Origin of the sequence: Streptoalloteichus hindustanus, assembly GCF_900129375.1 — a bacterium.
GTDB classification, from domain to species: domain Bacteria; phylum Actinomycetota; class Actinomycetes; order Mycobacteriales; family Pseudonocardiaceae; genus Streptoalloteichus; species Streptoalloteichus hindustanus.
Genome location: NZ_FQVN01000018.1, coordinates 1 through 94,252, shown reverse-complemented (window position 1 = coordinate 94,252; position 94,252 = coordinate 1). Strand labels below are relative to the sequence as shown.

Sequence of the window (94,252 nt, the reverse complement as noted above, 5' to 3'; positions counted from 1 at the left end):
CCGTCCCCGTCCCCGTCCCCGTCCCCGTCCCCGTCCCCGTCCCCGACCACCGCCCCGACCCGGGCATCACTTGTCCGGGCTCTCAGTCCCCCTCGGCGAACGACGAGCGCTGCCGGGGGAGCCGGTCCGGCAGGACCGTGGGCCGCGCGCCGTGCTCGGTGAGCCAGCGCCGCAGGGCGTCGCCGTGCAGGTCGTGGTCGCCGACGTGGGTCGGGCCGGAGAGGGTGCCGGTCAGGCCGCGCACCACGGTGTTGTCGTCGATCCAGACGTCGAAGGTCACGTCGTCGACGTGCGCGTTGGTCAGGTCGGCGCCCCGGAGGTCGACGCGTTCGAGCCGGCAGTGGTCGAGGGTGGCCGAGCGCAGGCTCACGTCCCTGGCGGCCGCGCCCCAGCACGACGCGTCGTGCAGGTCGGCGTGGTCCAGGCTCGCGCCGGTGAGGTCGGCGCTGTCCAGCTCGGCCTCGACCAGCGTGGTGTCGCGGAGGTCGGCGACGGCGAGCCGGGCGCCGTTGAGGTGGGCTCCGGTGAGGTCGGCCCCGGTGAGGACGACCCCGCGCAGGTCGCTGTCGTTGAGCCAGGCGCCGGCCAGGTCCGCGCCGGACAGGTCGGCGCCCCGGAAGTCCAGGTCGTCGGCGAACAGGGCGCCCCTCGGCTCGGCCAGCCACGCCTGGAGGGCCCGGGTCGCGTCCGGGTCCTCCGGCCAGCTCCGCACCTGTCTGGCGCCCATCGCAGCACCGCCCATCGCCGACGCCACGAGTACACACCGGCTCGGGGGAGCGCGCTCGCCGTCGTCCGGTCGCGAACCGGAGCGGTCAGAGGCCCTGCTGCGCGCCCCGGGAGCCGCGCCGGGCGGCGGAGCGCTGCCAGCGGATCACCAGCAGACCCACGCCGCCGAGCAGCCAACCGGTCAGCGCGGTCCAGAACCACACTCCCGGACCGTCACCCAGCGCCACCTGGGTGATGAGCAGGACGCAGAAAGTCACGAACCACGCGGCGCTGCCGACGAACACCAGCGGATCGGGGTTCACCAGGGAGCGGGGCAGCGGGGGCAACGCCCGGAGCTCGGCCGATCCCGAGGGGCCGTCCGCCGCCCGATCGGGGGCGGCGCCGCCCGGCTCCGTGGGCCTCGCGCCCGGGTCGCGTTCGCTCGCCTCCACCACGTCAGGCAGGCTACCTGCCGCAACGATTACCACTAACGGGGGAGAGGATGGCGAGCACATCCACGGCGCGCTCAGCGCCCTCCAGGCTGGACCGCTTCTTCCGGGTCTCCGAACGCGGCTCCACCATCGGCCGCGAGGTCCGCGGCGGAGTGGTCACGTTCGTGACCATGGCCTACATCATCGTCCTGAACCCACTGATCCTGGGCAGCTTCTCGGCCGACGACCCGGCGGCCAAGCGGGACGTGCTGGGCCACATCCTCCCCGTGCCCCAGGTCGCCGCGGTCACCGCGCTGGTGGCCGGGGTGATGACCATCCTGTTCGGACTGGTCGCGAACTACCCGTTCGCCATCGCCACCGGCCTGGGCATCAACACGCTGCTGGCGGTGACGATCGCGCCGCAGATGACCTGGCCCGAGGCGATGGGCCTGGTCGTCGTGGACGGCCTGATCATCCTGCTGCTGGTGGCCACCGGCTTCCGCACGGCGGTGTTCAACGCGGTGCCGGCCGAGCTGAAGGCGGCCATCTCGGTCGGCATCGGGCTGTTCATCTGCCTCATCGGCCTGGTGGACGCCGGCTTCGTCCGCCGGTTGCCGGACGCCGCGCACACCACCGTGCCGGTCGGACTGGGCATCAACGGCTCGATCGCGTCCTGGCCCACCGCGGTGTTCGTGTTCGGACTGCTGCTGACCGGCGTGCTCGTCGCGCGGCGGGTGCGCGGCGGGCTGCTGATCGGCGTGCTCGGCACGACGGTCGTGGCGATCGCGTTGGAGGCGGTGGTCAAGGTGGGGCCGTCGGGGGCCGGCAACGCCAAGGGCTGGAACCTCGGCTACCCGGCGCTGCCGGAGAAGGTCGTCGACCTGCCGGACCTGGCGCTGTTCGGCGACGTCTCGTTCGGCGCGTGGACCCGGCTGCCCTCGATCACCGTGGCGCTGCTGGTGTTCACCCTGGTGCTGGCCAACTTCTTCGACGCCATGGGCACCATGACCGGCCTGGGCAAGGAGGCCGGCCTGGTGGACCGGGACAACCAGCTGCCCGGCGTCGGCAAGGCGCTGTTCGTCGAGGGTGTCGGCGCGGTGGCCGGCGGCGCGGGTTCGGCGTCGTCCAACACGGTGTTCGTGGAGTCGGCGGCCGGCATCGCGGAGGGCGCGCGGACCGGCCTGGCCAACGTGGTGACCGGCGTGCTGCTGCTCGCCGCGATGTTCCTCACGCCGCTCTACCAGGTGATCCCGCTGGAGGCCGCCGCTCCCGCGCTGGTCGTGGTGGGCGCGTTGATGATCGGCCAGATCCGCGAGGTCGACTTCTCGGAGTTCTCGGTCGGGTTGCCGGCGTTCCTCACCATCGTGGTGATGCCGTTCACCTACTCGATCGCCAACGGCATCGGGGCCGGGTTCATCAGCTACGTCGTGCTGCGCTCGGCCACCGGGAAGGCGCGTTCCATTCACCCGCTCATGTGGGTGGTGGCGGTGGCCTTCGCGGCCTACTTCGCCATCGGTCCGATCCGCGCCGCGTTCGGCGCCTGAGCTCACCGCGAGCGGGCCACCTCCCGGCGCCACCGGTCGGGGAGGTGGCCCGCTCGTCCAAGATCCGCACGAAGGGGAGATCGTGAGGTACGCTAAGGATGTGTCGGACGTCGAGGAGCCCGAGCCGTCGCTGGCCAGCCGGTTGCGACTGGCCGTGGTGCGCCTCAACCGACGCCTCCGGGCGCAGCGCGTCGACTCGTCGGTGACGCTGACCCAGATCTCGGCGCTGTCCTGTCTGTACAACTGGGGTCCGCTGACCCCGGGCGAGCTGGCGGCCAAGGAAGGCGTGCAGCCCCCGTCGATGACCCGCGTGATCGCGGCGCTGGAGGAGCACGGCTTCGCCACCCGCCGCCCGCACCCGACGGACGGGCGACAGGCGATCGTCGAGGTGACCGACGAGGGGCGCCGGTTCATCCGGGCCGAGGTCTGCGCGCGGGAGCGCTGGCTGGACCAGCGGCTGGCGGCGCTCGACACCGAGGAACGGGCGGTGCTGACGCGCGCCGCCGAGATCATCGACAGGATGGCGGGGCAGTAACGAGTGGCTTACACGGGTGGTCAGGGAATCCATCGGCCGGATGACACCCACCCACCCGACGCCAGCTCCCCCCAGCGCCCCGGCGGCAGCACCGCCCCGCCGTCGGCCACCACCACGCCCACCAGCCCCGCCGCCGGCTCCGTCCCCGGCGCCCACCCGGCCCGCCGCCGGGACGCGGCCCCGGAGCGGCCCGCCCGCGGCGGCATGTTCGCCTCCCTGCGGGTGCGCAACTACCGGCTCTTCGCCTCCGGCCAGGTCGTCTCGCTGGTCGGCACCTGGATGCAACGGGTCGCCCAGGACTGGCTGGTGCTCCAGCTCTCCGGCGGCAACGCGCTCGCCCTCGGCGTCGCCGCCGCGTTGCAGTTCGCGCCGACCCTGCTGCTCTCCCTCTGGGCCGGTGTGCTCGCCGACCGCTACGACAAGCGCCGGCTGCTGATCGTCATCCAGGCCGGCATGGGGCTGTGCGGGCTGGCGCTCGGCCTGCTCGACGTCGCCGGCGTCGCCCAGCTCTGGCACGTCTACGCGCTGTGCGTCGCGCTCGGCGTCTTCAGCGCGCTCGACACCCCGGTGCGCCAGGCGTTCGCGCAGGAGATGGTCGGCCCTGACCAGCTCACCAACGCGGTCGCGCTCAACGCCATGACGTTCAACGTCGCGCGGATCGCCGGCCCCGCGGTGGCCGGCGTGGCGATCACCCTGGTCGGCACCGGCTGGGTGTTCCTGATCAACGCGGCGACGTTCGTCGGCGTCCTCACCGGGCTGTTCCGGATGGACCCCGCGCGGCTGTTCCGCGGCCAGCCCGCGCCCAGGCGCCGCGGCCAGATCCGGGAGGCGCTGCGCTACGTGCGCGGCCGCCCCGACCTGGTCGTCGTGATGACCCTGGTCGGCCTGGTCAGCACGTTCGGGCTCAACTTCCAGACCACGCTGGCCTACGTCGCCAGCCACGTCTTCCACCGCGACGCGGACGGCTACGGACTGCTGTCCACGATGCTCGCCGTCGGCACCCTGACCGGCGCGACGCTCGCCGCGCGCCGCAGCACGCGGGGTCGGCCCCGGATGCGGCTGCTCATCGGCGGCGCGCTCGCGTTCGGCCTGCTGGAGGCGTTGGCCGGGATCATGCCGAGCTACCTCGCGTTCGCGGCCCTGCTCGTGCCGGCCGGCGCGGCCACGCTGACCTTCACCACCACGGCGAACGCCACGGTCCAGCTCTCCACCGACGCGGTGATGCGCGGCCGCGTGATGGGCCTCTACCTGCTGATCTTCATCGGCTGCACGCCGGTGGGCGGCCCGCTGATGGGCTGGGTGGCCGACCACTACGGCGGTCGCGCGCCGCTGGTGCTGGGCGGGCTGCTGTCCGCCCTGTCCGCGCTGGCGTGCGGGTTCGTCCTGGCCCGTAGGGGCGGTTTCCGGCTCCGGCTGCGGCGGTGGTCGCACACGCGGGTGGTGCGCCGACCCGGCTCGCCGAACCGGACACCCCGGTCCTGACGCCGACCGCTTCCCCCCACCTCAGGACAGCCCCCACCCGTCCCGGGGGGCGAGCCCCGCTCCAGCGTAACGAACATCACCACGCCGGCCCAAGCGCGATCGGCCCGCCTGTGGACAACCGGCCGGAGAACGGCCCGAAGTCACTCCACCATCGGGTCCTCTGTGGACAAACCGCGGCGCCTGTGGACAGCGGGTTGCGGGCAGGGGGTATTCATGCTCACCACGCAGGACTGACACCGGCCGACCGGAACCGGTGACAGCGCGCGGCGCTCCTGGAGGTGTCCGTGATCTCGGTGGACCACGGCTGGGTCCCGTTCGTCCTCGTCTGTGTGGTGTTCGTGGCCGCGACCGCGCTCGTGGGGCGCGCGGCCGGGCTCTTCGCCGCCCGGCCCGTGCTGTGGGCCGCCGTGCGGGCCGTCGTCCAGCTCGCGGTCGTCTCCACCGTGGTGGCCGGCGTGCTCGCGTCGCTCCCGCTCTCGGCGTCCTTCGTCCTGCTCATGTCCGTGGTCGCCACGATCACGGCCGCCCGGCGGGCGAAGGCGACGCGCGTCCTGCCCGTCGGCCTCGCGGTGCTCGGGGGAGCGCTGCCCGCGCTGGGCGTCCTGGTGGCGAGCGGGCTCGTGCCGCCGCACGGCGCCGCGGTGCTGCCGATGGGCGGCATCCTCATCGGCGGCGCGATGACCGCCACCACGTTGTCGGCGCGGCGCGCCCTCGACGTGCTCGACCAGCGGCACGGGGTGCGGTGCGGAGGCTTCCCAAAGCAATCAAGTTAGGCTAACCTAACTCTCGTCCGCTTCGTGGTGGGAGCGGCAGTCAGTTCGGGAACGCACGAGGCCCCGCCCTCCGACCGGAGGGCGGGGCCTCGTGTTGTCCGCCGTCAGACCGAGCGCGCTACCCCGGAAACACGTCGAGGCCCTCCCAGGGGAGGGCCTCGACGCGGTGGCCGTCGGAGCTTGTCGGAGCATCCACGGCCAGCTCAGGGGGACCGGCTCAGACGGTCTCCGGCACCCACAGCCCGTTGTCGCCGCCGCGGGCCTTCTCGAAGCGGCGCTGGACGTCGGCCCAGTCCACCAGGCTCCACAGGTTCTCGACGTAGTCCGGGCGCACGTTCTTGTACTGCAGGTAGTACGCGTGCTCCCAGCAGTCGAAGACGAGCAGCGGGGTAGCGCTGATCGACAGGTTCGAGTGGTGGTCGTAGAGCTGGTGCACCACCAGGCGCCGGCCGATCGGCTCCCACGCGAGCACACCCCAGCCGGAGCCCTGCACCGTGGTGGACACGGCGGTCATCTGGGCGCGCATCTTGTCGTACGAGCCGAAGAACTCGTCGATGGCCGCGGCCAGCTCGCCGGTCGGCTTGTCGCCGCCCTCGGGGCTGAGGTTGTTCCACCACACCACGTGCATGGCGTGGCCGGCGAGGTTGAACGCCAGGGTCTTCTCCAGGCCCACGATGGAGCCGTAGTCACCCTTGTCGCGCGCTTCCTCGATCTTGTCCAGGGTGTCGTTGACGCCCTTGACGTAGGCGGCGTGGTGCTTGCTGTGGTGCAGCTCGTTGATCTCGCCCGCGATCGCCGGCTGGAGTGCGCCGTAGTCGTAGGGCAGGTCCGGCAGGACGTACCGACCCAATTCCGCCTCCTTGGTCAGGGTTCCCGCTCCTGTTGCAAGCCTTCCTCAGTTGCAACCTAGTGGCAACTGATCTCGGCTGTGACGCGGGCCCCTCGCCGTGACGGCACACGCCGCGGGGCCCGACCCCGCCGCGCCAGCGAGGTCGGGCCCGCGTGAGGGGGCTCCTGGGGGACAGCCCCCTCGGTCAGGCGAAGTCGTGCTCGCGCGTGGAGGCCGTCGTCGCGGGGTGGGTTTCCGCGCGACTCGGCCGCGTGCCGTCGCCACGCTCCCGGCGCTCGTGCTCCGCCCAGTTCCCGGGGATCGGCGTTCCGGTGGCGCGATGGGTCATGGACCGAAAGATCCCCGTCCTACCTGTCACCTTCTGTCAGGTATTCCGGGACACTGGGGTGACATGAGGGCGAGCCGCTTGCTGTCGATCCTGTTGCTCCTGCAGACCCGGGGGCGGATGACCGCGCAGGAGTTGGCCGACGAACTCGAGATCTCGGTGCGCACCGTGTACCGCGACATGGACTCCCTGAGCGCCGCCGGCGTCCCGGTCTACGCCGACCGCGGCCGCACCGGGGGCTACCAGGTCCTCCAGGGGTACCGCACCCGATTAACCGGGTTGAACACCGACGAGGCCGAGTCGCTGTTCCTGGCCGGGGCCCCGGGGCCGGCCTCGGAACTGGGGCTGGGCAGCGTGCTGGCGGCCGCGCAGCTCAAACTGCTCGCGGCGCTCCCGCCGGAGCTGCGCTCCCGCGCGGGACGCATCCGCGAGCGCTTCCACCTGGACGCGCCGCGCTGGTTCAACGACGAGACCCCGGCGCGCCTGGCCGAGGTGGCGGAGGCGTTGTGGAACCAGCGCCCCCTGCAGGTGCGCTACCGGTTGTGGGACGGCGAGAACGAGGTGACCCGGCGCGTCGAGCCGCTGGGCATCGTGCTCAAGGCGGGCACGTGGTACCTGGTGGCGCGCTCGGGGGAGAACCTCCGCACCTACCGCGTCTCCCGCCTGCTGGAGATGTCCGTGCTGGAGGGGCACTTCGAGCGGCCGGAGGACTTCGACCTCGTCGCCTACTGGCGGTCGTGGACCGAGCGCTTCGAGACCGGCATGTACCGCGACCAGGCGGTGGTCCGGCTCTCCCCCCGCGGGATGCAGATGCTGTTCCTGCTGGGGTCCGTGGTGAGCAAGCTCGCCAAGGAGAGCGCCGGGCCGCCGGAGCCCGACGGGTGGGTCGAGGTGAAGCTGCCCATCGAGTCGGTCCAGCACGCCGAGGTGGACCTGCTGCGGCTCGGCGCGGAGGTGGAGGTGTTGGCCCCCCAGGAGTTGCGGGAGCGGATCACCGACACCGCGCGGGCCATGACGCGGCTCTACGCGAGCTGACCCGCTGGCGGTCGGCGCGGGGTCAGGCGACCGGCCAGTTGTGCACCGGCTCTCCGGCGTGCATGAGCTCCACGTAGCGCTGCAGCATCCCGGCCAGCGCGGCGTCGCGGTCCATGCCCCGGGATTCCAGCAGGGACACGGTTTCCCGCTGCCACACCGAGCCGGTGCGCCGGGCGACGCAGCGCTGCTCGATCAGGCCGAGGTACCGCTCCCGCGCGGCGTCGGACACGCCGCACGCGCGCAGTCCCTCGTGCGCCATCGGCAGCAGCCGGCGCAGGACCAGCTCGTCGGGCGGGACCCAGCCGATGCCCGGCCAGTAGAGCTGGGCGTCCAGGCCGTGCTTGGCGCCGGCGTAGAAGTTCTCCTCGGCCGCCTGGAACGACATCTGTGTCCACAGTGGACGCTGCTGGTCGCACAGCGCCCGCTGCGCGCCGTAGAAGAAGGCGGCGTTGGCGATGGTGTCCACCACCGTCGGCCCCGCCGGCAGCACCCGGTTCTCCACGCGCAGGTGCGGAACCCCGTCGACCAGGTCGTAGACCGGTCGGTTCCACCGCCACACGGTGCCGTTGTGCAGCCGGAGCTCGGAGAGCTGCGGGGCGCGGCCGTCCTCCAGCGCCTCCAACGGGTCCTCCGTCTCGGACTCCGGCAGCAGCGCGGGGAAGTACCGCACGTTCTCCTCGAACAGGTCGAAGATCGACGTGATCCACCGCTCCCCGAACCACACCCTGGGCCGCACGCCCTGGTTCTTCAGCTCCTGCGGGCGGGTGTCGGTGGCCTGCTCGAAGATCGGGATGCGGGTCTCGTGCCACAGCGCCCTGCCGAGCAGGAACGGGGAGTTGCCCGCCAGCGCCACCTGCACGCCGGCCAGGCACTGGGCCGCGTTCCAGTGCGCGGCGAAGTCCCTGGGCGCCACCTGGAGATGGCACTGCACCGACGTGCAGGACGACTCGGGCAGGATCGACTCCGAGAAGCACCGGAGCTTCTCCCGGTGCCGTCCCGGCATCGGCACGCCCTCCACGTCGAGCACGATCTCCTCGCCGCGGGCCGCGAAGATCTGCCGGTTCAGCAACGAGTACCGCGGGTTCACCGAAAGCCAGTGCGGGTCGAAGTGCTCGGGCCGCAGCGTCGGCAGCATGCCGATCATCACCAGCCCCGCGCCCGCGTCGCCGGCCTTGGTGTCGGCCGAGTTGAGCGCGTCGCGCAGGTCGCGTTCCAGCTCCAGCGCCTCGTCCCCGGCCAACGGTCGCGGCGGAACGTTGACCTCGATGTTGTGCTGGCCGAGTTCGGTCTGGAAGCACGGGTCGGAGATCTTCTCCAGCACGACGGTGTTGGCCATCGCCGGGCGCAACGCGTCGTCCACCAGGTTGAGCTCGATCTCCAACCCCATCTGTCGCCGCGGGAAGTGGAACGCGTCGGTCGCGAGCATCCGGGCCAACGCGTCCAGGCAGCGCTGCACCTTCTCCCGGTAGCGCTGTCGGTCCTCCCGCGAGAACTTCCGTTCGCTGACGTCCCTACCCATGCCGTTTCCCCTCCGGTCGGCCTGGTTCGGAAGCGGTTCCGGGGATGGCCCACCGTGACACAGGGTCGACAGGTCCGCTAGCGGCCAAACCGGTGCAGTGAGTGACCCGTTTTTCACGCTGTGCAAGGGAATGCTGGTCAGCGGCTCGGCCGCTCCGGTTTCGCGCGGCCCCCGGCCGGGGCGGTGCGAGACTGGTCACCGTGGCACGTCTGATCGAGATCACCGACCCGGCCGACGAGCGGCTGGCCGACTTCCGCGACCTGTCGCGCGCGGACCGACGCCCGGACCGTCCCGGCGGGCGCGGTCTGGTGATCGCGGAGGGCGTCGTGGTGGTGCGGCGGCTGGTCGCCTCGCCGTACCCGGTGCGGGCGCTGCTCGGCGTGCGCCGCCGCGTGGAGGAGCTCGCCGAGGACCTCGTCGGGCTGGACGTGCCGGCCTACGTCGCCTCCGCCGAGGTCATGGCCGAGGTCGTCGGGTTCCACCTGAACCGGGGCGTGCTCGCCGCCGCCGACCGGGCGGCCCAGCCGACCGCGGCGGAACTGGCCGATCCCGGCCGGGGCCGGCGCTGCCTGGCGGTGTTGGAGGGCGTCGGCGACCACGAGAACCTGGGGGCGATGTTCCGCAACGCCGCGGCCCTCGGCGTCGACGGCGTGCTGCTCGGGGCCGGCTGCGCCGACCCGCTGTACCGGCGCAGCGTGCGGGTCTCGATGGGGCACGTCCTGCGGGTGCCGTTCGCCGTGCTCGAACCCTGGCCGCAGGGGCTGGACATGTTGCGGGACAACGGTTTCCGGGTTGTCGCGCTGACGCCGAGGGCGGACTCGGTCCCGTTGCGGGACGCCGGGCTGGACCGGGGCCGGGTCGCGTTGCTGTTGGGGTCCGAGGGGCCGGGGCTCACCGAGGAGGCCATCGCGGCGGCCGACTCGGCGGTGCGGATCCCGATGGCCTCCGGTGTGGACTCGCTGAACGTGGCCACGGCCGCGGCGATCGCCTTCCACGCCGCCGCCCGCCCCTGACCGCTCCGCGACGATCTTCATCGGCGGTCGGCACGCCCTAGGCTGCACCCGTGGAACTGCACGCCCGGGCCGGACGCGCCGTGGTGGTCGGCGAGCGGGACGGGGTCGAGCACGAGGTCGACCCGGACTCGTTGGCGCTGCCGCACGGACTGGCCACCGCCCTGCACGAGTGGGCGCAGGTGGTGGCGGCCGTGAGCGGGCCCGACGGTCCGCCCGGCGACACCACCGCCGAGCTGGTGTCGCGGCGCGGCAGACAGCTCGCCGGCCGGCTCGCCGCGGCGATGGGTGTCCCGGTCGACTACGCCGACCCCGTCCGCGGCGGGCTGGAGCGCGTGGACCTCCCGCCACCGCCGGCGCGCCGGGAACCCGCGCCTGCGCCCGCGCCCGCGCCCGCGCTCGTGCCCGAGCCGGCCTCCGGTGAGCCCACGCCCTGGGCGACGGGGCTGACGGTGAGCGCGGTCACGGCTGCGGTGGTCGCGGTCGCGGTGGTCGGGCTGACGCTGACCCTGGCCGGGACGAGCTGGTTGCTGGGCCTGGTCGGGAACCTCGTCGTGGTTGGGGGTCTGGCGCCGTCGGTGTGGTTGACCAGGGAGCTCCCGGTCTGGCGGTGGGTGGCGTACGGCGTGACGGTGGGCCTGGGCACCGCATGGGCGCTGTTGCTGCTCTCCCTGCTGGGCTGAACCCGCCGGTCCAGTCCTGGTGAACTGGGCGCGCTGAGCCGGTGCCGCCTACGGGATCACGAGGTCGTCGGCGCGAGCGAGTCCAGCCACGCGCGGTGCAGGCGGGCGAACCGGCCCCGGCCGGCGACCAGGTCCGCCGGCGGGCCGTCCTCCACGATCCGGCCGTCCGCCATCACCAGGACGCGGTCGGCGACGAGCACGGTGGACAGCCGGTGCGCGATGATCAACGCGGTGCGGTCGGCCAGCACCCGCTCCATCGCGGCCTGCACGGCCCGCTCGCTCGGCAGGTCCAGACTGGACGTCGCCTCGTCCAGAACCAGCACCCGGGGGCCGGCCAGGAACGCGCGGGCGAAGGCCACGAGCTGGCGTTGCCCGGCCGAGAGCCGGCCGCCGCGCTTGCGGACGTCGGTGTCGTACCCGTCCGGCAGCGCGCTGACGAACTCGTGCGCGCCGACGGCGGTCGCGGCCTCCTCGATCTCGGCGCGGGAGGCGTCCGGCCGGCCCAGCGCGATGTTGTCCGCGACCGTCCCCTCGAAGAGGAAGGACTCCTGCGTCACCATCACGACCGCGCGCCGCAGGTCCGCGTCGCTGACGCTGCGCAGGTCGACGCCGTCCAGGGTGACCGCGCCGGCGATCGGGTCGTAGAACCGGGCGACCAGCTTGGCCAGGGTGGACTTCCCGGCGCCGGTGGCGCCGACCAGGGCCACGGTCTGCCCGGCGGGGACGTGCAGGTCGAGTGGTGGGAGCACGAGCGGGCCCTGTTCGCCGTACCGGAACTCCACGCCGGAGAACCGGAGCTCACCTCTGGGATCGGGCAGCGGGACCGGGTGGGCGGGCTCGGGCACCGAGGGCGTCTCCTCCAGCACCCCGGAGATCTTCTCCAGCGCCGCCACGGCCGCCGAGTAGGCGTTGGCGACCATCGCCAGCTCGTCCAGCGGGTCGTAGAGCTTGCGCAGGTAGAGCAGGAAGGCGGCGAGCAGACCGAGTTCCAGCTGGCCGTGCGCCACCCGCCAGGCGCCGACGGCCAGCACGACGACCATCGTCAGGTTGCCGACGAGCCGGACCGACGCCGTGAACCGGGCGACCAGCAGCAGCGAGTTCTGTTGCGCGGCGCGGTAATCCGCGCTCAGATCGTCCATAATGGACTCGTTTCGGCGCTCCCTGCGGAACGCCTGCACCGCGCGGACTCCGTTCATCGTCTCGGTGAACTGGACGATCACCCGCGCAACCGTGGTCCGCGTGCGCCGGTAGGTCGACCGCGACCGGCGGCGGAACCACCGCGCCAGCAACAACAACGGCACGAACGTCGCGAGCACGGCCAGGCCCAGCGGCGGGTCCAGCCACACCAGCAGCACGGCCACGCCGGCCACGGTCAGCGCCGAGGACAGCAACCCGTCCAGGCCCATCTCCAGCAGGTCGTCGAGCGCGCTGAGGTCGCTGGTCAGCCGGGAGATCATCCGGCCGGACGTGTAGGACTCGTGGAACGACAGCGACAGCCGCTGGGCGTGGGCGAAGACCCGTCTCCGCAGTTCCAGCAGCACGTCCTGGCCGATCCGCCCGGAGAGCCGGAGGAACGCGAAGCGCAGGGCCGCGCCGGCGAGGCCGCAGCCCACGTAGCCGCCGACGTGCCAGGTCAGCGGCGCGGGTCGGCCGGCCAGCGCGGCGGGCACGCCGACGTCGATCGCCGCCGCGATCAGCAGCGGCCCGGTGAGCTGGGCGACGTTCTCCGCCACTACCAGGAGGAGCGCGAGCAGGGCGCCACCGGTGTGCGGCCGCAGCAGCGACCGGAGCAGGCGGCGGGACCGGGCCTGGAGCCGGGCGCCGACCTGGTGGTCGACCTCGTCCTGGTCCTCGGCGGCGACCCCGCGCCACGACTCGTCGGGCTCCGGCGGCCCGGCCGGGCGGTCCGACCGCTCGCCCGGGGGCCGGGGCTGGGGCGCCTCGCGGGTTGTTCCCCGGCTCACCGCGTCGTCACCTCCCCGGCGTCGTTCCCGGTGGAGTCGGGCCGCTGGCCGGCCGTCCTCCCGTCCGCCTTCCCGTCAACGTGTCCGTCCACTCGTCCGTCTACAGTGGACATCAGTGCCCGGTACTCCCGGCAGGTCCCCGACAGCTCCTCGTGCGTGCCGACCGCGACGACCCGGCCGCCGGACAGCAGGGCGACCCGGTCCGCGAGCCGCACGGTGCTCGGCCGGTGGGCCACCACGAGCGCGGTCGCGTCGCGCAGCACCTGGCGCAGGGCCGCCTCCACCTCGGCCTCGGTGTGCACGTCCAACGCCGACAACGGGTCGTCGAGCACGAGCACCGCCGGCCGGCCGAGCACCGCCCGCGCCAACGCCAGGCGCTGGCGCTGCCCGCCGGACAGGGACAGCCCCTGCTCGCCGATCCGGGTCGACAGCCCCCACGGCAGCGCGGCCACGAACTCCGCCGCGTGCGCCACCCGCAACGCGGCCCACACCTGCTCGTCGGTGGCCTCCGGCACGCCCAGCTTCACGTTCTCCCGCACGCTCGCGGAGAACAGCACCGGGTCCTCGAACGCCGTGCCCACGACGCGGCGCAGCTCGGCCACGGGCAGCTCGCGCACGTCGACCCCGTCGACGAGCACCCGGCCGCCGGTGACGTCGTGCAGCCGGGGGACCAGCGCGGTGAGCGCGGTCTTGCCGCAGCCGGTCGCGCCGACCAGCGCGACGGTCTCCCCGGGCCGGACCTCCAGGTCCACGCCGCGCAGCAGGTCGCCGTCCGCGCCGGGGTGCGCGAACCGGACCCCTTCGAACCGCAGGTGGCCCCGCGTCGGCGGGGCCAGCGCGCGCGGCCGCTCCGGGTCGGCGATCGACAGCGGGGCGTCGAACACCTCCCAGATCCGCTCGCACGCCGCCGCGGCGTTGTTCGCCTCGGCGAGCATCCAGCCGAGCGACTGGATCGGCCACTCCAGGTAGCTGGTGGCGGTGATCGCCGCGACGAGCGTGCCGACGGTCATCGCGCCCTGGGCGACCGCGTACCCGCCGAGGGCGAGCTGCCCGGCGATCACCAGCTCGGGGAGCACGACGCAGATGGTCCACAGCACCGCCAGCAGCCGGACGCGCCGGAGCTCCCGCCACCGCAGCTCCCTGGCCTGCCCGACGAACCGGCGGGTCAGGTGCGGGCCCCGACCGAAGGCCCTGAGCACCCGGACGCCGAGCACCGACTCCTCGACCGTGGTGGCCAGGTCCCCCTCCTGGTCCTGGCACTGCCTGGCCACCACGCGGTACCGGTTCTCGTACACCGAGACCAGCGCGACCAGCGGCAGCACGGCGACGGCCTGCACGGCGGCCAGCGCCGGTGACAGCCACAGCAGCAACAGCAGGCCCGCCACCAGCACGAACGTGTTGGCCAGCAGGAACACCACGGAGAAGTTCATGAACCGGCGGACGGTGGCCAGGTCGCCGGTGGCGCGGGAGAGCAACTGGCCGGACTGCCACCGGTCGTGGAAGGCCACCGGCAGACCCTGGAGGTGGCGGTAGAGGTCGGCCCGCATCCGCTGCTCCAGCCCGGTGATCGGCCGGCTCAGGACGCGGCGGCGCAGCCAGAACAGGCCGGCCTCCGCCACGCCGAGCGCCAGGATCGCGAGCAGCAGCGGCGGCAGCGCGCCGAGGTCGCGCTGGGCCACCGGGCCGTCGAGCACGCGTTGGAGCACCAGCGGGATGGACAGCCCGGCGAGGTTCGCCGCCAGCGCGGCGACGATCGCCAGGGCGAGCGCGCCGCGGATCGGCCGCAGGTAGGGGCCGAGCCGGCGCAGCACCGCGAGGGTGGAGCGCTGGGCGCGCCGGGCGCCTCGGTCGGGTCGCGTCGCCATCACCGTCCCCCCTCACCAGAGCGTGCGCGACGCTACGGACCGGGTTCCGGTGTGGCATCCCGTTTTTGTCCGGGCGCAGGCCGCTGACCTGGGTCTTGACGATGTCGGCAGCGCCTTCCGGGCGACGCGAAACCACCCGTTCGGGGGTCCCGAGGACTCGGCCTGGGCGGCCGGGCAGGGCATGATCGGACGGGTGACGCGACCCGAGACCGTGCGGTACTACCGAACCCCGCGCACGATGGCCTACCCGCACGGCCGCCTGCTCGCCACCCGCGAGGGGCGGTTGCTCGTGCTCGCCGCCGACGGGTGGGTCACCCTCGGCCGGCACCTCCCCAGCGGCGTGGAGCCGCTGGACAGGGAGCAGGCCGAGCGGTGGTGCCGGACCGAGGACGTGGACCTCGCCTGGCTCGACGCCGTGCCCCACCCGACCCGCTAGCGCGGCCCCGGCACGGCGTCAGCGGTCGGGAACGGCCTGGTTGGTGACGGGGTTGTGCCAGAGCGGCGCGTGTCGGTGATGTCCGGCAGACCGGGGCGACCGGCGAACAGGCGGGGCTCGTGCCGAAACTCGGTGATCCGCGGCTCGGCACGAGTCGACGCCTGGCGCGGGCGCGAGGACCGGTCAGCCCCGCTGGCCCGCTGGTGCCCCGGTAACGCCGTCAGCTCAGCGGTCGAGAACGGGCTGGTCGGCGGCGGGGGCGAGCGCGTGGGCCAGGGAGCGCGCGGGGCCGTCCGGCAGGTCCTTGCGCCATGCCACGCTGACGCGCAGGCGGAGCGGCGTCCCGCGCAGCGGGCGCCAGGCCAGCTCCGGCTCGTGCCGCGCCACGTGCTCCGGGAGCAACGCGACCACGTCGTCGTTCGTGGTCAGCTGCACCACGAAGGAGGTGTGGCGCCGGCTCTCGCAGGCCCAGGTGTGGGGGTCCCAGCCGTGCGCGCGGCAGGTCGCCAGCACCTCGTCGTGGTAGCCGGGGGCGGTCTCCCGGGGGAACCACGCCAGCCGTTGCCCCGCGAGGTCGGCCAGGGTCAGCTCGTCGCGCTCCGCCAGCGGATGGGCGACGTCCAGCACCACCCCGAGCGGCTCGGTGACCACCGGGAGCCGGCGCAGGTCGTCCGCGTCCACCGGCTCGCGCAGCAGCCCGAGGTCCAGCTCGCCCCTGCGGAGGAGGTCCGGCTGGGCGGCGGTCGTGGTGTCCCGGAAGACCGCGACGGCCCGGACGCCGAGCGCCGCGGTGGCCTCCTTGATCCGGCGGAGCAGGGCGGCGTCCACGCCGGCGGGCAGGCCCACCCGGATCTCCGGGCGCGCCGCCCCGGCCGCCGCCCGCACGGCCGCCAGGCTGTGGTCGGCCTGGCTGAGCAACATCCTGGCCTCGTCGAGCAGGACCTCGCCGGCCGGGGTCAGCGACACCCCGCGCGGGGAGCGCTCCAGCAGCGGCGCGCCGACGGCGCGCTCCAGCGCCTTGATCTGCTGGCTCAGCGAGGGCTGCGTGATGCGCAGGCGCTCGGCCGCCCGACCGAAGTGCCGTTCCTCGGCCACCGCCCGGAAGTACGACAGCCGACGCAGGTCCCAGCTCATGCGGCCACGATAGGCGCGGCCTATCGGGCCAGTGGGAACCGGACTTGGACGGGGTGCGGGACGCGGTCGTCTACTGGGTGCCGAAGGCGCCGCACCGGCGGCGCCGGGGGAGGACCGACACCGTGTTCCTGATCCTGTTGGACTACGTGGCGCCGTTGGCGGAGATCGACCGCCTGCTGCCCGAGCACCGCGCCTACCTGGAGCGGAACTACGACGCCGGGCGGTTCCTGATGTCCGGGCCCCGGGAGCCGCGCACCGGCGGGGTCATCCTGGCGACGGCGAACGACCGGGCCGAGCTCGTCGCCGTGGTGGAGACCGACCCGTTCGTGACGTCCCAGGCCGCCACCTACGAGATCGTCGAGTTCACCCCGACCCGGAGCGAGGTCTCCCGTGTCTGAGCGGGTCGCCGTTCTCGGCAGCGGTCGGATGGGCGACGCCCTCGTCGCCGAGCTCGCCCCGCACCACACGGTGCTGTGGGGCAGCCGCGACCCGGAGCGGATCGCCGCCCGCGCCGCGGAACTAGGCGCGACCCCGGTCGACCACGAGGCCGCGCTCGCCGCCGACATCGTCTTCCTCGCGCTGTGGCACCGGGACGAGGTGCCGTTCGTGTCCCGGCACCGCGCGGCCCTGGCCGGGAAGATCGTGGTCAGCATGGCCAACCCGTACAACGCGGACTACACCGGCTTCACGACGTCGCCGGACACCTCGGCGGCCGAGGTGCTGGCCGCCGCCGTGCCGGAGGCCACCGTGGTGGGCGCGTTCAAGAACACCTTCTGGGGCGTGTTCGAGCGCCCCGAGTTCCCGGAGGGGCTCAGCGACGTGCTGGTCACCGGCGACGACCAGGACGCCAAGGACCGGGTGATGGCGGCGCTCGCGCCGATGCCGTTCCGGTTCCTCGACGCGGGTCCGCTGGACCGGAACCGCACCGTCGAGCGAATGACCCTGCTCGCCCGCGAGCTGTCGACCCGCTACGGGCACCACCCCCACGTGAGCTGGCGGCTGCTCGGCCAGGCCACCCCGGAGCCGACTGTGGCTTCCTGAGCGGACCCCGGGTTCCGGTGAAACACGACGAGCGGGGAGGCGTCCGGTGACGCCTCCCCGCTCGTCGTTCTGCTCTTCCGGAGCGGGTGCTCAGCCGCGCTGGGTGCGGACGCCGAGCAGGACGTCCTCCCACGAGGGAACGATCGGGTGGTTCTTCCGCCCGCGCCGGGCCTGCTTGCCGTCGCCCTCCGGCTCGCCCTTGCCGGCGGCCGCCGGCGGCTGCTCCGGCCGGTCGGCGGGGAGCTCCGGCTCCCGCGCGGCGCGGTCCGGGGCGGCCGGGCGCTGCGCCTCGGGCTCCGGCGCCTGCGGCGGCGCCGCTGTGGGCGCGTCCTCGGCGGCCGGCCCGTCGGCCGCGTCCTCCTCGACCCGCAACGCCTGCCTGGCCAGCGGGGTCACCGGCCGCACCGTCCGGAGCGGACGGGACGGGGACGGGTCGATCAGGTCGGCGGCGTGCTCGTCCAACGCGGTCACCGTGCCGCCGTGCGCGCCGGGGTGGTACACCCAGTGCGCGCTGTTGTCGGACCGGCCGGCCGTCCAGCGGAGCTGGACGACCCACTTGCCGTCCTCGCCCCGCCAGGAGTCCCAGTTCACCTGGGAGTAGTCCTGGCCGCGCAGCCCGAAGGAGTGCGCGACGACCTCGCCGAGGGTCTGCACGTCCGGGCCGTCCGCGCGGACCGGGTGCGCCCGCTGCGCCAGCTCGGCGGTGCGCGACCGCTCCAGGAGCACGGGGTAGGCGAACCGCTCGACGCGGTGCGACGGCATGCCGGCCACCTCGGCGACCTGGACCACGGACTCACCGGCGCGGATGCGGGCCTGGATCTCACGGGGGCGCATGGGGCTCTCCGTCCCGGTCTGGCTCTGGTCGGTCCGGGCGAGGCCGCCGCGGACCGCGCCCAGCAGCCGGTCGTCCGCGGGCAGCGTGAACCGTTCGCCACGCGCCGGGTCCTCGAGGATGACGTTCCTGCCGTCCTCGTCGAGCCCGACCACGCGCAGCGCTCGCATCACGGCCTCCCCACTGACTCCACCTCGCCGGTCCGACGGTAGGCCGGCGCGCCCCCTTGACGGGGAAGGCGCGCCGCACCGCTCCGCGATCCGATCGCGATCCGGGCGTGATCTTGCCCGGCCACGACCGGTGTTGCCAACGTGAGAACTACTCAAACCAGGGGAGTACCGCCAGTCGGGGCGCGCCTAACCCAGGTGCTCGACCACCCAGTCGACGGACGCGGTCAGCGCGGTCACGTCGTCCGGCTCGATCGCCGGGAACATGCCGACGCGGAGCTGGTTGCGGCCCAGCTTGCGGTACGGCTCGACGTCGACGATCCCGTTGGCGCGCAACACCTTCGCCACGGTCGCGGCGTCCACCGTGTCGTCGAAGTCGATGGTGCCCACGACCTGCGACCGCTTGGCCGGGTCCGTCACGAACGGGGTGGCGAACCCGCTGCCCTCGGCCCACCGGTACAGCCGCGCCGAGGACTCCGCCGTCCGCCCGACGCACCAGTCCAGGCCGCCGTTGCCGAGCATCCACTCGATCTGGTCGGCCAGCAGGAACAGGGTGGCCACGGCCGGCGTGTTGTAGGTCTGGTCCTTGACCGAGTTGTCCAGCGCCGTGGGCAGCGACAGGAACTCCGGCGCCCAGCGGTCCGAGCGGCCGATCTCGGCCACCCGCTCCAGCGCGGCCGGGCTCATCAGGGCGATCCACAGGCCGCCGTCGGCCGCGAAGCACTTCTGCGGCGCGAAGTAGTAGACGTCGAAGTCCTCGGCCCGCACCGGGAGGCCGCCGGCGCCCGAGGTCGCGTCGACGGCGACCAGCGCGTCGCCCGCGCCCTCCGGCCGCCGCACCGGCACCATCACGCCGGTGGAGGTCTCGTTGTGCGCCCACGCCAGCAGGTCGCAGCCCTCGCCGGCCACCGGCTCCGGCGCGTCGCCCGGCTCCGCCTTCACCACGACGGGGTCGGCGAGGAACGGGGCCCCGGCGGTGACCTTGGCGAACTTCGCCGAGAACTCGCCGTAGGCCAGGTGCAGCGACCGCTCGCGGACCAGGCCGAACGCGGCGGCGTCCCAGAAGGCGGTGGTGCCGCCGTTGCCGAGCACCACCTCGTACCCCTCGGGCAGCGAGAACAGCTCGCGCAGGCCGGCGCGCACCCGGCCGACCAGCGACTTCACCGGCTTCTGCCGGTGCGAGGTGCCCATCAGCGCGGCGCCCTCGCCGGCGAGTCGGGCCAGCTGGTCGGGCCGCACCTTGGACGGCCCGCAGCCGAAGCGGCCGTCGGCGGGGCGGAACTCGGCGGGAATCCGCAACGTGGTCGGATCGGCCGTCTGCGTCATGCGGCGCCTCCGGGGCGAGGTCGTGCGCGGGTCCTGGCCGGCGCCGTTGCCGGGCCGACAGTGTCGCAGCCGGGTGTCCGCCAGGTGTCGCCCGGGTGGCCGACGGGCGACCAGTCGGGCCCGGTCGCCGTGGCGGGGCCGGCCGACCGGTCGTCGGGCCGGCTGGTCAGGCGCCGAAGGTCATGGCGCCGCAACACTTCTTGTACTTCCGCTCGGAACCGCACCAGCACGTCCCGTTGCGGCCGGGCGGCCACTCGGTCGTCCTGCCGCGCCGCGCGAGGTCGGCCGCGTACCAGGCGCGGCTGCGGGGAGCGGTCGGGTCCAGGTCGTTGTCGACGACGAAGTCGGCGTAGTCGTCAACCGCTCCGACCGCGAGGAGCAACGTCGAGCGCGGCGCGTCCGAGACGTGCGCCGCGGGCGCCGAGTCGGCCACCGCGCGCCGCAGGGTCGCCTCCACCTCGCGTCGGTGCGCGTCGTGCGGGTCCCCGGTCGAGGTGTGGCCGGGGTAGCTGCCCGGCCACCGCCGGAGCAGCTCGGCGAACTCCTCCGGCGGCCAGTAGACGACCGCGACCTGCTCCACCGACCGCCGCTCGGACGCCTCCCGCGTCAGCTCCGCCCACCGCTCGCCCAGCGCCTCCCTGGCGAGCACCGCGACGCCGTCCCAGTCGTCGGGCGGCTGGTCGAGCGCGGCCCTGACCTGCGAGCGCACCGTCAGCAGGTCCAGCAACGCCAGGTCGCCGAGCACCTCCTCGGAGTCCACCTCCCGCAGCGGGCCGTAGCAGCGGGCGATCCCGGCGTTGGCCCAGCGCAGGGCGGCCGCCAGGTCGCCGACCTCCTCCAGCACCTCGGCGGCGCACTCGTAGGCGTCCGGGTCCCCTGGCCGGGCCGCCCACAGCTCGGCGAGCCGCGCCCTGGCCTGCTCGGCCCGGCCCAGGTCGAACAGGAACCCGGCGTACAGGGCCCGGCCGACGGCGGACTCGGGACCGCCGTCGGCGACCACCCGCCGGTACAGCTCCTCGGCCCGGTCCACCTCGCCGGCCAGGTGCCACTCGCCGGCCGCCTCCAGCAGCAGCGTCGCGCGGTCCGCGCCCCGCCGTCCGGCCTCCCGCTCGAACCGCCGGGCCTGGGCGACGTGGTGGGTGACGTCGCGCACCGTCATGGGTTCCACGCTAACCCCGCGTCACGGCCGCTTCCAGGCGGAGGCCGTGGCGCGGGGAGCCACCTTCGCTGGTCAGGCGGTGTGCGTGATGGTGTCCCAGCCCTCGACGTCCTCGGGCCGGCGCGGGCCGGGGCCGACGTAGTGCGCGGACGGGCGCACGAGCCGCCCGGTGCGCTTCTGCTCCAGGATGTGCGCGCACCAGCCCGCGGTCCTGGCGCAGGTGAACATCGCCGGCATCATGTGCGGCGGCACCTCGGCGAAGTCGAGGATGACCGCGGCCCAGAACTCGACGTTCGTCTCGATGGCGCGGTCCGGCCGGCGCTCCCGCAGCTCGGCCAGCGCCGCCTGCTCCAGCGCCGCCGCGACCTCGTACCGCCCGGCGCCCAGCTCCTGACAGGTCCGGCGGAGCACCCTGGCCCTGGGGTCCTCGGCGCGGTACACGCGGTGCCCGAAGCCCATGAGCCGGCGCCCGCCGTCGAGGATGTCGCGGACGACCTTGCGCGCGTCGCCGACCCGCTCCACCTCCTCGATCATCGGCAGGACGCGGGCCGGCGCCCCGCCGTGCAGCGGGCCGGACATCGCGCCGATGGCGCCGGACAGGCTGGCCGCGACGTCGGCGCCGGTGGAGGCGATCACCCTGGCGGTGAACGTGGAGGCGTTCATGCCGTGCTCGGCGGCGGACACCCAGTAGGCGTCGATCGCCCGCACGTGCCGGGGGTCGGGCTCGCCGCGCCAGCGGGTCATGAACCGCTCGGTGATGGTGCGGCACTCGTCGATCCGCTGCTGCGGGACGGCGGCGCGGCCGATGCCGCGCGCCGACTGGGCGACGTAGGACAACGCCATCACGGCGGCGCGCGCGAGCTGCTCGCGCGCCTCGTCGTCGCTGATGTCGAGCAGCGGCTGGTAGCCCCAGATCGGGGCGAGCATGGCCAACGCGGCCTGCACGTCGACCCGGACGTCCCCGGTGTGCACCGGGATCGGGAACGGCTCGGCGGGCGGCAGGCCCGGGCCGAACCGGCCGTCGACGAGCAGGGCCCACACGTTGCCGAAGGTGACCTTGCCGGCCAGGTCCTCGATGTCGACGCCCCGGTAGCGCAGGGCGCCACCGTCGCGGTCCGGTTCGGCGATCTCGGTCCGGAAGGCGACGACGCCCTCCAACCCCGGTCGGAAGCTCTGCTCGTCCTGTTGGACGGTGTCATACGCCACCTGGTCTCCCCGCATCCCCGACTCGATCGACGACTGGGTGCTCGTCGATGTTGGTTCCCGGTGTCGGAAAGACCTTGCACCCGTTCGGCGGTTGGCGGCAATCGTCCAGCGGGGACATTTCGCCCCTCCGGCCACGTGGTACACGTCACGTGGCCGCGATACGGGTGAAATTTGTCGAACGGGGGAGGATCTAACACGAACGGTACAAAGCTGGTCTCGCCGGGTAACTGGTTGCGACGCCAAGCGGTGATCATGCGCCTGAGGTCGCACGAGCGGGACAAGTCCTCTTCCCCGTGGCGGCAAACCTCGCGAGGTACGGCCCGCGCGCGGTCGCGACAGAGGCGCGTCTTGCGGGACCCCGGACCCGCGGAGGCCGCCAGTTGGGAGTGGCGGCCGCTCGTCCCGCGGGCGCGGGACGCTCGCGGGGCGATGGCCGTGGTGCCCGTGCCAGGTCCGCCTACGCCGTCCCGGGCCATTCCATCGGGTGATCTGTCTCGCTTCCGATGTTCCTTCTGAACCGATTGCTGAACCGATACGGCACCTCGAATTCCGTGTGACGCTTGAGCCATCACCACTCGGGCGGTTCCGGCGGGCCGGTTCCACCCCGTACGGTCCGTCGACACGGTGTGTGGTCGACCGATCCCGCGCCGGATCGGGCCGCGAGGTGTCGGGGAGGGAGTTCCAATGCCGGAAGGGAACATCGCGTTGCCGGCGATGCGGGTGTCCTACGAGGCGGGCTCGCTCGACGAGTCCTCGCTCGCGTCGACCTGGCACGAGCAGCTCCAGCGCTGGCTGGACGAGGCCGTCGGGGCCGGGCTGGCCGAGCCGAACGCGATGGTGCTGGCCACCGCCGACCCGCAGGGCCGGCCGTCGTCGCGGACCGTGCTCTGCAAGGGCCTCGACGAGCGCGGCGTCGTGTTCTTCACCAACTACACCTCGCAGAAGAGCCACGACCTGCGGGCCACCCGCTACGCCTCGGCCACCTTCCCGTGGTTCGGGATGCAGCGGCAGGTGAGTGTGCGGGGGCCGGTGGAGAAGGTCGACCCGGCCGAGACGACCGCCTACTGGGAGGGCCGCCCGCGCGGCTCGCAGATCGGGGCGTGGGCCTCGCCGCAGTCGCGGGTCGTCGCCGACCGGCACGCCCTGGAGGCCGCGCTGTCCGCGGTCGAGCGCCGGTTCGCCGACGCGGAGAAGGTGCCGGTGCCCCCGCACTGGGGCGGCTGGCGCATCCGGCCCGAGGTGGTCGAGTTCTGGCAGGGCCGGCGGGACCGGATGCACGACCGGCTGCGGTTCCGGGCCGTCGCCGACGGATGGCGGGTCGAGCGCCTGGCTCCGTGAGCCATTCCGAACACGATTTCTGATCTCGTTTTGTCGACATGACGTCCGAAATAGGGCGTCATGTCGACAAAGATCCGCATGGGCGTTTGTCGTGTGTGAGTCCTGTCAAATGCGGTGACCAGCGGCGGTGACGCTCCTTAGGCTGTTCTGGTGACTGGGCGGGGCGTCGACGAGCAGGTGGATTCCGAATCAGCCGAGACGCCCCGGCGGCGTCGCGGTCTGGCCTCCCGGGTCGTGATCGACACCCGCCCGCTCCGGTACGCGGCGTTCCGCCGGCTGTGGCTGTCCGGCATCGTCACCATCCTGGGCAGCCAGCTCACCACCGTCGCGGTGCCCAAGCAGATCTACGACCTCACCGGCTCCTCCGGGTACGTCGGCCTGGCCAGCCTGTTCGGGCTCGTGCCGCTGGTCGTGTTCGGCCTGTGGGGCGGGGCCGTCGCCGACGCGGTCGACCGCCGCAAGCTCATGCTCGTCACCAGCGTCGGCATCGCGCTGACCTCGGTGCTGCTGTGGGCCCAGGCCGCGGTGGGCAACAGCTCGGTGTGGGTGATCTTCGGGTTGCTGGCCCTGCAACAGGCGTTCGCCGCGGTGAACATGCCCGCCCGCAGCGCCTCGGTGCCCCGGCTCGTGCCCGCCGAGATGCTGCCGGCGGCGAACGCCCTGAGCTCCACGGTCATGCAGCTCGGCGCGGTGGTCGGCCCGCTGCTGGCCGGCGTGCTGATCCCGGTGCTCGGGCTCCCGGTGCTCTACCTGCTCGACGCGGTGGCGCTGAGCGCGGTGCTGTGGGCCGTGCTGCGGATGCCGCCGCTCCCGCCGCTCGGCGAGACGCCGAGCCGGGCCGGGCTGCGCGACGTGCTCGCCGGCTTCCGGTACCTCGCCACGCAGGGCGTGCTGCTGGCCTCGTTCCTCGCCGACATCATCGCGATGGTGTTCGGCAGCCCCCGGGCGCTGTTCCCGGAGATGGCGCAGAGCCTCTTCGGCGACCCGCCGGGCGGTGGCAGCGCCCTGGGCTGGCTGTACGGCGCGATCCCGCTGGGCGCGCTCGCGTTCGGCCTGGTCTCCGGCTGGGTGTCGCGCATCAGCCGGCACGGCGTCGGCCTGACCGCCGCCGTCTGCGCCTGGGGCCTGGCCATGGTCGGCTTCGGCCTCGCGCCGACGCTGCCGCTCGCCGTGCTCTGCCTCGCGATCGCCGGAGCCGCCGACTTCGTGAGCATGGTCTTCCGCGGCTCGATGCTCCAGGAGGCGGCGACCGACGAGATGCGCGGCCGCATGCAGGGCGTGTTCATCGTCGTCGTGGCCGGCGGCCCCCGCCTCGCGGACGTCCTGCACGGCGCGGCCGGCGCGGCCGTCGGCCCCTCCGTGGCGTCGGCCGGCGGCGGCGTGCTGGTCATCGTCTTCATGCTGCTCTCCGCAGCCTGCCTCCCCGCCTTCGTCCGCTACCGCGCCGCCACGGCCGACTGACCACCCCCGCACCGACCCGGGTCTGCCGGGGCCGAGGTTCGGAACCCCGAGCGCGTGCGCACACCCCGGGAGGTTCCGAACCTCCACCCCGCGGTGTCGGCCCCGCCTCCGGCTCCGACCCATCGATCTTGTCGCCCCTGTCGCGGATCCTCCCTGCTCGTGCAGGGCAGCGCTGGGCCTTCAAGCCCAGCGAGGATCGCAACCCCTGCGCAGCCCGCTCATAAACGATTTTCAGGCAGCAGCTCTGATGCTTCAGGGAGCGGGAAGCGCGGCTGGATGGTGGAGGGGTGCTGGGTCGGTTGGGTGTTGACCGGGGCCGGCGGAGTGGTGAGGGGGTAGTGGGCCGAGTGGGTGAAGGAGGTCGCGGGGAGGTCTTCGGGTGCTGTACGTGCGGTAACGACTGGTGACCTTGGGTAGGGGTGGGCTGTTGCCCGGGTTGTGTGACCGGGCACACTCCTCTGCCATGGCGAGCGAGACGACGGCGTCGGGGGCGACGCCGGGTCCGGCCGCGCAGCCCGAGCTGAAGCGCGCGATCGGACCCAAGCTGCTGCTGTTCTTCGTGATCGGCGACATCCTCGGCACCGGGATCTACGCCCTCACCGGGACGGTGGCCGGCAAGGTGGGCGGCGCCCTGTGGGTGCCGTTCCTGCTGGCCTTCGTGGTGGCGTTCCTGACCGCCTTCAGTTATCTGGAGCTGGTCGGCAAGTACCCGAGAGCGGCTGGCGCGGCGCTGTACACGAACCGGGCGTTCGGCATCCCGTTCCTGACGTTCATGGTCGCGTTCGCGGTGATGAGCTCGGGCCTGACCTCCGCGTCCTCGGCGGCGCAGGCGTTCAGCGGCACCTACCTGCAGCAGTTCGTCTCGGTGCCGGCCTGGGTGATCGCGATCGGGTTCATCGTGCTGCTCGCGCTGGTGAACTACCGGGGCGTCGGCGAGTCGGTGAAGGCCAACGTGGTGCTCACCTGCGTGGAGCTGACCGGCCTGCTGATCGTGATCGCGGTTGGCTTCCTGGCGCTGACGCAGGGCAAGGGCGATCCCGGCCGGCTGGTCGAGTTCAACACGCAGGGCCAGACGACGCTGTTCGCGATCACCTCGGCCACCTCGCTGGCGTTCTTCGCGATGGTCGGGTTCGAGGACTCGGTGAACATGGCCGAGGAGTGCCAGGACCCGGTGCGGATCTTCCCCCGTTCGATGCTCGTCGGCATGGGCGTCGCGGGGTTGATCTACCTGTTGGTGGCGTTGACGTCCTCGCTGTTGGTGCCGGTGGACGAGCTCAAGGGCGCGGGCGGCGGGGCGTTGCTCAAGGTCGTGCAGACCGGGGCGGAGCACTTCCCGCTCAAGCTCTTCGCGTTCATCGGCCTGTTCGCGGTCAGCAACTCCGCGCTGATCAACATGCTGATGGCCAGCCGGCTGGTCTACGGCATGGCCAACGAGCGGATCATCCCGAGGCAGTTCGGCCGGGTGCACCCGTTGCGGCGCACGCCGTGGGTGTCGATCCTGTTCACCAGCGCGATCGCCGTCGTTCTGGTGTCCACTGTGGACCTGGCGCTGCTCGGCGGCACCACGTCGTTGCTGCTGCTGGCCGTCTTCACCATCGTCAACATCGCGGTGCTCGTGCTGCGCAGGGAGAAGGTGGAGCACCGGCACTTCCGGACGCCGACGGCGGTGCCGATCCTCGGCGCGGTCACCTGCGCCTACCTGGCCAGCCCGCTGTCGGGCCGGCCGGGGAAGGAGTACCTGATCGCCGGGGTGCTGTTGTTGGTCGGCCTCGCGTTGTGGGGTGTGAACCACCTGTTCCTCCGCCGCGGCCGCACCAGGGCCGGGGCCCTGGCGGAGTGACCTGACCAGGTGGGTGGCGCCCCGGTCGTCCCGAGCGCCACCCACCGAGGCGATCTACGCTCGGGCACGTGCTCGTCAGCGGGGAGCAGTTCGAGATCCGACGCGGCAACGCCCGCGCCGTCGTCACCGAGGTCGGTGCGACGCTGCGGGTGTTCGAGGTGGGCGGAACGCCGTACCTGGAGACGTTCGACGCCGACGGGCCGCCGCCCAGCGGGGCGGGCGCGGTGCTGATGCCCTGGCCCAACCGGGTCGCCGACGGCCGCTGGACCTTCGACGGCGAGCCCCAGCAGCTCGCGCTCAGCGAACCCGCGCGGCACAACGCCATCCACGGGCTGACGCGCCACGCCTCGTGGCTGCTCGCCGACCGCGCCGAGGACGCCGTGCACCTGACCACCCGGGTCAACGTGCAGCCGGGCTGGCCGGTCCCGCTGCGGGTCTCGGTCCGCTACGCCCTCACCGACCAGGGGCTGGAGGTCACGCACTCGGTGACCAACCTCGGGCGGCGCGCGGTGCCGTTCGGGATCGGCGCGCACCCCTACCCTCGCGCTGGCCACGCGGAGACCGACGACTGCGTGCTGGTGCTTTCCGCCGACACCGTGCTGCCGGTCGATGTGCGCCTGCTGCCCAGCGGCCCCGCCCGGCCCGTGGGCGGCACCGAGCAGGACTTCCGCGCTCCGGGGCAGCCCCTTCGACGGCTGAGGCTGGACACGGCGTTCGGGGGCTGCGCCCCGGAGCCCGACGATCCCGAGCAGCTCGTGCGGCACGCGTTGCACGTGCCCGACGGCACGGGGGTGGAGCTGTGGGCCGAGCCGGTCTTCCGCTGGGTGCAGGTCTACGTCGCCAACCACTTCCCCGGCCGGGGGCGGGCCATCGCGATCGAGCCGATGACCTGCCCGCCGGACGCGTTGAACTCCGGGGTGGACCTGCTGCGGGTCGAGCCCGACGAGACGGTGGCCGCGCGCTGGGGCCTGCGTCCGCTGCCCTGACCCCGCCTCACAGCAGGGAGATCAGGAGGGGCAGCGCGTTGGTCGCGCCGTGGACGGTGAGGAGCGGCCACATCTCGCGGTACCTGCTCCACAGGTAACCGAGGAACAGGCCCTGGACGCCCTGGTTGACCACGACCGACGCGAGGTCGACGCCCAGAGGGCCGGTGCCCTGGATGCCGATGTGCCAGACCGCCCAGAACAGCGACGCCAGGACGATGGCCGGCCAGCGGCCGAGCAGGAACTCCCACCGGGTCTGGAGCCACCGCCGGTAGAAGACCTCCTCCAGGAGGGCGTTGAGGGCGAACCCCAGCACGAGGACGGCGACCAGCACGGCCGGGCCGAGCGCGGCGGCGTCGGCGCTCACCGGCACGGCCAGCGGGGTCGCGTAGCTGATGAGCAACCAGGCGAGAACGGGGATGGCCGGCGCGAAGCGCTGCCAGGACTGGGGTTTGGGGAAGTCGGGCTTCCAGGCACGTCGACGGCGTGACACCCAGAACAACACGGCGGGAACGCCGAGCAGAAGCAGCAGCTTCAGCGCCGTGTGCGCGGGTTCACCGCCGCCCAGCAGCCGCAGGCCCACGGCGAAGAGCGCGGCCGCTGCCAGGAGGACCACTGCCTGGACGCGGAGCCCGCGTCCAGGTGCCTTCTCGGGGGAGGGTCGCTCGTGGAGAGGCACGAGCCGGACCAGCGCGATGCCGACGAGTGCGGGCACCCACCGGAACCACATGGGGATGGTGCCCTGGTGATCAGCCGTGTAGCGGACTCCGGTGCCGCCGGTGAGGAGCAGTGCCAGGGCCGAGCCGGCGTACACCGCCAGCCCCACGCCGAGGACGACGCGCCCTGGCCACCGCCGTCGGGGAACCGTCGAAGTCTTTGACCGCACGTTTGTACGGTAACCGAGACCGAACAAGCGTGCTACAACTGGGGGCATGCCGAAGCTCGTCGACCACGACCAGCGGCGCGCGGAACTCGCCCGCGTGGTGTGGGAGGTCATCGGCAGGGACGGGATCGAGGCGGCCACCGTGCGGCGGATCGCCGAGGAGGCCGGTCTCTCGATCGGTGGTCTGCGGCACTACTTCGACAGTCAGCGCGGTCTGCTCCGCTTCGCGGCGGAGGCGGTGGGGCGCAGTGTCGGCGCCCGCGTCACGGAGCTCCTCCGGGCGGACCTCTCCGGCGTGGACCGGGCGCGGGCGCTCCTCGCGGAGATGCTGCCGCTGGACGCGGACCGGCGCGTCGAGGCCGACGTGTGGTTGGCCTGCCTGGTCCGCGCCCGCACCGACGCGTCGATGGGCGACCTGCGAGGCATCGCCTGGGCCGGCGAGCGCCACATCTGCCGGCTCGCGGTCGCGTTCCGCTGCGACGCCCGCCCGCCGGAGGTCGTCGGCGACGAGCTCCAGGACCCGTCGCTGGAGCGGCAGGCCCGCCGGCTCCACGTGTTCCTCGACGGGCTGACCCTGCAGGCGGCCACCTACCCGGGCGAGCTGTCGACGGGGGAGGCGCTCGACCTGCTCGGCGCGGAGCTGGACCTCATCGCCGAGCTCGTGGCTGCTCCAGCCGACTGAAGCCACCGAGGGCGACGGAGAAGTATCGCCAGAACCGTTGTCCATCCCCCATCCGGTCATTAGCGTTGCTAACCATGCGACTTGCGATCACTGGTGGTTACGTCGTCCCGGTCGACGGGGAGCCGATCGAGGGCGGCACGGTGCTGGTCGAGGACGGGCGGATCGCCGCCGTCGGGCCGGCCGACGAGGTGGCGGTCCCGGCCGACGCCGAGGTGGTGGACGCCGCCGGGCAGTGGGTGCTGCCCGGGTTCGTGGAGGCCCACGGCCACGTCGGCGTCTGCGAGGAGGGCGAGGGCTGGGCCGGCGAGGACACCAACGAGATGACTGACCCGGTCGGCGCCCGGCTGCGGGCGCTCGACGGCATCAACCCGGCCGACGTCGGCTTCGTCGACGCGCTGGCCGGCGGCGTCACGACCGTGGTGGTCAAGCCCGGCTCGGGCAACCCCATCGGCGGTCGCACCGTCGCCGTGAAGTGCTGGGGCCGCACGGTCGACGACATGCTGATCCGCGAGACCAGCGTGAAGAGCGCCCTCGGCGAGAACCCGAAGCGCGTCTACGGCAACAAGGACAAGACGCCCTCCACCCGGCTCGGCGTGGCCGCGATCATCCGCGACGCGCTGACCAAGGCCGAGGACTACCGGGCCAGGCGCGACCACGCCCGCGCCGAGAACAAGCCGTTCGACCGCGACACCACGATGGAGACGCTGACCAGCGTGCTCGACGGCGAGTTGCCGTGGTGCCAGCACTCGCACCGCGCCGACGACATCGCCACCGCGATCCGGCTCTCCGAGGAGTTCGGCTACCGGCTGATCCTCAACCACGGCACCGAGGCCCACCTGCTGGCCGACCTCATCGCCGAGAAGCGCATCCCGGTCATCACCGGGCCGCTGATCGTCGGCCGGTCCAAGGTCGAGGTCCGGCAGCGCACCTTCCGCAACCCGGGCATCCTCGACCGGGCCGGCGTGAAGATGGCGCTGACCACCGACCACCCGGTGGTGCCGATCAACTTCCTGGTGCACCAGGCGACCTTCGCCGTGAAGGACGGCCTGGACCGCACCTCGGCGCTGCGGGCCATCACCCGGAACCCGGCCGAGATCATGGGCCTCGACGACCGGGTGGGCGCCCTGCGCCCGGGCCTGGACGCCGACGTCGTGCTGTGGTCCGGCGACCCGCTCGACGTGATGAGCCGCGCGATGCGCGTCTTCGTCTCCGGCCGCGAGGTGTACCACTTCGACACCGAGCGCGGCGAGGGCGTGGTGGTCAACCCCTTCTACCGCGAGGGCTGACCACCGCGGGCTGGCCTTGTGCGTGGCGCGACGCACAAGGCCAGCCGTTCGCTATCCGCCGATGACGGGCGGGGGGACCTTGCGGCCGTCGCCCCAGTGCTCGTCCGTCGGCTGGACGTACTTGTTCTCGTGCTCCGCGTCCTCGCCGCCCTGACCCGAGCGTCCGCCGGCCATCCCCGGCGCTCCGGCCGTTCCGGGCGCCCCGGGGCGACCCGGCGCGCTCGCGCCCTGCGGACCGAAACCCGCCGGGCCCTGCCCCGGCATCCCCGCGCCGGCGAAGCCGCCCCGACCCAGGGGGCCGCCGCCCTGCCCTGGTCCACCAGGACCGCCGCCCACTCCACCGGGACGGCCACCCGCGAAACCACCGCTCGCCGACCCGCCGCCCGGGAACCCACCGCGCGGGCCGAACCCGCCGGGGCCGGGACGAGGACCGGGGAACGGACCTGGGCCGAAGCCGGGAGGCGGACCGCCCACGGGCGCGGGCCCACCCGGAGGAAACACGGGCGGAGGCGGCGGGGGAGTCGGACCAGGCGCCGGGATGATCGACTGCTTGTTGACCAGAGCGGGATCGTCTCCCGGCAGGGGCCGGGCGCGCGGCGGGTCGACGTTCGTGTTCCCACCACCGGGCGGGCGAGAATTGTCCTGGAAATGGTTCTGCTCGAAGGGCCTGGGCTCGACGGGCCTTTCGGAGCCGAAAGGACGCGCGTCGACCGGCCGATAGGCGTTGTCGTCGCCGGTCCGCCCCCGGTGGTCGCTCGTCTGCGGATAGTCGATCCGGTTGTTGTGCGACGACGTCGTCTGGTCGCCAGCCTCAACCGTCACCTTCGGCGCGGCCGGGTACGACGCGAGATTCGTCGTCGTGCTCTCGGTGCTGTCCGTGTACCGCGTGTACAGGGCGCGGGCGGCGTCAGAGCTCTGCTGCGCCGCCTCCTCCTGCTTCTCCGCGTCGGTCTTGTCGCCCCACAGGTGATTCCAGCCGCGAGAGAAAACGTTGTCGGTGGCCGTGACCTTCACCGGAGCCGGCATGCTGTCCCGCACTGCCGTGAAGTGGTTGGTCTGGTCGGACACCACCTGCGCCATCGACTCCGACACGCTCTTGGCGTCGCGCACGAACTGCGCCATGGGCGACAGGCCGCTCGTGAACGCCTCCGCCGCCTGCCCCTGCCAGATCGGGCTGACCTTCTTCATCGTCTCGGTGATGAGCTGGTCAACCTCGTTGAACCTGGCACCCACCCGCTCGCGCCACGCGGCGGCGGCGTTGGACATCCCCCCGGTACCCGCCCCGCCGTGCAGTTCGTCGTAGATCCTCTGATGGTCGAAGGCCGCGCGGGGAGTTCCCGGCACCTTCCTGTCGAACGGCCACATGGGCCCACCCCCTCGGTCGTGCTCGAATCAGCTTGCTGCCGGCAGGTTGGACAACACCATCCCGGCGACCTTCTCGGCGAAAGCACACCGGTCCTTGTACTCCGGCTTCACGTCCCGAAGCACGGTCAAGCTGATGGAAAGAGCCTGCGTGTCCGAAGCGCCGATCCAAAGACCGCAGGACATGCTTTCTTTCCCGGACCGCAGTCCGGGATGGCCATTAACTGTGGTGGCTTCGGAGTTGTTACGCCGGTTGGCGTAGGCGATGGCTAGCCCCTTGCCCTGTGTGGTGTCCGGCGCAAGGTGGACATTGAGGTTGTCGTTGCGCCAAGTGCAGGTACCCTCCCCCCAGGGGGATTTATCGGGCCGAGGTTGACTGGCGCCGAGTTCCTGGAGTTGTTGAGGGCTAAGGAGCTGGCATGCGTCGGCGATGGCCTTGAGGTTCTTCGGCTTGGTGACCTTGGGTACGACGTCGACGGCTGCCGTCGTGCTGGCCGCCACGCTGCTTTGGGGAGGCGAAGACGTGGGGGCTTGTCCCGAGGTGGTGCTGGTGCAGCCCACCACTCCTTGGGCGATCAGTGCCGTGGAGATGATCAATAGTCCGCGCATTTGACGCCTCACCCTGGTCAGCTTCCCGGGGGGAGGTTGGTCAGGACCATGCCGGCGATCTTCTCGGCGAATGCGCACCGGTCCTTGTACTCGGGCTTGACATCCCGGAGGATCGTGACTGCGGTCAAGAATGCCTGAGTATCAGAGACGCCGACATAAACACCGCAGCTCATGCCGTCCTTGTCGGCTTGCAGGCCAGGGTGCCCACTGACAGTAGTTTCTGTGGAGCCTGGCTTGCGATTGGAATAAGCGGCGCTCAGCCCGCGTCCTTGGGAAGTGTCCGGCGACAGTCGCAAATAGAGGTTGTCGTTGCGCCAAGCGCAGTTGGCCTCTCCCCAAAGGGATTTGTCGGGTCGCGGCCCGCTGGCTCCGAGTTCTTGCAGTTGTTGAGGTGTGAGGAGTTGGCAGGCGTCGCTGATGGCCTTGAGGTTCTTCGGACTGGTTACCTTCGGCGCGCTGCTGTTGGTTGACGTGGGTGCAGCGCCAGTTTGATTTGGAGAGGCTGGGGCAGTGGAGGCTTGCCCTGGCATGCTGCTGGTGCAGCCGGCCAAAGCCAGTAGGGCCGTGCAGGCGGCGGCTGTGGCGAGTCGTCGTGCGTGGATCACATGTCACATCCGGGAGTCGTCGTCGGCCTGCTGGTAGGTCTTGGTGAGGGCATCGATCTGGTCGATGATGTCCTGAAGTCGCCGCGTTCCGTCGTCGACGGCCTTGAGAAGAGTGCCGTCAGGACCGTCGACTTGGCGGGCGAAACGTTCGACCGCCCGCCTGCTGACCTCATCGTTTCCCGGTGCCGGAATGCCCAGAAGCTCAAACGCATCCGATCGGAGGGCGATGAGCTTGTCCTGGGCCTGTTGGAGGCCCTGGCGGAGGACTGGGAGTTGGTCGGGGTCGACGGAGAACGAGGCTTGGTGGACGCCGCCGGCGCCGTCGTTCACCCAGGTGTGGATCGTGGACAGCGGGTTCAGCAGGCGTGACAGGTCGCCGGAGCCCGGGTCGTTGGCGGGCATGTGTGTTCGCTCCTCCCCTGGCGAGCACTGTGTGACGTCGCGTGTTTCCTCATCGTGACACGCGATCATTCGCTCTCAGACCAAGAACGAGAGAGGACGATCTCGCACTACGTCATTCGGGCGGTCTCGTCCAGCAACTCCCGGACCACCCTGACGAGCAGCGCGTGATCGGCCGGAGCGATCACCAGGTAACCGCCCCGGCGGTACAGGGCGCTCCGGCCCTCGGCGGAGTCGATGACCCGGGTGGACTGAGTGCTCCGGTGGCGTCGGCCGAGGTGATCACGCGCTGCGGCACCGAACTTCCCGTAGAGCCGGCGCTCCCCGCCCAGGAGCCGAACCGCGGTGCGTGCGTCGTCGGAGGAGATGCCCCTGGACCGCAGGCCGGCGAGGACCGCGCTGTCGGAGGCGTTCTCGCCGGCCTCGGCCACGGCGGCGTCGAAGTCGGCCTCGGGGAGGCTGATCACCGGTCCGGAAGCGCGGGGAACGGCTGGCAACACGCCGATCAGGGCGTCGATCGCCGAGTACGCGGGGATGCTCTCCACCCGGACGTAGTCGTTCTGAAGGATGGCGCGGGCGGCGAAGTCCCCACGCGCGGCGACACAGGCGCGGACCTCGGTCCCGGGCGCCGGCGCGAACCGGAGATCCACCTCGGTCGATCCGGCGGTGAAGACCTCCAGGATGGCGCGCAGTTCCTCGTCGAGGACGCTGCCGGTGCGGATGAGGCCCCGCGCCCGCAGGCGGTCCTCGGCCTCGTCCAGCGCGCGCTCCGGGTCAGCGGGCGTCGAGCCGTGGTTTCGCCAGGTGAACAAAGTCGGTAGCTCCGGCAGGTTCGACACCTGCCACGCCACGCCCAGCTCCACGTAATCCATCTCCAGAACGGCCACGAACGAGCGCTCCCCTCTCTGTGGACTTTTGCTGACGTGCGTTTGCCGGGTTCTCAGTCGTTCCTGACTCGCTTGACGAAGGCCGCCCACGCCTTCCGCTCGAAGCTCAACGCCGGGCCACTCCGGTCTTTCGAGTCACGTACCCCGACGGCCTCGTCAGTGATCCGTACCTCGACACAGTTGTTGCTCGCTGCGGCGCTGTGGCTGCTCTTGTACCAGCCTTTGTTGCGCACGATCATTTCTCCTTGAAGCGCTGGAGGAAAGACGACCAAGCGTGATGGCTGAAGTTCAGGGTGGCTCCGCTGCGGTTCTTGGAGTCACGGACTGCGACCGTGTTGTCCGTGATGCGGACTTCCACGCAAGAGTTGTTCGCGGCAGTGCTGCGGCTGCTCTTGTACCAGCCGGTATCACGCTGCATGTTCAGCTCTCCTTTGTTGCCTTGAGCAGGAGGGACTTGGTCTCGGCTGGACTGAGCGCCAGGGATTGAACTCTCTCGAGTAGGCGGCGCATCGGCTCGATATCGTCGGGTTGATCGAAGTACGTGCCCGGCCCGTACAAGGTAGGCAGATGGCAGATTGAAGGTGCCGCCGCGAAGTCGAGCAGCATCAGGCCGCCGCCGAGTCCTGGGTTGTCGACGGTCTCCGACGGAACGATCCGCACGGTGACGTTGGAGTGCTGAGTGGTGAGTTGGAGCAGGTGGGCTGCTTGTCCGGCCATGACGGTCTGGCTGCCCACGATGTTCCGCAACGCGTCCTCAGTGAAGATGACGTCCAGATGTTTGTGGCCGTCGGTTGTCAACACACGGCGTTGCTGGTTGAGGCGAAACGCGATGCGGCGCTCGGTCTCCTCCGGGGACTGCGGCCACCAGACGCCGTCGCCGCTCGTGATGATCGCCCGGACGTAGTCCGGTGACTGGGCGAGACCAGGAACGAGACCCGTTTCGTAGTAGGTGATCGCGGTGGCGTCGGCTTGGAGGTCGGCGAGACGTTGGAAGGCGTCGGGGAGGAGATCGGTGTAGACCTGCCAGGGCTGGTGTCTCCGCTTCCTGGCTTGGGTGCCGAGTGCGAGCAGGGTTTCTCGTTCGTCGCCGACGACGCCGTAGAGGTCGAGGAGTGTGCGGAGCTCTTCGACGCTCAGCGAGCCCTTGCCGTGCTCGACCTGGCTGATCCTCGGAGCGGAGCGCCTGATCGCGTTCGCGGCGTCCTGCTGGCCCAGTCCGGCCTGCGTGCGCAGGCGCTGCAGCGCCAGGCCGAGCTGTCGGCGCTCCACCGTCTGCTGAACCTGGCCCACGCGCGCACTCCTCACCTGATCGGGGCAGTGACTTTCGCCATAGCTTAAGTCTACGGTGATCTTAAGCCTTGAAGGCTTATCTGTGATCGGCTGCTCACTCATTGTTCCTGATGGTCATTACGTCATAGCGGGAGGCGTCGTGGTCGGTGGTAGGCCCGTGGAGGCGGGCGTCTACGTGGACATCGCCGAGGGGTTCAGGATGCAGCAGCTCGTGACGAAGGAGGGGTTCGTCGAGCTGACGTTCGGTTCGCGGGGCATGTTCTCGGGTGGGCATGACTTCGTCCTGTCGTTCACCGCCGAGGCGTTCCAGGAGCTGCGGGAGCGGTGGCCCGAGCTGCTCAGGGCGGTGGACGAGAAGGCGGCGCGGGTCGCCGCCGGTGAGGTCGGCGAAGACGAGGACTAGAAGGCGAGGACTAGACACCCCGGGCGCGCCCTGTGTACCCATACGGCACGTCGCCGGCCGGGGAAATCGGCCGTCTGGGTACACGGGGCGGGGCAATGGGTGCGGTGAGTCCGGGGTGGATCGTCGTCGGCGGGGAGGCGTTGGTCGACCTGGTGCCCGGGGCCGGAGCCGCTCCCGGCGTGTTGTCCCCGATGACGCCGCTGATGGGCGGGGGGCCGTTCAACGTCGCGGTGACCCTCGGCCGGCTCGGCGCTCCGACGCGGTTCCTCTCCCGGATCTCCACGGACACCTTCGGCGAGGCGCTGGTGGAGCGGCTGCGCCTGTCCGATGTGGATGTCTCGATGGTCCAACGTGGCGCGGAGCCGACCACTCTGGCCGTGGTGGGCCTGGCCGAGGACGGTTCGGCGCGGTACTCGTTCCACGTCGAGGGCACCGCGGACCGGCTCGTCGCCGACCCGGGGCCGCTGCCCGACGACGTGCGCGCGCTGTCGCTCGGCACGGTGTCGCTGCTCCTGGAGCCGGGGGCGAGCGCCTACGAGGCGATGTTGCGCAGGGAGTCGGCCGCCGGCCGGTTGGTGTCGCTGGACCCCAACGTGCGGGCGGCGTTGGTGCCGGACGCCGGGGCGTACCGGGCGCGGTTCCGCTCCTGGCTGCCGGACGTGGGGTTGCTGAAACTGTCCGAGGAGGACGCCGGCTGGCTGGCCGAGGGTGCGGACCCGCTGGCCGCGGTCAGGGAGTGGCACGGGCGCGGTCCCGCCGCCGTACTGCTGACCAGGGGCGCGGCCGGTCTCGCGGCGCTCACCGGCGCCGGGGACCTGGTGGAGGTCCCGGCCCGTCCGGTGACCGTTGTGGACACGATCGGGGCGGGCGACACGGTGCACGGCGCGGTGCTGGCGTGGCTGGCGGAGCACGACGCGTTGTCCGTCGACGCGGTGCGCGCGCTGGACGCGGACGCCTGGCGGGAAGCGCTGTCGTTCGTCGCCGACGCCGCCGCGGTGACCTGTTCCCGGGCCGGGGCCGAGCCCCCGTTCGCCGCCGAGCTCGCGGCGCGCTGACCTGGGGAATTGGGCGGTTCGGGCGGAAAGCGGCGTGCGTCGCCGGTCCCTCGGCGGTCGACCCGGAGCCGGCTGACGGCACGGGAAGGATATTGAGCGTGGTCGACCCGATGCGGATCGCAGCCGGGCGCCCCCCTCGGCGTGTGATACCTGTCCCAAGTGCCCTCACCAGCTAACACGGCTGCTGCGCGAGGCCGGTGGTGCGGACTAGCGTGAGGGGCTGACAGGACCCCAACGGGGCGGTGCTGCGGCGCGGTCGACCCGACCGGCGAGCGCTCGTGTGACTTGTCAGTGGGCGTCGAAACGACGTGCTGGCCGGTCGGAGCTTTCAGCATCGTCCCGTCCGAGCGTGAGAGGGACCCGAATGCCCGACGCGACGCCCGCTGACCGTTCCGTCGCGCTGCGCCACGGGGGCGGCGAGCACGAGATGTCCGTGGTGCCCGCCACCGACGGCGCGGCCGGAATCGACCTCGGCAAGCTGCTGGCGAAGACCGGCATGGTGACGCTGGACCCGGGTTTCGTCAACACCGCGTCCTGCTCCTCCGGGATCACCTACATCGACGGTGACGCCGGAATCCTGCGGTACCGCGGCTACCCGATCGAGCAGCTGGCCGAGAGCTCGACCTTCGTCGAGGTCAGCTACCTGCTCATCTACGGCGAGCTGCCGACCCAGGCGCAGCTGGACGACTTCACCGACAAGATCCGCCGGCACACGCTGCTGCACGAGGACCTCAAACGGTTCTTCGACGGCTTCCCGCGCGACGCGCACCCGATGCCGGTGCTGTCCTCGGCGGTGTCCGCGCTGTCCACCTTCTACCAGGACAGCCTGAACCCGTTCGACGACCCCCAGGTCGAGATGTCGACCATCCGACTGCTGGCCAAGCTGCCCACCATCGCGGCCTACGCCTACAAGAAGTCGGTCGGCCAGCCGTTCCTCTACCCGGACAACTCGCTGGGCCTGGTGGAGAACTTCCTGCGGATGACCTTCGGCTTCCCGGCGGAGCCCTACAAGGTCGACCCGATCCTCACCAAGGCGCTCGACCAGCTCTTCATCCTGCACGCCGACCACGAGCAGAACTGCTCCACGTCGACCGTGCGCCTGGTCGGCTCGTCGCAGGCCAACATGTTCGCCAGCATCTCGGCCGGCATCAACGCCCTGTTCGGCCCGTTGCACGGCGGCGCCAACCAGGCCGTGCTGGAGATGCTGGAGGGCATCCGCGACAGCGGCGGCGACGTCGACACCTTCGTGCGGAAGGTGAAGAACAAGGAGGACGGCGTCAAGCTGATGGGCTTCGGCCACCGGGTCTACAAGAACTACGACCCGCGCGCCGCCATCATCAAGAAGACCGCCGACGAGGTGCTGGGCAAGCTGGGCGGCGACGACCAGCTTCTGGGCATCGCCAAGGCGCTGGAGGAGCGCGCGCTGTCCGACGACTACTTCGTCGAGCGCAAGCTCTACCCGAACGTCGACTTCTACACCGGCCTGATCTACCGCGCGATGGGCTTCCCGACCCGGATGTTCACCGTGCTGTTCGCCCTGGGCCGGCTGCCGGGCTGGATCGCGCACTGGCGCGAGATGATGAAGGACCCGGCCACCAAGATCGGCCGTCCGCGCCAGGTCTACGTGGGCTCGCCCGAGCGCGACTACGTCGCGATCAACGAGCGCTGACCAGCGCCCGTCAGCGGTGACCCCGGCCGGGTCGCCGCCACGTTCCCGCCCCGGGGAGGCCGCCGAGACCGGCGGTCCCACCCCGGGGCGGTCGCCGTTCCCGAGCCTGGACCACCTCACCTGACGGTGTCACTCTCCGGCGGGTCCTGGCGTGCGTCGCCGGTCGGGCGGTCGTAGCGTCCGTTCGTGGATGCCGCCGTTCTCTGGTTCCGTCGCGACCTGCGTCTGGGCGACCACCCCGCCCTGGCCGCCGCTGCCGAGCGTTCGCACAGGGTCGTAGCGTTGTTCGTGCTCGACGAGGTGTTACTACGCCCGGCCGGGGCGCCTCGCCGCGGCTTCCTGGCCCGATGTCTGCGTGCCCTGGACCACGACCTGGGCGGGCGGTTGCTGGTCGTGCGGGGAGATCCCGCGCGGGTCGTGCCCTCCGTGGCCGCGCGGGTGGGCGCGCGCAGTGTCCACGTCAGCGCCGACACCGGTCCCTACGGCCGAGAGCGGGACGCCGCCGTCGAGCGGGCGTTGGCCGAGGCCGGCGTCGAGTTCGACCGGACCGGCTCGCCCTACGCGGTCACCCCGGGCCGAGTGGTCAACGCCCAGGGCGAGCCGTACCAGATGTTCAGCGCTTTCTACCGCGCCTGGCTGAACCGCGGCTGGCGGGAGCCGGCAACCAGTGATCCATCCGAAGTGGACTGGTTCGATCCGTCCGAAGTGGACGTCGAGCGGGCTGCGGTCGCGGAGCCGCCGGCCGACGGCCTCCCGGCGGCGGGGGAGCGGGCCGCGTTGCGGCAGTGGGAGACCTTCCTTGACGAGCGGATCGACCACTACGACCGCGACCGGGACCGACCCGACCTGGCCGGCACGAGCCGTCTCTCCGCCGCGTTGCACTGGGGCTGTGTCCATCCCAGGACGCTGCTGCACGACCTGGCCGCGCACTCCGGCTCCGGCGCGGCGGCCTTCCGCGCGGAGCTGGCGTGGCGGGAGTTCTTCGCCGACGTGCTGTGGCACCGCTCCGAGGTGGCCCGGCGCAACTACGACCGGCGCTACGACCACTACCAGCACGACACTGGCGAGGACGCCGACGCCCGGTTCACGGCGTGGGCCTCCGGTCGCACCGGCTACCCCCTGATCGACGCGGGGATGCGGCAGCTCCTCGCCGAGGGCTGGATGCACAACCGGGTGCGCATGGTGGTGGCCAGCTTCCTGGTCAAGGACCTCCACCTGCCGTGGTGGCGCGGCGCGCGGCACTTCCTGCGCCACCTCGTCGACGCCGACCTGGCGTCGAACCAGATGAACTGGCAGTGGGTGGCCGGCAGCGGCACCGACGCGGCGCCGTACTTCCGGGTCTTCAACCCCACCACGCAGGCCGAGCGGTTCGACCCGAACGGCGACTACGTCCGGCGCTGGGTGCCGGAACTCCGCGCCGTGCCGGGGAAACGCGCGCACACGCCCTGGCTCCTGCCCGCCGGCCCGCCCACGGGCTACCCGCCGCCGATCGTCGACCACGCCGAGGAACGCCGAGTCGCCCTCGGCCGCTTCTCCGCCCTCAAGGCCGTCGCGCCCTGACCCCGCTGTCAGGTGTTGAACAACCACAGGTGCACGGTCGACTGCGTCTTGTCCGTGCGGTCCACCGTGACCTCGCGGAAAACCTCATGCTTGCGGCCCTCGCCCGGAGGCAGGCTGTCCTGGGCCCACGCGAGGTCGGTGCCGAGGGTCAGTCCGGGTAGCGGGGACATGCTGCCCCGGTTTGTCCTGTCCAGGGGCTTGGTGAACTTCGACGTCGCCAGCAGGGTGTCCACGGCCTCGGGCGGCATCCTGACGGCGAGGACGTAGAGCTGGTCGATGCCCTTCTGACCCTGGACACCAAGCACGGTGGCGGAGGGCGGCAGGACGATCCCGCCGAAAGTGAGCGCCTCGGTGATACTCGCCTGGTCGGTCCGGACGGCGCTGCTGTCGCGTGGGGGCATCCTGTTCTCCTGACTGGAACCGGACTCGCAGGCAGCGGTGGTCGCCGCGAGGCCGACGACGAGAGCGAGGGTTCCGATCGTTGCGACGAGCGGGCGGAAACGCTGGAGACCACTGGCGGCTGGCCGGCGAATCCCCGCGTCTCCGGCGGTTTCTACTGCGTCCACGGGCAACCTATTTCCGGGTCGGATCGGTGCGGTCGTCTCGGTCGGGAGGGGGCTGGGGTAAGTCGGGCTTTTCGCCAGGCGGGGGAACGCGACCCGCGTAATGCCTCGGTTCCGACGAGCCGGAGACGTCGAACTCCTGGGCCACGCCCGCGCGGTGCATGTCCGCCATCGACTGGTCGGTGATCGTGACGGGGCCGATGTCGGTGCTCTTGCCGCCGTCCCAGTTGTATCGATCGAAGACGTGCACCTGGTAGTCCATCTCCACCCGTGGCTCGCCACCGGGCTGGTCGGGTGGGTGCACAGTGGCCACACCGGTCACCGCGTACTTGATGCCGCCGAGGGCGTAGTACCAGTCCTTGCTGTATTCCTGCTTGATGTAGTAGCCGACCCAGCCGGAGTTGAACGGAATCGGCTTGCCGTACGTGCCGTTCGCCCTGGCCTCCTCGGCGAGACGACGCATCTCCGCGGCCGCCTTCTTGTCGACCTCGTTCCGGAACTCCGGCACGTCGCCGGTGATCTCGTCCGGGCTGACGGACAGCGGCGTCCCCGAGTTGTCGAGGAAGTGCCGGAGGTGCTTCGCGGCGTGCGTCCAACCAACGCTGTCGGCGAAGATCGCTGCCTGGCCGGCGAGCTCCTTCTTGATCCGCTCGCCGAACCAGGCTCCGGGGTCCGATCCGTGCGCCCCCGCACCGCCGTCGACTTCTGGGCGGGGTGGCGGTCCGGGCAGGCCCGGTTTGTCGACGCCCTGGAGCGCACCGGCTGTGGCCGCGGCGAGCAGGGTGGTGGCGCCGCCGTCAGTGACCCGCCCGTCGCTCACCTTCTCGAAGACGCTGTTGAGGTCGCGGTCGACCTCCTCCGCCCTGGCGATGATCCGCTGGACCCGGTCCCGCAGTTCGGCCCTGATCCGCTCGCGTTCCCGCTCCACCTCCTCCGCCTGGTCGGCGGGGATGTCGGTGGCCGTGGCGGCGTCGGTGACGACCCCGGTGTGATCGATGGTGAAGTGGTGGGCGCGTGCCAGTGCCTCGGCCTCCGCCACCAGGTGTTCGAGACCGGTCAGCCCGTCGGCGGCGGCCATGATGCCGGTCCGAGCGGCGTTGACCCCGGCCACCAGGTGTTCCAGCTCGTCGGCCAGGCGGGCGCAGCGCTGCCGGGCGGCGTCGGCGGCCTCGCCGTGCCAGTCGCCCGGCCGCGCCATGTCGGTCAGTTCGTCGGCGAGCCCCACCAGGGTGTCGGACCTGGCCCTGAGCAGTCGCTCCGCCTCGTCCAGCGGCTCGTCCCGCCACCGGCGCACGTCTCCGTAGCTCACCACGTCCCTCACCGCCCGGGATCGGGAGAGAAGCCGTGTTCCGCCGCGCGTTCGTTGTCCGCGTACAGCCGCGCCGACTCCTTGAGGTCGTGGCCGAACGCGGCCGACGCGCCGCTCCAGTCCTTGATTCGCGTCTGCCAGAAGTCCGCGAGTTTCCCGGCCGTGTCGGCGGAGCGGGTGCCGGGCAGAGCTTCGGTCACCTCGCGCAGGACGGCGGCCAGGTCCACCACCCGCGCCTGTTCCCCGGCGCGGGTGGCGGCGTCGCCCGCCGACGACAGTGCTGAGATCACGACGTCGAAACCGCTCACGTGGCCCTCCCTCGGCGACGGCAGGAGCACGTTAGGAAGATCACATCCTTGCCGGGGGTGAGATCAACCGACTCGGCCCGAACAGCGAGCGATGACCACTCGTGTGGTGCATGAGTGTCATCGGAGTTGCCGGGGACCTCGGCTGGGTGGCGGCGAGGAGATGTTCCGGGCAGCGGGGGCCGCAAAGGACGAATGGCCCGCTCCCTGAGTGGGAACGGGCCATTCGCGGGAGTTGGTCACTTGGCGCGGAGCGCGTCCCGGAGCTTGACGCGGGCGCCGGTGCGGAGCACGGCGTTGGCGTAGATGCGGCCGCCCAGCCAGGCCATCGCGGCCACCGCGAGGACGGTGAGCCCCACCGACAGGGCGATCTGCCACCCCGGGGCCACCCCGAGCGCGATCCGGCTCGGCATGAGCACCGGCCCGAACGGCGGGATCATCGACAGGACCTCGACGAGCTTGTTGTTCGGGTTCTGCAGCAGCGTGAAGCCGACGAAGAACGACACCATCAACAGCATCAGCACCGGGGTGAGGACGCTGCCCAGCTCCTCCTGTCGCGACACCAGGGCGGCGGACGCCGCCAGGATCATGGCGTAGAGGAGGAAGCCGACCAGGTACCAGCCGAGCACCGAGACCAGCGTGCCCACCGCCGCGTCGGGCAGCGTGAGCATGTCACCGCCGATCGCCGCCACCAGGCCGACCCCGCCGATGATCAGCAGCTGCACCAGGCCGACGACCCCGATGCCGAGCACCTTGCCCAGCATGAGCTGCCACGGCCGCACCGTGGAGAGCAGGATCTCCACCACCCGGCTGGACTTCTCCTCGACCACGCCCTGCGCGACCATGGTCCCGAACGTCTGCACGGAGAAGAACAGCAGGAACAGGCTGGCGAAGGCCAGGACCTTGCGCTGGTCCTGCTGCGGGTCGGGAACCTCCAGTGTGGACACCGCGACCCGCGCGCCGGCCACCTCGCGGTTCACCTCGACCGGGTTGAGCCCGGCCTCGGCCAGCCGCGCGTCCAGCACCTGCTGCCGGGTGAGCCCGTCGAGCGCGGCGCGGAGCTGATCCTTGATCTCCTTCTGCACGACCACCTTCAGCGCGCCGGGCGCGCCGACGACCAGCGCGTCCAACTCGCCCTCGCGCACCAGGCGCTCGCCGGTCTCCGGGTCGGGGACCGTGCGGGTCTCAACCTCCTTGCCCAGCGCGGCGACCGAGGACTTCAGCGGCTCGGCGACCGCCGTCGCCTGGCCGGTCAATCCCACGTTGATGCGCGACGCGCTGTTGCCCATGAAGTACATGAAGCCGACGTAGGCGGCGATGACCGCGATGGTCAGCAGCGTGCCGATGACGAACGAGCGCGACCGCAGCCGGGTGCTCATCTCGCGGCGGGCCACCAGCACGACCCCGCGCGCGGGGGAGAGAGCTCTGCTGCCGGACGGTGCGGTCGGCGCTGTCATGCCGCGGCCTCCTCGGTGACGACGTTGCGGAACAGCTCGCTGAGCGAGGGGCGGTGCGGCGCGAACTCGCGCACCCGCCCGGCGGCGGACGCCGCGCGGAGCACGACCTGGTCGTCGACGCCGTCGCCCAGCTCCAGCACGGCGCGGGAGCCCTGCCGCTCGACCACCCGCACGCCGGTCAGCTCGTCGACCCAGCCGTAGCCGGCGCCGTCGACGTCGACCATGACCCGCTCGGTCGTCCCCGACCGCAGCTCGGCGACGCTCCCGCTGGCCACCATCTGTCCACTTCGGACAATTCCGACCCGGTCGCACAGCCGTTCCACCAGGTCGAGCTGGTGGCTGGAGAAGACGACGGGGACGCCCTGGTCGCACTTCTCCCGCAACACCTGGCTCATCACGTCCACCGCCACCGGGTCCAGGCCGGAGAACGGCTCGTCGAGCACGAGCACCTCGGGGTCGTGCACGAGCGCGGCGGCGAGCTGCACGCGCTGCTGGTTGCCCAGGCTGAGCTTCTGGACCTCCTCGTCGCGCTTCTCGGTCAACCCCAACCGCTCGATCCAGACGTCGGCGGCGCGACGCGCGGCGGCGGACCCGCTGCCGTGCAGCTCGGCCAGGTACGCGAGCTGCTCGGCGACCTTCATCTTCGGGTACAGGCCGCGCTCCTCGGGCATGTACCCGATGCGCCGCCGCGTCTCGAAGGTGATGGGGGCGCCGTTCCACCGGACCTCGCCGGAGTCGGCGGCGAGCACGCCGAGCGCGATGCGCATCGTCGTGGTCTTGCCGGCCCCGTTGCTGCCGACGAACCCGAACATCTCGCCGGCGCGCACCTCGAAGCTCATGTCCCGCAGAGCCACGACGTCGCCGTAGCGCTTGGAGATCCGGTCGATCTCCAGCAGCGCCTCAGGCACGGACATCCCCTCCTCGCTCCTCACACACCACGGCCGGAACGTCCGCCGTGGCTCCCCAGTCCTCGGGCTCATCGTCGGGCAGGTTCCACGCCGCCAACAGCGTGGGCAGGGAGCCCGTGAGCCCGATCACGGGCGGCAGCACACCCATCAGTCGCCAGCCGAGGTCGGGCGTCTCCACCCTGACCACGACCACGAGGAACACCAGGCCGAGCACGGCCATCGCGAGCTGGAAGCTGACGAAGGCGTAGCGCCCCCGCAGCGCGAGCTCGCGCTCGTCGAGCAGGCTCGCGTGTCGTTCCCCGACGGAGCTCGTCACCACCCGCAGCACGAACGTCGCCGCCGCGAACGCCACGAGCGCGCCGAGGTAGGGCGCGGCCTGGACGAGGTTCAGGTCGCCCCCGGCGTACACGTGCCAGCCGACGGCGACCATCGCCAGGCCCGACCCGGTCACGCCGGCCGCCAGGAGACGGCGCCGTGCCCTGGTCCGCCAGCGCGGCAGCATCCGCCGCTCGCGTCGCGCGACGGCCTCGGCCCGGCGGAGGTACTCGCCACGGAAGCGCGCGCTCCAGCCAGCCATGGTGCTCATCGCCCCTCCTCGCGTCGGCGCCCACCCGGGGTGTCCTCCGGGCGGCCCAGCACGCACGACGCGAGCTCGGAACGAGCGTCACAGAGGTGGCCCCACTGGTCCCCAGGGAGAGCCGACCGCGCGTCGTGCGTGATCACCCTGCGGAAGTGTTGCAAAAACCCAACAGCTAGACAAGTTGCTGCGAGGTGATCACTGCGGGGCGTGGAGGCGGGGCGCGGGGCTCAGGCGAGGATGCCGGCCAGGGTGCGCTCCACGAGATCGGTCACGGCGGGGAGGGCGGCGGCCCGGTCGGCGGCGACGAGTCCGACCCGCGTGCGCCGGTCCAGCACGTCGTCGACGTCCAGCGCGCCCTCGTGGCGCACCGCCCACACCACCTCGGCGGCGTTGACCGGAACGCCCGGCGCCACCGGTTCGGCCAGGGTCGGGTCCAGCTCCGCGAGCGCCGCGACCCGCACGGACTCGGTGCCGTACCGGGAAACCAGGTGCTCAGGTGCGTCCAAAGTGGACAGACGGGCGGGCGGCGCGGCGCCCACGAGCGGCACGTCCCTGGTGCGGGAGGGTCCGGCGGGCAACACCCGGCGCGCCACGGCCGCGTCCACCGCGTCGGCCGCCATCCTGCGATACGTGGTCAGCTTTCCGCCCACGACCGTGACGACGCCGTCCTCCGACGTCAGCACCGCGTGCCTGCGGGACAGGTCGGCGGTCCGGCCCGCGTCGCCGGCCAGCAGCGGGCGCAGCCCGGCGAACGAGCCGAGCACGTCGGCGCGGGTCAACCGGCGCGCGAGCACGGCGGAGGCGGCCTGGAGCAGGAAGTCCACATCGGACTCCGGCACCTCGGGCACGTCCGGGACCGGGCCCTCCACCGGCTCGTCGGTCAGTCCGACGTGGACCCGGCCGTTGGGCTGCGGCAGCAGGAACACGAACCGGTTGGCCTGCCCGGGAACCGGAGCCAGCACGGACGCGCCCACGATCCCGGTCGCGCGCGCGTCGAGCACGAGGTGCGAGCCGCGGGAGGGGCGCAGCCGGACGTCGGGCGTCAGCTGGTCGGCCCACACACCGGTCGCGTTCACCACGGCGCGGGCCCGGACCGCGAACCGCCGGCCGGTGCGACCGTCCTCGGCCTCCGCGCCGTCGCCGGTCAGCTCCACGACCCTGGCCCTGGTGACGATCCGCGCGCCGAACCCGGCCGCCGTCCTGGCCAGCGCGACGACCAGCCGCGCGTCGTCGACGAGCTGGCCGTCGAAGGACAGCAGCCCGCCGCGCAGCCGCGCCCGCCGCAGGCCGGGGGCCAGGGCCAGCGCCTCGGCCGTGGGCACCCGGCGCGGCGCCGGCAGCACCGACCCGGGGGTGCGGGCGACCCGGCGCAGCACGTCGCCGGCGTGCAGGCCGGCCCAGAGCGCTGCCTCCTCCCGCCGGCCCAGCTCCGGCAGCAACGGGACGAGCTGCGGCAGCGCCCGCACCAGGTGCGGCGCGGTCCTGGTCATCAGCACGCCGCGCTCCACCGCGCTCTCGTGCGCCAGCGCGACGTCGCCCTGCGCCAGGTAGCGCAGGCCGCCGTGCACCAGCTTGCTGGACCACCGCGAGGTGCCGAAGGCGAGGTCCTGGGCCTCCAGCAGGGCGACGCGCAGGCCCCGCGACGCCGCGTCCAGCGCGACCCCGGCCCCGGTCACCCCGCCGCCGACCACCAGCAGGTCCACGAGTTCGCCGCCGGCCAGCGCGTCCAGCTCGGCGGCGCGGCGCGCGGCGTTGAGCGAGGTGGCGCGCAGGGAACCGGCGGGCAGCGGAATGGTCATGACGTGCTCTCCTCCTCGGTGGCCGGACCGGGACCTGGACCTGGACCTGGACTGGGGCGCAGTGCCGCGTCCAACTGGTGCGCCAGCTCGGCGAACAACGCCGCCGGCGCGGTCCCGTCGGAGCTGGCCGGGCGCAGCGACAACACCAGCGACTGCGTGGTGAGGAAGAGCAGGCGGGACTGGACGGTGGCGTCCCCCGCCCGCACCGAGCCGTCGGCGTGCCCGGCCACCACCTGCTCCCGGAGGAACTGCTCGGCCACCCGCTGGGTGCCGCCGATCCGCTCGACCACGTAGGGCAGCAACAGCTCGGGGTCGATGTCGAGCACCGTGCGGAGAAGGGGGTTGTCGGCGAGCAGGCGCACCGCGCCCACGACACCGGCCACCAGGCGCTCGCGCGCGTTCGCGGTGCTGGGCACGCCCTCGGCCGCCGCGCCGAGCAGCGCGCCGAACTCCCGGGTCATCAGCTTCGCGACCAGCGTCCGGATGTCGGGGAACCGGCGGTAGAGGGTCATCCGGCTGACGCCGGCGCGACGGGCGACGTCGGTCAGCGTCGTGCGACGCACCCCCACCGCGAGCACGCACTCCCTGGCCGCGTCGAGCAGCGCGTCGTCGTCGACCCGATTGGGCGGAACGCGCGGGACGGCGGGATCAACACTGTGACGCTGAGACGTCATATGTCACACTGTAGCGGTGACCGAGGCCATCGACCACACCGTCCGTGGGAGCTGGACTCCCGCCGGCGCCGCGCGGTCCCCGCTGCCCGCCCACGCCCTGCGCTGGTTGCGCGCCAGAACCGGACTGGTCGGCGCGACCACGCCGGCCGCACCGGCCTCCGTGCTCGCCGTCCCCGACTCCGCCCTGCCCGAGGGCGCGCGCGCCGCGCTCGCCGACGTCGTGGACGAGTCGAACGTCCTGCTGGACCGGGAGGCCCGGCTCGGCCGCACGGGCGGACTGTCCTATGTGGACCTGGTTCGTCGGCGCGGCGGCGCGGAGCTGGCGGTGCCGGACGCGGTGGTGCTGCCCGAGTCGCCCACCCAGGTCCAGCGGGTGCTGGAGGTGTGCGTCGAGCACGACGTGGCCGTGGTGCCCTTCGGCGGCGGCACGTCGGTGGTCGGCGGGGTGACCGCTTTGCGGGGCGACAAGAAGGCGGTGGTCGCGCTCGACCTCGCGCAGCTCGACCGGCTCGTCTCGGTCGACCCGGTGTCCCGGATCGCGGTGCTCCAGGCCGGCGTGCGCGCCCCGGACGCCGAACGGCTGCTCGGCGCGCACGGGCTGACCCTCGGCCACTTCCCGCAGTCCTTCGAGCGGGCCACCGTCGGCGGGTTCGCCGCCACCCGCTCGGCCGGGCAGGCGTCCTCCGGCTACGGCCGGTTCGAGGACATGGTCGAGGGACTGCGGCTGGCCACGCCGGCCGGGGAGTGGCGGCTCGGCGTCGCCCCCGCCTCGGCGGCCGGCCCCGACCTCCGGCACCTCGTCCTGGGCAGCGAGGGAACGCTCGGCGTCATCACCGAGGTGGCGTTGCGCGTCCGCCCCGCCCCGACCGTGCGCCGGTACGAGGGATTCGTCCTCGACGGCTGGGAGCGCGGCGTCGCCGCCGTCCGGGCGCTGGCCCAGCAGCGCGAGCTGGCCGACGTCACGCGACTGTCCGATGTGGACGAAACCGAGGTCTCGGTCGCGTTGTCCGGCGGTCTGAGGACGAAGGCCCTGCGCGGTTACCTGAACCTGCGCGGGGTCTCCCGCCCCTGCCTGCTCGTGCTGGGCTGGGAGGCCGAGGACGGCCGGGAGCTGGCCTGGCGGCGGGACGCCGCGCTGCGGATCGTGCACACCTTCAGCCCCGTCACGCTCGGCTCGGCGGCCGGCGAGTCCTGGCGCCACAACCGGTTCGCCGGCCCGCGGCAACGGGACGCCCTGCTGGACGTGGGCGTGTGCGTGGAGACGCTGGAGACGGCGACGACCTGGTCGGCGCTCCCGGCGCTGTGGGCGTCGGTCCGGGGCGCGCTGGTGGACGCGCTGACCACGCCCGGCCGTCGGCCGGTCGTCATGTGCCACATCTCGCACGCCTACGAGACCGGGGCGTCGCTGTACTTCACCGCGATCGCGCCCCGCGACCCGGACGACCCGGTCGGCCAGTGGCAGCGGGCCAAGACGGCCGCGTGCCGGGCCATCGCCGGCAGCGGCGGAACCCCGGTCGGCACCATCACCCACCACCACGCCGTGGGCACGGACCACCGGCCCTGGCTCGCCGGCGAGATCGGTGACCTCGGCGCCGACGTGCTGGCCGCCGTCAAGCGCCGCCTGGACCCGACCGGCATCCTCAACCCGGGCAAGCTCATCCCGGGCCCGGAGCGCCCAGATCAAGATCAACCGATCGGGTGAGGTGCCACGCAAAATTTTCTGTGGCATCCTGTCCGCGACAAGCCAGTCGGTCTGCGGACGCGGCTGGAAGTGGCTCCTCAGGAGCCCGCGTGAGCCCGGGACCCCCCGCCGGACGACGGGAGCCCGGGTTTCGCGTTATCGGGGGTCAGTTCACATCGATGACGTGTGTCGCGGTGATGATGTCCCACGGCTCAGGCTCGTCGTGGAGGAGCGCTGACACATACGCCCCCACGACGAAGTCAGCCAGCCACAGCCGTTCGTCTTGGCGCTTGCGGACATGAACCACCCGAAAAGGCGAGTTGACTTGTCGTGATCGTTGTAGGCGGTTCATGGTTCGTCGATCGTGGCAGTCGCTTCCGTGCCGGGACTCGATGATCGCGGCGTCCACCCGCTCGACGTGCTGCAGTCGGGGCAGGAGTCGGGCGAGAAGCCGAGCCCGGGCCAGCTCCTGCTCGTTGTTCCTGGTCGCGCGCGTGGTGATGATCGCTCCGGTGAAGCTGAGGGTGGCGATCAGGTGAGCGATCTCGACGCGTCGTTTGCCGCTCTCCGAGTGGTGGTGGATGTGGTCCTGTCCATCGAGGAGTGGGACGCGCATCCCGCTGCGGAGAGCGGCTTCCTCGCTCTCGGGGGAGAGCACCGCCGCAAGGACGTAGAGGCGTCGCCCCTCGGGCAGCGGGCCGCCGCCCTCGTCAACGTGAGCAAGATTCCGCACTGCCGCAGGGCCTTTCGTCCGTCGAGATCCGGGGCAGCTTAGGGGGCGCCTCGCCCGCTACCCGATCGTGCGAACTTTGGCTCTACGGCTGGATTTTTCGACGAGTCATCTGCTGGTGTGGTTGCCGCAAGCCGGTCGGTCTGCTGACGCGGCCGGAAGTGGCCCCGGAGTTTCCGAGGCCCGCGTGAGCCCGGGAACCCCCGCCGGACAGTGGGACCCCGGGCTTCGCGTCTTTCCGGGTCCTTTCCGCCGTGCGGGAATGACACTGATCTCGTGGTGATCCACGATCCCGCTCGGCGCTGGCAGGGGGAAAGCTTGGTGGTGCGGGACGGGAGGGACGAGGGGCACGCGGCAGGGGCAGCGTGGACTGGGGGTCCACACAGTGCGGGAGCCGTGTCGTCCCTCCCGTCCCGGGCTTCGCGGGAGGCCCGGCGGGCGCGGGTGACGCGCGGTCGATCTCTCCCGGCCCGGCCGGCCTCGCCTCCGCGCGGCCGCTTTCACGCCACGATGATCCGCGTGGCGCTGCTCGATCGTGATGACCAGCTCGCGACGATCGCCGCCGCCGCGCGGCGCACCCGCGACGGCGCCGGGCGGCTCGTCCTGGTGCGCGGCCAGCCGGGGAGCGGGAAGACCTCCCTGCTGGCCGAGGCCGGTCGGCGGGCCGAGGCCACCGGGATGCGGGTGCTGCGGATCGCGTGCCGGGAGCCGGACGGGCCGGACGCCGCGTTGGACCGGCTCCTCCCCGGCGCGCCCGGGGCCGCGGCGGACGAGCACGCGCTGTTCCACCAGCGGTACCGGTGGCTCCACCAGCTCGCGGCCGACTCGCCGCTGCTCCTCGCGGTCGACGACGTGGACCTCGCCGACGACGCCTTCCAGCGGTGGCTGACCTTCCTCGCGCGTCGGCTGGACCGGGTGCCCGTGCTCGTCGTGGTGACGGAGCGGCTGCTCTTCCGCTACAGCGGCGCGCCCGTCGACCGGGAGCTCACCCATCGCCTGCCGGGCTCGCTCGCCACGCTGGTGGACCTCGGTCCGCTCGGCGCGGACGCCGGTGTCGCGTTGGTGCGCGCGCGGTTCGGGGCGGCGGTGCCGGAGGAGGTGGCCCGGGAGTGCGCGCGGGCGTCCCTGGGCGTCCCGATGCTGCTGCACGCGTTGCTCGACGACCTGGCCGCCGTGGGCGAGGGCTGGCCGGAGGTCCTGGCCGGCGGGGCGGAGTGGTTCCCCCGGGGCCGCTACGGCGCTGCCATCCGCACCCTGGTCTCCCTCGCGGCCTGGGACGCGCGCCAGGTGGGGCGGGCGTTGGGCGTGCTGGACGGCGAGGAGGCGACCGAGGCGCTGCTGCCGGCGGTCAGCGGGGTGGACGGCCCGTGGCTGCGGGCCGTGCTCCAGCAGCTCCGCCACCAGGGCAGCGTCGTCGGCACTCCACCCCGGCTGGCCCACCCCCTGCTGCGGGACGCGGTGCTCAGCGGCGTGGAGCCGGCGGAGCGGCAGGCGGCGCACCGCGCCGCCGCCAAGCTGCTCTACGAGCGCGGCGCTCCGGCCGAGGCGGTGGCCCGCCATCTGCTCCGGACGCCGGGGCCGACCGAGCCGTGGGCGGTGGACAGCCTGCTGTGCGTCGCCGACGGCGCCATCGGGGAGGGGCGGACCGATCTCGCGTTGCGCCTCCTGCGGCACGTGGCGGACTCGCCGTTGCCGTCCCCTGCCCTGGCGGAGGTCCTGTCCCGGCTCGGCGCTCTGGAGGCTCTGTCCGATCCGCTGGCCGGCGCGCGGCGGCTGGGCGAGGCGCTGCGGCTGCAGCCCGACGAGGGCCGGCGGGCGGCGATCGCTCCCGCGCTCGGCATGGCGCTGGCGGCCGGCGGCGAGGTCGCTGGCGCGGTCGCCGCGCTGGACGAGATCGCCGAGGGACTCGCCGACGTCGAGCTGGCCGAGGGAGTGCGCGCGGTAGCCGTGCTGGCCGCCGCGCCGGACGACGCGGTGTGGGTCGCCCGGCTCGAACAGCTCCGGGCGGTCACGGACGGGATGTCGCCGGAGTCGCTCCCGCACGCGATCGTGACCCTGTACGAGGCGGGGGCCGGCCGGATCTCGGCGGCCGAGCTGGCGGCCAGGGTTCGGCACGTCCTCGCCGGGCGGTGGCCGGCGCCGCTGGACCCCTGCCTCCGCGCGCTCGCCGGCTCCGCCCTGTGCTGGGCCGACCGCACCGAGGAGGGGCACCGGCTGATCGACGAGGTCGCCGAGGGCATGGCGCCGTTCGCGCCGCAGTTCGCGACGCACGTGGCCGGGCAGCGCGCCGACACCGCGGTGGTGGCCGGCCGGTACGAGCGGGCCCTCGCCGCCGGCCGCGACCCGCGCGTCGCGTCGACCCCGTACCCGGCGGCCCAGGTCGTGCTCGCCCTCGTGGAACTCGACCGGCTCGACGAGGCTCGGCGCCTCGCCGACGACGTGACGGCGCGGGCGCCCCGCATGTCGTGGGAGTGGAACTTCTTCCTGTTCGCGCGGGGATACCTGCACGCGGCCCTCGGCGACCCCGACCGCGCGCTCGCCGACTACCTGGAGTGCGGCGAACGGCAACTCGCGCGTCGGTTCCCCGGCCCGATGCTCATGCCGTGGCGGGTCGAGGCGGCCCTTACCCACGCGGAACTGGGTCGGCCGGCGGACGCCGCGCGGCTGGCGGAGGAGGACCTCGCCCTCGCCAGGACGTGGGGGACCGAGCGGGCGGTGGGGCGGGCGCTGCGGGCGCGCGGCGTCGCCCTGGGCGGGGAGGACGGCGAACGCGCGTTGGCCGAGGCGGTGGCCGCGCTCGCGCGGTCGCCCGCCGAGCCCGATCTGGTGCGGGCGCTGGTCGATCTCGGCCGCGCGCGGGTCGCGCTGGGGCGGGGCCGAGCCGGCCGCGAGGTGCTGCACGAGGCGCTGGCCAGGGCGGAGCGGCTCGGCGCGCCCCGGTTGACGCGGCTCGCCCGCACCGCGTTGGCGGCGGCGGGCGCCCGGCTCCGCGGGGCGGCGCGGTCCGGGCCCGGCGCGCTCACGGCCGCCGAGCGCCGGGTCGTCCGGCTCGCCGCGGACGGCCACTCGAACCCGGAAATCTGCGCGGCCCTGCACCTGACCCGGCGCACGGTGGAGACCCACCTGACCAACGCCTACCGCAAGTTGGGCATCACCCGACGGGCGCAGCTCGCCGAGGTGTTGGCGGACGAGTGAGGACCGGACGGGAGAGGCGTGCTGTTCGAACGTGACCACGAGCTGACGACCGCCGCGAACCTGGCCGCCCGCGCCCGTGCCGGGTCCGGCGGGCTGCTCGTCGTGGCCGGCGGGCCGGGCGTCGGCAAGACCACGCTCCTGGACGAGATCGCGCTCCGGGAGGCCGGCCCGGCCCCGGACCGGATGCGGGTGCTGCGCGCGCGGTGCTCGGCCGAGGAGAGCGGCTTCCGGCTCGGCGTGGCGCGGCAGCTGTTCGAGGTGGCGTTGGAGGAGCGGTGCCCGTTGCGCGGGGACCAGCCGTCGGGACCGGACGACGAGGCGTTCGACCACCTCGACGTCCTCCTGCGCCGGCTGGCGGAGGAGGAGCCGCTGTTGCTCGTGGTCGACGACGTCCACGTCGCCGACCCGGCCTCCCTGCGCTATCTCGTCCGGTGCGCCGACCTGCTCGCCGATTTGCCGGTCCTCCTGGTCGTCGCCGAGCGCACCAACCCCGGAGTGCCCGGCCGCCTCGCGGCGGTCGGCGCGGCGACGGTCCTGCGGCCCCGGCCGCTGAGCCCCGCCACGGTGGCCAGGATCGTGCGCGCCGGGCTCGGCCCGACGACGCCGGACGAGGTGTGCGACGAGTGCGCGCGGATGACCACCGGGCACCCGTTGCTGGTGCACGCGTTGGTCCGGGATCTCGCGCTGATGGCGGGGGACGGGCCGGTCGGGCGGGCGCCCCGACGGCTGGCCGACGTCGGCGGCGGCGCGTTCGTGCGGGCGCTGCACCGCCTGACCAACGACGGTGGGACGCGGAGGGACCACCTGCTGCGGGTCATCGCGGCGGTGGAGGGGGAGGACCACGCGGCCGAGCTGCTGCCCGCGCTGACCGGGGAAACCCTCCCGTGGCTCGCCGACTGGCTCGCCGCGATGCGGGAGCAGGGCGTCCTGGACCGCGCTGACCCGCCCCGCTTCACGCACCCGGTGCTGCGGGACGCCGTCCTCGCGCTCTGCTCGGAACCCGAGGAGCAGGGAGCGCTGCACCGCAGGGTCGCGGCGCTGCTGCACGAGCGCCGCGCCGCGCCCGAGGCCGTGGCCCGCCACCTGGTGCAGGCCGACGTCGTGGCCGAGCGGTGGATGGCGGACACCCTCTGGACCGCGGGCCGACGGGCGTGGAGCGGGGGCCGGCCCGAGGAGGCGACGGCGTTCCTGCGCCGGGCGCTGGACGCCCCGCTGTCCCCGGAGCGGCGGAGCCTGGTCCTGGCGCGGCTCGGGGAGGTGGAGATCTCGGTCAACTCCGAGGCGGCCGTGCGGCGGCTGACCGAGGCGCTGCGGGAGGCCGGCCCGCGCCTGTCGGCCAGGATCGCCCCGTCGCTCGGCGCCGTGTTGGCGGCCAACGGCCGGGTCGACGCCGCGCTCCGGCTGCTCGACGACGTCGGCGCCCGGGTGGGGGACGGCGACGGGTTCGCGGCGGCGACGCGGGCGGCGGCCGCGTTGATCGCCGCCCAGGACGTCCTGACCTGGCCCGCCGCCGTCCGGCGGCTGCGCGCGGCCGCGGCCGCCGCGCCGGGGGAGATCGAGCCGGTGGCCCGCGGGCTGCTGGCCGTGTGCGACGCCACCGCCGGGCTGGTCTCGGCGGAGGAGGCGTTGGCCAGGATCGCGCCCCGGCCCCCCGCGCCGCCGCCCCCGGCGCTCCTGCCCTACTGGCACGCCTCCGCCGCCATCGTCACGCGGTGGGCCGACCGGTTGCCCGAGGCGCGGCGGATCGCCGACGAGGTGCTCGGCGACCGACCCGACCTCAGCGACCCGGCGCGGCGGGTCCTGGCCGGCGCCCGGGCGGCGGCCGCCGTGGCCGAGGGGGCGTTCGCCCGCGCGATCGAGGAGAGCGAGCCGCTCGTGGTGGCCGCGACGCGGGGCGGGGTGCGCCCGGTGCACGTGGTCTCGCAGGTCGTCCTCGCCCTCGTGGGGCTGGACCGGCTGCCGGAGGCGTCCCGGCTGGTGGAGCTGGTGGCGGGGGACGAGAGCACGTCCTGGGAGTGGTGCGACCTGCTCTACGCCCGGGGCGTCCTGCGCGCGGCGTCCGGCGACCTCGCGGGCGCGCTCGCCGACTTCCAGGACTGCGGGGCCCGGCAGCTCGCGTGGGGCCGGGTCTCGCCCGTGGTCACCCCGTGGCGGTCGGCCGCCGCCCACGTCCAGGTGGCACTCGGCCGGGTCGCGGAGGCGGTGCCGCTGGCAGAGGAGGAGCTGCGGCACGCCCGCACCTGGGCCACGCCCCGCGTGGTGGGCCGCGCGTTGCGGGCGCTGGCCGCGACGGCCGCCGGCGAGCGCCGGCTCGGCCTGCTGGCGGAGGCCGTGGACCTGCTGGCCGGCTCCCCTGCCCCGGTGGAGCTGGCCGAGTCGCTGGTCGACCTCGGCCGCGCCAGGGCGGCGCTCGGGCAGGGCCGGCGGGCACGGGAGGCGTTGCGCGACGCGCGGGCGTTGGCCGACCAACTCGCCATGCCCCGGCTCCTGCGACGCGTCGACGGGGCCCTCGGCGAACTGGGCGAACGGAGGGAACGGCGGAACGGGACCGGGTTGGCGGCGCTCACGGACGCGGAGCGGCGGATCGTCGGCCTGGCCGCGGCGGGGCGGTCCAACAACGAGATCTCCGAGCTGACGCGCCTGGCGCGGCGCACGGTGGAGACCCACCTGACCAACGCCTACCGCAAGCTCGGTGTGCGCCGCCGGACCCAGCTCCCCAGGGAGCTGGCGGAGTTCCGGGAGGCGGAGCGCTGACGCGCCGCCCGAACTCCCCGCCCCGCGGGGAGAACCGGGGAGCCGCGCGGGTCAGCCCTGGCGGTAGTGGGTGAGGAAGTGGCCGATCCGGCCGATCGCGGCCTCCAGGTCGTCGACCCTGGGCAGGGTCACGATGCGGAAGTGGTCCGGGCGCGGCCAGTTGAACCCGGTGCCCTGCACGACGAGGAGCTTCTCGGCCAGCAGCAGGTCGAGCACGAACTTCTCGTCGTCGTGGATCGGGTGGACCTTCGGGTCGATCCGGGGGAAGGCGTAGAGCGCGCCCATCGGCTTCACGCAGGAGATGCCCGGGATCTGGTTCAGCAGCTCCCAGGCCCGGTCGCGCTGCTCCAGCAGCCGCCCGCTGGGCAGCAGCAGGTCGTTGATGCTCTGGTGGCCGCCGAGCGCGGTCTGGATGGCGTGCTGCGCGGGCACGTTCGGGCACAGCCGCATGTTGGCCAGGATGTCCAGGCCCTCGATGTAGCTGCGGGCGTGCTGCTTGGGGCCGGAGACGGTCATCCAGCCGGAGCGGAACCCGGCGAGCCGGTAGGTCTTGGACAGCCCGTTGAAGGTCAGGCACAGCAGGTCGGGCGCGAGCGAGGCGGTGCAGGTGTGCGTCGCGCCGTCGTAGAGGATCTTGTCGTAGATCTCGTCCGAGAACAGGACGAGGTTGTTGCGCCGGGCCAGCTCGACCAGCTCGGTCAGCAGCTCGCGGGGGTAGACCGCGCCGGTCGGGTTGTTCGGGTTGATCAGCACCAGCGCCCTGGTGCGGTCGGTGATCTTCGAGGCGATGTCGGCGAGGTCGGGCAGCCAGCCGGCCTGCTCGTCGCACACGTAGTGCACCGGCCGGCCGCCGGACAACGTCACCGACGCTGTCCACAGTGGATAGTCGGGCGCGGGGATCAGCACCTCGTCGCCGTTGTCCAGCAACGCCTGCAACGACATGACGATCAGCTCGGAGACCCCGTTGCCGAGGTAGACGTCCTCGACGTCGAGCCCGAGGACGCCGCGCTCCTCGTAGTGCTGCACGACCGCGCGCCGCGCCGACAGCACGCCCTTGGAGTCGCTGTAGCCGGTCGCGTTCGGCAGGTTGCGGATGACGTCGCGCAGGATGGACTCGGGCGCGGCGAACCCGAACGGCGCCGGGTTGCCGATGTGCAGCTTGAGGATGTGGTGCCCCTCCTCCTCCAGCCGCTGGGCCTGTCTGAGGACCGGGCCGCGGACGTCGTAGCAGACGTCGGCGAGCTTGCTCGACTGGGTGATCTGCATGCCGGTGCCTTCCTCCCGCGGTCGCTCCTTGGTTCTACCAAGCGGGTACTTGGAAAGTCCAACCGGATCGGTACCCTGATGGAGTGCCGCGTCGGAGTTACGACCAGTTCTGCCCCATCGCCAGGGCGCTCGACCACCTCGGAGAGCGCTGGACGCTGCTCGTCGTGCGGGAGCTGCTGGGCGGTCCCCGCCGCTACAGCGACCTGCTCGCCGACCTGCCGGGGGTGAGCACCGACGTGCTGGCCGCCCGGCTGCGGGAGATGGAGCGGGACGGCCTGGTGGTCCGGCGCCGGGTGCCGCGCTCGACCGCGCACGTCTACGAGCTCGCGCCGGCGGGCCGCGAGCTGACGCCGGTCCTCGCGGCGCTGGCCGACTGGGGCGGCGGCCGGCTCGGCGAGCGCCGCTCGACCGACTCGGTGCGGGAGCACTGGTTCGCCGTGCCGCTGGCGACGATGCTGCGGCCGGTGGTCGACGTGGCGACGGTCGAGGTCCGGCTCGGCGAGGTGGTCTTCACGCTGCACGTCGCGGACGTGCCCGGCTACGCCGACGGGCCCGCCGACAACCCGGCCGCGGTGGTGGAGACCGACCTGGAGACGGCGTCGGCGCTCGTCGCGGGCGAGCTGGACCTGGACGGCGCGGTCGAGCGGGACCGGTTGCGCTACAAGAAGATCGGGGTCGAGACGGCGTCAGCCGAGCCACTGCCCGGCTGACCCGCCCCGACCCCGCTCTCCGGTCCCGGCGCGAGCCGCTCAGCGCGACGCGATGTTCACCAGCATCTTGCCGACGTTCTCGCCCCGCATCATGCCGAGGAACGCGTCGACCGCGTTCTCCAGGCCGTCCACGACGGTCTCGCGGTACTGCAGCTTCCCGTCGCGCAGCCACCCGCCGACCTCGCGCTGGAACTCCTCGCGCAGGTGCGCGTGGTCGGAGACCAGGAAACCGCGCACCGTGAGGCGCTTGCTGATGAGCTGCACGAGGTTGCGCGGCGCCGGCGACGGCGACTCGGCGTTGTACTGCGAGATCATCCCGCAGACGGCGACCCGCCCGTGCAGGCGCAGCGCGGAGATCGCGGCCTCCAGGTGGTCGCCGCCAACGTTGTCGAAGTAGAGGTCGATGCCGTCCGGGGCGGCGGCGCGGAGCTGCTCGTGCACCGGCGCGTCCTTGTAGTTGAACGCCGCGTCGAAGCCCAGCTCCTCGGTCAGGAAGCGGACCTTGTCGGCGCTGCCGGCCGAGCCGATCACCCGGGACGCGCCGCGCAGCTTCGCGATCTGGCCCACCAGCGACCCGACCGCGCCCGCCGCGCCGGAGACGAACACGACGTCGCCCTCGCGCATCGCGCCGACCTCCAGCAGGCCCGCGTAGGCGGTCAGCCCCGGCATGCCGAGCACACCCAGGTAGGCGCCCAGCGGCGCGGCGTCCGGGTCGACCTTGACCGCGTTCTTCGCGTCGACCAGCGCGTAGTCGCGCCAGCCCTGGAAGTGCAGCACCACGTCGCCGGGGCGGAGCGCGTCGGTCTCGGACGCCACGACCTCGCCGACCGCGCCGCCGTCCATGGCCTTGCCGAGCTCCATCGGCGGCCGGTAGGCGGGGCGCTCGTCCATCCAGCCCCGCATGGCCGGGTCGACGCTCATGACGAGGTTGCGGACCAGCGCCTGGCCCGGTCCCGGCGTGGGGACCGCGGCCTCGACGAGGTCGAAGTTCTCGTGCGTGGGCCAGCCCTGCGGACGGCTGGCGAGCCGCACCTCGCGGCCGGTGGCGGGCGGGGTGGGGACGGACATGGTGACCTCCAGGGCAGACACCGGGAAGACCGGGGAACGACCGCGAGAGAAACTGTCACTCGCTGACAAAAGACACTACACGACAGAATGCGGTGGCTGACGTAAGGTGGCGGGCATGGGTGCCGGAGGGGAGCAGATCGGGCTGCGCGAGCGCAAGAAGCAGCGCACGCGCGCGGCGCTCGTCGACGCCGCGCTCGACCTGTTCGCGGCCAACGGCTACGACGCGACCACCGTGGAGGGCATCGCGGCGGCCGTGGAGGTCTCGCCGCGCACGTTCTTCCGGTACTTCGAGGGCAAGGAGGACGTCGCGCTCGCCCCGGTGGCCGAGCTGGACCAGCTCGTGCTGGCCGGGCTGACGCGGCGCCCCGCCGAGGAGCCGCCGCTGACCGCGCTCCGGGCGGCCTACCGCGCGATGCTGGACCACCTCACCGCGCCGGACCGGACCGCCCTGACCCGGTACCTCACCGTGCACCACCTCGTCCAGGTCACGCCGGCGCTGCTCGCCGGCAGCCTGCGCCGGCAGGCCGACGGGGAGCGCCTGATCGCCGCCGAGATCGCCGGGCGCGCGGGGGTGTCCGAGGCGGACCTGCGTCCGCGCCTGCTCGTCCGGCTGGTCCTGGCCGGCGCGCGAGTCGGCTTCGAGACCGGCTGCCAGCGGGGGGTGCTGACCGACCCCGCGCTGCTCGTCGCCACCGTGGAGGAGGCCCTCGACCTGGCCACGGCCGGGATTCCCGAGCGGTGGGGTCCACCCTGGCGTTGACGGCTCCGCGCCCACGCTTCCAGTGGTACCCGTTCCGGGGCTGGTCATAGCTGCATTGACCAGCGAAAACGGTGGGGCAGTCGAGGTGGTGGAACCTCGGTGCCACCGGGCCGCCCCGCTCGTACAACGTATACGATCACGCTTCGCCCAGTAGTTCATCGTATTTCGCATACGATCACGCCTCTCGGCGCGGCCAGCGGTTGCACAACGTATACGATCTACGGTTGCGAAGCCTGCGATGGCGCAACGTATACGATGTTCGACTCGGAAGGTCGCGGGCGCGTGGCCCTCCTTCTCAGTGGATGCTCGCTGTGCTTCGTGAGAACCCGCACCCCGGGGTTCATGAGCGCCGAAGAGCGATGATCGCTCACGATCCCCGCGGTGTTTTGCGGGACACCCGCACCCGGTCGGGGATCATGAGCGCCGAAGAGCGATGATCGCTCACGATCCCCTCCGGTACCGGAGGAACCCGCGCTTCCGCAGCGCGTCCTCCAGGGCCTGGTAAGTGCGCTCCACCTCGCGGTCCAGGTGGTTGAGGTCCGGGCGGGAGATCGGCAGGCCGTCCAGCGCCGCCACGTCGGCCGCGCGTTGCGGAGCCAGGTCCTCCTGGGCGGGCAGGGGCTGGATGGACATCCAGCGCTCCTCCCACAGCGCCTCGACGGCGGCCTCCCACTGCGCCTCGGCGATCACCCGCACCATGTGCTCCCGCTCGCCGGCCTCGGCGAGCTCCTGCCACGCCCGCAGGGCGACCCGCTCCAGCACGACGGCGCGCTCCCGGTCCTGCTCCCGCTGCCGCGCCACCAGCTCCGCCACCCGGCCGGTGATCTCCTTGTACCGCGCCGCCGCTGATCCCGGTCCGCTCATCGCGGGTCCTCCAGCACGTCGAACGGGATGACCACCTCGGGCCGGGTGTGCTCGAAGCGGTCGAAGAACAGGCCCCGCCGGGCCCTCGGCGACCAGGTGATCACCTGACCGGCGGCGAGGCTGGCCAGTTCCTGGCCGTGCACGTCGAAGGCGACCCACGCCCCGACGTCGTCGGTGGAGCCCAGCGGGAGCATGGCGCGCAGCCGGCCGACCCCGCGCCACCAGCCGATGGTGTGCACCCCCAGCTCCGGGCCGTGCCGCAGCACGTGCCGGAAACTGTCCACACCGGACTTCGCGGCGCCGGGGTCCTTCTTCTCCAGCAACGCCTGCGCCGCGTCCACCGCGTACAGCACCAGGTAGTGCGACGGCGCCCGCTCGGCGCTCGTCGCGGAGAGCCGGCCGGTGATCTGGTCGGCCGTCCCTGTCAGCAGTGCGCGCAGCCCGTCCAGCCCGAGGAGCTCGACTTCGTGCCCGGCCTCCTTCAGCTCCCGCTGGAGCTGCTCCGCCGGCGCCCACGCCTCGTCGACCAGGCAGGCGATGGTGAACCTGGCCTCGCCGGGCGCGTGCTGCCTGGCCAGGGACGTCGTCGCCGCGGCGAGGACGCCGCCCGCGTCGCGCAGGGACGAGCCGAGGGCCGCGACGTTGCGGCCGGGGCTGCGCGGCAGCGTCACCTTCGCCGCGCTGCCGGCGACGTCGATGACCTGGCCCAGCAGCACCACCGGCGCCCCGTCGCCCACCGGCGCGAGGGCTTGGAAGTCCCGCACGTCGGCGAGCCGGGGGACGTGGCTGCCGTCGAACAGCCGGGGCTCGGCCAGCGCGGGGTCGCGGTGCTCCCACAGCCGGACCTGGAGGGCGTCGAAGGTGCCCCGGCTGGTGGCGTCCGGGATTCGGGCGAGCTGGTTGCCCAGCCGCACCCCGGACTCGTGGTTGACCACGGCGTGCCGCCGGGGCAGCTCCATCGCCACGTCGTTGGTGTCGGCGAGCACCCGGCGGGCCTTGGGCAGCGCGACCCGCAGGATGAACTGCTCGAAGATCGCCGGCTTGCCCCAGAACGCCTCGATGCTGGAGACGTCCTGGCTGGACAGCACCAGGTGGATGCCCTGGGACCGGCCCCGCCGCGCCACGTCCTCCAGCAGGCCCACCGCCTGGTTCGTCACCGCGTCCCGCTCGGCGAACAGGTACTGGAACTCGTCGATCACGGCGACGATCCGCGGCCACCGCCCGTCCGGGTCCTCGGCCCGCAGCTCCTCCAGCTTGGTGACCTCGTGCCGCTTGGCCGCGTCCGCCCGCCGGCGCATCTCGTCGGTCAGGAACCGCAGCAGGGCCAGGCCGAACTCCCGGTCGGTGTTGACGTTGACGCCGACCAGTCGGGCGTGCGGCAGCCAGCTCGGGTCCTTGCGGCCCGGCGTGAACTGCGCGAAGGACACGCCCTCCTTGAAGTCGAGCAGGTACAGCTCCAGCTCGTCGGGGGAGTAGCGGGCGGCGAGCGAGCCGAGCAGCGCGTACAGGAAGTTCGTCTTGCCGGAGCCGCTCGGCCCGCCGACGAGCACGTGCGGGGAGGAGTCGCCCAGCGACAACGTCACCGGCTGGCCGTCGTAGTAGCCGATCGGCGCCTGGAGACCGGTGGTGGACCGGGCGGTCCACGTCCGGGGTGGCATCAGGTCGTCGAAGGCGCAGACCCGGCTGCGGCGCTCCGCGGCCTGCTCGGCGATCGCGCCGCACGCCCGCAGCGCCGCCTCCCGCGACGGGGGCGGGTCGATCCGCACGGTCACGTGCGGCCCGGTCATCGTGCTGCGGCCGATCGGCCCGCTGGTCAGCTCCACGGTTTCCACCGGGGAGTTCACCGTGATCGGGATGTCGACGATCACCAGTTGCACGCCGCAGTCCAGGCCGTTGCGGGCGATGCGCTGCAACTTCTGCTGGAGCTCGTCCTTCAGCCGCTCGCGGTGGCCGAAGAGCACGGCGACCCGCCACGGCTCGGTCCGCCGCCCGGTGGTCGCGGCGAGCTGCCGCAGCGAGGCGTGCCCCTCGACCAGCACGCTCGTGTGGATGCGCCGGATGTGCTCGGCCAGCTCGTCGAGCAGCACGTGGAGCTGCGTCGGGTCGTGCATGGTCAGCAACCCGGCCCTGGTCAGCGGGTACAGCGCCGGCAGCGCGCCGGTGAGCTGGCCGACGTCCCAGACGTGGACCTGGACCAGCCCGGGCTGGAAGTAGCCGAGCACGCGCAGCAGCAGCGACTCCACCAGCCCCTCGGCCGCCGCGCGGCTGGTGTGGTTGGTGCTGACGTGCAGGTGCGCGGTGTCGAGGAGGGGCACCGCGAGCGGGAACTCCTCGTGCGTGGGCGCGCGGTCCACGCTCGCCACACCCACCCGCCACAGCTCCGGCACGGCCGAGACGCCGTCGTGCCGGCCCGGCGGCCCCAGCCACTCCTCCCACGGCAGGGAGGCCGGGCCGGGCGCGCTGGCCGCGACCAGCTCGGCGGCCTCCCGGGGGCCGCTCCCGGTCCACCGCGCGAAGATCTCCGCCCGCTCGGCGAGCGCCTGCCGCAACACCGGGGCCAGCACCGGGTTGCGCAGGGCGGCCCCCAGCTCGCGGGAGGCCAGCGCGCGGTCCACCCCGTCCTGGCGCACCCACAGCTCGACGACCGCGCGGGCGTGGGCCAGCGCCGCCCTCGCCCGGTCGGTGGCCGCCGCCGACAGGGCCGAGGCCACCGCGTGCCGGAACTCCGCGAACGCCGCCTCGATCCGCCTGCGCCGCTCGGTTCGCCTCTCCGAAGGCACTGCCCACCTCACTCGTCGCCGGGTAGGGCGGGCGCGACCGTCCCGGCCCGGGCGCCGACCCGGGCGGGGTGGGCCTCCCCTCGGGGGACACCCACAACGGTCTTCCCGCGGGACACCGCGGACCCGAGCCACCACACCGTCGTGATCACGGTATCCGCTGCTGTGCCAAGGCGTTCCTCACAGCCGGGTGGTGTAACCATCCAGGCTGGTGATCGCGGCGACGAGCACCGTCAGCGCGTGGTCGAGCCGCTCGACGGCCTTCGGCAGCTCCGGCGGCAGCAGCGGCTCCGGGTGGTTGCGGCCGACCTCCAGGAACACGTTCCCGGACTCCTCCAACGACTCCCTGGCGGAGTTCGCCGAGGCGTGCGCCGCGCAGAGCTGCTCGCGCACCACCGCCAGGGCGGCCCTGAGCTCGGCGATCGACGACACGGCTACAGCCGGCTCGCGTAGCTCTCGGCGGAGGAGATCGCGGCGTTGACGGTCTGCTGCACGTCGCCGATGCTCTGCAACGCCTGCTGGAGCAGGCCGTTGATCTGCTCGGCGTCGCTCTGGCTGCTGCCCTCGGACGCCTGGGCGAACGCCGTCTGCGCCTGTTCGATGGCTGTCGCCGCCTGTTGCAGCGCGCCGATGCTCTCCGACGCCTTGTCCGTCGCCAACGCGATTCCCGCTCGGACCTGCTCGACGCTTGCCATTCCGTCCACGCTCCCCGATCGCGGCCCCGCCGGTGGCGTTCCTCCGGCGCGGGAGCCGCATCGACCTCGACGCTAGTACCGCCGTCCGGCGACGCAAGCAAGATCGTCTCATTGGGTGCGCCCCTTGCGCCGGGTAGGGGTGGTTTGCCCGGACCAACGGTGAGGACGCCGCGAGTTTCCCGACGTTCGGCTCCTTGTGCCATGCGGTGACGGAATGGTCACAATCCGTGGACCGTATTCGTGACGTGGAAGGACGTACCCGAGATGCTCCGACGTCCCACCCGGACACGCAGGGCGCTGGCCGCCACGGCGGCCGCGCTCGCCGCGGTGACGGCGCTGGCCGTGACGGCCCCCGCCTCCGCGGCGACCGACCCCGCCGCCGCGCCGACCACCGAGCTGCTGACCGTCACCTCGCCGGGCGAGGACCCGGCGCTCCTCGCCCAGCGGCTGGTCGAGAGCGGGCTCGACGTCGTCACCCGCGACGGCGACAAGGTGGTCGTGGTCGGCTCCGAGCACACCCGGGAGCAGCTGGACCAGCTCGGCGTCCAGACGGTCCACGCCCGGCCCGTGCCGGTCGCGGCGCCCACCGAGTCCACGGCGGCGTACCCGCTGCCCAGCCGGCTCGCCGACCGCCAGTACCCCACCTTCTACGGCGGATACCGCACCGTGCAGGGCTTCCACCAGTTCGTCGCCGACGTGGCCCAGCGGTACCCCGAGCTGGCGCGCCGCGTCTCCTACGGCGACTCCTGGCAGCGCACGCAGGACCGGAGCAAGGGCAATGAGCTGACGGCGCTGTGCCTGACCGCGCGGCCCGACCAGGGCTGCCAGCTCCGGCCGGACTCGGCCAAGCCCCGCTTCCTGCTGATGGCGCAGATCCACGCCAGGGAGATCACCACCGGCGAGACGGCCTGGCGGTTCGTCACCCGGCTCCTGGACGGCTACCGCGCCGACGCCGAGGTGACGGCGGTGCTGGACGGCACCGAGGTCTGGGTGGTGCCGCAGGTCAACCCGGACGGCATCGAGACGGTCCAGGAGGGGCTCGGCGCGGGCGACGTCGCCGGGAGCAGCCGGGCGTGGCAGCGCAAGAACCGCGACGACAGCAACTCCGAGCCGCCGTGCGCCGGCCCGTGGCAGGTGTCGCAGGAGGGCATCGACCTCAACCGGAACTGGGACTCGCACTGGGGCGGGGCGGGGACCTCGAAGAACCCGTGCAGCCTGGTGTACCCGGGGCCGAAGCCGGCCTCGGAGCCCGAGACCACCGCGCTCGCCGCGTTGTTCGAGCGGCTGTTCCCCGACCAGCGCGGCCCGGCCGACACCGACGCCGCGCCGGCGAACGCGCGGGGCGCGATGGTCACGCTGCACACCTACGGCAACCTGGTGCTGTTCCCCTGGGGCCACGACAAGAACGTCAAGACGCCCAACGACGCGGGCCTGCGGTCGATGGCCTTCCGCATGAGCCACTTCAACGGCTACAACACCGGCCAGCCGGGCGAGGTGCTCTACAACGCCTCCGGCGGCACCGATGACTGGACCTACGACAAGCTCGGCATCGCCTCGTTCACCTACGAGATCGGGCCGGGCTCCGGCGACTGCACGGGCTTCTTCCCCGAGTACCGGTGCCAGGACAAGTTCTGGGAGCTGAACGGGTCGGCGCTGCTGTACGCGGCGAAGTCCGCCCGCTCCCCGTACACCACCTCGCTCGGGCCGACGATCTCCAACGTGAACGTGCAGCGGGCGCACGGCCCGTGGGCGTCAGTCGGCGCGAAGGCGGACGACAACGCCTACGGCGGAAAGGGCGTCAACCGGCCCGCCGCGCAGAAGGTCGTCGCGGCGGAGGCGTACGTCGGCAAGGCGCCCTGGGAGGGCGGGGTCCCGCAGACGCTCCGGGTGAACGGCGACGGGTCCACTGTGGACGTTGGCGGTGTCTTCGACGCCACCGGTGACACCGGTGAGCACCGACTCGTCTACGTCCGGGCCAAGGACGCCGACGGCAACTGGGGCCCGGTGACCGCCGCCTGGTTGCCGCCGCGCAGCAACGACTGAGCACGGCAACGGTAGTCACACAGCGGAGCCCGGATCGCTCAGGCGATCCGGGCTCCGCGCTACTCAAGTGCTGGCGACGTCTCCGTCACTTCGTCGGAGAGGCTGACGAACCAGCCGCGCTCGGCCATTCCCCGCTCGACGGGCATGGGGGAAGGACTGCGCGCTGTCCGCGTGCGCGGGCCTCTCGGACCAGTTCCTCGGGAATCACGGGCTGGACGTGAACAAGTTGGGGGAGCTGTCGGCGGAGGTCGTCACCCCACGCCTTCAGGTCGACGTCGCGCATGGGCAGGAGCCAAACGCTCGCCGGAAGCGCCTCGGGGCGGGCGAACGCCAGCAAGTCCTTGTGCTCAGCAAAAATTCGCTGAAACCAAGCGTAGTTCTCCTTCTGGCTGGCGTAGAACACGCGCCTCGACCGGGGGTCCTGGCTCATGATCCGTGCGACCTGAACCATCTCCTCGTCGGTCTTCACGGAAAGCCGCAGTTGGGCTCCGCACACCGGGTGGTCCGCGAGGGGGACCGGCTCGGGAGAACGTTCCTCCGGCGGCTCGGTGAACACGAACCGCCAGAACGAGGTTCCGGCGACGGCCACGGCCACGACGAGCACGGTCAGCGCGAGGACGACCTCGCGACCGCGTCTTCGGAGCCTGGGCCGCTCCTCGGGGGTTGACGGAACCTGGTCCTCGGCGGATTCACTGGCGGACTCACTGTCCACAGTGGAATCCTCGGACGGTTCGACGCCGTCGCGGCCGGCCGATCGCGAGAGGTGGGCCGGAGCGCCAGATCAGCGGGGAACGGGGGCGGTGGCGTCGGCGGCCAGCTCGACCGCGGAGATCCCCGAGGGCGGCGGGGACGGCGTCCGCCACCCCGCGACCACCGCCCGCTCGGTCCGCTCGGGCGGCGTCCAGCCGGTCCCGCCCAGCGTGGCCACCGCCGTCGCCACGACCTGCCCCGGGTCGCCGTCGACCCGGCCGAGGTCGAAGCCGACCCGGATGGCCGTGGTGTGCCGCGCCACCCCGGTCAACCGCGCCTCGCGCGTGATCCGGCTGGCGACCGCGCGGGCCTGCCACTCCGCGCCGGCCTCCCGCTCGGCCACCACGTCGACCCACAGCCGGAGCCGGGGCCCGCTGCCGTCGTCGACCGGCTCCGGCTCGGACCAGTCGTCGCTGTCGTGGGCGTCGCCCGTGTCGTCCACGTGGTCGGAGTAGACCGTGTGGTCCGTGTGGTTGGTCCTGCCCGGCCGGGCGCCGCCGGCGGCGAAGTCACCGCCGGCGGGCAGCCAGCGGGCCCCGGTCCACGCCTCGACCAGCAGCCGCTCCCCGCCGGGGACCAGTGGAGCGACCAGGTCCGGGTCGTCGACCACCGTCCACGCGGTCGGCGGCTCGCAGGCCACCCTGCTGGTGGCGAACCCGGGGTCCAGTGAGCGCAGGAACGAGCGGATCGAGCGGGTCAACGCCGCCGCGGCGGTCGACCCGGCCCGCTCGCCGGGGCGGACGCTGATCGTCACCGACCAGCAGCCCGGGTCCTCGTCGGAGCAGTCCGCGGTCTCCACCACCCGGCCGCCCACCCGGGCGCGCAGCCCCCGGCAGGCGGCGCGGGCCTGGTCAGCACCCTCGGCCGCGACCACCGCGGTGATCAACAGCTCCAGCTCGTCGTCCATGGCGTCCCCGATTCTTCCGCAGGGCGGGACCGGGCCGGCGGCCGGCCGGCCCCCGGGCATCCTGCCGTGTTCCGGGGGAAAAGGGGCGCAGCGACAGGAACGAGAACGAGAAGGAGGCGGGGTCCCGAGGGACCCCGCCTCCCGAGGCGAACCGCCGCGCCGGCCGGGCTCAGGCGCTGAGCGCCAGCTCCGCGTCCAGGGTGACCGCGGCGGCGTGCACCACGGCCGCGACGCGCAGGGCCTCGTGCACGGTCTCCCGGGGCACGCCGGCCTCCCGCAGCGTCTTCTCGTGCGACTCCAGGCAGACGCCGCAGCCGGTGATGGCCGAGACCGCCAGGCTCCACAGCTCGAAGTCGACCTTCTCCACGCCCGGGTTGCCGATCACCTGCATGCGCAGGCGGGCGGGGAGGGTGTTGTACTCCGGGTCGCCGACCAGGTGCTTCGACCGGTAGTAGATGTTGTTCATCGCCATGATCGAGGCGGCGGCCTTGGCCGCGTCCACCGCCTCCGGCGACAGGTGCTCGCCGGCGGCCTCGGCCAGCTCGCGCAGCACCACGGCGTTGCGGGACGCGACGGCCACCGCGAGCACGGTGCCCCACAGCTGCTGCTTCGGCAGCGTGGACGTGCCGATCACCGAGCCGAGGTTCAGCTTGGTGTCCTTCGCGTAGGACGGCAGCGCCGCCTTGAGCGCGTCCAGCGACATCAGGCCTCCACCATCAGCTTGGCGGCGTCGAGGGTGTCCTGGCCCTTGTTCCAGTTGCAGGGGCACAGCTCGTCGGTCTGCAGGGCGTCGAGCACCCGCAGGACCTCCTCGACGTTGCGGCCGACCGAGCCCGCGGTGACCATCGCGAACTGGATCTCGTTGTCGGGGTCGACGATGAAGGTGGCCCGCTGCGCCACGCCGTCCTCGCCGAGCACGCCGCAGGCCGCCGACAGCTCGCGCTTGATGTCGCTGAGCATCGGGAAGGGCAGGTCGCGCAGGTCGGGGTGGTTCTTGCGCCACGCGAAGTGCACGAACTCCGAGTCCACGGAGACGCCGAGCACCTGGGCGTCGCGGTCGGCGAACTCGCCGTTGAGCCGGCCGAAGGCGGCGATCTCGGTCGGGCAGATGAAGGTGAAGTCCTTGGGCCAGAAGAAGACGACCCGCCACTTGCCCTCGTAGGACTTGTGGTCGACGTTCTGGAACGCGTTGTCCGCGTCCAACGACACACATGCGGTCAGCGCGTACTCGGGGAACTGCTGGCCGACGGTCAGCACCGTGCCTCCTGGGTTGTCGACGACGTCGTAGCCAATGGGAGCAAGAATCTATTGATAGGAGAAATCACCGGACTCGACTAGACTGATCGGACGTGCCGATCAGTCACACCGGCCCAACGATCGCCCAGCTCAGGGCGTTCGTCGCGGTGGCCGAGTACCTGCACTTCAGGGCGGCGGCCAGCGCCCTCGGCGTGAGCCAGCCGGCGCTGTCGGCCGCGGTCGCCGGCTGCGAGGAGGCGCTCGGAGCCCGTCTTGTGGAACGCACCACACGCCGGGTGATGCTCACCGCGGCGGGCGAGCGGATGGTGCCCCGCGCCCGGGCCGTCCTGGACGCGGTCAAGGCCCTGGTCTGCGAGGCGGAGTCGGTCGGGCAGCCGTTCGCCGGCGCCCTGCGGCTGGGGATCATCCCCACCGTCGCGCCGTACCTGCTGCCGGTCGCCCTCGACGGCCTGCGCAGCGCCTTCCCCTGCCTGGAGCCGGAGGTGCACGAGGAGCGCACGGAGCGGCTGCTGGAGGGCCTGTTCTCCGGCCGGCTGGACGCCGCCGTGCTCGCCCTGCCGGCCGGCGGCCGGGCGCTGGTCGAGATCCCGCTCTACGCCGAGGACTTCGTGCTCGTCGTGCCCAGGGAACACGAGATCGCCGGCTCGGCGTGCGTCTCCCGCGCGGCGCTGCGCGAGCTGGAGGTCCTCCTCCTGGAGGAGGGCCACTGCCTGCGGGACCAGGCGCTGGACCTCTGCCGGGAGGCCGGCGGCCGGGCCGCGAACACGACCAGGGCGGCCAGCCTCGGCACCCTCGTGCAGCTCGTCGCCGCCGGGATGGGCGTCACCCTGCTGCCCAGGACCGCGGTGTCCGTGGAGACGCGGCGCGCCGGGCTGTCCGTGGCCCGTTTCGGCAGCCCCGTCCCCGGTCGCCAGATCGGCCTGGTGCACCGGGCGACCACCGGCCGCCACGCCGAGTACGTCGAGATCGCCGCCGAACTCCGCCGCGCGATCCGCGCCCGCCGCCTCCCCGTCCGCCTCGCCTCCTGACGGTCCTTGACAGTTGCGCGGCGTGACCTCTGCGCTGCCCTGATGCCACCCTGTTCGGTGCGTCGACGGCGGGCGAGACGGCAGATGCCGAGGTACGACGGGGCCGTTCGCCAAGAAGGAGCAGGCCAACGTGCGTCCCCCGGACGATCCTCCCACCCCGAATCAGGCCGCCGGTGTTCTCGGTGCCGCCCACACCCCTCCGCGTCATCTGCTTGATGTGGGACGTATCCCCAACAGCCAGTGGGGAACAGATCGGCACCCCCGTCCTGCGGACCCGCTTTCCCCCGCCGAGCGGCAGAAGCAACGGCGGGAGTCCGCGCTGGACGAGATTGCTCGGATCACTCACGAGCACGGCGGCTATCCGGACGACTTCTGATCCTCCCGTCGCCTGAGTCGATCAGGGTGAGCGCACTGTGGGGTGCGTGCGACGTCCTGGTGACGGAGGGCCAGCGGTTGGCGGACGAGGTGGGGCGAGTCACCGGTCTGGACGTCCAGTCGCCGGATGTCTTCCTCACCTATGCCGTCGACGTGGACCTGCCGAGAGCGGCGAGGGCCCTGGTGGGGATGGCGCGCACTCGGTGGATCCGGTCGCTGGACGGGGAGTCGGCGGACTACGAGGTGCGCGCCCGGCTCATCAAGTGGGCCCGGGAGAACAGGCTTCCCTCTCTTGCGGAGATCCTGGACCAGGCTGACGTCGACTGAGGGGTGTTGGCGGAGGATCAGCCGGTCCAGGGGGTGGTGATGCGGTGGTAGGTGCCGTCGTGGAGGGCTCGGTCCAGCCACTGGTGGACCCAGCGCTGGAAGACGGCGTCGCCGAGGGGGAGGAGGTAGGCCTTCTCGGTGCGGGTGAACGGCTCGTCGGGGCGGACGGCGCACAGGCCGGGCCGCCGCCGGGACTGGTAGCGGCCCTCGGCGGCGTCGGTGACCATCACGTCGGCGCGCCCGGTGAGGATCTCGTCGAAGATCGTGGTGTTGTCCGGGTGGACGGTGATGGCGGCGCGCCGGAAGTTGGCCCGGGCGAACTGCTCGTTGGTGCCGCCGGGGTTGACGACGACGCGGGTGCCGGGCTGGTCGATCTGGTCGAGCGTGGTGAACCGGTCCACGTCCGCGCACCGCGCGACCGGCGCTTTGCCGTCGACGAAGGAGTGCTTGCTGTAGGCGGCTTTCCGCGCTCTCTCCGGGGTGACCGAGATGCCGCCGACGCCGATGTCGCAGCCGGCGACGAAGTCGTCGGTCAGGGTTTTCCACGTGGTGCGCACCATGGTGGCGCGGACCCGGAGGCGAGCGGCGAGGTCGCGGGCCATCTCGACGTCGATCCCGCTCCACTCCCCGGTTTCCGGGTCGAGGTGGGTGAACGGCGGGTAGTCCCCGGTGCTGCACACCCGGAGCTCGCCACGGGCGGTCACGACGTCGAGCCGGGACCGGGGCGGCGGGTCCACCGGGGCCGCCGCTGCGGCCGTCAGCGCCGCGCAGCCGGCGACGACCAGGGTCACGACAAGACTTCTCGGCCCCATCCGGCACCTCCGGCCGACATCATCGGCCACCGCCGACCGCTGTCGACCGGAAGTGACAGGGCTGTGCCCCGAAGAGCCGAGCGCGGGCGGCCCGCGGAAGCAGTAGCAGCGACGAGCCGCTCGGCGGATTCGCCGACCACCCCCGGCCCGCGCTCGGGCGCGGGCCGGGGCCGGGCCTAGACGGGGAAGAACGCGCTCACGGTGATTCGGCCGCTCTGGCAGACCGGCCCGAAGGACCACGGGACGGAGAACGTCTCCGTCTCGTCCGGCGGGATCACGGCCAGGGCGGTGGGTTCCGGCTGACACGGCCGGTCAACGGGCTCGCCGGCCCCGGGCACCACGCCCCACCGCAGGTTCGCCGCCGCCCGCGTGCCGGGCGCGAGCCGGAAGAGCTGCGGCCCGGGGTTGTCGGACCGGTCCACCGACGTCGGCAGCGGTGCGCGGCCGTTGCCCAGCAACTGCATGCCCACGTAGCCCTGGAGCGTGCAGGGGCGGTCGCTGGTGTTCGTCACGACCAGGCGGGCGTAGCGGTTGCCCGCGGCCGAGTCCTGCATCTCGACAACGCCGTTCAACATCTGGGGGTCACACCTGCCCTCGTTCGCTCGTGAGGTCGGGGCGGGGCGGGAGCCCGCGCCCCCCGTCGGAGCGGTCGCGCTGGTCGGGTGCCCACCGGCGGGTCCCTGGCTGGTCGCCCTCGCGGACGACGACGTCGGCGCGGCGGTGTCCGCGGGCGGGCGTTCGGGTCCGCACGCCACGAGCGCGAACCCGGCTAACAAGATCGTCGTCAAGGTCGACTTCATCGCGACCACCTCCAGTTCAGGAGGGTTCCCGCCCCTGCGCGGTTTCCCACCTGTCACGACGTGCGGAGGTGTGCGGGGTTAGCCGGAAGGCGAGGAAAGCACCCGATCGGTGGTGATTTGCGGCCATCCGTGTGGTAGCACCGGCATCCCGGTGAGGCCGTCGGGACTCGCCCAGACGTACGCCCAGCACACGGACGTGTCGGGTAGCCGGACGCGGACGCGCCGGTACTCGTCGCCCTCGTAGGCGTCGAGCCGGGCCAGGGCGGTGACGGGGTCGCGCAGGGTCAGAACCTGGCCGGGCACGGGGAACTCCCCGTCCAGTCGCAGGGCCGGGTAGCCCCGTCCCGTGTCATGCAGGGTGCCCGGCAGCGTCGCGGGGCGGCCCTCGCCGATGGCGAGCGGAGAGATCAACGACCACGCGGACGCGCCCGGCCGCAGCGTTCCGTAGACGAAGACCCGGTCCGGCCACTCGTCCGCGCCGGCGTCACCGTCCACTTCGGACACATCCAGCCCGTCGGGGCCGGCCTCGCCCCGCAGCGCCAGCGCGGCGTCCTGCGCGGTGTCGGCGCAGCGCACCGGCCGGCCGTCGACGAGCAGCGGGAGCCGCACCCCGGTGGCCGCCGTGTAGGCCCACGGCGCGTCGACCAGGGAGCCGTCCTCCAGGACGACGCTGCCGGTCCGCAGCCGGACCAGCCGGTAGCGCTCGCCGCGCCCCTCGCACCGGTCCAGCACCCGCACCTGCTCGGGCGTGGCCAGCCAGACGGAGTGCTCCTCGACCGCGCCGGGCGCCGCGCACAGCGTGGCCGGGCGCTGCCCGTCGCGGACCCGCAGGCCGGCGGCCCAGACGGCGGCGAGGTCGCGCGTCGTGGCCCGGAGCAGGACGACGGGGCCGGTGAGGCCCAGGTTCTCCCGGAGCCAGGTGAGCTTGGCGGGGTTGCGGTTGGAGCCGTAGGTGAGCAGCGGGACGCGCTCCGCCACCGGCTCGGCGTCCCGCTCGGCCAACCAGTCGTCCAGGTCGACGTCGCCGACCCGCCATCCGGCCGACGCCGTGCGGTCCGACAGGAGGGGCCAGCCCACACCACCATGGTGCGCGTACGAGTGGACGGGCACACTGCCCGGGTAGGGGTCGGCCGGATGCTCGGCATCCACGAACGGCTCGACCACGACCGACACGGTAGGAAGACGGTGGACGGCCGAACCATGGAATGGGTCGATGGTCACATCGTGACCATCGACCAGACGACACTGCCCGAGATCACCCCGTTGCGTCTGTCCACTGTGGACGACGTGGTGGACGCGATCCGCCGGCTCGCGGTGCGCGGCGCGCCGCTGATCGGCGTGACCGGAGCGCTTGGCGTGGCGCTGTCCGCGCGGCTCAGCGGGGAGAGCGGCTACGACCCGGAGCGCGTGCGCGCCGACGCCGAGCGCATCGCCTCCGCCCGCCCCACGGCCGTGAACCTGCGCTGGGCCGTGAACCAGGTGCTCCCGCACGTCGACGCCGGCCAGGACGCGGTGCTGGCCGCCGCGCTGGAGCTGCTGGAGGCGGACGTGCGCACGAACGAGGCGCTCGCCCGCCGGGGCGCGGCGCTGCTGCGCGAGCTGGTGGGGGAACGCCCCATGAGCCTGCACACGCACTGCCACACCGGCGCGCTCGCCTGCGTGGCGTGGGGCACGGCGCTGGGCATCGTGCGGGCGCTGCACGAGGACGGCCTGGTGCGCCAGGTGCTCGCCGACGAGACCCGGCCGCTGCTCCAGGGCGCCCGGATCACGGCCACCGAGCTGGCCGGCATGGGCGTCGACCACCGGGTGGTCGTCGACGGCGCCGGCCCCGGCCTGATCGCGCGGGGCCTGGTGGACGTGGTGGTCGTGGGCGCGGACCGGGTCGCGGCCAACGGCGACGTGGCCAACAAGGTCGGCACCTACCCGCTGGCCCTGGCCGCGGCGCGGGCCGGCGTCCCGTTCGTGGTCGCCGCCCCCGAGTCGACGGTCGACCCGGCGACGCCGGACGGCGCGGCCATCGAGATCGAGGAGCGGGACGACGCCGAGGTGCTCCGGTTCGCCGGGCGCGTGACGACGCCGGAGGGCAGCAGGGCGATCAACCCCGCCTTCGACGTCACGCCGGCCGACCTCGTCACCGCCGTGGTGACCGAGAAGCGCGTGGTGCGGCCCGCCCTCGGGGAGCGGATGGCGGGCGAGTAGCCCGGCCCCGCCGGCCGGTCAGCGGAGTGACAGGAGATCCGTGACCGGCCGGCGGGAACACCGGCGCGCCCGCCGGCGCTTGGTGAGAATGTGATCGTGGACTTGGCTGAGTTCCCCGAGGACTGGTCGTCGGCGCTGGTGGTCGTGGCGCACCCGGACGACATGGAGTACGGCGGCGCGGCGGCGGTGGCCCGCTGGACGGCGCAGGGCAAGCGGGTCGACTACCTGCTGGCGAGCCGGGGTGAGGCGGGCATCGACGGCATGGCGCCCGACGAGTGCGCCGAGGTCCGGGTGCGCGAGCAGGTGGCGAGCGCGGCCGAGGTGGGCGTGGACGTGGTCGAGTTCCTCGACCACCCGGACGGGATGATCGAGTACGGCCTGCCGCTGCGCCGCGACATCGCGCGGGTGATCCGCCGGCGCCGGCCCGAGGTGGTGCTCGTGGTCAACCACCGCGAGACCTACGGCGGCGTGTTCCTCAACATGGCCGACCACCGGGCGGTGGGCCAGGCCGCGATCGACGCGGTGCGCGACGCGGCCAACCGCTGGGTGTTCCGCGAGCTGGTGGACGAGGGCCTGGAGCCGTGGGGCGGCGTGCGGCACCTCGCGGTGATCGCCTCGCCGGACGCCACCCACGCCGTCGACGTCACGGAGAGCTTCGACGCCGGCGTCCGCTCGCTGCTGCACCACCGCGCCTACCTCGACGGGCTGGGGCCGGACTGGCCGGAGCCGGCGGTGTTCCTCCGCGAGGGCGCCGAGCGGGTCGCCGAGCGGTTCGGCGGACGCCTCGGCGTGTCGTTCGAGCTGCTCTGACCTCCGCCAGCCGTCCGGCCCGCGCGCCGCGCGCGCCACGCGGGCCGGATGGCGTCGGTCAGCCGAGGAGCACCACGCTGCGCAGGACCTCGCCGCGCTCCATGCGCTCGAACGCCGCCTCGACGTCGTCGAGCCCGATCCGCTCGGAGACGAACCGCTCCAGCGGCAGCCGGCCCTGAAGGTGCAGGTCGACCAGGGTCGGGAAGTCCCGCTCGGGCAGGCAGTCCCCGTACCACGACGACTTCAGCGCGCCGCCCCGCGAGAACACGTCGAGCAGGGGCAGCTCGACCCGCATCTCCGGGGTGGGCACGCCGACCAGCACGACCGTGCCGGCCAGGTCGCGGGCGTAGAAGGCCTGGCGCCAGGTCTCCGGCCGGCCCACCGCGTCGATCACCACGTCCGCGCCGAACCCGTCGGTCAGCTCGCGGACGCGCTCCACGACGTCGCCCTCGCGGGCGTCCAGCACGTCGGTCGCGCCGAACTCCCTGGCCCACTCCAGCTTCCGCGGGTCCACGTCGACGCCGATGATCCGGGTCGCCCCGGCCAGCCTGGCGCCGGCGATCGCGGCGTCGCCCACGCCGCCGCAGCCGATGACCGCGACGCTGTCGCCCCTGCCCACGCCGCCGGTGTTGATCGCCGCGCCCAGCCCGGCCATCACGCCGCACCCGAGCAGCCCGGCGACCTCCGGCGCGACCGAGCGGTCCACCTTCGTGCACTGTCCACTGTGGACAAGGGTGCGCTCGGCGAACGCGCCGATCCCCAGCGCCGGCGACAGCGGCTCGCCCGAGGCCAACGTCATCGGCCGGGCCGCGTTGAAGGTCGAGAAGCAGTACTGCGGTCGGCCGCGGCGGCACGCGCGACAGCTCCCGCACACCGCGCGCCAGTTCAACACGACGAAGTCGCCGGGCGCGACGTTCGTGACGCCCTCGCCGACCTCGACCACCTCGCCGGCCGCCTCGTGCCCGAGCAGGTACGGGTACTCGTCGCCGATCCCGCCCTCGCGGTAGTGCAGGTCCGTGTGGCAGACCCCGCAGGCCAGCACCCGGACCACGGCCTCACCGGGTCCCGGGTCGGGCACGACGACGGTGGTCACCTCCACCGGCTCGCCCTTCCCCCGTGCGACGACGCCGCGCACCTCGTGTGGCATGTCCGCCTCTCCTTCCCTGGGGCCCGCTCCGGCGGACGCCTCCGCCCGCCGCCCCCGATGATCTCCCGGGGCGGCCGGTGCGGCGCCAGTGCCCGACGGGTGATCAGTCCCGGTGCAGGCGGGCGGTGCGCGACAGCTCGGCCGCGTCGAGCAGGGCGGCCGCGGCGGCCCGGCCCGCGCTGGCCGCGCCGGAGGCCCCGTGCACGGCCGCGGTGACGATCGACCCCTCGACCACCAGCAGGAGCTGGTTGGCCAGGGCCCGGCCGGCCCCGGGCACGGCCTGTTCGGCGAGCTGGGTGAGGTAGGCCAGCAGCGCCTCCTTGTGCCGGCGGGTGGCGGCGGCGACCGCGGGGGAGACCTCGCCCAGCTCGCCGTGGGCGTTGATGAACGCGCAGCCCCGGAAGCCGGGCTCGGCGAACCACAGGCCGAGCCAGTCGAAGACGGCGAGGATGGCGTCGCGGGGGTCCTCGGCGGCCGACCGGACGTAGTTGGCGAGCGCGGCGCGCCACCGCCGGTCCGTGCGGTCGAGGTAGGCCGTGACCAGCTCCTGCTTCGAGTGGAAGCAGCGGTAGAGCCGCTTCAGCGACACGCCGGAGGTGCTGCGGATGTCGTCGATGCCCACGGACTGCAGGCCGCGCTCGTAGAACAACGCCTCGGCGGCGTCCAGCACGCGCTGGCTGGCCTCTTCGTCGTCCACACCCTTCCCCTTCCGTAGAGAACGGCCGTTCTCTAGAGTAGCCCCATGATCGGGAGAACCAGCGTTCTCCCGGGTGTCGTGCTCCGGTCGTGGGTCTCGTGTCGCCGAGGAGAGTGATCACTGATGGGTCCGCTGGTGCCACCGTTCACGGAGGAAACCGCCCGAGCCAAGGTCCAGGCCGCGCAGGACGCGTGGAACACCCGGGACCCGGACCGGGTCGCGCTCGCCTACACCGAGGACTCGGTCTGGCGGAACCGGGACGAGTTCCTCACCGGGCGGGCGGAGATCCGGGACTTCCTGCGCCGCAAGTGGGCCAGGGAGCTGGACTACCGGCTGCGCAAGGAGTTGTGGGCGTTCACCGCGAACCGTATCGCCGTCCGCTTCCGCTACGAGTGGCACGACGCCGACGGCCAGTGGTGGCGCAGCTACGGCAACGAGATGTGGGAGTTCGACGACAACGGCCTGATGCGCCGCCGCGAGGCCAGCATCAACGACGTGCCGATCACTGAGGCCGACCGCGAGCTCCTCGACGCCTGAGCCGCCGCCCCGACCGGGCACACCCGCGTGCGGAATCGACCGAGTGTCCACTGTGGACAATTCGGAGAGTCGTGGAAGGTGCCGGGCCCGCCGCCAAGGAAGCGCCACTTGTTGGCGGCGTCAACCCGACACCTCAGCTCACGGTCGTCTCAAGGTCGATCGTCAGGACCGTGACTGTCGGCCGCCAACGCGGATTGTGAATCGGATTGTTCGGATCGCCGGGGTGTGGGCGATGGGAGACCACGAACGTGAGCCTTCCGGCGCCATCCGCGAAGTAGCAGCTCCTCAGCCTCGTGCGCAGGTCGATGACGGCCCGGACCTGTTCCGGATCGTCGGTGAGCGCCTTGAGGATCGTGGCGACCTGGGCGCGTGCCCATCGGGGAGGGAGTGGTAGGTGCGGGCCGCGCTTTCCGCGAGCTGGACACGCGGTAGGTCACTCGGGAAACTCCCGTCGGAGGTCCTCCCAGTCGACGAGTCCGGTGTTGTCGCCGTGGTCGACACGGTCGACGAGTGCCTTGTCCTCGGCGCTCAGCGGGTTGGCGGCGAACTCGGCCTGTGCCCGCCAGCAGTGCAGAACCTCGTCCAGCCCGGCGGATCGCAGGGAAACGCGGTAGAGCTCGGCGGCGGCGCGGAACTCGCTCTCGAAGCGTTCGACGAGGTCGGGGGCGTGTTCGTTGAGCGCGTCCCGGATCGCTGCGGCCGCCCGAGGGACGCGGATGCGCGCGTGGGGCGTGGCCATGCTCCGATTCTCCCTGATCGAGCCGGGGGTGGGCGAGCGCTGCTCAGCCGCCGGACCGGGGTGGCATCAAGGTCGGGGCCGTGCGGCGGAAACTGAGCCAGGTCACAGCCCTCGGGTCCCCCTTTTCGCTGTTCGTGCCTTAGAGTGGCGGGCTGCGCCGGCCGTCAGCGTCGGCGCGGCCCGTCGAAGATGCATGGCGATCCGCTCGCTCCCCGGCTCCGACCCCTGTCGTCGGTCGTCGCGTGGGCGGGCACGGCAGCGGGAGGAGGGACTGGGCTTGGCGATGGTGGATGGCCGTCGAGCGGCCAGTCAGCGTCCAATGGATCACGGGGGCGCCGGCACGCCGGCCCGGATCCGCGAGTTCCTCGACCGCGAGCGCCCCGCGACGCCGTGCGTCGTCGTCGACCTGGACACGGTGCGCGAGCGCTACGCCGACGTCCGCGAGGCCCTGCCAGGGGCACGCCTCTTCTACGCCGTCAAGGCGAACCCGGCCCCCGAGGTCGTGCGCGTGCTCGTCGGCCTCGGCGCGTCCTTCGACGTGGCCAGCCCCGCCGAGATCGACCTGTGCCTGGCCCAGGGGGCCGCGCCCGAGACGATCTCCTACAGCAACCCGATCAAGAAGCGGTCCGAGATCGCGCACGCGCACGCCGCCGGGGTGCGGCTGTTCGCGTTCGACAGCGAGCAGGACCTGGAGCACCTGGCCGCCGAGGCCCCGGGCGCGTCGGTGTTCTGCCGGCTGCTGATCCACTCCGAGGGCGCGCGGACGCCGTTCGGCAAGAAGTTCGGCTGCGCCAGGGAGATGGCCGCCGACCTGCTCGTCAGGGCGGCCGAGCTCGGGCTCGACCCGTACGGCGTGTCCTTCCACGTCGGCTCCCAGCAGACCGACCCCGCCGCGTGGGAGGTCGGGATCGCCGACGCCGCGTGGGTCTTCCGCGCCGTCGCCGAGCGCGGCGTCCGGCTGCGCCTGCTCAACCTCGGCGGCGGCCTGCCCGCCTCCTACCTGGAGGCCACGCCGGCGCTGCCGGTCTACGGCAAGGCCATCCGCGAGGCCGTCGCCCGGCACTTCGGCGCCGACGTCCCGGAGGTCGCGGCCGAGCCGGGTCGGGCGGTCGTCGGCGACGCCGGCGTGCTGCGCACCGAGGTCGTCCTGGTCTCCCGCAAGTCCTACGACGACGACCACCGCTGGGTATACCTGGACACCGGCCGCTACAACGGGCTCGCCGAGTGCGAGGGCGAGGCCATCGCCTACCGCTTCGTCACCCCGCACGACGGCGGGCCGGTCGGCCCCGTCGTGCTCGCCGGACCCACCTGCGACGGCGACGACGTCCTCTACCAGCGCACCGTCTACGAGCTACCGCTGGCCCTGCGCGCCGGCGACCAGATCGACATCCTCAGCGCCGGCGCCTACACCGCGAGCTTCGCCTCGGTGTTCTTCAACGGGTTCGCCCCGTTGCCGACCCACTGCATCGGTGCGCGGGGCTGACGGCGCCGGGCGGCAGGACTACCCTCGCCGCTCGGTGGCCGGCCCGAGGCGCCGCCCCCACGACGTCTCCGTCGCCCATCGGTGATCCACCAGTTCCCGCCCCGGCCGTGACGGGGCGGTCCTCCACTGCGCGCACAGGGCGTGCGCGATCGAGATGGTTGGGAGTGATAGATGTTCGCTGACCCGGGAGCGGTGCAGACCGTCGGGCTGTTCGCCGGGCAACACGTACTCGCCGAGCTGGAAGGGGTCGACGCGGCCCTGCTCGACGACGAACCGTTCCTCCGCCGCACGCTGACCGAGGTCCTGGACCTGGCCGGTGCGACGGTGTGCGACGTGATCTCGAAGCAGTTCGAGCCGCAGGGCGTCACCGTGTTGGCCCTGCTGAGCGAGTCCCACGCCTCGGTGCACACCTACCCCGAGCGCGGCGCGCTCTTCGTGGACGTGTTCACCTGCGGGGACCGGGCGAAGCCCGAGCTCGCCGTCGAGCTGCTGACCAAGGCCCTGCGCCCGACCAGGGTGCAGTCCAAGACCATCCACCGCGGCGCGGACACCCCCGTCGCCGCGACCGGCCACCGAGAGGGGGCGAGTTGATCGAGATCGACGGCGGCCGCTACGTGCGCGAGCCGCTCGCCAAGGGCATGTTCCGGCTCTGGCAGGTCCACGACGTGCTGTTCGAGGGCGACACCGCCTATCAGCACGTGCTGGTCGCCAGCACCGACCAGGGCGTGTCGCTGTTCTGCGACAACGACCGACAGAGCACGGAGTTCAGTCAGCTCGTCTACCACGAGGCGCTGCTGGTCCCGGCCCTGCTGCTCGCGGACAAGGTCGAGAACGTGCTGGTCGTCGGCTCCAGCGAGGGAGTCGTCAGCCAGATCTCGGTGGCCTTCGGCGCCACCCGGGTCGACCACGTCGACATCGACGAGCAGGCCGTCAAGCTGTGCGCGCGCCACCTGCCCTACGGCTACACGCCGGAGGAGCTGGAGCGGGCCGAGCGCGGCGAGGGCCCGGTGCGCGTCCACTACACCGACGGTTGGCAGTACCTGCTCGACGCGGCCAACGGCGACGTGCGGTACGACGTCGTCCTGGTCGACCTCCCCGACGAGCGGGACGACGAGGACGCGCAGCACAACCGCCTGTACGGCGAGGAGTTCCTCCGCATGTGCAAGGCGGTGCTCGCGCCCGGCGGCGTGGTCGTCACGCAGGCCGGCTGCCAGACCATGTGGCGCAACACCACGCTGGTCCGCTCCTGGAACCGGTTCCAGGAGAACTTCGGCACCACGGTCTACTACGGCTCCGACGAGCACGAGTGGGCGTACCTGTTCGGCCGCGCCGACGAGGTGGCCGACACCACCGAGCTCATGATCGAGCGCCTGGAGAAGAGCGCCTACCGCCCGGTGTCCATCGACGCCGACGCGTTGCGCGCCAACACGATCCCGCCGTACCTCGTGCGTCGGGGCTGAGCCGCCCGGCGCTGGCGGAAGCGTTTCCCGGTGGCCCTGCCGTCTCGGACGAGACGGCAGGGCCACTGTTCTGCGGGGCCCCTGTTCCGCTGGGTCACCGCTCTCCACGGTCACCGCTCTCCAGGGTCGCCGTTCTTCCCGCTTCCTTCCGCGGCCGGAGGGGAGCTCGCGCGGAGCGCTACTCTGGGCGACGAGGTCGACACGATCCGGTCACCACGATGCGGTCGGTCGACCGACGACCAGCCCCGCCGCCACCTGGGGAGGCGTCATGCCCGACACCCTGGACCCCGGCATCGGCGACCGCGTGCGCGTGCTCCGGAAGCGGGCGGGGCTCACGCAGCACGACCTCGCCGGCGCGGTGGGGCTGTCCGTGGAGACGATCCGCAAGATCGAGCAGGGTCGGCGACACGCCTCGGTCACCACGTTGCAGCGGATCGCCAGGGGCCTGGACCTGGACCTGCCGTCGCTGCTCGGAAAGCAACCGGCGGTGCCGGGGGCGCCGGACGCGGGCGTCATCGCCGTGCGCCACGCCCTTGCCACCGTTGACGACCTCCTCCCGGTGGAGGACGTCCCGCTGCCCCTGCGGGAGGCGGAGCGCGTCGTCACCCTCGCATGGGGTTCCTACTGGGGAGGGCGTTTCGAACCCCTCTTGTCCCTGCTGTCCGATGCGCTCCCCTCACTCCGAGTCGCCGCGCACGAGGCCGGGAACGGCGACCGCCCCGCCGCTCACGAGCTGTTGGCCCGGCTGTACTGGGTCGCCGCCTGCGTCCTGCTCCGGCTCGGCCAGCCCGACGCGGCGTGGCTGGCGGTCCGGCACGCCATGGAGAGCGCGCGGCACGGGGACGACGGCTTCCTGGCCGCGACGATCCGGGGGCATCTCGCGGGCCAACTGCTCAGCCAGGGGCGGTACGACCACGCCTACCAGGTCGCGACGCGTGCGGCTCGGGACATCGAGCCGCGGGGCGAGGCGACTCCCGCGCACCTGTCGGCCTACGGGTCCCTGCTGCTGACCGCGGCGGTCGCGTCGGGCCGGGACTGGCGAACCGCGCGGGCCGACGACCTCCTCGCCGAGGCGTCCGCGGTGGCGGCCAGGAACGGAGCGGACCGCAACGACTACGAGACGGCCTTCGGCCCGTCCCAGGTCGTGATGCAGACGGTGGACGTCCGCGTGGTCACGGAGCGGTACCCGGACGCGCTCGCCGTCGCCCGGCGGATGCCCGCCGACAGCGCCCTGCCCCTGCTGGCGCGGGTCCGGCACATGGCCGACTGCGCCCACGCGTACGTCCGCGTCGGCGACCAGGAACGCGCGCTGGACGCGCTGCTGGCGATGGAGCGCATGGCACCGTCCTGGATCCGGCACCAGTCGCTGCCCCGTCTGGTGGCCGGGGAACTCGTCGCGCGGCAGCGCCGGATCGACCCGCGCCTGCGGTCCGTCGCTCAGCGTCTCGGCGCACTTTCACCCGGATGAGTAGGCGTGGTGGCACTGGTGGTGCCACCACGGCGGCCCCGGAACTCCTAGTTTTGTGATCGCTACCACAGGTGAGCGAGCACGAGGGGTGGTGCGGGGTGAACGCCACGGACCAGGCGGCGATCAGCGCGTTTCCGGAGTTGGCGCATCTCATCGCGTTGCGGAACGGGGGCTGGCGGTTCCTGCCGCCGGTCGTCAGGGACGGACGGCCGGTGGAGGTGGACGGGTTCCGCGAGTGGCCGGGCGGCGACCGAGACATGATCGGGGTGCGCTCACCCAGCGAGGTGCTCGGGCTGCGGGTGACCGGCGACGAGCCGCCGGGTCTGGTCTGGGAGCACACCGGGAGCCTGGCCGAGGTCGTCCGCGCGCTGCTGACGCTGCCGCCGCCGGGGACCCGGACCGCGCCGAGGCTCGTCGTGGCCGCCGGCCCCCCGCTGTGGACCCCGGACCTGGCGTTCGGCCCGCCGAGCTGAGCGCCCGCGCCGTCGCCGCGTCCGCCGACTGTCCACAAGGGACGAAAGGAGTCGGGACCCCGTGAACCCGATCGACTGCGATCCGCCGGGGATCGAGCTGAACGCCGCCACCGAGGCCACGGTCCTCAACCTCGCCCACGAACTGCGGCTGACCCCGAACGACATGATGCGCGTGCTCGTCGCGTGGGGCGCCGCCGTGCACCACTCACTCGTCCAGCGCCGCGAGATCAGCGTCCCCGACGGGGGCGACACCGTCCGAGTGCTCGCCTGCCGCGAGGCCCGACCGCCGATCCCCGGCCGCCCCTCCGCCTGACGCGTCCCGGCGGTTCGTCCGTCCCCGGACAACGGACCGCCCCGAACCTCGGCCCGTGCGCCGAGGCGGTGTGCCCCTGGGCCCCCGCCTCGGCGCACGGGCCGTTCTGTCGTGGCGCCAGAGTCGGTGTTCCTGTCGCGCTCACCCTGATGGCAGGTGGTGGGCCACTCTCCGGAGTGAGTCGGGGGCGACGGCCCGTGCCGGGCTCGACGCCACGATGATCACGCGATCGAGGAGCGGACCGCCCCCCGTCCGCGTCGCTCGTCGGTGCGCGGGCAACGCCCCGGGCGCGGGGGCTGGGCCGGAAGGGCTGCGAAGCTGACCACAGTGCGCCGAACGTGTCACTCCACAGACTGGCGACAGTGGGCGACGAGCGCGTACCGAGGGTGACGAAGAAGGCGACGGCCTGTGCCGGCTCGGGGGACGACACGGAAGCGTGGCGTCGTTTACCTTTGTTCTCGCGGGCCCGCACCGAATGAATTCCGAGAATTCAGGAGAAATCGTGTACGTCGTCGACCTGTACCACCACGCGCTCAACTCCGCCGGCGTGTTCCTGGGCCTCGGACTGGGCGCGGGACTGGTCATCTTCCTCTGAGGCGGCGTGCCGTCGCGCCCCGGCGCACGCGGCCAGGAGCGCCGAGCGCGCCCCGGCCTCGCCCTGCCCACCGGTGAGGCCGGCACCTTCGACGCTCTCCCTCGCTGAACAGCACCGACGCCCTTCCGCTCCGCCCACCGGAGCGGGGTGGCGATCCGCCGGCCCCACCCCCGTGCGGCCGGCGGAACGGGTGCCGGGACACCGCGGCCAGCGGCGCCCCGGCAAGGAGGACCTTCCGACAACCGCATGTCCCCGAAGTCCGGGAAGTCGGGCCGGCCGCCGTCCCGCCCGATCTCCCCGGAAACGGCCCCCGCCGGGTCGGAACTGTCGTCAGCCCTTTTCCCCCGAGGGCTGCCCGGCGCGGCCGGAAACGCCTGGCAAAATCCGGAAACGCACAGAAAGGCGCGGTGGCCGTCCCCGGTTCGGGGACGGCCACCGCGCCGTCGTGTGATGGGTGGTGCCCGGTCGGGGCCGCGGCCAGTGGCCCAGCCCCGGGCCGTGGATCAGTCGGCGGCCATCGCCGCGACCACCGACGTCCGCGCCGCGCGCCGGGCCGGCAGGACCGCCGCCACGATCGCCGCGACCAGGGCCGCCAGCAGCATCGCGCCGATCTGGCCGAACGGCACCGACAGGGTCATGGTGAAGTCCTCGCCGGACAGGGCGGCGGTCAGCGCCCAGCCGGAGCCGATGCCCAGCACCACGCCGAGGAGCGCGCCCATGAGGGCCATCAGCACGGACTCGACCAGCAGCATCAACCGGAGCTGGCCCTTGGTGAGCCCCAGCGCCCGCAGCAGCGCGGACTCCCTCGTGCGCTCCAGCACCGACAGGCTCAGCGTGTTGGCGATGCCGAACAGGGCGATCACCACGGCCAGGCCGATCAGCGCCCACACCACGGCGAGCGCGGTGTCGATGCTCTCGTTGAGGTCCTTCTTCACGTCGGCCGCGCTGCTGACCTCGGCCGTCGGGTACTCGGCGAGGGCCTTCTCCACGGCGGCCCTGCCGGTGGTGGGGCTCACGCCGTCCCGCATGTCCACCATGACCTCGTCGTAGCCCGTGTGCTTCGGGTCGAGGCGGGTGATGCTGTCCAGGTCGACGAGGGCGTCCGGCAGCGACCTGCCCTTGTACACGGCGACCACGCGGAGCTGGTGCTTCCGGTTGGCGTTCCGGTCGTCGCGGTCGGCCACGGACAGCGGGATGGTGTCGCCGACCTTGGCGTTGAGGGACTTGGCGGTCTTGTCGAGCAACGCGACGGTGTCGCCGCCCAGCCTGCCGAGGTCGCCCTGCTCGACCTTCGGGCGGACCAAAGTGCCGACGGCGCTCCTGGCCACGCCGCTGACCTCGACGGAGTTGCCGCTGGCCAGCTCCGCGTAGACCTTCGAGCCGGGCGAGACCCGCTCCACGCCCTCGGCCTTGGCCAGGGCGTCCACCACCGCGGGGGGCAGCGTGCGCCCGTACACGGTGGAGCCGACGGTGTAGTCGACGGGGAACTGCTGGTCGATCATGTCGTTGGCGCTCTTCTTGGCCGAGGTCGCCACCACGGTCACCAGCGACACGATCGTCACGCCGATCATCAGCGCCGCGGTCGTCGCCGCGGTCCGCTTCGGGCTCCTGCCCGCGTTGGCGGCGGCCAGCTTCGCCGGCACGCCGAACAACGCGCCCGGCAGCGCGCCGAGCACCCGGTTGAGCGGGCCCACGATCATCGGGCCGAGCGCGACCACGGCCAGGAGCAGCGCCATGGTGCCGGCGCCCGTGACCATCATCGCGGCGTCGCCCGTGGCCTTCATGCCGGCGGCGATCAGCCCGCCGCCGAGCAGGGTGAGGACCGCGATGACGGCGATCCGCAGCTTGCCGGTGCGCGCCACGTCCTCCTGGCTGTCCGGCTGCGACCGCAGGGCCGCGATTGGCGCCACCCTGGTGGCCCGTCGGGCGGGCAGCACCGCCGAGAGCACGGTCACGACCACGCCCACCCCGAACGCGGCGAGCACCGTGGTCGCGGTGATCGGGGCCCGCACCGGGCCGTCCGCGTCGTTCAGGGCGTTGATCCCGGCCTGGAGCGCCGCCGCCATGCCCACGCCGCCGGCGAGGCCGACCACCGAGGCGACCAGGCCCATGGCCACCGCCTCGACCAGCACGCTGCCGAACAGCTGGCCCCGGTCGGCGCCCACGCAGCGCAGCAGCGCCAGCTCCCGCGTGCGCTGCGCGACCAGGATGGTGAACGTGTTGTAGATGACCATCGAGGCGACCACCAGCGCGATCACCGCGAACGTCAGCAGGAAGGTGGTGAGGCCCTGCGCCTGCTTGCTGTAGGACTCCAGGGCCTTCCTGGTGGCCTCCTCGCCGGTCACCGCCTTGAAGTACGGCTTGCCGAGGGAGTCCTGGACCCGCTTGGCGAGGTCGGCGTGGTTCACGCCCGGCGCGGCGGAGGCCACGATCTCGTAGGCGCCCGGGGCGTCGGGGACCAGCGACAGCAGCGCGTTCCGCGTCGTGATGACCTGGTCGACCATGTAGAGCGAGCTGGCGGAGACGCCGCGCTCGTAGATGCCGACGACGGTGAGCTTCCGCCGCTGGTCGTTCTTGTCCACCAGCTCGACCTGCTGGCCCACCGAGATCTTCTCGTTGGTCGCCGTGCGCTTGTCGAGGGTGATCTCGTCGTCCCGCTGCGGGAACCGGCCGTTCTTGAGGTCGACCGGCAGGAGCTTGGTCTCCCGCACCATCGGGACGCCGATGGCCATCCGCGCCTTGCCGTTGGCCCGCACCATCGGCACCGGGACGTACTCGCGCCCCTCGGCCGCGGTCACGCCGGGCACCTTGCGCACGGCGTCGACCTGTTCCCGGGTGAACGTCGTCGGCTGGTCCTTGGGGACCGAGCCGAGCTCCACCTTCACGTCGACGTTGCGCGTGTCGCGCGCGAAGTTGTCCTTGGTCTGGGCGTCCATCGCGTCGCCGAGCACCAGGGTGCCGCTGACGAACGCGACACCGAGCACGATCGCGATGGAGGACAGCAGCAACCGCATCGTGCGGGCCCTGATGCCCGCGAGGGTGGCGCGCAGCATCGCGTCAGGCCCCCAGGTTCTTCATGGCGGCCAGCACGGAGTCGGCGGTCGGCCGGTGGATCTCGCCGGCGAGGCGGCCGTCGGCCAGCAGCACGACGCGGTCGGCGTAGGAGGCGGCCACCGGGTCGTGCGTCACCATGATCACGGTCTGGTTCAGCTGGCGGACCGAGGTCTGCAGGAAGTTCAGCACCTCGGCGCCCGACTTCGAGTCCAGGTTGCCGGTCGGCTCGTCGGCGAAGACCACGTCCGGCTTGGCCACCAGCGCGCGGGCGCAGGCCACGCGCTGCTGCTGGCCGCCGGAGAGCTGGTTGGGCTTGTGGCCCAGCCGCTGCCGCAGGCCGGTGACGGTGACGATGTTGTCGAACCAGGCCGGGTCCGGCTTGCGCCCGGCGAGCTGGAGGCCGAGCAGGATGTTCTGCTCCGCGGTCAGCGTCGGCAGCAGGTTGAACGACTGGAAGATGAAGCCGATCTTGTCCCGGCGCAGCTTGGTCAGGCCCTTGTCGGACTGCTTGGTCAGCTCGGTCTGCCCGATGTGCACGCTGCCCGCGTCGACCGTGTCTAGACCGGCGAGGCAGTGCATCAGCGTGGACTTGCCGGAGCCGGACGGACCCATGATCGCGGTGAACTGGCCGGCGGCGAAGTCGACGCTCACCCCGTCCAGCGCGCGGACCTCGGCCTCGCCCTTGCCGTACACCTTCACGAGCTGACGCGCCGCGACAGCGGTCCTGGTACCCGCGGCGCCGACAGTGCCGATGCCGGACAGCGTTGCAGACATGCGTGTTCCCACTTCCAGATTCCGAGCTGCCCGAACGTCGGGCGGAGGCGGCCCCGCGGACCCGGCCGCGATGACAGCACGAAGGTAGGCAGCGCGGCGGTGCCCGGACATCGCCCCGAGGTCCGGTTCGGCCTTGGGACCCCGGGGGCAGCGGGACAGGCGGTGATCAGACTTCGGTCGGAGGCGGTGTCATCCCGCCGGAGTACTAACCCCCTCGGGGGAGGTCACCGTTCCGGGCTGTGCGGCACGCTCCGTGAGGGCGGAGTGTCGCCCAGTCGTGACCATCGGAGCACCAACGCCTGACACACCAGGTACAGCACCATCGCGTTGAGCACGTGCCACAGGAAGTGCGTGCCGAGGGGCAGCGCGGCGCAGAGCGGTTCGTCGAGGGTCCGCAGCGCGAGGGACACCGTGAACAACCCCGCCGCGCCCACGAGCAGGTACGCGCACCGCCGCAGCGTCCGGTCCGAGTTGAGCAGCGCGACGCCGGCCCCGGCCAACACGGCCAGCGCCGGAACGTAGCCGGTCGACCCCCGCTGACCGCCCAGCGTCACCGTCACCAGGGTGGTCACCGTCAACGAGAACAGCACGAACGCCGGGACCGACCACCACGCCCAGCCCCACCGCACTCCCCAGAACCAGTGCAGGTAGCAGACCAGGTAGAAGACCATGAACGCGGAGATGGGCAGCACGTCGGCCGCGCTGGCCCACACCGTCGCGAAGGTGTGGAACGCCCCGCTGCCCAGGCCGATCACCGCGACCAGCGCCACCAGCGCCCGCAGGCTGGCCGGGATCGGCCGCCCCGCCCGCTGCAGCGACCGCCACACGGCGAACGCGGCCACCAGGAACGCCAGGTTGCTGACCGCGTTCACCGGCTCCGCGAGCAGCCCCGGCCCGGTCCGCTCGCAGTAGGAGTCGATCTGGTCCGTCCAGTCCACGTCGTCCACCTCGCGCAACGATCCTCCCGCCCCGCACCGTCCCGTGGGTGGAGACGACGTCACGATCCGGGAGATCGTCATGAACCTGACTCCTCTGTGCGACAGTCGCACCCGATTCCGCGTCGCCGTGCTGTGCGGGACGGCGTTGGCGCTGGTCACGGCCTGCGGGCAGCGCCCGGCCTCGCCGCCGTCCGACATCGAACCCGGCCGGCCGACCAGCTCCTCGGCGACGACGACGGCCGGCCCGCCGAGCGGGGCGCCCCGCACGGTCAGCCCCCGACCGGGGCAGGCCAACGTCCACCCGATCCAGTGGCACCAGGTCGAGCCGGTCGACGGCGGATCGGCCCTGCGGGTCAGCTTCTGGTCCGGGATCGAGCCCTGCCACGTGCTCGACCACGTCGACGTGCGCCAGGGCCCCGCGGAGGTGGTCGTGACCGTCCACCAGGGACACGACCCGGCCAGGGCCGACACCGCCTGCGTCGAGATCGCCGAGCTCCGGGCGGCCGTCGTGCGGCTCGACGCGCCGCTCGGCGCCCGGCGCGTCGTGGACGGCGCCGCCTGACCCGCCGTCGGTCGGCGCGCGTGCCGCGCCCGGCCGCGTTAGCTTCCGGCTGCCAGCGACCACCGCAGCGGAGGACCGCATGAGCGCCTACGGGGCAGGAGCGAGCCCGCCCATCCCGCCGCCCACGACGCCGGCGCAGCCCAGGGCGTGGCTGACCATCTTCACCGCGGGCCTCGCGCTGTGGGTGCTCACCGTGCTGGTCACCCTCCTCACCGGCAACACCAACCTCGTCCCCACGCTCGTCCTGCTGGGCAGCTTCCTGCTGCCGGTCACCTACGTGGCCTGGGCCTTCGCCCACGGTGGCGGCGGAGAGCTGACGCTGCCGGTCGTCGCCCAGGCGTTCTTCGTCGGCGGCGTGCTCGGCGTGCTCGCGGCCTCCCTGCTGGAGACCTACCTGCTCGCGCCCTCGCCGTGGATGTACGTCGGCGTCGGGCTCATCGAGGAACTGGTCAAGCTGCTCGCCCTGGCCTACGTCGCCCGCCACCTCCGGCGCCGCTCGCTGCGCGACGGGCTGGTGCTCGGCGCGTCCGTGGGCTTCGGCTTCGCCGCCTTCGAGAGCGCCGGCTACGCGCTCAACGCGTTGATCACGGTGCGCGGGCTGGACCTGCGCGCCCTGGTCGAGACCGAGATCCTGCGCGGCCTGCTCGCGCCGGTCGGCCACGGGCTGTGGACGGCGATCGCCGGCGGGGTGCTGTTCGCGGCGAGCGGCGCGGGGCGGTGGCGGATCACGGCGGGCGTGGCGTGGACCTACCTCGCGGTCGCGGCGCTGCACGCGCTGTGGGACTCGATGCACGGCATCGCGGTGTTGTTGACCATGGTCCTCACCGGCACCAGCTACCAGTACCGCCTGCTCCAGCTGGGCTACCTGCCCCGGCCGTCGCCGGCCCAGGTGCACCTGTTCACCCTGCTCAACTGGATCGGGCTGGTGGTCGTGGCACTCGTGGGCCTGGCCTGGCTGGTGGCGCTCCGCCGCGCCGCCGAGCTCCCGCCACCGCCGCCCCCGGTGCCCCCGACGGGCCCGGGGGGACCGGCGGGGCCGGGGACGGCACCGATCGCATGACCCCCGGAGGACGCGCTCCGGTTGCCGGGGCGTGGGGCGCTGCGCAGGCTGGCTCATGCGTGACCAGCCATGAGTTCGGGAGGTGCGTCGTGGCGACCTGCGACGTCTGCGGCAACGACTACTGGATGGCCTTCGAGATCAGGACCATCACCGGCGAGAAGTACACCTTCGACTCGTTCGAGTGCGCGATCCAGCGGCTCGCCCCGCTGTGCGAGCACTGCAAGTGCCGGATCATCGGCCACGGAGTGGAGGTCGAGGGCCGCTTCTTCTGCTGCGCGCACTGCGCGCGGAAGGGCGCGGACACCCTCGGCCAGCAGATCCGCGACACCGTCGGCGCCCACCCCGGCTGAGAAGAGGCGAGGGGCGGCTCAGTCGTCGTCCTGGTCGTACCCGTCCTGCTCGTGCCCGTCGCGATCGTGCCCGCGCCGGTGGTGCTCCCGACCCCGGTGTCCGTCGTCCCCGTGCCGGCCGCCGCGCGGTGTCCGGCTCGGAGTCGCGTCCGGTGTCGTCGCGCTCGTGCTCGTCACCCCCGACCAGATGGCGTCGGAGTCCAGGCGCGCACCGCCGCCCGCGCCGTTGACGGGCACCACGGAGCCCGGTCTGACCGGCGCCCCGTCCCGCACCTTGGGCAGCGCCGACATGGTGAGCACACCGACGACGACCGCGCTCGCGGCGAGCCCGAGCGCGGTCAACACCGTCCGACGTGGCAGTTCGGTTTCCCCGTACTCGTGCGAAGGGGCGTTCACGAGACGCTTAGTCGATCTTGAGAACGCTTCTGTTACTTGCTCCTCGTCAGGACAGTTCCGAGGAGCGCGGCGACCGCGACGACGGCGAGCGCGACCGGCGGCAGCCCGGCGAGCGCCAGCAGGGCCAGCCCCACGACCAGGTCCGGGCCGCGCAACACCTGTTGGATCAGCCCGATCGGCAGATCCCCGAACGGGGAGCTCACCGTGGGCACGTCGTACACGAGCGGTGGCCGGATCGCCGACCGCATCGCGCCGGCGCCCGCCGTCGCCGCGACGGCCAGCAGCAGGAACGCGGCCGTCGCCCGGTCGGCGTCGAGCGCCACGACCACGGCCGGCACCGTCGCGCCGGCCCAGACCAGCGCCGCCACCACCGGCACGACGCAGTGCAGCAGGCGCAGCGCGCGGTCCCCGAACGGCAGCATGCGCCGCAGGCCCGTCCGGCCGTTGATGGCACGAAGACCAGCCGTCAACCGCGAGACCGCGAGGGCGCCAGCCACCAGTTGCAGCGGCAGGACCCACGTCGACGACACCACCACCTTCGCCGCGTAGGGAACGAGGGCCAACGCCACCCATCCCGCCACCGCGCCGGGCATCCGCACCAACCGGCGCAGCTCCGACCACAGCAGCACCGAGACACCCCGGCCACCACCGCGCCGGCTCCGCACCGTCGCGATCCGCCGCAACCGGCGGAACTCCAGCGTCCCGGTCAGCAACGAGAGATCCATCCACGCGACCGAGGTGACCGTGACCATCGTCAGATCACCACCGGCGCCGAGCACCCCCCTGCTCAACCTGCCGAGGGCGCGGTGCGCGGACACCAGCACCGCCGCGGCGACGACGGCGACCAACGGCACCCCGACGTAGAGCAGCGGCTCCGCCGGAGGGACGTCCGGACGCCAACCGGTGAGCGGGGCCGACACCGGGATGAGGGCCAACAGCACGGCGACTCCCGCGAGCGCCGCGCTGCCCCGCCGCGACACCCTCTCCGCCTGGCCACCCGCCTCCAGAAGCACCATCGCCGCATACATGGCCACCCCGACCAGGGCGCCCAACACGGCGGACCAGGCGACCAGCGCCACGGGCAGGTGATCGGTCAGCGCGACCGCGGTGAACAACGCCGCCCCCGGCACGGCGGACCCGAGGGCGCCAGCCGAGAACCGCGTGGAGAGAAGCCCACGCCGGTCAACGGGCGTGGAGAGGACCCAGGTCAGCATGGGCCGCCCGGCCGAGACCGGCCCGAGCGCCCCCAGCACGCGAAGCGCCCCGGCCAACAGGAGCACCAGCCCGGCGACCAGCAGCCACGCGCCTCCCGCGGCATGGGTCTGCCCGACCTGCGCCCCGGACAGTTCGGCGAGGCGGCGCACGGACTGCACGACGAGCCCGCCGACGATCACGACATAGGGGAGGACATCCGTGACCAGCCCGACGAAGCGCTTCGCCGGGTGTGCCGCCCGGCGCGCGGTGCGCAGCGACTGACGGAGATCCCGCGCGGAGAGGACCGCCGGCGCGACCGCCGTCATCCGCCCACCTCGACCCGACGGTCGGCGACCGCGTCGGCCAGGTCCGGGTCGTGGCAGGCCATCACCACCGACACCCCGTCGGCCTTCTCCGCCAACAGGCGCTCCGCCAACCACCGGCGGCCGGCGACGTCCAGCCGCTGCTCCGGCTCGTCGAGCACGAGCAGCCGGCGCGGGCGGACCAGACAGGAGGCCAGCGCGAGCCGCTGCCGCTGCCCGGAGGACAGGGTCACCGGGAGCTGGGCGGCCGCGCCCTCCAGGCCGAGCTCCTCCAGCACCTCGTCGACGAGCACCTCGGGCTCGTCGACCCCGTGCGCCCTGGCGAGCAGGTCCAGGTGCTCGACGACGGCGAGGTCGGGGAAGAAGTCGACGTCGTCCAACGCCACCGCCATCGCGGCGCGCACCAGGGGGTCGGCCTCGTCGACCACCCGGCCGTTCAGCCGGACGGCGCCGGCGTCGGGCTTGTCCGAACCCACGACGCAGCGCAGGAGCGTTGTCTTGCCCGCGCCGTTGGGACCGGTGAGGACCACGGCCTCGCCCGGCTCGACCCGGAAGCTGACCCCGTCCAGCACGGCCTTCTCGCCGAACCGCCGGACTACCCCCTCGACTTCCAGCATGTCGGCAACGTACCGAGCACAAACCGGGCCACGCGTCCGTCCACAGACCGACTCTCGCCCCCTCCACGCGTGTTCTCGGAGGTGACGGCCATCACACTGCGATCACAGAGCTTCTCCACTAGCGTCGGTCGTGTTCGACGCGTGCCGCTGAACAGCGGTTTTGCGCGATGGGCCGGCGTGGCCAACTCGCTGACCAGGCGATTTGACCTGGTGGTGGACCGCGCGTAAATTTCTCTCTGCCAGCGCGGAACGGACTCCGAAACGGGGGCCGGAGCGCTGGAGAGCCGCGAACCAAGCTCCTGCCGGATGGTGGTAGAGTGGGCGGCCGCTGGTTC

92 protein-coding genes are annotated in these 94,252 nt (G+C 72.9%); 40 read left to right on the top strand and 52 right to left on the bottom strand.

The window, feature by feature from the left end; all coding sequences use genetic code 11:
- Positions 1 to 82: 82 nt before the first annotated feature.
- Positions 83 to 727, bottom strand: a complete 645-nt coding sequence (locus BUE43_RS31175) for a pentapeptide repeat-containing protein (protein WP_159447821.1) — start codon at positions 725 to 727, stop codon at positions 83 to 85.
- 85 nt (positions 728 to 812) lie between these two features.
- On the bottom strand, positions 813 to 1,160 hold the full coding sequence (locus BUE43_RS33110; RefSeq protein WP_234996022.1) for a DUF2530 domain-containing protein: 348 nt from the start codon (positions 1,158 to 1,160) through the stop codon (positions 813 to 815).
- Between the two features lie 47 nt (positions 1,161 to 1,207).
- On the opposite strand from BUE43_RS33110, the gene BUE43_RS31165 reads away from it, so the two are divergent.
- The 4 genes from BUE43_RS31165 (at position 1,208) to BUE43_RS31150 (ending at position 5,470) form a co-directional block, all read left to right on the top strand.
- Complete coding sequence (locus BUE43_RS31165) at positions 1,208 to 2,680, top strand: NCS2 family permease (RefSeq protein WP_073489930.1); 1,473 nt, start codon at positions 1,208 to 1,210, stop codon at positions 2,678 to 2,680.
- A 100-nt stretch (positions 2,681 to 2,780) separates the two neighbouring features.
- Positions 2,781 to 3,215, top strand: coding sequence for a MarR family winged helix-turn-helix transcriptional regulator (locus tag BUE43_RS31160; RefSeq protein WP_073489929.1), 435 nt, complete (start codon positions 2,781 to 2,783; stop codon positions 3,213 to 3,215).
- A gap of 3 nt (positions 3,216 to 3,218) precedes the next feature.
- Positions 3,219 to 4,697, top strand: a complete 1,479-nt coding sequence (locus tag BUE43_RS31155; protein WP_234996021.1) for an MFS transporter — start codon at positions 3,219 to 3,221, stop codon at positions 4,695 to 4,697.
- 284 nt (positions 4,698 to 4,981) lie between these two features.
- Positions 4,982 to 5,470 (top strand): ABC transporter permease, encoded by a 489-nt coding sequence (locus BUE43_RS31150; protein ID WP_073489928.1) that lies wholly within the window; start codon positions 4,982 to 4,984, stop codon positions 5,468 to 5,470.
- A gap of 217 nt (positions 5,471 to 5,687) precedes the next feature.
- Here the strand turns inward: BUE43_RS31150 and BUE43_RS31145 are convergent, their stop codons facing one another.
- Both BUE43_RS31145 and BUE43_RS34505 read right to left on the bottom strand, forming a co-directional pair.
- Entirely contained in the window at positions 5,688 to 6,320 is a 633-nt protein-coding gene (locus tag BUE43_RS31145; RefSeq protein ID WP_073489927.1) for a superoxide dismutase, read from the bottom strand.
- Between the two features lie 184 nt (positions 6,321 to 6,504).
- On the bottom strand, positions 6,505 to 6,648 hold the full coding sequence (locus BUE43_RS34505; RefSeq protein WP_159447820.1) for a hypothetical protein: 144 nt from the start codon (positions 6,646 to 6,648) through the stop codon (positions 6,505 to 6,507).
- Between the two features lie 63 nt (positions 6,649 to 6,711).
- On the opposite strand from BUE43_RS34505, the gene BUE43_RS31140 reads away from it, so the two are divergent.
- The gene (locus tag BUE43_RS31140; RefSeq protein WP_073489926.1) at positions 6,712 to 7,680 is read left to right on the top strand and encodes a helix-turn-helix transcriptional regulator; all 969 of its coding nucleotides are present in this window, start codon (positions 6,712 to 6,714) and stop codon (positions 7,678 to 7,680) included.
- A gap of 22 nt (positions 7,681 to 7,702) precedes the next feature.
- Here the strand turns inward: BUE43_RS31140 and BUE43_RS31135 are convergent, their stop codons facing one another.
- Positions 7,703 to 9,199: a glutamate-cysteine ligase family protein gene (locus tag BUE43_RS31135; RefSeq protein WP_073489925.1), complete on the bottom strand. Its 1,497-nt coding sequence runs from the start codon at positions 9,197 to 9,199 to the stop codon at positions 7,703 to 7,705.
- Positions 9,200 to 9,399: 200 nt separating this feature from the next.
- Between BUE43_RS31135 and BUE43_RS31130 the strand changes: the two genes are divergently transcribed.
- Both BUE43_RS31130 and BUE43_RS31125 read left to right on the top strand, forming a co-directional pair.
- Complete coding sequence (locus BUE43_RS31130; protein WP_073489924.1) at positions 9,400 to 10,212, top strand: TrmH family RNA methyltransferase; 813 nt, start codon at positions 9,400 to 9,402, stop codon at positions 10,210 to 10,212.
- A 50-nt stretch (positions 10,213 to 10,262) separates the two neighbouring features.
- Positions 10,263 to 10,892, top strand: coding sequence for a DUF2537 domain-containing protein (locus tag BUE43_RS31125; protein ID WP_073489923.1), 630 nt, complete (start codon positions 10,263 to 10,265; stop codon positions 10,890 to 10,892).
- A gap of 56 nt (positions 10,893 to 10,948) precedes the next feature.
- On the opposite strand, the gene BUE43_RS31120 is transcribed toward BUE43_RS31125, so the two are convergent.
- Both BUE43_RS31120 and BUE43_RS31115 read right to left on the bottom strand, forming a co-directional pair.
- On the bottom strand, positions 10,949 to 12,856 hold the full coding sequence (locus BUE43_RS31120; protein ID WP_073489922.1) for an ABC transporter ATP-binding protein: 1,908 nt from the start codon (positions 12,854 to 12,856) through the stop codon (positions 10,949 to 10,951).
- The gene (locus BUE43_RS31115; RefSeq protein ID WP_073489921.1) at positions 12,853 to 14,721 is read right to left on the bottom strand and encodes an ABC transporter ATP-binding protein; all 1,869 of its coding nucleotides are present in this window, start codon (positions 14,719 to 14,721) and stop codon (positions 12,853 to 12,855) included. The genes BUE43_RS31120 and BUE43_RS31115 overlap by 4 nt, the downstream gene beginning before the upstream one ends.
- A gap of 193 nt (positions 14,722 to 14,914) precedes the next feature.
- Here BUE43_RS31115 and BUE43_RS31110 point away from each other — a divergent pair, with 193 nt between their 5' ends.
- Positions 14,915 to 15,157, top strand: a complete 243-nt coding sequence (locus BUE43_RS31110) for a hypothetical protein (RefSeq protein WP_234996020.1) — start codon at positions 14,915 to 14,917, stop codon at positions 15,155 to 15,157.
- A gap of 225 nt (positions 15,158 to 15,382) precedes the next feature.
- Here BUE43_RS31110 and BUE43_RS31105 read toward each other — a convergent pair whose 3' ends face one another.
- Positions 15,383 to 16,291, bottom strand: a complete 909-nt coding sequence (locus BUE43_RS31105; RefSeq protein ID WP_073489920.1) for a LysR family transcriptional regulator — start codon at positions 16,289 to 16,291, stop codon at positions 15,383 to 15,385.
- Positions 16,292 to 16,344: 53 nt separating this feature from the next.
- Between BUE43_RS31105 and BUE43_RS31100 the strand changes: the two genes are divergently transcribed.
- Both BUE43_RS31100 and BUE43_RS31095 read left to right on the top strand, forming a co-directional pair.
- Positions 16,345 to 16,689 (top strand): YciI family protein, encoded by a 345-nt coding sequence (locus tag BUE43_RS31100; RefSeq protein ID WP_234996026.1) that lies wholly within the window; start codon positions 16,345 to 16,347, stop codon positions 16,687 to 16,689.
- A complete protein-coding gene (locus tag BUE43_RS31095) occupies positions 16,682 to 17,332 on the top strand; it encodes an NADPH-dependent F420 reductase (protein WP_073489919.1) in 651 nt (216 codons plus the stop codon). The genes BUE43_RS31100 and BUE43_RS31095 overlap by 8 nt, the downstream gene beginning before the upstream one ends.
- A gap of 90 nt (positions 17,333 to 17,422) precedes the next feature.
- On the opposite strand, the gene sepH is transcribed toward BUE43_RS31095, so the two are convergent.
- From sepH to BUE43_RS31075, 4 genes are all read right to left on the bottom strand, one after another.
- The gene (gene sepH / locus BUE43_RS31090; RefSeq protein WP_073489918.1) at positions 17,423 to 18,334 is read right to left on the bottom strand and encodes a septation protein SepH; all 912 of its coding nucleotides are present in this window, start codon (positions 18,332 to 18,334) and stop codon (positions 17,423 to 17,425) included.
- Positions 18,335 to 18,520: 186 nt separating this feature from the next.
- Positions 18,521 to 19,657, bottom strand: a complete 1,137-nt coding sequence (gene serC, locus BUE43_RS31085; RefSeq protein WP_073489917.1) for a phosphoserine transaminase — start codon at positions 19,655 to 19,657, stop codon at positions 18,521 to 18,523.
- A 166-nt stretch (positions 19,658 to 19,823) separates the two neighbouring features.
- Positions 19,824 to 20,816 (bottom strand): tetratricopeptide repeat protein, encoded by a 993-nt coding sequence (locus BUE43_RS31080; RefSeq protein WP_073489916.1) that lies wholly within the window; start codon positions 20,814 to 20,816, stop codon positions 19,824 to 19,826.
- 72 nt (positions 20,817 to 20,888) lie between these two features.
- Entirely contained in the window at positions 20,889 to 22,037 is a 1,149-nt protein-coding gene (locus BUE43_RS31075; protein ID WP_073489915.1) for a citrate synthase 2, read from the bottom strand.
- A 669-nt stretch (positions 22,038 to 22,706) separates the two neighbouring features.
- Here BUE43_RS31075 and pdxH point away from each other — a divergent pair.
- From pdxH to BUE43_RS31055, 4 genes are all read left to right on the top strand, one after another.
- Positions 22,707 to 23,360, top strand: coding sequence for a pyridoxamine 5'-phosphate oxidase (pdxH, locus tag BUE43_RS31070; protein ID WP_073489914.1), 654 nt, complete (start codon positions 22,707 to 22,709; stop codon positions 23,358 to 23,360).
- Between the two features lie 150 nt (positions 23,361 to 23,510).
- The gene (locus tag BUE43_RS31065) at positions 23,511 to 24,821 is read left to right on the top strand and encodes an MFS transporter (RefSeq protein ID WP_407697147.1); all 1,311 of its coding nucleotides are present in this window, start codon (positions 23,511 to 23,513) and stop codon (positions 24,819 to 24,821) included.
- Positions 24,822 to 25,284: 463 nt separating this feature from the next.
- The gene (locus tag BUE43_RS31060) at positions 25,285 to 26,661 is read left to right on the top strand and encodes an APC family permease (RefSeq protein WP_073489912.1); all 1,377 of its coding nucleotides are present in this window, start codon (positions 25,285 to 25,287) and stop codon (positions 26,659 to 26,661) included.
- 68 nt (positions 26,662 to 26,729) lie between these two features.
- Positions 26,730 to 27,647: an aldose 1-epimerase family protein gene (locus BUE43_RS31055; protein ID WP_073489911.1), complete on the top strand. Its 918-nt coding sequence runs from the start codon at positions 26,730 to 26,732 to the stop codon at positions 27,645 to 27,647.
- 7 nt (positions 27,648 to 27,654) lie between these two features.
- Here BUE43_RS31055 and BUE43_RS31050 read toward each other — a convergent pair whose 3' ends face one another.
- Entirely contained in the window at positions 27,655 to 28,530 is an 876-nt protein-coding gene (locus BUE43_RS31050) for a CPBP family intramembrane glutamic endopeptidase (RefSeq protein WP_234996019.1), read from the bottom strand.
- Between the two features lie 46 nt (positions 28,531 to 28,576).
- Here BUE43_RS31050 and BUE43_RS31045 point away from each other — a divergent pair, with 46 nt between their 5' ends.
- Both BUE43_RS31045 and BUE43_RS31040 read left to right on the top strand, forming a co-directional pair.
- Positions 28,577 to 29,209 carry a TetR/AcrR family transcriptional regulator gene (locus BUE43_RS31045; protein WP_073489910.1) on the top strand — a complete coding sequence of 211 codons (633 nt, stop codon included), beginning with the start codon at positions 28,577 to 28,579 and terminating at the stop codon, positions 29,207 to 29,209.
- Between the two features lie 74 nt (positions 29,210 to 29,283).
- Positions 29,284 to 30,495 carry an amidohydrolase gene (locus BUE43_RS31040; RefSeq protein WP_073489909.1) on the top strand — a complete coding sequence of 404 codons (1,212 nt, stop codon included), beginning with the start codon at positions 29,284 to 29,286 and terminating at the stop codon, positions 30,493 to 30,495.
- A 51-nt stretch (positions 30,496 to 30,546) separates the two neighbouring features.
- Here the strand turns inward: BUE43_RS31040 and BUE43_RS31035 are convergent, their stop codons facing one another.
- The 8 genes from BUE43_RS31035 to BUE43_RS31000 form a co-directional block, all read right to left on the bottom strand.
- Positions 30,547 to 31,860: a PPE domain-containing protein gene (locus BUE43_RS31035; protein WP_073489908.1), complete on the bottom strand. Its 1,314-nt coding sequence runs from the start codon at positions 31,858 to 31,860 to the stop codon at positions 30,547 to 30,549.
- 27 nt (positions 31,861 to 31,887) lie between these two features.
- Positions 31,888 to 32,466: a DUF3558 domain-containing protein gene (locus tag BUE43_RS31030; RefSeq protein ID WP_073489907.1), complete on the bottom strand. Its 579-nt coding sequence runs from the start codon at positions 32,464 to 32,466 to the stop codon at positions 31,888 to 31,890.
- A 17-nt stretch (positions 32,467 to 32,483) separates the two neighbouring features.
- On the bottom strand, positions 32,484 to 33,071 hold the full coding sequence (locus BUE43_RS31025) for a DUF3558 domain-containing protein (protein ID WP_073489906.1): 588 nt from the start codon (positions 33,069 to 33,071) through the stop codon (positions 32,484 to 32,486).
- A 3-nt stretch (positions 33,072 to 33,074) separates the two neighbouring features.
- Positions 33,075 to 33,473: a hypothetical protein gene (locus BUE43_RS31020; RefSeq protein ID WP_073489905.1), complete on the bottom strand. Its 399-nt coding sequence runs from the start codon at positions 33,471 to 33,473 to the stop codon at positions 33,075 to 33,077.
- A gap of 107 nt (positions 33,474 to 33,580) precedes the next feature.
- Positions 33,581 to 34,357 (bottom strand): ESX secretion-associated protein EspG, encoded by a 777-nt coding sequence (locus BUE43_RS31015; protein WP_073489904.1) that lies wholly within the window; start codon positions 34,355 to 34,357, stop codon positions 33,581 to 33,583.
- A gap of 53 nt (positions 34,358 to 34,410) precedes the next feature.
- Positions 34,411 to 34,596, bottom strand: a complete 186-nt coding sequence (locus BUE43_RS31010; protein WP_073489903.1) for a DUF397 domain-containing protein — start codon at positions 34,594 to 34,596, stop codon at positions 34,411 to 34,413.
- Positions 34,593 to 34,775, bottom strand: a complete 183-nt coding sequence (locus tag BUE43_RS31005) for a DUF397 domain-containing protein (protein WP_073489902.1) — start codon at positions 34,773 to 34,775, stop codon at positions 34,593 to 34,595. Before BUE43_RS31005 ends, BUE43_RS31010 begins: the two co-directional genes overlap by 4 nt.
- Positions 34,776 to 34,777: 2 nt before the next feature.
- Complete coding sequence (locus BUE43_RS31000) at positions 34,778 to 35,647, bottom strand: helix-turn-helix domain-containing protein (RefSeq protein WP_073489901.1); 870 nt, start codon at positions 35,645 to 35,647, stop codon at positions 34,778 to 34,780.
- A 139-nt stretch (positions 35,648 to 35,786) separates the two neighbouring features.
- Here BUE43_RS31000 and BUE43_RS30995 point away from each other — a divergent pair, with 139 nt between their 5' ends.
- The 4 genes from BUE43_RS30995 to BUE43_RS30980 all read left to right on the top strand — a co-directional run bounded on the left by BUE43_RS30995 (position 35,787) and on the right by BUE43_RS30980 (position 40,334).
- Positions 35,787 to 36,050, top strand: a complete 264-nt coding sequence (locus tag BUE43_RS30995) for a hypothetical protein (protein ID WP_143174511.1) — start codon at positions 35,787 to 35,789, stop codon at positions 36,048 to 36,050.
- A 104-nt stretch (positions 36,051 to 36,154) separates the two neighbouring features.
- Positions 36,155 to 37,105 (top strand): carbohydrate kinase family protein, encoded by a 951-nt coding sequence (locus tag BUE43_RS30990; protein WP_234996018.1) that lies wholly within the window; start codon positions 36,155 to 36,157, stop codon positions 37,103 to 37,105.
- A 364-nt stretch (positions 37,106 to 37,469) separates the two neighbouring features.
- The gene (locus tag BUE43_RS30985; protein ID WP_073489898.1) at positions 37,470 to 38,774 is read left to right on the top strand and encodes a citrate synthase; all 1,305 of its coding nucleotides are present in this window, start codon (positions 37,470 to 37,472) and stop codon (positions 38,772 to 38,774) included.
- A gap of 186 nt (positions 38,775 to 38,960) precedes the next feature.
- On the top strand, positions 38,961 to 40,334 hold the full coding sequence (locus tag BUE43_RS30980; RefSeq protein ID WP_073489897.1) for a cryptochrome/photolyase family protein: 1,374 nt from the start codon (positions 38,961 to 38,963) through the stop codon (positions 40,332 to 40,334).
- A gap of 8 nt (positions 40,335 to 40,342) precedes the next feature.
- On the opposite strand, the gene BUE43_RS30975 is transcribed toward BUE43_RS30980, so the two are convergent.
- The 8 genes from BUE43_RS30975 to BUE43_RS30940 form a co-directional block, all read right to left on the bottom strand.
- Complete coding sequence (locus tag BUE43_RS30975; protein WP_143174510.1) at positions 40,343 to 40,735, bottom strand: hypothetical protein; 393 nt, start codon at positions 40,733 to 40,735, stop codon at positions 40,343 to 40,345.
- Between the two features lie 172 nt (positions 40,736 to 40,907).
- Positions 40,908 to 42,209, bottom strand: a complete 1,302-nt coding sequence (locus tag BUE43_RS30970; RefSeq protein WP_143174509.1) for a WXG100 family type VII secretion target — start codon at positions 42,207 to 42,209, stop codon at positions 40,908 to 40,910.
- Between the two features lie 5 nt (positions 42,210 to 42,214).
- On the bottom strand, positions 42,215 to 42,514 hold the full coding sequence (locus BUE43_RS30965; RefSeq protein WP_073489940.1) for a hypothetical protein: 300 nt from the start codon (positions 42,512 to 42,514) through the stop codon (positions 42,215 to 42,217).
- 236 nt (positions 42,515 to 42,750) lie between these two features.
- Complete coding sequence (locus tag BUE43_RS30960; RefSeq protein ID WP_073489894.1) at positions 42,751 to 43,968, bottom strand: ABC transporter permease; 1,218 nt, start codon at positions 43,966 to 43,968, stop codon at positions 42,751 to 42,753.
- Complete coding sequence (locus BUE43_RS30955) at positions 43,965 to 44,882, bottom strand: ABC transporter ATP-binding protein (protein WP_143174508.1); 918 nt, start codon at positions 44,880 to 44,882, stop codon at positions 43,965 to 43,967. Before BUE43_RS30955 ends, BUE43_RS30960 begins: the two co-directional genes overlap by 4 nt.
- A complete protein-coding gene (locus BUE43_RS30950) occupies positions 44,869 to 45,462 on the bottom strand; it encodes a hypothetical protein (protein ID WP_073489893.1) in 594 nt (197 codons plus the stop codon). Before BUE43_RS30950 ends, BUE43_RS30955 begins: the two co-directional genes overlap by 14 nt.
- A 221-nt stretch (positions 45,463 to 45,683) precedes the next feature.
- Positions 45,684 to 47,255 (bottom strand): glycerol-3-phosphate dehydrogenase/oxidase, encoded by a 1,572-nt coding sequence (locus tag BUE43_RS30945; protein ID WP_083960342.1) that lies wholly within the window; start codon positions 47,253 to 47,255, stop codon positions 45,684 to 45,686.
- Positions 47,252 to 47,929: a TetR/AcrR family transcriptional regulator gene (locus BUE43_RS30940; protein ID WP_073489892.1), complete on the bottom strand. Its 678-nt coding sequence runs from the start codon at positions 47,927 to 47,929 to the stop codon at positions 47,252 to 47,254. Before BUE43_RS30940 ends, BUE43_RS30945 begins: the two co-directional genes overlap by 4 nt.
- 16 nt (positions 47,930 to 47,945) lie before the next feature.
- Here BUE43_RS30940 and BUE43_RS30935 point away from each other — a divergent pair, with 16 nt between their 5' ends.
- Positions 47,946 to 49,631 carry an FAD-binding oxidoreductase gene (locus tag BUE43_RS30935; protein WP_073489891.1) on the top strand — a complete coding sequence of 562 codons (1,686 nt, stop codon included), beginning with the start codon at positions 47,946 to 47,948 and terminating at the stop codon, positions 49,629 to 49,631.
- A gap of 145 nt (positions 49,632 to 49,776) precedes the next feature.
- On the opposite strand, the gene BUE43_RS30930 is transcribed toward BUE43_RS30935, so the two are convergent.
- The gene (locus BUE43_RS30930) at positions 49,777 to 50,268 is read right to left on the bottom strand and encodes a hypothetical protein (RefSeq protein ID WP_143174507.1); all 492 of its coding nucleotides are present in this window, start codon (positions 50,266 to 50,268) and stop codon (positions 49,777 to 49,779) included.
- Positions 50,269 to 50,859: 591 nt separating this feature from the next.
- On the opposite strand from BUE43_RS30930, the gene BUE43_RS30925 reads away from it, so the two are divergent.
- Both BUE43_RS30925 and BUE43_RS35735 read left to right on the top strand, forming a co-directional pair.
- Positions 50,860 to 53,535 carry an AAA family ATPase gene (locus BUE43_RS30925; protein WP_159447819.1) on the top strand — a complete coding sequence of 892 codons (2,676 nt, stop codon included), beginning with the start codon at positions 50,860 to 50,862 and terminating at the stop codon, positions 53,533 to 53,535.
- 18 nt (positions 53,536 to 53,553) lie between these two features.
- On the top strand, positions 53,554 to 56,289 hold the full coding sequence (locus BUE43_RS35735) for an AAA family ATPase (RefSeq protein ID WP_073489888.1): 2,736 nt from the start codon (positions 53,554 to 53,556) through the stop codon (positions 56,287 to 56,289).
- 51 nt (positions 56,290 to 56,340) lie between these two features.
- Here the strand turns inward: BUE43_RS35735 and BUE43_RS30915 are convergent, their stop codons facing one another.
- Complete coding sequence (locus BUE43_RS30915) at positions 56,341 to 57,555, bottom strand: pyridoxal phosphate-dependent aminotransferase (protein WP_073489887.1); 1,215 nt, start codon at positions 57,553 to 57,555, stop codon at positions 56,341 to 56,343.
- Positions 57,556 to 57,638: 83 nt separating this feature from the next.
- Between BUE43_RS30915 and BUE43_RS30910 the strand changes: the two genes are divergently transcribed.
- Complete coding sequence (locus tag BUE43_RS30910) at positions 57,639 to 58,265, top strand: winged helix-turn-helix transcriptional regulator (RefSeq protein ID WP_073489886.1); 627 nt, start codon at positions 57,639 to 57,641, stop codon at positions 58,263 to 58,265.
- 39 nt (positions 58,266 to 58,304) lie between these two features.
- Here BUE43_RS30910 and BUE43_RS30905 read toward each other — a convergent pair whose 3' ends face one another.
- Positions 58,305 to 59,333 (bottom strand): NADP-dependent oxidoreductase, encoded by a 1,029-nt coding sequence (locus BUE43_RS30905; RefSeq protein ID WP_073489885.1) that lies wholly within the window; start codon positions 59,331 to 59,333, stop codon positions 58,305 to 58,307.
- Between the two features lie 115 nt (positions 59,334 to 59,448).
- Between BUE43_RS30905 and BUE43_RS30900 the strand changes: the two genes are divergently transcribed.
- Positions 59,449 to 60,093 (top strand): TetR family transcriptional regulator, encoded by a 645-nt coding sequence (locus tag BUE43_RS30900; protein WP_073489884.1) that lies wholly within the window; start codon positions 59,449 to 59,451, stop codon positions 60,091 to 60,093.
- Positions 60,094 to 60,534: 441 nt separating this feature from the next.
- On the opposite strand, the gene BUE43_RS30895 is transcribed toward BUE43_RS30900, so the two are convergent.
- The 4 genes from BUE43_RS30895 to BUE43_RS30880 all read right to left on the bottom strand — a co-directional run bounded on the left by BUE43_RS30895 (position 60,535) and on the right by BUE43_RS30880 (position 64,429).
- Positions 60,535 to 60,957: a hypothetical protein gene (locus BUE43_RS30895; protein ID WP_073489883.1), complete on the bottom strand. Its 423-nt coding sequence runs from the start codon at positions 60,955 to 60,957 to the stop codon at positions 60,535 to 60,537.
- Positions 60,954 to 63,737, bottom strand: coding sequence for an FtsK/SpoIIIE domain-containing protein (locus BUE43_RS30890; protein ID WP_073489882.1), 2,784 nt, complete (start codon positions 63,735 to 63,737; stop codon positions 60,954 to 60,956). The genes BUE43_RS30895 and BUE43_RS30890 overlap by 4 nt, the downstream gene beginning before the upstream one ends.
- Before the next feature lie 177 nt (positions 63,738 to 63,914).
- The gene (locus BUE43_RS30885; protein ID WP_073489881.1) at positions 63,915 to 64,166 is read right to left on the bottom strand and encodes a hypothetical protein; all 252 of its coding nucleotides are present in this window, start codon (positions 64,164 to 64,166) and stop codon (positions 63,915 to 63,917) included.
- A 2-nt stretch (positions 64,167 to 64,168) separates the two neighbouring features.
- Positions 64,169 to 64,429 carry a hypothetical protein gene (locus BUE43_RS30880; protein ID WP_073489937.1) on the bottom strand — a complete coding sequence of 87 codons (261 nt, stop codon included), beginning with the start codon at positions 64,427 to 64,429 and terminating at the stop codon, positions 64,169 to 64,171.
- 264 nt (positions 64,430 to 64,693) lie between these two features.
- On the opposite strand from BUE43_RS30880, the gene BUE43_RS30875 reads away from it, so the two are divergent.
- The gene (locus tag BUE43_RS30875) at positions 64,694 to 66,472 is read left to right on the top strand and encodes a M14 family zinc carboxypeptidase (protein ID WP_073489880.1); all 1,779 of its coding nucleotides are present in this window, start codon (positions 64,694 to 64,696) and stop codon (positions 66,470 to 66,472) included.
- An 85-nt stretch (positions 66,473 to 66,557) separates the two neighbouring features.
- On the opposite strand, the gene BUE43_RS30870 is transcribed toward BUE43_RS30875, so the two are convergent.
- The 4 genes from BUE43_RS30870 to BUE43_RS30855 all read right to left on the bottom strand — a co-directional run bounded on the left by BUE43_RS30870 (position 66,558) and on the right by BUE43_RS30855 (position 69,386).
- On the bottom strand, positions 66,558 to 67,184 hold the full coding sequence (locus BUE43_RS30870) for a hypothetical protein (RefSeq protein ID WP_073489879.1): 627 nt from the start codon (positions 67,182 to 67,184) through the stop codon (positions 66,558 to 66,560).
- A 69-nt stretch (positions 67,185 to 67,253) separates the two neighbouring features.
- Complete coding sequence (locus tag BUE43_RS30865) at positions 67,254 to 68,129, bottom strand: hypothetical protein (RefSeq protein WP_083960341.1); 876 nt, start codon at positions 68,127 to 68,129, stop codon at positions 67,254 to 67,256.
- 169 nt (positions 68,130 to 68,298) lie between these two features.
- Positions 68,299 to 68,832, bottom strand: a complete 534-nt coding sequence (locus BUE43_RS30860; RefSeq protein ID WP_073489877.1) for an alkylhydroperoxidase, AhpD family — start codon at positions 68,830 to 68,832, stop codon at positions 68,299 to 68,301.
- Positions 68,832 to 69,386: a peroxiredoxin gene (locus BUE43_RS30855; RefSeq protein ID WP_073489876.1), complete on the bottom strand. Its 555-nt coding sequence runs from the start codon at positions 69,384 to 69,386 to the stop codon at positions 68,832 to 68,834. The genes BUE43_RS30860 and BUE43_RS30855 overlap by 1 nt, the downstream gene beginning before the upstream one ends.
- A 92-nt stretch (positions 69,387 to 69,478) precedes the next feature.
- Between BUE43_RS30855 and BUE43_RS30850 the strand changes: the two genes are divergently transcribed.
- Positions 69,479 to 70,414, top strand: coding sequence for a LysR substrate-binding domain-containing protein (locus tag BUE43_RS30850; protein WP_073489875.1), 936 nt, complete (start codon positions 69,479 to 69,481; stop codon positions 70,412 to 70,414).
- A gap of 402 nt (positions 70,415 to 70,816) precedes the next feature.
- The gene (locus tag BUE43_RS30845) at positions 70,817 to 71,116 is read left to right on the top strand and encodes a hypothetical protein (RefSeq protein ID WP_073489874.1); all 300 of its coding nucleotides are present in this window, start codon (positions 70,817 to 70,819) and stop codon (positions 71,114 to 71,116) included.
- Between the two features lie 17 nt (positions 71,117 to 71,133).
- On the opposite strand, the gene BUE43_RS30840 is transcribed toward BUE43_RS30845, so the two are convergent.
- The 3 genes from BUE43_RS30840 to BUE43_RS30830 form a co-directional block, all read right to left on the bottom strand.
- A complete protein-coding gene (locus tag BUE43_RS30840) occupies positions 71,134 to 71,907 on the bottom strand; it encodes a transporter substrate-binding domain-containing protein (RefSeq protein ID WP_234996017.1) in 774 nt (257 codons plus the stop codon).
- Between the two features lie 197 nt (positions 71,908 to 72,104).
- On the bottom strand, positions 72,105 to 72,503 hold the full coding sequence (locus tag BUE43_RS34500; RefSeq protein WP_159447818.1) for a DUF4232 domain-containing protein: 399 nt from the start codon (positions 72,501 to 72,503) through the stop codon (positions 72,105 to 72,107).
- A 303-nt stretch (positions 72,504 to 72,806) separates the two neighbouring features.
- Complete coding sequence (locus BUE43_RS30830) at positions 72,807 to 73,892, bottom strand: gamma-glutamylcyclotransferase (RefSeq protein ID WP_073489936.1); 1,086 nt, start codon at positions 73,890 to 73,892, stop codon at positions 72,807 to 72,809.
- 36 nt (positions 73,893 to 73,928) lie between these two features.
- Between BUE43_RS30830 and mtnA the strand changes: the two genes are divergently transcribed.
- Complete coding sequence (mtnA, locus tag BUE43_RS30825) at positions 73,929 to 74,927, top strand: S-methyl-5-thioribose-1-phosphate isomerase (RefSeq protein WP_073489935.1); 999 nt, start codon at positions 73,929 to 73,931, stop codon at positions 74,925 to 74,927.
- A gap of 93 nt (positions 74,928 to 75,020) precedes the next feature.
- On the top strand, positions 75,021 to 75,737 hold the full coding sequence (locus tag BUE43_RS30820) for a PIG-L deacetylase family protein (RefSeq protein ID WP_407697148.1): 717 nt from the start codon (positions 75,021 to 75,023) through the stop codon (positions 75,735 to 75,737).
- 58 nt (positions 75,738 to 75,795) lie between these two features.
- Here the strand turns inward: BUE43_RS30820 and BUE43_RS30815 are convergent, their stop codons facing one another.
- Together BUE43_RS30815 and BUE43_RS30810 are read right to left on the bottom strand one after the other, a co-directional pair.
- Positions 75,796 to 76,884: an S-(hydroxymethyl)mycothiol dehydrogenase gene (locus BUE43_RS30815; protein ID WP_073489870.1), complete on the bottom strand. Its 1,089-nt coding sequence runs from the start codon at positions 76,882 to 76,884 to the stop codon at positions 75,796 to 75,798.
- Between the two features lie 103 nt (positions 76,885 to 76,987).
- Complete coding sequence (locus BUE43_RS30810) at positions 76,988 to 77,581, bottom strand: TetR/AcrR family transcriptional regulator (RefSeq protein WP_073489869.1); 594 nt, start codon at positions 77,579 to 77,581, stop codon at positions 76,988 to 76,990.
- Between the two features lie 123 nt (positions 77,582 to 77,704).
- Between BUE43_RS30810 and BUE43_RS30805 the strand changes: the two genes are divergently transcribed.
- Positions 77,705 to 78,118 carry a nuclear transport factor 2 family protein gene (locus BUE43_RS30805; RefSeq protein ID WP_073489868.1) on the top strand — a complete coding sequence of 138 codons (414 nt, stop codon included), beginning with the start codon at positions 77,705 to 77,707 and terminating at the stop codon, positions 78,116 to 78,118.
- A 433-nt stretch (positions 78,119 to 78,551) separates the two neighbouring features.
- Here the strand turns inward: BUE43_RS30805 and BUE43_RS30800 are convergent, their stop codons facing one another.
- Positions 78,552 to 78,857: a DUF6247 family protein gene (locus BUE43_RS30800; protein ID WP_073489867.1), complete on the bottom strand. Its 306-nt coding sequence runs from the start codon at positions 78,855 to 78,857 to the stop codon at positions 78,552 to 78,554.
- Positions 78,858 to 79,176: 319 nt separating this feature from the next.
- Between BUE43_RS30800 and BUE43_RS30795 the strand changes: the two genes are divergently transcribed.
- The 6 genes from BUE43_RS30795 (at position 79,177) to BUE43_RS30770 (ending at position 84,054) form a co-directional block, all read left to right on the top strand.
- On the top strand, positions 79,177 to 80,340 hold the full coding sequence (locus BUE43_RS30795) for a type III PLP-dependent enzyme (RefSeq protein WP_073489866.1): 1,164 nt from the start codon (positions 79,177 to 79,179) through the stop codon (positions 80,338 to 80,340).
- Positions 80,341 to 80,511: 171 nt separating this feature from the next.
- Positions 80,512 to 80,931: an adenosylmethionine decarboxylase gene (speD, locus tag BUE43_RS30790; RefSeq protein ID WP_073489865.1), complete on the top strand. Its 420-nt coding sequence runs from the start codon at positions 80,512 to 80,514 to the stop codon at positions 80,929 to 80,931.
- Between the two features lie 47 nt (positions 80,932 to 80,978).
- Positions 80,979 to 81,800, top strand: coding sequence for a spermidine synthase (locus tag BUE43_RS30785; RefSeq protein WP_073489934.1), 822 nt, complete (start codon positions 80,979 to 80,981; stop codon positions 81,798 to 81,800).
- A gap of 268 nt (positions 81,801 to 82,068) precedes the next feature.
- Positions 82,069 to 83,268 (top strand): helix-turn-helix domain-containing protein, encoded by a 1,200-nt coding sequence (locus tag BUE43_RS30780; protein WP_073489864.1) that lies wholly within the window; start codon positions 82,069 to 82,071, stop codon positions 83,266 to 83,268.
- 98 nt (positions 83,269 to 83,366) lie between these two features.
- Complete coding sequence (locus BUE43_RS30775; RefSeq protein WP_073489863.1) at positions 83,367 to 83,741, top strand: hypothetical protein; 375 nt, start codon at positions 83,367 to 83,369, stop codon at positions 83,739 to 83,741.
- A 61-nt stretch (positions 83,742 to 83,802) separates the two neighbouring features.
- Positions 83,803 to 84,054, top strand: a complete 252-nt coding sequence (locus BUE43_RS30770) for a hypothetical protein (RefSeq protein WP_073489862.1) — start codon at positions 83,803 to 83,805, stop codon at positions 84,052 to 84,054.
- Positions 84,055 to 85,152: 1,098 nt separating this feature from the next.
- Here BUE43_RS30770 and BUE43_RS30765 read toward each other — a convergent pair.
- From BUE43_RS30765 to BUE43_RS30755, 3 genes are all read right to left on the bottom strand, one after another.
- Positions 85,153 to 87,702 (bottom strand): ABC transporter permease, encoded by a 2,550-nt coding sequence (locus BUE43_RS30765; protein WP_073489861.1) that lies wholly within the window; start codon positions 87,700 to 87,702, stop codon positions 85,153 to 85,155.
- A 4-nt stretch (positions 87,703 to 87,706) separates the two neighbouring features.
- Positions 87,707 to 88,477 (bottom strand): ABC transporter ATP-binding protein, encoded by a 771-nt coding sequence (locus BUE43_RS30760; RefSeq protein WP_083960338.1) that lies wholly within the window; start codon positions 88,475 to 88,477, stop codon positions 87,707 to 87,709.
- 224 nt (positions 88,478 to 88,701) lie between these two features.
- A complete protein-coding gene (locus tag BUE43_RS30755) occupies positions 88,702 to 89,424 on the bottom strand; it encodes a ceramidase domain-containing protein (RefSeq protein WP_234996023.1) in 723 nt (240 codons plus the stop codon).
- A gap of 70 nt (positions 89,425 to 89,494) precedes the next feature.
- Here BUE43_RS30755 and BUE43_RS30750 point away from each other — a divergent pair, with 70 nt between their 5' ends.
- From BUE43_RS30750 to BUE43_RS30740, 3 genes are all read left to right on the top strand, one after another.
- Positions 89,495 to 89,977, top strand: coding sequence for a hypothetical protein (locus tag BUE43_RS30750; protein ID WP_143174506.1), 483 nt, complete (start codon positions 89,495 to 89,497; stop codon positions 89,975 to 89,977).
- A gap of 79 nt (positions 89,978 to 90,056) precedes the next feature.
- Complete coding sequence (locus tag BUE43_RS30745; RefSeq protein WP_143174505.1) at positions 90,057 to 91,037, top strand: PrsW family intramembrane metalloprotease; 981 nt, start codon at positions 90,057 to 90,059, stop codon at positions 91,035 to 91,037.
- A gap of 89 nt (positions 91,038 to 91,126) precedes the next feature.
- Positions 91,127 to 91,387: a Prokaryotic metallothionein gene (locus BUE43_RS30740; RefSeq protein ID WP_073489859.1), complete on the top strand. Its 261-nt coding sequence runs from the start codon at positions 91,127 to 91,129 to the stop codon at positions 91,385 to 91,387.
- Between the two features lie 18 nt (positions 91,388 to 91,405).
- Here the strand turns inward: BUE43_RS30740 and BUE43_RS30735 are convergent, their stop codons facing one another.
- The 3 genes from BUE43_RS30735 to BUE43_RS30725 are packed head-to-tail and all read right to left on the bottom strand — an operon-like array spanning position 91,406 to position 93,917.
- A complete protein-coding gene (locus tag BUE43_RS30735; RefSeq protein WP_143174504.1) occupies positions 91,406 to 91,783 on the bottom strand; it encodes a hypothetical protein in 378 nt (125 codons plus the stop codon).
- A gap of 32 nt (positions 91,784 to 91,815) precedes the next feature.
- On the bottom strand, positions 91,816 to 93,303 hold the full coding sequence (locus tag BUE43_RS30730) for a DUF6297 family protein (RefSeq protein ID WP_073489857.1): 1,488 nt from the start codon (positions 93,301 to 93,303) through the stop codon (positions 91,816 to 91,818).
- On the bottom strand, positions 93,300 to 93,917 hold the full coding sequence (locus BUE43_RS30725) for an ABC transporter ATP-binding protein (RefSeq protein WP_073489856.1): 618 nt from the start codon (positions 93,915 to 93,917) through the stop codon (positions 93,300 to 93,302). Before BUE43_RS30725 ends, BUE43_RS30730 begins: the two co-directional genes overlap by 4 nt.
- Between the last annotated feature and the right edge of the window lie 335 nt (positions 93,918 to 94,252).

Bases quoted from the DNA above. Each gene is read 5' to 3' on its own strand.
- BUE43_RS31175 (WP_159447821.1), bottom strand. From the start codon at position 727: ATGGGCGCCAGACAGGTGCGGAGCTGGCCGGAGGACCCGGACGCGACC.
- BUE43_RS31165 (WP_073489930.1), top strand. From the start codon at position 1,208: ATGGCGAGCACATCCACGGCGCGCTCAGCGCCCTCCAGGCTGGACCGC.
- BUE43_RS34505 (WP_159447820.1), bottom strand. From the start codon at position 6,648: ATGACCCATCGCGCCACCGGAACGCCGATCCCCGGGAACTGGGCGGAG.
- BUE43_RS31140 (WP_073489926.1), top strand. From the start codon at position 6,712: ATGAGGGCGAGCCGCTTGCTGTCGATCCTGTTGCTCCTGCAGACCCGG.
- BUE43_RS31135 (WP_073489925.1), bottom strand. From the start codon at position 9,199: ATGGGTAGGGACGTCAGCGAACGGAAGTTCTCGCGGGAGGACCGACAG.
- BUE43_RS31115 (WP_073489921.1), bottom strand. From the start codon at position 14,721: ATGGCGACGCGACCCGACCGAGGCGCCCGGCGCGCCCAGCGCTCCACC.
- BUE43_RS31105 (WP_073489920.1), bottom strand. From the start codon at position 16,291: ATGAGCTGGGACCTGCGTCGGCTGTCGTACTTCCGGGCGGTGGCCGAG.
- sepH (WP_073489918.1), bottom strand. From the start codon at position 18,334: ATGCGAGCGCTGCGCGTGGTCGGGCTCGACGAGGACGGCAGGAACGTC.
- serC (WP_073489917.1), bottom strand. From the start codon at position 19,657: ATGACGCAGACGGCCGATCCGACCACGTTGCGGATTCCCGCCGAGTTC.
- BUE43_RS31080 (WP_073489916.1), bottom strand. From the start codon at position 20,816: ATGACGGTGCGCGACGTCACCCACCACGTCGCCCAGGCCCGGCGGTTC.
- BUE43_RS31075 (WP_073489915.1), bottom strand. From the start codon at position 22,037: ATGCGGGGAGACCAGGTGGCGTATGACACCGTCCAACAGGACGAGCAG.
- pdxH (WP_073489914.1), top strand. From the start codon at position 22,707: ATGCCGGAAGGGAACATCGCGTTGCCGGCGATGCGGGTGTCCTACGAG.
- BUE43_RS31060 (WP_073489912.1), top strand. From the start codon at position 25,285: ATGGCGAGCGAGACGACGGCGTCGGGGGCGACGCCGGGTCCGGCCGCG.
- BUE43_RS31045 (WP_073489910.1), top strand. From the start codon at position 28,577: ATGCCGAAGCTCGTCGACCACGACCAGCGGCGCGCGGAACTCGCCCGC.
- BUE43_RS31040 (WP_073489909.1), top strand. From the start codon at position 29,284: ATGCGACTTGCGATCACTGGTGGTTACGTCGTCCCGGTCGACGGGGAG.
- BUE43_RS31035 (WP_073489908.1), bottom strand. From the start codon at position 31,860: ATGTGGCCGTTCGACAGGAAGGTGCCGGGAACTCCCCGCGCGGCCTTC.
- BUE43_RS31030 (WP_073489907.1), bottom strand. From the start codon at position 32,466: ATGCGCGGACTATTGATCATCTCCACGGCACTGATCGCCCAAGGAGTG.
- BUE43_RS31020 (WP_073489905.1), bottom strand. From the start codon at position 33,473: ATGCCCGCCAACGACCCGGGCTCCGGCGACCTGTCACGCCTGCTGAAC.
- BUE43_RS31010 (WP_073489903.1), bottom strand. From the start codon at position 34,596: ATGATCGTGCGCAACAAAGGCTGGTACAAGAGCAGCCACAGCGCCGCA.
- BUE43_RS31005 (WP_073489902.1), bottom strand. From the start codon at position 34,775: ATGCAGCGTGATACCGGCTGGTACAAGAGCAGCCGCAGCACTGCCGCG.
- BUE43_RS30985 (WP_073489898.1), top strand. From the start codon at position 37,470: ATGCCCGACGCGACGCCCGCTGACCGTTCCGTCGCGCTGCGCCACGGG.
- BUE43_RS30975 (WP_143174510.1), bottom strand. From the start codon at position 40,735: ATGCCCCCACGCGACAGCAGCGCCGTCCGGACCGACCAGGCGAGTATC.
- BUE43_RS30960 (WP_073489894.1), bottom strand. From the start codon at position 43,968: ATGACAGCGCCGACCGCACCGTCCGGCAGCAGAGCTCTCTCCCCCGCG.
- BUE43_RS30955 (WP_143174508.1), bottom strand. From the start codon at position 44,882: ATGTCCGTGCCTGAGGCGCTGCTGGAGATCGACCGGATCTCCAAGCGC.
- BUE43_RS30950 (WP_073489893.1), bottom strand. From the start codon at position 45,462: ATGAGCACCATGGCTGGCTGGAGCGCGCGCTTCCGTGGCGAGTACCTC.
- BUE43_RS30945 (WP_083960342.1), bottom strand. From the start codon at position 47,255: ATGACCATTCCGCTGCCCGCCGGTTCCCTGCGCGCCACCTCGCTCAAC.
- BUE43_RS30940 (WP_073489892.1), bottom strand. From the start codon at position 47,929: ATGACGTCTCAGCGTCACAGTGTTGATCCCGCCGTCCCGCGCGTTCCG.
- BUE43_RS30915 (WP_073489887.1), bottom strand. From the start codon at position 57,555: ATGCAGATCACCCAGTCGAGCAAGCTCGCCGACGTCTGCTACGACGTC.
- BUE43_RS30905 (WP_073489885.1), bottom strand. From the start codon at position 59,333: ATGTCCGTCCCCACCCCGCCCGCCACCGGCCGCGAGGTGCGGCTCGCC.
- BUE43_RS30900 (WP_073489884.1), top strand. From the start codon at position 59,449: ATGGGTGCCGGAGGGGAGCAGATCGGGCTGCGCGAGCGCAAGAAGCAG.
- BUE43_RS30895 (WP_073489883.1), bottom strand. From the start codon at position 60,957: ATGAGCGGACCGGGATCAGCGGCGGCGCGGTACAAGGAGATCACCGGC.
- BUE43_RS30880 (WP_073489937.1), bottom strand. From the start codon at position 64,429: ATGGCAAGCGTCGAGCAGGTCCGAGCGGGAATCGCGTTGGCGACGGAC.
- BUE43_RS30875 (WP_073489880.1), top strand. From the start codon at position 64,694: ATGCTCCGACGTCCCACCCGGACACGCAGGGCGCTGGCCGCCACGGCG.
- BUE43_RS30865 (WP_083960341.1), bottom strand. From the start codon at position 68,129: ATGGACGACGAGCTGGAGCTGTTGATCACCGCGGTGGTCGCGGCCGAG.
- BUE43_RS30860 (WP_073489877.1), bottom strand. From the start codon at position 68,832: ATGTCGCTGGACGCGCTCAAGGCGGCGCTGCCGTCCTACGCGAAGGAC.
- BUE43_RS34500 (WP_159447818.1), bottom strand. From the start codon at position 72,503: ATGTTGAACGGCGTTGTCGAGATGCAGGACTCGGCCGCGGGCAACCGC.
- mtnA (WP_073489935.1), top strand. From the start codon at position 73,929: ATGGAATGGGTCGATGGTCACATCGTGACCATCGACCAGACGACACTG.
- BUE43_RS30815 (WP_073489870.1), bottom strand. From the start codon at position 76,884: ATGCCACACGAGGTGCGCGGCGTCGTCGCACGGGGGAAGGGCGAGCCG.
- BUE43_RS30805 (WP_073489868.1), top strand. From the start codon at position 77,705: ATGGGTCCGCTGGTGCCACCGTTCACGGAGGAAACCGCCCGAGCCAAG.
- BUE43_RS30800 (WP_073489867.1), bottom strand. From the start codon at position 78,857: ATGGCCACGCCCCACGCGCGCATCCGCGTCCCTCGGGCGGCCGCAGCG.
- BUE43_RS30795 (WP_073489866.1), top strand. From the start codon at position 79,177: ATGGATCACGGGGGCGCCGGCACGCCGGCCCGGATCCGCGAGTTCCTC.
- speD (WP_073489865.1), top strand. From the start codon at position 80,512: ATGTTCGCTGACCCGGGAGCGGTGCAGACCGTCGGGCTGTTCGCCGGG.
- BUE43_RS30785 (WP_073489934.1), top strand. From the start codon at position 80,979: ATGTTCCGGCTCTGGCAGGTCCACGACGTGCTGTTCGAGGGCGACACC.
- BUE43_RS30780 (WP_073489864.1), top strand. From the start codon at position 82,069: ATGCCCGACACCCTGGACCCCGGCATCGGCGACCGCGTGCGCGTGCTC.
- BUE43_RS30765 (WP_073489861.1), bottom strand. From the start codon at position 87,702: ATGCTGCGCGCCACCCTCGCGGGCATCAGGGCCCGCACGATGCGGTTG.
- BUE43_RS30760 (WP_083960338.1), bottom strand. From the start codon at position 88,477: ATGTCTGCAACGCTGTCCGGCATCGGCACTGTCGGCGCCGCGGGTACC.
- BUE43_RS30750 (WP_143174506.1), top strand. From the start codon at position 89,495: ATGAACCTGACTCCTCTGTGCGACAGTCGCACCCGATTCCGCGTCGCC.
- BUE43_RS30745 (WP_143174505.1), top strand. From the start codon at position 90,057: ATGAGCGCCTACGGGGCAGGAGCGAGCCCGCCCATCCCGCCGCCCACG.
- BUE43_RS30730 (WP_073489857.1), bottom strand. From the start codon at position 93,303: ATGACGGCGGTCGCGCCGGCGGTCCTCTCCGCGCGGGATCTCCGTCAG.
- BUE43_RS30725 (WP_073489856.1), bottom strand. From the start codon at position 93,917: ATGCTGGAAGTCGAGGGGGTAGTCCGGCGGTTCGGCGAGAAGGCCGTG.